Here is a 115,343-nt window from a genome sequence, read left to right on the forward strand (position 1 = left end):
TGTAGTAGAATAGAGCGAATTGTTTCTTCTAAAAAATGACCATAATTGTAATTAGGTGTAACAATACTGATGTGAGGCCAGTCAGAACCATTAGACATTTTATCTGGAATATTCTCTGGCTGTTCTGTCCAAGGCCATCCTGTTTTGCCTGGTGGTGGAGGTGGTAAGTCTTTTAGTCTCAATGCAGTATGAATTGTCATGTTTTAACTTGGGATAGATAAATATGTGATTTTGGTTTTTGAGAAGCTAAAAGCTAATATATATCTGAGCAAAAATTACTATCTATCATTGTTATGATAAATGTGTTTCTTAACAAGAGTTTCTACTTTCCTAAGACTTTATAATATAGCTCTAGGTATCGTTGAGCTTGTAGGTTGAGTGGGTATTCTTCTAGCGCGATCGCTCGACAATTTTTACTCATTTGTTCGCACTGGTTGCTATCTTCTAAAAGCTGGACAATACCGTTAGAGAAATCTTGAGCATCCTCTGGCAATGCTAAGTAACCTGTAATACCTGGACGGACTAAATCTGGAACACCACCAATTTTAAAAGATACCATTGGAGTGCCGCAGGCCATACTTTCTTGCAGCACCAAGGGTAGATTATCTGCACGAGTTGGAAAAATGAATAAGTCAGCCGCAGAATAAGCAATGGACTTAAGGCGATCGCTACTGACATAGCCAAGATTCAGGGTTGGCATTCCCACATATTCTGAGATAGCTTCACCGCCATGACCAATGGTCAGAAGTAAAGTCTCAGCTTTCAGCGACTCTGGTAAATGCTGTAGAGCTTTTAACAAAAAATTACCACCCTTACGAGTATCCATAAGAGTATCACATGCAAACATCAAAACTTTTTTGCCTGACGGAATGCCAAGGAGCCAACGGCATTTTTCAGGTTCGAGAGGTTGATAAGCTTCTAAATCTATCCCATAGGGAATGTGATAAATAGGGAAACGGTTGAGCATACTTTGCTTCGCTTGCTTAGTAAGCCAGTCGCTAGGAGTCACTATGGTGAGGTTAGAGCGACTATAAACCCAGTTTTTTAGCTTCCACTCTAGGTGTGTGTTATCTCTAGCAATGGCTGGATACTCATTTGGATAAGGACATTTACCACAACCGATTTTCCAGCGATCGCAATCATAGCTATAGGCGCAATGTCCGGTAAAACTCCACATATCGTGGAGTGTAAAAACAGCAGGTTTGTTTTTAGTCAGTGAGGGAATTGACAAATAATTAAAATAACCAGTATGCAGGTTATGAAAATTAATGATATCTGCCTCTTGATAAAAGCTATGTTTGGCAATATCAAAGCTGCCAAGCACGTTAATATAGTTCAGCCCAGAACGTCCAGTAAAGCGATAAAGTTGATTTTCGATTCGGCGCTTCGATGGGACAGCCGCCACGCGATCGCTGCTTGTTTTAACTCCTCCTACCAGCAAGCGCGAATTAATGCCTTGAGCTAATAAACCTTGATGAAGTCGGTAGCCTGCGATCGCGGCTCCTCCACCAATATCTGATTGATTAATATGCAAGACGTTCATGATTTCAATAATGCTTTCAATTCATTGACAAATACTCCAACCGGATCTCTTGGGATTAACTTTCTTACATTTATGGCAGCAGTCTGTCCTATTTCATACCAAGAATATCGCTTTTGCCAAGCTCGCTCTAAAGCATCATCTAAACACTCTACTTTAGGAGCTACAGCAATAAATCCACTAACTCCATCCTCGATTAACTCAGCATTACCAGCCACATCTGTAACTATGCAGGGTCTAGCACATAACATGGCTTCAACTATAGCAATAGGCAAACCTTCATAACGAGAAGGTAAAATTAGCGCATGGTGCGTTTCCCAAATAGACTCTACCTTATCAACAAATCCATAGAAATTGACATTTTCTAGATTCCAGATTTTTTTGAGTTCGTATAAAGATTTCTGATTAGCCCCTTTCCCAAATAGAGAAATTTCAATAGGTCTGTTTTGCCACTTATCAAGCTTAAAAGCTTCAAGCAACAAATCTTGCCCCTTCGCAACAGGTTCTAAGCGACCAACACAAGCTAGTTTAAAAGTTTTATTGTCTTCAGGCCAATTAACTTGAATATCGTAAGGAACTTTAAACGGATTTGCTACAACTGTGGCATTTTCCAGTTTCACTGCTAATTGTTTTTCTGTGAGTTTTAAATTAGCATTTGATATGAAGAAACAACGTTTAGCTAATATATAAGCTTTAGCAAATCTTATTGCTATATCATCTGATGGCCAAAAATTCTCTGCTGCTGCTTGAGGAATCAAAACAAATGGAATATTCTTAATTATACAGGTTTCCATCCAAGTTAAACCTTCAATACTATTACCTTGAGAAATAATAACTAATTCGGGTTTAAAGTTTTTTAGAAAAACATCTGCATCACTGGGATTATAAAACTTAGATATTCCTCTCTGTATTATGCTCTTTTGCCATCGACGTACAACTATACAACCAGATTGTTCAATCTCTGAGACTTGCTTGGCTTCAGATTTCCATCCTTTAATACTTATACCTACATTAAAGCCCTGCTTAACCATGCGGATGGCAGTCTGCGACCAAAGTTCTTCACTTCCTCCCCAAGGTGCATATTCGTTAGTAGAAACGAAAGCAATTTTCATAAGTTCAATATCATTAGTTCTTGATATAGTTTACATATCTAACAAACAGTTTTTTCAAAAACTCTATTTTGAATACTCCGGCTACTCTAATAAATTGTTTCAATAACTCTCTTTTGACCACTCTGGCTAATCTGATGAGATATTCTACATCTGAAATTGGTGGTAAACTTGGTTTCGGATTGGGAATATGGAGTATTTCAAAAATATTGTTTAAAAAATTTAACCTATTCAAACGGATTGATAATAGATAGTTGCGTAATACTAGTCTTGGACTCTTGTAATTTTTCTCTTTTTTTGCTAAAGATTGATAGCTTGAAGAAGCTGCATTACTCAATCTTTCTGCCAAAGTAAATTGTTGGCAGGCTTGAAGTAAAATACATAGATTATTAATCCAATCAGTAAAACTTCGGTGAGGAAGTTTGTGGATACTATAACGTGGTTTTGATAATTCACTTTCCATTTCAAGAAGATTCTCTCCCTGATTTTGGAGAAAATTCATTACCCAACGAATACGAGCTAGTTCAGGATGAAAAAGCAGTGGAAACTGATCAGCACGGATTCTAGCATCATCAAACTTTCCTTGACAAAGGAGGCAAATAATCAAATAAGCCCATTCTACTGGATCAGGATCTAAGGCCTTGTACTCCTCAAGAGTATATCTAATTGGTTGAATAATCCAAGAGAGAGCATTTTCTGCGTTTCCTTTGTAAAGATTACACAGTGCTAACTTTAGTTTAGGTTCGGGCATCCAAGAAATATAGGTAAAAGATTTGAGATACAATGACTCTGCTTCTTCATATTTCCCAGCTAATAGTTTTTCATCTCCTTGGCGTAAAAGCTGTATAACTAATCCATCACATATAATGTGAGAATTTTGAATTCCTAATGATTTTTCTACAATAGTCAGTGGCTGAAAAGGATTTGTCTGGATAATCTTTTGCGTAGGTTTGATATTTTTATAGAGATTAAACCATTGAAAAATTTCATCTCGCTGTTTTAAAGTGTGGCGAGAATGAACAAGCTGATATCCGGCATTGGTAATTTTTTCAAGTTCATCTTTGTGTTTAAATAAATAATCAAGCTTATCTAATACATCTATTTCATCAGCAAACACGCAATTTTGCATATCTATAAAGCCTGCGGCTTCAATAGCTGGAGTTTTTTCTGTAATGAGACAAGACTTAGATGCAGGTATCTCAAAATGTTTGCGAACAACTTCTTTTTCTGCTGAACCACAGGTTGGTACAAACCAAGAAGCATTTATTGTTCTGGCATATTGTTCGCCATACAACATTCTTAATGTAGCACGTTCATCGTCATAGCCTAAATGAGGGCAAATTAGTGAGGGATAATGTTGAGTAACAATCTTATTAACTCGTTCTCGCCAAGGATAAAGCACGTGTTGGCGACCTGTAATCAGTAAGGGGATTATCTTACTTTGACCATAATCTTGATATATGTCAGTGTCTATAAAATTTGGCCATACAAATAAGTTTTCAGCAATGTCTGGTGTGTGTTCAGATGTAGTAGTACAAATAGAAAAGAAAGTTTCTATTCCCCAACTTTCCATATCAGATAAAAACCCTGCACGGGCTTCACACCAAGAGTCCCCATTATGAAATCCCAGTTTGGGTACTTCTTGGTAAGCATTAGTATTTTTAATATTAAGCCGTTGACAACCTCGATAATTAACACCACTTTCAAAAAGTGTTAAGTCTGGTTGATATGTTTCACATATCTGTTGGTAGTCACAATCTTCATTAATTACAATTACGTTAAAGAATTCTGATAGACATTTAGCATGTTGTTGTCTATGTAGCAGCACAAATTTAGGCACACTAATTTGCTTAAATTGAAAAAATACCAGCTTTGGTTTTTTGGTATTATCCATATATTTTTTTTGCTAACTACTATTTAATATTGGGCAATAAATTATATTCAAAACTGACGCGCCTTTTTCAAGTCCTTCTGATGGTTCTTTTTCTCACCTATTTCTCCACATGAGTGGAGAAATAGGTGAAAATTTACAGCAGGAGATTATTCAAAGGCTCGTTGTAGTACTAGGGAGAGAACACAAACTTTTCGACTGCAAAGTTCTTTACTGATTCCATCTTGCCAGTTCCCACGTCTACTGTATACATAACATTGTTTTTTCTACTACTGTCAGTAGCAAGCGCATACAGTTGGCCAGAAGCAGAAAAGCCCAAATCTTTAACATCGTTGATAAGAGGCTGTCCATTAATAGACAGTGTGATCAGTCTCTTAATTTTGACCTTGCCGGTAACTGTGGCCTTCTCCTGCAAGTTCATCGAGATTAAAATGGGGATACCTTCCGAACTGATCTCGGTTGCGAAAATATTTCCCTTGGCATCTTGGCATAGGTTAGCGAATCTATGGTTGTTCGGTAGTGTGGGTAGGGACAGATCATTACTAGAAAGAATTTTTCCAGTTGTGAAATCGATCGTTTTCAGATAAAAAGGTGGAATGCCCCTAGTTCCTATTAAGCATAGAAGTTGATTATTGGGAAGACTTACCAAACTTTCAAGAGTTTGATCAGGATTCTCGAAATCTAGTACTTTTTTCGCTGTGAATTGGCCCTTACTAGCACTTCCAACAGAATACGTAAGATAGTTGTTCTCACCATTTCTCGTGCTAGATACTGTAGCAATTACAACAGTTTTATCTCCAAGTACTACCGCTTTCGCAATCCGGTCAGAGTCAGCTAAAAAGAAGGCCCGAGGTTGAGGTTTTTGTTTTACAGCCGATAGATTCTCAACGGGCAGAGATTGCAGAGTAACTTTAGAAACAACAGAAACAGCAGAAACAACTTTTTGAGCTAGCTGATTAGCAGAGATAACTTTTCCTGTCGGCAGAGTAGCAGTATTCAGTTCCACCGATGGAGTTTGACTTTCTCGATTTCGAGTATCCGATGTAATATTGGATACACTAGAGATGTTTACTCCAAAAAGAGACTCCTCACTTGAGTCGCTTTGTTGAGCAAACGCCTTACTAGAGATGTCGGCAACAACAGTGGAAGTCAAACTGGCAGCTACTAACTTGCCAAATTGTCGACGTTGCAGTGGTGTCATTTTTGTACTCCTGTGTGTGTGATGCTTTAAGGAACAATGAGGTTTGCATTTGGTGCTTGGGGTTTAGCTCCCATATCTGCTAAAACGTTTACAGTCATTTGCTTGGCGCGAGTATCTTCCCTAGGTGTGGTGACACCATCACTATCTAACCCCCACGCCCACTGAATGGTGCCGGAGGCAAAGACTTTAGCCCCACTACTAGCCGTGTAGCGGGCTGAATATGCTTTGGTAAAATCTTGGTTGGCAGGGAGACCTGGTTCGTTAGGTGGTTCGTCGAAGGTTGGCAATAAGGTAGAAGGTACGACTGTTGACTGAGACAAGGTGACTAGTCCGGCAGGAGAAGACCCATTACTCACGATAAAATCCCATTCGTAGCCCACTAATAAAGTCAGTTGATCCCCATTCTTAAGTCCCGTGTTTGCATAGTAAGGATCACTGCTGTTAGTTACAACAAAATTAAAACCACCATAAAGATCGGTGTCGCTACCGTACATGACTCCTAACAAGGCGTTTTCTGGTCGCTGGTTCTGGAAACTGCGGAATTTATTAGTGGCTACTGATGAACCCTGCTGCTGGGCGACTGGATCTAATGACCAATCTTGTTTGTAGCATGTCATCACTCGGTTGGGCTTTATTTGCCCAGCAGCGAGGGTAGAATTTTCAAACCTCACTCGCCAGTAACAAGTATTGGCAGAGAAAAATCCCAAATTAACTCCATTATTGCGAGCAGTTTCAACAGCATCGCGCATTTCTTTAGACCAGTACTCATCGTGACCCACAGACAGAAATACTTTATGATTGAGCAATTTTTGCCCATTGGTGTGAACCTGTATGCTCTCTGTGTAGGTAACATTGTAACTTTGAGATTCCAGCCAGCGCACCATATTGTATTCCCATCGTAGGGGAGAGTCGGTTTCAGTGGACTCTTGATAGGTTGCCTGGGAAAATGGACGGTCAAAGGAAACCTTGTAAGCTCTCCCGCTCGGACTGGTAAAGTCGTATAAACTTTTACCGCCCATTGTATTATATGCTTGGACGCAAGAAACAGCGCTTTGGAATAAAATTTCAGCAGTACTGCTATCATCGCGGACGACAAACCACACGTGCGCTATTTTGCTACTCGTCTGGTCAGTCAGCTTGGCGATATAAATACCGCTAGTCCAGTTACTGCTTACCTGCAAGACGTAGGAAGTTGTCCAGTTACACTCGGTCAGTCCGGTGGTGGAGTCTTGGGTACAAGCGGCTTGAGGCGTACCATTGAGCGGGCCACTGCTGGCCATCAATCTTCCTCCTGTGCCACCATAGTAGCCCAAGCGATACACATCGATAGTATACTGTCCCGCTTGTCCAAGGGAAACCTTAATATCCAGAGATTCCCCTTTATTGACACTGGTCGCCGAGGCATAGCCGGCGATCTGATTGCTACCCCGGTTGTCAAGCTTCCAGTTAGTTGTGCCGGCATTTAAGTTTTCCAAATAGATAGGATTACCGCCTCCTACTGGAGTCGCTGAAGCTGAGAAGGTTATACTGCCAATGCCTAATGCCGTCGCTGTGACTACAACCCCTCCAGGTGCGCTAGGAACCGATCCCAGCGTCAAGGTTGTACTTGCTTGACCGCTAGCATTAGTTACTGCACTGGTGGGAGAGACTGATCCTCCGCCACTAGTAATGGCAAAGTTAACCGTCACCCCTGACTGAGGACTGTTTTGAGCGTTTACGACTTGCACGACTAGGGGATTGGGCAGAGTCGCTCCAATCGCACCAGTCTGACCGTTGCCACTGACTTTAATTAAGGTGCTACCGACAACAAAGCCGATGTCGCAATAGTAGTTACTATTACGATAAGAACTGGTTGGGAAAGAATTCGGAGTCGTATTGTACACCCCATTGTTGCCGTCTGCTACTGAGCTAAGATCACCACTGACTATGGAACTGGTAAGCTGATCAGAAGTGATGACGTAATAGGCATTTGCGTTGATAGAAACCACATAAGTTGTATTAGCTTGAATACTGAGTGGTGTGCCCAGAGCTTGATTCTGCCAGCCAGAAGCCGTTTCGCTAGTAAAACTGACGCTTGTCAAGAGCGTTCCTGTTGCCGTCCATATTTTGCCAATATGAGTTCCTGTCTCGCTAGCGGCTTTCCAGAAGCGAATGGCGGTAATCTGTCCTCCTTTGGCACTGAGGAATTTCATCCCTAATTCGTAGGGAACGTTATCAGTGAAATTCGGAAGATCCGGTACTTGAGTTGTCAAGACATTTTGGATGCTCACTGGGGGGTTGGCAGTAGCAGAGAAGGTAACGCTACCTATGTTGGTGGCTGTCGCACTTACGGTATTAGTTACAGAACTTGTCGCCCCAGGACTAGCTCCCAGCGTTAAGATGGTACTAGCCTGACCGCTTGCATTGGTTACTGCACTAGCGGGCGAGACTGACCCTCCGCCACTGGTAACAGCAAAGTTCACCGTCACCCCAGATTGGGCATTACCAGCATTGTTTTTGATCTGAACAACAAAGGGGTTGGGTAAGGCAGTTCCCACTGCACCAGTCTGATTATCGCCGCTAATTTTGGTAATTGTTGGCTGGACAACAGCCACAAAGTTGATGTCACGAAAATAGTTAGTATTGCGGTAGGAATTAGTTGGAAATGCTCCAGCAGTGCTATTAAACACTCCGTTACTGCCATCTGCTACTGAGCTAAGATCGCCATTGACTATGGAACTGGCCAGCGCATCATTAGTGAAGACATAATACTTTTTGACGTTGACAGAAACGACATAAGTCGTATTAGCTTGAATGTTAACTGGTGTAGTCAAAACCTGATTCTGCCAGCCAGAAGCCGTCTCGCCAGTAAAAGTAACGCTTCCCAAGAGTGTTCCCGTTGCATTCCATATTTTGCCAATATGAGTTCCTGTTTCGCTAGCGGCTTTCCAGAAGCGAATGGCGGTAATCTGTCCCCCTGTAGCACTGCGGAATTCCATCCCTAATTCGTAGGGAACGTTATCAGTCTTATTTGGAACACTTGGTACTTGATTGGTAAAAAGTAGAGGCATAGCTATTTCCTATGAAGTTTAATTACTACGGATAATTAAAATGTTGTCAGGAGAGGTTCTCATACCAATTTGAAAAAAGAATGTTATGGATGGATAGGGGCACAGTCAATGTTCTCTAGTAAGAAATTAATGTGTCGCAAAAATTATTCAAATTGGTATAAGTTTGTCGTCTCAAGTAGATACACGTCTGGAAGCAATTTCCACCAAAGGAATTTTTTTCCCTAAATCTGACAAGCCATTTTCAAAACTTTCACTACATAATCCTGTTCCTGTTGAGTCATCTGATGAAACAGGGGTAGTAAGACAGTATGATCTTGTGCTTGTTCACTCTCAGAAAGGCGATCGCACTTTCCAATTTCACACTCACAAGTTTTTGGCTTAACTCCGCATGACCAAGCTTCATTTTGATAAGCAGTTTCACGGTGAGCGCACATAATCCCGCGTCGCGTGGAAATGCCAGCATCTAACATTTCCTGCATTACTTTTACTTGGTCATATTTCTCTGTTAGCCGGACACAAAAACTCTGCCAGTTACTCTTTGCCCAATTTGGCTGAGTTGGTAACTTTAATCCCGGCACGTCTGCTAGCTTTTCCTGATATTGCTCTGCCAAATAACGCCGCCGTTCCAAAATCTCTGGTAGACGTTTGAGTTGTTCTCGCCCGACTGCTGCTTGGATATCAGTCATGCGATAGTTGTAACCCAGGGCTGGGTATGACTCAAATATTACCTGTTTCGCTCCGTGGCGGACAGTATCGGGGATGCTCATTCCATGTTGTCGCCAGAGGCGAAACTGTTTGTCCCATTCGGGATTATTTGTGGTAAGCATCCCACCGTCACCTGTGGTGATGACTTTGCGAGGATGGAAGGAAAAACAGGCGATATCCCCATGCGGCTTGCCAATTTTTTCCCACTGTCCATCCCAGAGAATTTCACTACCGATCGCACAAGCTGCATCTTCAATAACTGGCAAATTGTAGCGGTGGGCAATATCCAGGATGGCTTTGAGGTCGCAAGGCATCCCGATCTGGTGGACAATCAGAATGGCACGGGTGCGATCGCTAATCACATCCTCAATTAACATCGGATTAATGTTGTATGTCTGTGGTTCAATATCCACAAACACTGGTATTGCACCGCAGTAACGGATACTGTTGGCAGTGGCAATATAAGAATGACTGACGGTAATCACTTCATCCCCAGGTTGCACACCTACAGCTAATAGCGCTAGATGCAATGCTGTGGTGCAATTGGAGACAGCACAAGCATATTTTCCTCCTACATAAGTTGCAAACTCTTGCTCAAAAGCGGCGACTTCTGGCCCTTGTGTTACCCAACCAGACATAATCGCACGGCTAGCTGCTTCAGCCTCAGCCTCACCTATCCAAGGTTTAGCGATCGGGATAGACTGCATTTTCTCAGACATTGCTTGCTTCCTTTGCCAATTTCTGTTCGCGCCACCAACTGACTAACCGACGCAATCCCTCTTCTAGAGATACCTGCGCCTCAAAACCCAGCAATTGTTTGGCTTTGGTCACATCTGCCAGTCGGCGTGCTACGGGGTTGACTTTGCGTTCTGGGCCATATTCTGGCTGTAAATCTGACCCCATGACTTTAGCCAAACTATAGGCTAGGTCATTCAGGCTGCTTTCCACATTACTGGCAATATTAAACACGTCATCAGTAACATCCGCTTTGGCAGCTAAAATATTCGCTCTGGCAATGTCTTCAATATATACAAAGTCCATTGTCTGTTTGCCATCACCAAAAATCAGTGGTGGCTGACCTGTAATAATGCGCTCCATCCAGCGAATTAATACTTCAGTATATACACCGTAAATATCCATGCGCGGCCCATAGACGTTAAAGTAGCGTAATGCTACATAGTCCAGCCCATACATATCGTAAAAACTGCGTAATAAGCCCTCGTTAAAGACCTTTGCTGCACCGTAAATAGTGCGGTTGTTGTAAGGGTGATGAGATTCAGTTGTTGGGAACTCCTCTGCCATGCCGTAGATTGAGGCTGACGAGGCGGCGACTACCTTTTTTACCCCGGCTTTCACTGCTGCTTCCAAAACGTTGAAAGTACCATCTGCCAAAACTTCCAAAGCTAGACGTGGTTCTTCAGCACATTGCGTAATGCGGATTGCTGCTTGATGAAAGACTATATCCACGCCTTGCATAACTTCACCAAGAAGTTTTTGATCCCGGATATCGCCTTCTACAATTACCAAAGGGCCATGTTCTTTTGCCCAAGCAAGGTTTTTCAGTTGTCCACGGGTGAAGTTATCTAAAACAATAATCTCTGAGACTCCTTCATTTACCAATAAATCGGCAATATGGGAACCGACTAAACCTGCACCACCTGTAATTAAAATTCGTTTATTTTGCATTTTCTTTTAGTTTGATAATTTCTTCTTCTAAAGTTTGAATACGATTGAGTAAATCAGATCCATGTAGTCCAAATGTACTTTTTACAGACTTGATTATATTTGCTGGGGCTGTCCTTTCCTCACCGATAAATTGCACTTCAAAAATTCTGAGTATACTGTCACCTGTGAGGATGTCGATAAAACCTTCTGTTTTAGATATACTAATAACTCTACCAGGTATGCGTCCTACATAAGTAAGGGGTTTGTCTACAGGCTTTGCTTTCCAAATTAATAGTTTTTTCCCCTGGAAGTATGTGTAAGCACCTGGAAATGGAGAAACTAATGCTCTAATCAAACTACTAATTTTTGTAGTCGAATCTGACCAATTAATTTCACCATCTTCAGGAAGACGAGTACAACCATAAGTTGCCTCATTACTATTTTGTACTACACCTGCATAACCCTCTAACGCCTTAACAACTATTTCTCCTAAATTTTGCTGCTGGATTTTATTGAGGTTTTCGTATAAATCAGCGACTGTATCATCAAATTTAATCGGAATTAGTTGTTGAAATAAAATATTTCCTGCATCCAATTCTGGTTCTAGTTTATGTATAGTTATTGCGGCAGAAGGTTCATCATTAATAATTGCCCAGTTCACATTTGCACGACCCCGATATTGGGGCAAAGGAGAATAATGGACATTAATAAATGTAGACATTCCAATTAATGATGCCGGCAAGATTTGATTATAGGAAGAAACTACCACGCAATCTGGCTGAAATTTTGAAATAAGCGATTTAATCTCTCTTTGTAATGTATTTGAAAATATGGGTATGTTAGCTTGTTGAGCCAAACTAATCACAGGATCATCTTCAGAGATATTTCGTACCACTCCTTGAACATGGCACTTAGACATTAGGGATTCTAGGGCACTTAAGGTAGTCGTACCTATCCCAATTAACAATACATTAAACATTTAACACCTAGTACTCATAGCAGTTGTACAAATGCCATCGCTGAGTTGCTATCCTGTAAGGATTGTCGATAAATAACTTCTGCTGCTTTTAGCCCACCTGTTTGCAGACGGATAATCGGTTCTGGCCCTACTGCTGAGGGCAGAATAGCCATGTGTCCTAGTTTTGGCTCAACTTCTGGGCATACTAGTATTTGATAAGATGCAAAGGTTGCTCGATCAATGTCTCCCCAGTACTGGGCTACAAGGGTTCCTGGCCAATACTTGGCAATGATACTGGCATCTCTAGCAGTTAATACTGGATCTGGGCGTGGTTGCATAGCCACTAAAATCGCATCATAGGTTTTGTCTGTAGGTGCTGCGGCAATATTATCAATGGTGTCTACATTAGCTCCAGCATTTACTAAACCACGTTCAATAAATGAACTAAATGGGTTATCACATAACAATAAAATATTACTTGTATAAACAGCAATTCCTTGATCTAGTAAGAGCTTGACTGCCATGATTCCCAAGAAGGAAAATACATCTACTGAGGGGTGGCGTTCATTTACACCTACTACTTTGATGCCTCGATGTTGACACGCTATGATATCTACATCCTCTGGTCTAAACTCCCACGCTTCGTACATTAGACCAATGACTGCTGTAGGCTTCATCCAGCCAATCATTTTTGGATCAATGGGGCGAATGTGTCCGCTATTAGTGATAATGTCAGCTTGGGCGACAATATCTTCTGTTTTTTCTGTGATGAATTCCAGCCGCTCACTGACTCCTGCTAGTTCAGCTAGTTCTAGTATCTGAGCTTTGACTGCTTCTATAGTCCCATAACGAGTAGTGCGAGTCAGCGCGAACACCTTTTTTGCCCCGGCGATCGCTGCTACTATGGGTGTCACTGCATAAGCTCCTGTCGCAGCTTCTGTAAGTACAGTTAAATTATCAAGTTGCAAATCACAACGATCAACCGCCTGCTGAATCAGCCTGATGAGGCGTTGAGGGTTTAAACCAGGGCGAGAATCTGACATTATACAGTTACTCCCTGAAGAATGCTCTGAAAACTTTCTCCAACAGTATTAATTTGTGTTGGTGTAAGTTCTGCATACATAGGCAGCGAAAGTACTGTATTAGCAGCTAATTCTGAGTGAGGAAAGTCACCTTGCTTGTAGCCCAAGTCTGAATAAGCTGCTTGCAGATGTACTGGAATTGGGTAATGAATACCTGTCTGAATTTCCTGCTCTTGCAGACTTTGTTGTAGGGCATCTCGCTGAGGCGTTTGCACGGCGTAGACATGGTAAACGTGACGGCTGTAAGGCATGACAGTAGGTATACTCACCCCAGATTTTGCCAAAAGTTGGTCATACTGGGCTGCGTGCCTTCTTCTCGCTTCTGTCCACTCTTCGATGTAGCGTAACTTCACCCGTAAAATCGCTCCCTGAATACCATCCATGCGATAGTTGTAACCTTTCAGGACATGATGATACCTGCGCTCTTGACCCCAGTCGCGCAGCATTCCCATAGTATGGGCATATTCAGGATTATTGGTTACTGCCATACCTCCCTCGCCGTAAGCCCCTAAATTCTTACCTGGGTAAAAGCTAAAACAACCAATGTCACCGATACTACCTACGCGCTGCCCCTTGTACTCAGCCCCGTGAGCTTGGGCGGCATCTTCTATAACGGCTAAACCATGACGACGAGCAATATCTAAAATTGGCTCCATGTCTGCTGGTTGACCGTACAAATGGACTGGTAGAATCGCTTTGGTGCGTTCTGTTATCGCTTTTTCAATTTGGGTAACATCTATTGTGTAGGAAACAGGGTCAATATCTACGAAAACGGGTGTGGCTCCGGTATAACAAATTGCTGCTGTGGTTGCAACGAAGGTGAAAGGTACGGTAATCACTTCGTCACCAGCACCAACGCCAGCCGCTAATAATGCTAAATGAAGGGCGCTAGTACCTGTATTGACAGCAATGCCATAGTCTGCATTGCAGTAACCAGCAAACTCTTCTTCAAAAGCTTTGACTTCATTGCCTAAGATGAATTGTGTACTTGCAAGTACTTTCAAGACGGCAGTATCAATTTCGTCTTTAATACTCAGGTATTGAGTTTTTAGGTCTACAAATGGAATCATGCTGCTACCTCTGCCACATTCAGTTCAATTAATCGGCCTTGCTGCTTGAGAGACTGGGATGCAGCTTCGAGAATTCTGACTACCCGTAGTCCTGCTTCTCCATCAGTAATTGGGCGATCGCCTTTTTCAATACAATCAATGAAGTGCAATCCCTCTGTTTTTAATGCTTCTGTCATATCTAACTTGGGTGAGTACATATCCCCTGTGCGATAGCCAATCATCATTTGGTACACGCTTTCGGAGTTCCCATTGACTGTAATCCCCTTGTCGTAAATTTTGACTTTCTCACTTGGCTCTAAGTCATCGTAAACAATCATCCGTTGACTACCACCAATCAATGTACGACGGATTTTTACTGGTGCTAACCAGTTGACATTGATGTGAGCAATGAGATTCTTTTCAAAAAATAAGGTTAAGTAAGCAATATTTTCTGGTTCTCCAGGAACATGACTAATGCCTGTAGCTGAGACAGCATAAGGTTTGGATGGCAGTAGGTAGCTCATGATTGAGAGATCGTGGACTGCCAAATCCCAGATTACATTAACATCATGCTGAAAAAGTCCCAGATTGACGCGTACAGAATCATAGTAGTAAATATCACCCAAGGAGTTAGTGGCGATCAAGTCGTGCATTTTGCGTACAGCACCCGTATACACAAAGGTGTGATCGACCATTAAGACTAGGTTGCGTTTTTCTGCCTCTTCAATCAGCCGCATTGCTTGCTCGGAGGTAGTTGTCATTGGTTTTTCTACCAGGACATGTTTACCAGCCTGCAATGCTGCTAAAGCTAATTCAAAGTGAGTTGAAACTGGCGTGGCGATCGCTACAGCGTCGATTTTAGGATCTGTAAATATGTCTCGACAATCTTTAGTGACTTGAATTGTCGGATAACGAGTTTGCACCTTTGCCAATAGTTGTGGGTTAAAATCACTGACTGTTCTAACCTGAACTCCTGGCATCTCTACAAAATTTCTTACCAGATTCGGGCCCCAATAGCCATAGCCGATAACACCGATATTAATAATATTTGCCATTGTTTTTAACTAATCAAAATTTATTTTTTATGGATTATTAACCAATGCCACTAAAAGACGATCCTAAGCTAATCAGCATTTAAGTTGCATAAAAGCAGGGCTGAAGCCCTTACTAAAAGCGAATCATTCTGGAAAAATGAATGACGATTAGCTTAGTTTCTAGGTGAATTGTAAATTACTTTTATCTTTGTAAGGCTTTAAAATCCACCAATAATTTACTCAATATCTATGAATAGATTGCGTACAAAACTTAAGGCTTTCACAAACTACTAGCTGATATTTCTAAATTTTGGCGATCGCCTACTGCGGGACGTAGCTCATCGCGCACATCCCCAATCATACGGGCGGGGACTCCAACTACAATTGCATAATCAGGAACATCATGAGTTACAACTGCTCCAGAACCGACGATCGCTTTTTCACCAATAGTTACACCTGGTAGGATTGTGGCATTACTACCAATGGATGCACAGCACTTCACTAAAGTCTTGACTGTATACCAATCATCTTCAGTTTTTAAACTGCCATCTTCATTGGTTGCACGAGGATAAAGGTCATTAGTGAACATCACTCCATGACCAATAAACACTTCATCTTCTAAGACAACACCTTCACATATAAAACTGTGGGATGAAATTTTACACCGATTTCCTACCGTGACATCTTTCTGAATCTCCACAAATGTACCAATTTTCGTATCATCACCGATAATGCAACCGTATAGGTTTACAAGATGAGGATGAAAAATCTTGACGTTTGTGCCTAACCTGACATCATCATTTACAGCCATTACCCAATCTGCCTTCAAATTAATACTTTTCTACTGTTTGCCAAATAGCATCTTCTAAATAAGTACACTCATTAGCTTGCCATTGATACTCTGGACGCTCAAAAGTATGCATAGTCACTTCAAACGGGCAAATCTCCTTCAGATTTTCTAGTAGAGTTTCGCTGCGCCGCTCAGAAAACCATGTTGTTAAGGTATATGAACCCATATAAAGTCGCAATTTGGGTATTTCACATCGAATAACATGAGTTCCTCGCTGATGACGAAAAGGCGCATCAGAGAAAAACCAAAAAATATTAATAGGCTGTTGCAGGGCATTTACTATTTGAAACGAAAACCATAGACTTTCATGGGGTTTCTCTACGTGTAAGGCAAACTCAAAGGTAATCGGTTTTCCCCAACAGTGAATTCCTTCTCCCTCAGATGTGTCTGCCCTTACCCAAGCTACATGATTGCCAGTTTTGTTAACAGGAGCTTGGTAATAACCGGGTGATACAGAATCATCTTTGTCACTAGCCAGATATAACTGTACTGCTTTGCCAGTATGACCATCAAACTGAATGCTACCTTTAGAAAGCAGTATGCAACGTTTGGTGAGTTGATTAACAGCTTGCATACTATGACTGACGAATAAAACTGTTCGTCCTTCTTTGGTGGCTACATCACCCATTTTCCCTAAGCACTTCTTCTGAAATGCCGAATCACCCACAGCTAGAACTTCATCGACAATTAAAATTTCTGGCTCTAAATGGGCTGCAACGGAAAAAGCAAGGCGGACATACATTCCTGATGAGTAGCGTTTTACTGGCGTATCTAAAAACTTATCAATTTCAGCAAATGCTACTATCTCATCAAATTTCTTTTTAATTTCGACTCTACTCATTCCCAGAATAGAACCGTTAAGATAAATGTTTTCTCGTCCCGTAAGTTCTGGGTGAAATCCTGTTCCTACTTCTAATAAGCTTGCTACCCGCCCTTTAATACCGATACGTCCCGTTGTTGGTTCGGTAATCCGGCTCAGAACTTTCAAGAGGGTGGATTTGCCAGCACCATTGCGTCCAATAACACCAATAGCTTCGCCTTGTTGAATCTCAAAGGAAACATTTTTTAGTGCCCAAAATTCCTCTCGCTTTGGGTTGGGCATTTTTTTGCCCCCAGGTTTGGTAAATGCCTTGGCAAAAGATTTAGCACCATCGGCAATTACATCCCGTAATGCTTTGTAGCGAATTTCTTGCTCTTGCTGGTGAGCGATAATATATTTTTTGCTTAAATTCTCAACACTAATCATATTCTCAGACATCTGCACAGTTCCTTACTAAATTACGTCAGCAAATGTCCGTTCCATTTTGCGGAAGTACCAAATGCCAGTTACTAGTAATAGAGCAACTAGTCCTAGAGATAGTGCGAATCCAGCCCAGTAAAGTTTGGACTCTCCTCCTAAGATTGCCCAGCGAAAGCCATCAATAACGCCCACCATTGGGTTCAAATAATAAAGCAAACGCCATTGTTCTGGCACAACGCTACTACTAAAACCGACGGGTGATATATATAGACCAAACTGCACAATAAATGGCACAATATAGCGGAAATCTCGATATTCCACATTCAAAGCTGCCAACCACAGCCCGACTCCCAATGAAGCAGCAAATGCAATGCTTATAAATAAGGGTAATGATAATATCCGCCAAGTGGGAACAAAATTATACCAGGCCATAAGCCCTAAGAGAATTATCGCAGAAACTAGAAAGTCTACGAAGCTAACAATTACTGAACTCGCAGGCACAATTAAGCGCGGAAAGTATACTTTAGAAATCAAGTTAGCATTAGTAATTAGACTATTGCTACACTCACTTAAAGAACTAGAAAAAAATTGCCAGGGTAGCAAAGCAGCAAATACCAGGATTGGATAAGGTGCTGTTCCCTCTGAAGGTAATTTGGCCAAATTTCCGAAGATGACACTGAACACAATCATTGTCAAAAATGGTCGAATTAGTGCCCATAGCATACCAATTACTGTTTGTTTGTAGCGCACTAGAATGTCACGCCAAGCTAAAAAATAAAATAGCTCTCGATAGCGCCACAGGTCTTTCCAATACTGCTCTTCACTACGTCCAGCTTCAATTACCAATTCTGGTTTTGAGCTAATTCCTTTACTACTCATAATATTGATTAAAGACCACTGCTTTTAAGCATTAATTTACAAATTGAAAATCTTTGATGTTGTGATAGTTAAGCATCTTTGCCTGCTTGCGAGTAAATTCTCCAACAGAAGGGTTTCCTTCAGGATTGATTACTCCTGTTACTTGCTGCCAAAGCTCTTGTGGCGCTAGAGAAACTTTATAGGTGCGTTCGTTTGACTTACACACGTGATACCACTTTGTTTGCTGACAGTGGTCACACCAAAAGGCTTCCAACCATTCTCCTCCTATACTAACTGTAGTTTGTTTTGCTACCAGCATCAATGCACTCCGGCGACTCATGCCCCGTTGCTGCAACTGTCCTGCTTGGTCGGCAAACAATTGATATTTTTGACTCCTGCTTTCAAGGTAACAGCCATGATTGGGACAATAGATATCACGCCGTTTTGAACGTTTCCGATTTCGGTCACACCTTCTCTGCAATTTGACCTCCCACTTCAGTAAATAAACAGTGAAATTCGGAAGGTTACGTTGGAGGAACTGAGATCAAAAAGACCATCGAAGCTCATCTCCTAAAGTAAAAAACTAAGTTCTATTTAATTAAACTAAGCTGATTGAAAAATATTCTAAAATCAAAAATTTATTCTTTGAAATTTGGCAACAAGTTTAACCTCGTCATTAGGCAATAAGATTACCTAACTTGTATCGAAAGTGTTATTTACAACTATCAATATGTCTTAAAGCATAACATAGCTTTGACTACTTTATATTATCTTAATCCAACTTATTACAATCATAAAATAAAACTAGTTTTGATATGTTTTGCTAATAGTTTAATCATGAGAATACTACGGCTTATAAAAAGTTATAAGTCTTACTAATAGCTGTTATTATCGATCACTTTTGAGAATTTTTCTAGTTCAATAATATAATCCTCCAATGAGTTAAATATTATTTAATATGCAATATTTTTTATTTAAAGTAGAGCATGAATCTAGCTAAAAAAAAGGTAAATTATCTGGTAAAAGAGTACTTTCTATTTTGCTTATTGCCCTTATATTCCAAATATTTAGAAAGTACTGCCAGACTCAAAAGATAATGGCAAATACTTCCGATAAATACCTGGATTTTGCATAACTGACCCCGCTAATACCTTTTCACTGGTAGGTATAGGAGGAAAGGGCAAGGGAGAATGAATGTATCTTCGAGAATAGGATGAGGGTGAAAGTCTTTAGAACCTGCACCAATCGTACTTAAATTTCTCAAAGAACTATTTTGTATGGCTTTGAGACATGGTAATCACAGCATCAGGTAGTATTGCTTGCTGCAAAACATCAAGGTATTGCTGAGAGATAATCTTAGGTGTGAAATGCGATCGCAAATACTGACGACCTGCTTTGCCCATACGCTCTCCCAGTTGCCGATCGCGGCTGAGTAAGCGAATAAATTGAGCTAGAGAATTACTGTCTCCATTCTCAAAGGTGCTACCGCAGTTGGCTTCGGCAACCAGTTGTCTCAGGTATGAATACTGCGAACAAATCACTGCTATCGGTCTTCCAGATGCTAAAGCTGAGTAAAGCTTACTAGGAACGACTAAACTCTCGGTTGATGCATCTACACTAACTAGTGACAGATCGCAGGCTGTTAAAGAATAGGGCAACACCTGCTTGTCTTGATAGGGCAGAAATGTAAAGTTTTTCAGTCCTAATTGATTCACTTCTTGAATCAATTCATCCCGTTTCGCCCCACCACCAATACAGACAAAATGAATTGGCTCATCTTGCAGTTGTTGAGCAGCTTGTAGGATAGTTGCCATATCATGGCAACGCCCCATATTCCCAGAGTAGAGGACGGTAAATTTGTTGACTAAGTTATGCTCTAAGGCAAACCAGTTTTCTTGCTTGGCAATTGGCACAATCAATTCCGGGTTTGCCCAACTATGAATTACCGAAATCTTATCGGCTACTTGTGGGCAATTCGCTAGCACTTGCTGTTTCATGGCTGGGCTAAGAACCACAATTCCCTTAGCATTTAGCCAAATCTGTTTGTTAATAGCCCGCCATAACCGTGCCAGCCAGTTATCCTTGGAAACTACTCCTAGTGCGATCGCAATATCGGGATAAAGATCATAGAGGATGCAAACATAGGGAAGTCGGAACAATAGGTAAGCCAGATATCCGATAATTGGCAAAAATGGAGGAGCTGTAGTTACTAATAATACATTGCTACGTCTCCAAGCTCGGAGCATATATAGTAAAGCCCGCAAGGTGTATAAGACACCATTAACAGCTTTACCACGAATTCGCCCCGGCCAAAGTTGCGCCATGCGCGATCGCTGAATTCGGATTCTACCAATACGTTCAACAGCTAAAGCCGCAGCTTGAGAGTCAAACGCATATCCTGGCTGACTTGTAAAAACCTCAATATCCACTCCTTGCTGCCCTAACTGCTTCACCAGTTCATCAATCAACTGTCCCGTAGGAGCATAGTCTGGCGGGAAAAACTGAGTGATTACAGACAATTTGATGGATTGCTGGGTTTTTAGAGAATAGTCATTTTTAACATCTAATCGAGTAGAAATGGATTGTAAAAGTTTTTGATTAATCCATTCATTAAGTCTCATCAGTTATACCCTTCTGTAGAAATCCTTTTAAAGACACTACTGAATTGCTCAAGCCATTAATAATTACACACACTTACTTCCCTGAATTAACAAATATTTTCAATCTGCTCCAGGCAAAGTTATTAATAAGATTAATTTATTGGTATACATCAAGCCTACTTGTATTCACAGATATATCTGGGAACTTAGTTGCTTAATAAGGGTTTATACTCATTTGACTTTGTATACACGAGATTTTAGGAGATGGGAACACAAGAAAAAATAATTCATTCTAAACGGCTACTATGAGCTTTACGTCGGCTAAAGGAATTGGCGAAATTATGCTAATTGAATTTTGGGTTTTGTCACTTACTTAATTCCACATTTTGTTAAGCAATATTTATTACATAATAACAATACTGAATATAGTACTAATATTTGATGTTGTCATCATGTAATTACTTATAACGATACCATGACAAAAGGATGTTTGAAATTTACCCATACATTTCATCAAAAATTTATCTTTATGATAATATGGCGAACGGAAACTTCATAAAAGTAGTCGTTTAGGACTTATAGATTAAATTAAATTATCTGAATCCTAAATCTGAGATGACATAAATTATCAGTCTTTCTGTCCTTAGTGATTAGTGCCCGTCATTAGTAACGCGTCTCGCATCCCTATTTTTTTATAGCTTTTAGTGCCGTACTTGGTGTCTAATTTGTCAATCTTTCGATACTGTTGCTTTACCCAGATATAAATTTTTATTTCTGAAAATTTGTAAATTTATTAAGTATAATTATTCCCTTTTGCAGTACTACTAGTACAGCTTGGCGGAAGTAAGCAGACCTATGAAAATTCGGTGGACTGCAAGACTTAAAAATGGTATAAGCATTTACGCCGCACGGTACTAGATTGATATTAACAGATTGATCGTCGGTATCAAAGTATAAATTTGATACAATTGGAAACTAATTTTGGCTTAAACCATAAGAAGGGACTAAAAAAATGTATACTTTAAAATAAAGATGTTATTATTACTAGTTAATCAGTTAGAATCTTGAAAAGTCTATAACTTTAAAAGTTACAACTAAGTACACTTAAGCATAAGAGTTAAAATTAACCTGAGAGATGAATCAAGATCGACAGATAATCAAAATTTTGATTACCACCTCCCATTAATGACATGTTGTGCTAGCAAAGCAAGCTTTCCACTCTCATGGTTAATAATAAACATCTGTGTAGTTACTTACGTAGTATTACTAAAGCCTATAGCCACATTTATTGTAGCTAAATTAATACGTATTATATTGTTAAATAGATGGAGAATCATTCTTCTCAATCCCCAAGCTATCACCAGAATAGTAACTCTGTAACTCCATTTCTTCAGCCTCAGCCTTTCCCCATATCTGAAGGCGAAGAAAATGATTGGAATTTTCTACAACTTCTGAGTGTTTTGCGGCGACGAGCGCTAGTGATTGCAGGGGTAACTATTACTCTAACGACAGTTATGTTTGTTACCTTGATATTAAATCGGCAGCTACCAGTATATCAGGGCAATTTTCGGCTGTTAGTGGAACCTGTAAATGATGACACCAAAGTGGTGGATATTGTCAAAGAGCCTAACATAAGCAAGTCTGGTCTAGATTACGAAAGTCAAATTGAGGTTCTTAAGAGTCCTCAATTGATGGGAAAGATTGTAAAGCAGTTAGAAGCTAAGTATCCAGATATTAGCTATGACACACTGCTCAAAAACATAACAATTTCTCGGTTTGCTGAAACCAAGATTATAGAAGTTCGTTATCAAAGCCAAGATCCGAATCAAATTAAAGTTGTACTAGACCTAATTGCGAATAATTATCTAGATTACAGTCGCGAAAAGCGGCAAACACTTTTGCAACAAGGTATTCAGTTCGTTGAAAGACAACTGCCATTTATCCAAAATCGAGTTGATCAAATTCAGAAAGAACTGCAAACGTTCCGGCAAAAGTACGACTTTGTTGATCCAGCTGCCCAGTCTGAACAAGTTGTTAATCAAATCACCGGCTTGTCTCAGCAACGACAAGTAGTTGACGGAAAAATCGCAGAGATTCGCGCCAATCTCTCTTTTTTGCAAGAACAAAATGGCAAGCTGGCTGTGCTAAATAATGCTATTTTGTATCAGCAGCTATTGGGACAAGTACGGCAACTAGACGTTCAAATTGCTACAGAGTCAACTCGTTTGCAAGATAATAACCCAACCATTAAAACATTGAAACAGAAACGGAAAAGCCTCTTGCCTTTGCTAAAGAACGAAGAGCAGCGCTTTCTGGGTACAAAAATTGCAGAAGTAACAACTCAACTTCAAACTCTAGAAGTACAAAGCCAAGAGCTTGCTAAAGTGGAAAGGAAAATTGAACTCCAGCGCAAACAATGGCCAATATTGGCACGACAATATACTGAATTGCAGCGAAAATTACAGGTGGCAACCGAGAGCCTGAATCGCTTTCTCTCTACTCGTGAAAATCTCCAAATTCAGAAATCTCAGACAGAACTTGGTTGGCAGTTACTTGAGGCACCAAGTAAGCCGAAATTCCCTATCTCTGATTCGAGTATCAAACGTTATTTAATACCAGGATTGATTGCAAGTATAGCTTTAGGAATCGGTGTTGCTCTACTGCTGGAAAAGCTTGATAATACCTACCATAGCGTTGAGGTACTCAAAGGGAAGGTTAAACTACCGTTGTTAGGAAATATTCCATTTGAAAAGCAAGTCGAAAGCCTTCAAGATCGCATCTCCACACGAAAATTCTCGATAACCAAAATCCTAAATCCCATTCTTAAAGGCGTTCCTGGGTTTGCACATCAAGTCCATAGCAATTATTCAGCAAAATTTCTAGAAGCTTTGCGGGTACTTTATACAAATGTCCAATTCCTGAGTTCCGAGCGCCCTATTGCTTCCATCATTATTAGTTCAGCGATGCCTGGTGATGGTAAATCTACCATTGCCTTCCATTTAGCTCAGGTAGCTACAGGTATGGGACAAAGAGTACTACTTGTAGATGCTGATTTACGCGAACCCAAGATTCACAACTTATCAGGTTTAAATAACTTATGGGGATTAAGCAATTTAATCTCGGCAAACCTGCCAATGAGTGAGGTAATCCGACAATTACCCTCAATGAATCAATTATCTGTAATAACTTCTGGGCCCATACCGTCCGATCCTACAAAGCTGCTCTCGTCTGAAAAGATGAAGCAACTAATGATAGATTTCCATAAGGCTTTTGACTTGGTGATTTATGACTCTCCCCCTATTTTGGGACTAGCTGATACTAGTCTGCTAGCACCCTATACTGATGGCATATTGCTAGTGGTAAAGCTCGACAAAACAGACTCTTCAATGATACAGAAAACTTTAGATCATCTAAGATTTTCCCAGATGAATGCATTAGGTATGGTTAGTAACGGTCACAAGAGCAACGTCAACAGTTATTAGGATTGTCATAGTTCCAACCTTTAACTCAATATCTAATTGAGGCTCCACTTCCTTTACTCGTGCCAGTAGTTTAAAACTTCGTTTCTAGCTACGGGCTGGAAACGAAGTTTTAAAGTGGTTTTAGCTTCAATATGACACCAGTGACATCTATGCTCCCTACTGCCAATTGCTGTAAACCTTTAGAAGGTGAAAGTAGTTCTCAGCGTACCAATGATTGCATCATCATTGTTGCCAGCAATTTGACCAGGATTTGTTAACCAAATTACCCCAGGTGTGATGGAGATGTTGTCGCTTACGCGATACTTATAGAAACCTTCAAAGTGGTAAGGCTTATCACCAGAATTACCTCCAACATAAGGTTCAACACCTGCGAAAAGTCCTAAAACGTTGCCCTTCTTACCGAAGTCTGGTAGAGCTAACCCGGCTCCATAACTCCAAACTTGACCATTATCATTGGCACCAAGTCCTGTGATTTCGCTGTAAAGTGCAAAGCCACTAATCGACAGTTTTTCACTTGGTTTGAAAGCAGCCTCAAAGCCGTAGGAATTACTGATATATGGATTGCCAGCACCGACAAGGTTAGCTTGTGCAGTACCGACTACACCAGTTGTTGTACTTGCAGAGCCTGCATCGAATAAAACAGTACCACCATTATGATAACCGTGGACGTAGGTTGCAGCTAAGGTGATGCGATCGCCTACTTTTAAATTCAATTGTCCTAAAGCAGCATAGTTACCGTCAACTAAACCCGTATTTACACCAGGGTTATTCGCTTGAGATGCCAAGTAACCAAGGGTTAATGAAGGTTGAAAGCCACCGCCACCTTTACCAAAGGCTAAGTTAACACCGCCACCGGCACCCCCGCCAATCCGATAGATTGGGCTTTCGGAGGCAAAAGTAGACAAAGCACCGTTACCGCCATCATAATCCTCAAAGTATGGGTTGACGGTAGGAACGTAATCGCTGTGAATACCTCCAGTAGCAGCTACGTAAACTTGGGAGTTGCCAAGGGGGAAGTAATAGGACAACCAGTCTACAGAAACACCGTTGTTGGTAGTAGGAGACAGGTTAAAGGTTTGAGTCCCTTCAAATGTGCCATTTCGTAAAGACAAGGGAGTTGCATTCCCAGCAGCAAGCCTAGTATGCAAGGTATCTTTACCTGTGAAACTGGTTTGCAAATCTAAGCGCACCCTGTCTTGAAAAACAGTATTGTTGTTGTCGTTCTTGCCAAAGTTATCTGTGACGGCAAAAATAGCTTCACCCACCAATTTTGTGGTAGTAGAAAACTGATTCGCTTCCAGTTGAGCAGTTCGTGCTTCTACGGCATCTACTCGACCACGCAAAGTTGTTAGTTCGGCCGAGAATTCCTCTTGCAGACGCTGGAGAGTCGCCAAATCCTGTTTTGTCACCAAGTCAGCAGTTGCAGTGGCAATCAGTTCATTAACCCGATCTAAACAAGCATTCAAACCTGCGGCAAACTCATAACGAGTCAGTGCCCGATTGCCTCGGTAAGTGGAATTCGGGTATCCAGCAATACAACCGTAGCGTTCAACCAGGGATTGCAAAGCTTGGAATGCCCAGTCAGTCGGTTGTACATCAGAAAACTGAGAAACTGATGTGACTTGAGACAGGGAATTTTGATTCTTACCCTCACTGCTGTAGCGGTTAACTTCTTCTAAAACCTGATTGTCATCAGTCTTTTGGGCAATTAATAGCCGAGCGACTTTTGGTTGCTCTGTTTGGATCAATCTTGAAGCATCAGAAGCTTTTGGCACTTCTGCCTGAGCAGTTTTTAGCTTTATATCTTCAGAAGAGGCTGCTACTCCAGTAGCCATAGCCTTAGCGGAAACCAACACCATCACTCCCAAAACTACTGGGCTGAGTACCAGCGTTTTCCACAATAGATGAGACATTTTTTTATTTTCCTTTCTCAAAAAATACTCCAAATCAATGGGTTCAAGAAAAAGATAACAAGAACCTACAAATTGAACTCTGTTACTCTTCACAGAAACACAATCTGCCTAATAGCGATCGCTGCAAGATATTGCAACCTAACAAAGGTTACAGCTATAGGATAATTTCGCTAGAGTTGGCAGCATTTCTAGACTTTACCTTCTTGTTTTTAACCCTGATTTGTGGTAAATCCTTTTTGTCTTTATAAAAGTAACAGATTTCTACTAGAGTTGGCCATATTTCTAGAGAACCGTGAAATTGGCTAATGACATCATCAATGATTCTAGAAACGTTTTGCTGAAAAAAGTCTGGTTCAAATCCATAAAATACTCTCGATAAATTCTCGGCAAATAGTTGAAGTGATTGCTTACGTTCTTCATTCTGGGCAGACATTGAGGCTTTAACTACCTGGCGGTGGATAACAGAGATTTTTTCTAATATTTCCTCAGAGTCTTGCAATGTAACCTCGCCAGAGTAATCAAACTTGATTCCCAGGTCATCGAGATGATAAACACTGCTTTTAATCTTCTTTTTCAGCAGGCTGCATATTTCCTCATTAAAGAGTTCACTAGCGAGAGGATTACGCATATAGTTATTTCTAATATGGTTCTGAACAGCATCAACGTGTGCAGCGGCAATACCCTCTTGTTGTATCCAAATCCTATAGATATAATCTTCAAATCTGAGCCTAGTTGGAAAAAATGGTGGTAAACCTAGCTGATTATCATATCCAGCAACTCCACAATCCATTCTCCAGTTTTTATTGGTAATGACAGGTCGAAAATTAGTCAGAATATAGTAATCATTCAGGTCATTAGGACTGATTTGATTTTCATCATTGAGATACATGTGAATAAAATCAAGTGTATCAATATCATTAGTTCCTGTGCGAAAAGTTTGAGCAATCTTGACGATGGCATTATTCAAGACTGTTCCCTGTTGTAAGACGAGGCTATTTTCTCGAAAGTAACCTTTGGTTGTATTGGTTTCTAAATCCATTGCTGTATCAACAACCAATTCTCCAGCCTCAAAGTTTTCTGGTACTTGGCTAGCTCTTTTACCTAGAACATCACTAAAAGCCGTGAGTAAGTCAAAAGATTTATGGACATAGCCGCCTTGTTGAGTGGACTTGATTAATTTTCCTCGACATATTTCATCGCCTGTTAAAGATTCTGGGCTAGTTTCAATTAACGCATCTGGTCGCATATCATCATCTGCACTGACCATTAAATGACCAAGGGTATACATTAAGGTGAAGTTGCGATTCCCTCCGTAACTAGGTCTGAATAAGTTTTTGACGAGTGATTCTAGCTTGCGATCGCGAAGTCTTTCATTTAAAAATGTAATAAATTGCTCTTTCTGTTGGGGGCCGACATAATACACATCATTGACTGTCTTAGTCTGCTCCAAGAGTGGGTAATATTTCTCATGATTGGCAATACTGGAATCGTCAAAAACGATAATTTTTACCGCATGACCATTTGCTCGGAAATTCTCATCATACTTTTCGATGGTCTCTGCTACATCTCTGAGTCGATGAGTCGGAATAACAAATATCGTCTCTTTTGATTTCATAAAATATGTTTAGGGTTCTCAAATGATTTTTTACAAGTTCAAACTCTGTTTAGATGTTTAAACATTCTCAGGCTACTAATCAATGAATTGCTATTGTTACACATCATGATTAGTCAACTAAATCGCTACCAATTTTTAGCTTATTTTTACTATCTTCTAACTGTTTCCAGAGTGCCTCAATTTGACAAAAAGCTATTTCTGGAGATAGTTTACCACTAGTTTCTAAACAAGTGATATAGCTAATTTTTTGAGTAAATTCTTGGAGGTTGGCATTAAATATTAGGTTCTCCGGCTTGCATTGACCGTGGTAGCTACTCCGAGGGCAGAGAAAGCTATTTTTATCTTGATAATTTGGTTGTATCATTAATTTACTTCTGAATAATAGTGATTAACATGGTTTTAATCTTATTATGTTTGTGAAAATCTCATTGATATAAAACCTATGTTTCTTTTAGATATCTGGCTACTGATTACAGCGAGTTGAAACCGTCCCATTTGGCAATACTGTTTCACAGATATTTGTAGAATTACGACCCTGGATATCGTTATTTTTGGAAGCTTTGATTAAATTAGCCTGGCTAAGATTGGCATTTCTAAAATCGGTTCCTTCTAGGTTAGATGATTGCAAATTTGCCTTTTGCAAATCAGCATCAGCTAGTAATGTATTCTTGAGAATAGCTCCAGTTAGATCGGCTCCTTGCAGATTTGCATTCCGAATATCTGCCCACTCTAAATTTGCATACCGGAGATTAGCATTTTTGAGGTTAGCTCCCTGAAGATTTGCCGATCGCAAGTCAACTTTTTGGAAGTTTGCCCCAGAAAAGTTAACTCCAGATAAATTACAGCCAAAACATTTTCTGGTTTCTTGAAGCTGTTGAATTACATGGTGTCGAAGCAAATCATTGCCTTGGTTAACTAAGGAGGGAGTAAGGAAAAATGCCATCGGAATCAAAGGTCGTAACAAGAGATTCATAAATGCCAACTCCAATCTAAAAGTGAGAAATTAAAACTTATCTTTTTATGGCGATTTGAAAGGCTTCAGCAACAGGGCCTAAAACCAAAACAGGAAAAAATGTTAATGCTCCCAGAATCAAAATGGTGGCAGCAGTCACGCTAGTAAATAGTTGGGTATCTGTATTTAGGGTTGCGATTGAGATCGGTACGGGTTGCTTGCACGACAGGCTATCTGCTAGCAGTAGTAACGCAACGATTGGAATAAACCGCCCCATGTAGAGGGTAAATGCTGTTGTCAGGTTCCACCACAAAGCAGTCGGGGCGGGTTGGGTATCTGCCAAGCCTTCAAAACCGGAACCGTTACCCGCCGCAGCCGATGCATACTCATAAATCACCTGGGTAAAACCATGAAAACCAGGATTACTCATGCCTGCAAGTTGGTCAGGAAAAGCTAGGGTGATGGCACTAGGCAGCAAAATCAATAGTGGGTGGATCAGAATAATGACGCTTGCTAGGGTAATTTCCCGTTTTTCGATTTTTCGTCCCAAAAACTCTGGCGTTCGTCCTACGATTAAGCCAGTCAGGAATACTGCCAAAAACATATACACCACCAAAGAAGCGGCCCCAGTGCCCATCGCTCCCCAAATCACTTGCAAAAATAGGTCGAGCAAAGCACAAAATCCACCGGCTGGCATCAGGGAGTCAAACATACCGTTAGCAGAACCAGTCATGGTTGCTGTTGTGGTAATGGCAAATAAGGCAGTTTCTGCCCAACCTAACCGGACTTCTTTACCCTCTAAATTGGGTTGCTGACTGCCCAATAGGTCATTCACGGCGGGATTGCCTTGATATTCTGCGATCGCAGTTACGCTAATTAAGACTACAAAAATGGCGAACACCATCCAAAACAGTAGGCGAGTCTGTTTTAAGTTACCGATGAAGATCCCGTAGGTATGAAGTAATGCCGTGGGAATCAGCAACATTGCTACTACTTGCAGCAAATTTGTACCGCCATTGGGATTTTCAAAGGGATGAGCAGAGTTACCAGCAAAGAAGGCTCCACCGTTCTCGCCCAGCATTTTGATGCTTTCAAAGTGGGCAATGGGGCCACGAGCGATCGCTTGAGTTGCTCCCTCCAAGGTGGTAAATTTTACTGGGCCAGCAAGGGTTTGAGGCACACCACCTAACATCAACAACACCGTACTAGCGATCGCCAAGGGTAGCAGTACTCGCGTAATCGAGCGGGTCAAATCCACATAAAAGTTACCCAAAGGTCTACCTGTTAAGCCGCGAATGAAGGCAATTCCCACCGCTAATCCAGTGGCAGGCGCAACAAACATTAAGAAACCCAAGGCTGTTATCTGGCTCAGGTAAGACATTGTGGTTTCTGGCACATAGTGTTGCAAATCGGCGGCAACTAAAAAAGAAATAGTGGTATGCAGTGCTGTATCCCAAGTGGGCATCCCTAAATTGGTGGGGTTTAACGGTAGTAAACTCTGAAAGAGCAGCAGTAGTAATGCTAAAACTGCCATTGCTGTATTGCTGGATAGGAGAGCGATCGCATATTCTCTTCCAGTCATGCTCTTTTGCGGTTCAATACCTATAAAGAGATAAATTAAGCGCTCCAGTGGGTTCATTACAGCATCAAGACAGGTTCTTTCCATACAGAAGACTTTAGCTAAGTAGTGTCCTGCGATCGGTACTGACATCACAACCAAGAACAGGGTAAGAAAGATTTGTACAAAACCTTGGAGCATAATCTGGAAGCTTCGCCATCGATGGACTCACCTATTTAGGACTGTAGTCAGAGCAATTAAGCGCTTCTTTAGTTAGAGCAGTAGCGGGGTTTACTGCACACTTTAGATAAGAGTTTTTATGAAAAAATTGGCAGTTTTTACAGGGATGTTGCTGTACATGTTTGATGCTGACTATTTTATCTTTATCTTGCGCCGCATTTTCTGGGGGATCTTCTAGTGCTTTGCAGACAGATGAAACGAGATAAACGACAATTCCACAAACAATTATGAAGGAAATATTAGCCAAAAATACTGCTACAAAAGGAATATCACTGCCCTGTGGTTTGGTGTTATTTTGTGTTGTATTTCCCAGGTTAGCTTCAATCAGGGTAGACTGATGAACAGTTTTTTGGGCAGATATATAAAGTTGAAAAATTCCCGAAGTATGCATATTAAAACCTTTAGTTAGTCAGACTTAGATTCAGTAAAGGTCATATTAATTAAACATCTTCAGAAACTAGCGAGAAACTACTGTTTTGCTTGGTTTCCATCTCAGTTTTTGGAACAAATTTGCTATTGAAAATGAATTATAAGTATTGACTGTTTGTAACTTTGCTTCACTTGCTGCCCGTTCGCTAACTGTGTCTGTATTGGTATTACCGCTCCAAAGAGAAGTAATAATTTCAATCTGATGAATCTGGATTAATCTCCAATAGTTCAGGACAACAGCACCCCAAGCAGTAGTTTCTGGCTTCATCCGAGTAACCAAAAGTGTAGAAACTCCTGCTGCTAACCAATCTCCTTGTAATATGGGTGGAGCTTCAACAATCACAATCGATTCAGTGGGAATAGTATGACTGGCTCTAATTCTTTGCCCACCCATAAACAGAGTTTCGATAAAAAATATCTGATTGCCTTTAGAGTGAATATCGCTAATTTCGCCCTTAAATTGGGTTGTAATCGTAGCACCTAAATCTTTAATCATATTTGGGTCAGGTGCATGATAAGAAAAGAAGTAAATGTTCATTTATTTAAAAATATATGGAATTGAAAGTATTTGGTATATCTGAGTCATATGCATTAACAGATTGACTGACTGTTGGTCGAGCTTCTAGCAAGCAACTGTTGAGGGAATAGTACACAGAATGAATTTTCTTAAGAGTGACTTTTAGAGCAGGAATCATCATCGGATGGGTTGCTATGGCTAAAATGTAGTCCCCTACAAAAATAGTAGGATTATCTGTTGCTGAAAGGACTTGATTCTGTCTTAGAATTCCTAAAAAAGCGCATTTATCGGGCAACTGAATCTCAGTTAAATGAATGCCGCCGTAAATACTATTAGCTTGGATTAAAACACCAAACAAGCTTGGTTCTAAAGATTTTTTGTTTGTCAACACGAAATATTTTTTTAACTCTAAATATTATTGTGCAACATTTTACACATAAAATATTTTTTCCTAGATATATTTTATAGATATATAAAATGTATTAGATATTTTTAAATAAGCATATATTTAGAGATATAGGCTTATTTAAAAAACAAGATCCCCGACAACTTTTACGAAGTCGGGGATCTGAATCCTTCAATAATAATTTTGAGCAGTAGAGACTTATTTTTTAACTCCATCCAGAGCTAAATTCAGCTTCAACACATTAACTCCAGGTTCACCAAAGATGCCGAGAAAACGGCCATCGGTGTTTTGGGCAATTAAAGTTTCTAGTTGGTTCGGCTGAAATCCTCGGGCCTTCGCTACTCGTGCAATTTGCGCGATCGCAGCTTCTGGGGTAATGTGGGGGTCAAGGCTGGAACCAGAGGTGTAGACTAGATCGCCAGTGGGCTGTACACCTGCTTTTTTCAGACGAGGCAAATCGCCTTCAATTTTTTTGGTGGGGTCTGGATCGTCTTTACCTTTGATGCGTTCCAGCAATGCGGGATTACTGGGAGCCAAGTTACTAGCACCAGAAACTCCAGTTTTCAAAACTCCGCCATCGTCCTTTTTGGGGTCGGCTGTACTGTAGCTGGTGCTACTGGGACGGCTGTTAAAATAGCGATCGCTAGTAAAAGGTTGACCAATCAAAGCAGAACCCACAATTTGCCCTGCGCTATTTTTCAGTAGACTGCCATTTGCTTGAAACGGAAACACAGTCTGCCCAATGACAATCATCGCAAAAGGATAAATAATCGCACCTATTACCCAGAGTACTAAAGTAGAACGAATAGCTCTGCTAGCTTCACGTGCAAAACTCATTAGAATTTCTCCGGTACAAACATTACAAAAAATAAATAGATGGAAAGCCCTAGCGTCACCATTCCTAACAGCCCCAATCCCCAAGATTGACTGCGGGAAAGTTCTTCACCAGTAGCTGCATATACTAGAGGTGCAACCACTAGGTTGAAACACATTGCCAAGAACAAATACAGTGGCAACTTTTGTCTACGCCATTGACACCAGATATCAGTTATTTCTTCAACTACTTGGGATGCAAGGATAGTGCGGCGGGTATGAACGGGTTTCATAGTAAATTAAGACAAAGGTAAGATAATATCGATCAATTTGATAGCAATAAAGGGAGCAACGATACCACCAAGACCAAATATCAAAATGTTGCGACGTAGTAGTTGATCTGCTGTTAAAGGTAAAAACTTTACCCCTTTGAGTGCTAGCGGAATTAGTGCTGGAATAATCAAAGCATTGTAAATCAGCGCCGAGACGATCGCAGATTGGGCACTCTTTAATCCCATAATATTAAGTGCGCCGATTCCAGAAGCTGCAAAGATAGTCGGAATTATGGCAAAATACTTGGCAATATCGTTGGCGATGGAGAATGTTGTCAAGGCTCCACGGGTAATTAGCAACTGTTTACCTATGGTTACTAGGTCAATTAGCTTCGTGGGGTCAGAGTCTAAGTCCACCATGTTAGCAGCTTCTTTGGCAGCTTGTGTCCCAGAGTTCATCGCCACACCCACGTTTGCTTGAGCCAAAGCAGGTGCATCGTTAGTACCATCCCCGGTCATTGCCACCAGTTTACCTTGAGATTGTTCGGAGCGAATCACCTCAATTTTGTCTTCTGGAGTCGCTTCGGCAATGAAATCATCCACCCCAGCTTCTTCAGCAATTACCGAAGCGGTAATGCGGTTGTCACCTGTGAGCATAACGGTGCGAACACCCATGCGGCGTAGTTGGTCAAATCGTTCTCTTAGACCAGGTTTGACAATATCTTTAAGGTAGATAACACCATAAATTTTGTCATCTTGGCAAACAGCTAAAGGTGTACCACCTAACCGGGAAACTCGCTCATAAGCTACGTCTACATCATCACTAACGTTACCACCACGAGAACGGACAAATCCTTTAATAGCATCCACTGCTCCTTTACGAATTTGTTTGCCATCGGGTAGATTTGTGCCACTCATCCGGGTTTTCGCCGAAAATTCCACACCTTCGGCTTTGTCGATATTAAAATCTACCGCAACCTGAGACTTTTCTGCCAATATTACAATTGACTTGCCTTCTGGCGTTTCGTCAAACAAGCTAGCAGCTAGGGAGACTCGCGCCACCTCTTCTAATGAGTGATTATCCAAAGGAATAAACTCATCAGCCATCCGGTTCCCCAAGGTAATCGTGCCTGTCTTATCTAGCACCAAGGTGTTGATGTCACCGCAAGCTTCTACTGCTCGACCAGAGGTAGCAATGACGTTGAATTGAGCAACTCTATCCATCCCTGCAATCCCGATGGCACTGAGCAAACCACCGATAGTTGTGGGAATCAAAGCTACTAGTAGCGAGATGAGAATCGCAACGCTACCACCAGTCCGTAAATTGTTTCCCGCTTCCGGGCCAAAAGCCGTACTGATAAAGTTGGCGATGTAGCTCACATAAGGAGGAATGGTTGATACTACAATCAAGAACACCTGCGTTAACACTGCCAACAATACCGTCAAAGCAATTTCGTTGGGAGTCTTGCTGCGTTCTGCGCCTTCTACCAAGGCAATCATGCGATCGATAAAGCCTTGACCAGGATCGGCACTAATCCGAATTGTCAACTCATCTGAGAGCAGGCGTGTACCTCCTGTGACTGAACTGGCAATATCTGTACCTGGTTGCTTCAGTACCGGTGCAGATTCCCCAGTGATTGCCGACTCATCCACTGAGCCGATGCCTTTAATTACATCCCCATCAGAGGGAATCATATTATTTGCACTCACTTTTACCAAATCGCCCCGTCGCAGTTCCGTCGAATTGACTTGTTGGATAGAACCATCAGGGAGGATTTTATTAGCGATCGTATCCGATCGCGTCGATCGCAGTGAATCAGCCTGTGCTTTACCGCGCCCTTCAGCTACGGCTTCGGCAAAGTTGGCAAAAACGAGGGTGAAAAAGAGAATGAAGGTAATCAAACCATTTAACAAGCGTTGTTGGTTGGTATCTGCCTGGATTGTTCCAAACAGATTTGGGTTGAGGGTTACTAAAAAGGTGACAATTGTCCCCACCCAGACAACAAACATAACTGGGTTTTTGACAGTAATTCGAGGATCTAGCTTGAGAAACGACTCACGAATTGCTCTTTGGTAAAGTCCCCGCATATCTGCCTTGGGGGTGTGCCTGCGCGAGTCACGAGTTCCAGATGGAGTACGGGCTGAAGGAGAATCAGTAGTAATTGGCATATATTAAATTTTGGGAATTGGGAATTGGGCATTGGGCATTGGGAATTGGGAATTGGGAATTGGGAATTGGGCATTGGGAATTGGGAATTGAATATTTAGTTATTCTTTCTCCTTCATCTCCCTCATCTCCCCCACTCCCCCCTCCCTAGCCGATGCCTTTGGCGATAAAAAAGGCTTCTGCGATGGGGCCTAATGCCAGCACTGGGAAGAATGTAAGTGCGCCCAAGATTAAAATCACGCCTGCGGTAACGCCTGTAAATAGTCCGGTGTCGGTTCGCAATGTACCTGTGGTGTAAGGAACAGCTTGCTTGCGAGACATACTATCTGCTAATAACAGCAAACCTAAAATTGGGATATAGCGTCCAGCTAGTAAACTGAAGCAGGTACTCAAGTTCCACCACAAAGCGGTTACAGTTGTTTTTGTCCCTGTAGCGATCGCGAATGGAGAAGGTTGTGAATCTCCTAAACCTTCAAACCCAGAACCGTTGTTCGCAGCAGCTGAGGCATATTCGTAAATCACTTGAGAAAATCCATGAAAGCCAGGATTACTAATCCCTGCCAATTGGTCAGGGAAAGCTAAGGCGATTCCCCCCGGAATTAAAATAGCAATGGGGTGAACTAGCAAAATCAAGAAGCTAGCAAGTACGACTTCCCGCTTTTCAATCTTGCGTCCCAGAAATTCTGGCGTGCGTCCTACCATCAAACCTGTGACGAATACCGCCAGAATGCTATAGGCAAACAAGTAAGCTGTTCCTGTACCCTGTCCACCCCACATGATTTGCAGGAACATATTAGATAGAAAGATAAAACCACCTGTGGGCATGAATGAGTCGTGAAAACTATTAACTGCGCCGCACATAGTTCCGGTTGTACTTACCGCAAATAATATCGATTGTGCCCAACCAAATCGGACTTCTTTACCCTCTAGATTCGGTTGCTGACTACCCAAAAGTGTATTTACAGCAGGATTGCCGTTGTATTCTCCAATTGCAGTGACAATCAGAAATCCTAGAAAAATAACACCGACCATACCGTAGAGTAACCACGCTTGTTTAGTGTTATTGGCAAACAAACCATAAGTGTAGATCAGGGACGTGGGAATCGAAAGCATGGCCACGATCTGAATTAAATTCGTAAATGCGCTGGGATTTTCAAATGGATGTGCTGAGTTGATAGCGAAAAAGCCACCGCCGTTTTCGCCTAATTGCTTGATAATTTCAAAATGGGCAACAGGGCCACGTGCGATCGCCTGACTAATATTCGGATCTTCCAAGGTAGGGAAGACAGCTACACCCGCCAGGGTTTCGGGAACGCCAGCAGCTATCATCACAATCCCACCCACGATACAAATGGGCAGCAAGATTCGGGTAATTGAGCGAATTAGGTCTACATAAAAGTTGCCTAACGATCTACCCGTCAATCCCCGAATAAAAGCAATTCCTACCGCCAAACCAGTGCCAGCAGAGGTGAACATGTGATAACCCAGTCCCCACATTTGGCTAGCATAGCTGAGGTAGGTTTCACCAGAATAGTGCTGCTGGTTGGTATTAGTAATAAAGGAGATAGTAGTATGCAGCGTTGTATCCCAAGTCGGGGCATTTATTCCATTGGGATTGAGGGGCAACCATCCCTGATTCATAATGATAAAGAAAAGCAGCAACCCCATTACTACGTTGCTATAGACGATTGCTCGCCCATACTGCCAGCCCGTCATATTTTCTTTGCCTGTAACGCCAACCAAGGCGTAAAGCAGTCTCTCAACCGGATTCAAAACTGGGTCGAGAAAAGTCCTTTCTTCTAGGTAGACACGCGCCATGTAGCGCCCAAAAAATGGAGTAATTGCTACTATAATTAGTAGCGTTAATGCAATTTGAATCCATCCTTGTAGCATTGGATTATTTAAACTCCGACATGAATAAATTTCAGATGAATATCAGATGTTTCCTGCCCACGAATCAGAAAAAATAATCAATTATATTGGCATTATTATCAGCTAACCTATAACTATGGGCTTTCCCAATCAATCATCTAACTTTTTGTTAAAGAATACAAGGTATAAATTAATATTTAAACTAGCCTACATCATAAATATATTTATATATATACAAATATTCAAAAAGTTTATCTTGATATATATCTGCAAATATAGAAGCACAGTTAGGTCATTTCTAAAAAATTAGATCCCCGACAACTTTTACGAAGTTGGGGATCTGAACACCGCTAAAAGTCAGCAGTCTAACTCATAACTGATTTTGGCGACAAATTCCAAATGCGGAAGTGTAGGCATGTAAGAAGGTTCTGCCACCAACAGGGCCGATTTCACCACCACAGAAAAAGCCGCCTACAGGAATATCGCTGAGGTAGCGGCGAAATAGTTCAGAATCGAAATTCGGTTTACCATAGAGGCCTTCACCTCGCCCCAGACAGGCAAACATTAAAGCAGCGACGGCAGAGGGTTCAGATTCTCGTTGGGTTTGATAACTTTGGAGGAGTAGTTCTAGGTCTTCAGCAGAGGCTTGGGCATCGCGCAGGTGGAATTGCAGCCTTTGACCTGGACGGACGCGATCGCCAATTGCGATCGCCCCAGCTGTTGGATCGACCCCAAGAATACCACGAATTAAAAAGTCTCCCTGTTGCAAAGCCAGCTTAAACTCATCCATCGCCACGCCAACAAACAGAGAGTGCTGTGCTAAAGTTCGTTCGTGTTCGCTGAGACTAGCAATCAAATCTCGCAATACAACTAGCGGCACTTGCTCATCTAACTCTAAGATAATGTTGCGATCGGCTTTTGTAACTTGCAATGGTTTGCCAATTGGCCGGCATCCTTGGGCAACAATCGTTTCCAAAACAATATTGCCAGTTAAAGCTATACCGATAGTTCCCTCACGATACAGGCTTTGGTGTTCCTCGCCATCAGTCTCATTACAAAAAAGGGCAACACGGCCACCCATACCTCCACCACTCGCCTGTCCTCCCACAATCACCGATCCTGGATAAGCAAAATCTAACCCCTGCAACAAATCGTTGATTCCAGAGGCGAAAGAACTAGACAGCAAAATGAATTGAGGTGTCGGTGATGCTGGCACACCAATCAAATCAACCCAAGCATCTGGAGAACTATCTAAGTCAGGTAATTCTTCAGCAACAACATGAAAGACTTGAATCTTCACTCCTGGAAGATGTGCTAAAGTCAAGCTAATAGCTGGTTCTGCTTCCAACTCTTGGGTTTCTCCACCAAGTGTCGTCCCAATAACACCTCCACCGCTACAGCCAATTAGCACTGGTACAGAAAGTTTATCAGCTAACAAAGGTAACAATCGGGAATACTCACTCGCAAAAGCAGACGAAATGAATACCAGTCCTAGATCCGCAGGTGCTGTTAACGATGAGACAGTTCGTTCCACCACATCTATAACGGCGGCTTCTAAAGAATGACGGGTTGATAGGGCATTTGCCCACTGCATTTGGTCTGCCATGAGTTTTGAGCTTCTTTCTGTTTTTGGGCTAGTAGTTTTTGATTTTCAGAAGAATTGCATCCTACAAGAATTAGTGCCAGCCTTTTGTGTCCTCCATCCCAAGAAGCCGGGGTTGTGATTCCCTAATAGATGCATCTAGATATATTGTATGATTGTTTATCTATGGTACTAATTCCACAAAATCTTAAAAAATAAAGATGAATGCATTATTGATGCGGCAGTTTACTGTATTGGTTATAAATCAATAGGCTAAAGTACTAACTTATGAACTGAATGGTTAGAATAGTTAGTAATCAAGCTAAAATCTGCCATTACTGAACTTTTTCTATACTAGTATTAACAACACACAACGAGACTAAAGCAATGACTAACATCCAAGAAACAGCAAAGAGCGGCATCGAAGATAAGATCCAAGAAGAAGTAGAACAAGCGCGTACTGTCTGTGACATTAGCGGTAGCAGTTCACCAGAGTGTGCTGCTGCTTGGGATGCAGTAGAAGAAATGCAAGCTGAAGCTTCCCACAAGCGCCAAAGCAAGCCAAAAAATTCTCTAGAACAGTATTGTGATGACAATCCAGATGCAATTGAATGCCGGGTTTATGACGACTAGAAATTCAAATTAGGTAAATTTTCTATTCGTTTGTCACCGAAACAGTGCTGAGTGCTGAGTAAAAAAGTAATAAGGGAATGTCAGACCAACGGAACTACAGAGTCCTTGAGGCTATTCCCGACGAATTGGGAAGCGCCGTCCGTATTACGGCGGGATAGTTCACTAGGCTCCCTGATGCTACTACAAGTAGGTGCAAAATCTAAGTTGAGGATCTTTGAGTTGCTTGTTTTTTGCCAAATAGAGAGATTTAGGAAAGTAAATTAAACAATTTACCATGTAATAGCTTTTCCAAAAATCTTTGCAACAAATGAGTTGGCTGTAGGGGCGTACATCTGTATGCCCCTACAAACGTTTTTATAGCATAAATTGTGTGAAATGGTATAAATTGGGTAGCCACTTGCTTCCACCAAGAGATTAGAGCGCAGTCTTGAGGCGAGATTTTGTGCTTTGATTAAACTGTTTGTAATATAGATAGACTACTAGCTAGCTAATAGCTTACAGGTTTGTCAGTTATGGATACTTGCTTTTAGTTTAAATTGTTTTATTTATCGTTTGAGAAAAACTATGGACTATAACGTTTGGTTTCGCCCTTTCGTCTGGATTGATTACCGACTAGCAGTATTATTTCTGGTAATTATTCCGCTAATTCTTCTGATTTGGGCATTTGTGCAAAAAGCAGAAGGTATACAACGCTTATTGACTATATACTGGAGAGTATCAAGCCTGGTCGCAATCACCATTTACTTAATGATTGCCCAGTATCCAGTTAGCTTTATCTCTGGATTGATGGCTCAGATTTTGATCGTAGTTTCGCTGTGGTTCTGGGTGGATATCAACGATGAAATTGAGTATCAAACTAGTGGCGCTTTGAAATTTATTTTTACCTCTTGGCGCTGGGCTACAACTGTTTATTGTATTTTGGGTACACTAGCGTTTATCCCATTTTTGGGTTGTGCTTTTTCTGGCAATATGATGAAGACTGCCTATTGTAGCGTTTGGTTCGAGATTCCATTGTTATTCAAAGAATATTTTCATGCTAATAGCAAAGCTGAGTTTTTAGGTTTTCTTGGGATAACTAGTTTAGTAATTTATGTAGTTTACTTAAGCTATTTTGTTTTGATTAAGCTGGGCAAGCAGGGACGTTCGGCCTCACCACAATAACTGTCGCTACGCAACTATACCCATACTTTTAAAAAAAATGAATTCCATTGGTAAGCGACTGGAACAATACACGGCTAAACGCCCCAAGGAAGTCCTACTTGTAATAGTGGAAATTGCCGATAAGCAAGATACAATTGCTATTTTCAAAGGCTTTTCTAGTTCTTTGATGCGTCCAACAGCATTTGATGCAGATGTACCAGTTCTACCAGATGGGGCAATTATCCTCAATATTGACCGAGTAGCCAGTCCTTATAATCCTGAAGCACCTCGTTATATTCAGCAAGGACTTTCTTGGGAAGCTATGGAAGCTCTATTATCAGAAGTGGGAGTCTGATTAATTCGTAATTCGTAATTTTGCCGAAATAGTTACTCAATTATGTCATTTTTTTTCTAATTCACATTAGGCGTGAATTGTGAGTGTTCAGTAATGCTTGCAGTGCGGGAGAGAGATTGATCACTTTCTTCTTTTAACTCTCGGAATTCTGAATTATTTTAACGTGTTGTAATTAGTGTATAAAATAGTTGTGCGTACATTTAGCCATGCCGTTATGCGTAGCTTACTTCCCTCTAACGGTATGGCGGGCATAGCCAAAGCAATTTGTCAGAAATATTGAACTAGCGGTGTATTGAGGTTAATACAGCAGATTGCAGTACAGATCATCGTAGGGGCACAACATGTTGTGCCCTTACCCGTGTACTTCATTTACCCGCAATACGCTGTAACTCTAAGATTTATGGTTTTAAAGACTTACTTATGAGTTATAAGTTATGATTTATGAGTTTTATTTCTAACTCCTAATTCTTAATTTTTTACCTGTACTGCTCGTGAATCTACGCCGCCTGATTCCAATTTTTGATAGTTCAGTCTCCAACTGGGCACTAGAAGCGCGGTTATTGCGCTGGTTAACCTTGATTTGGCTGTTTGTCGGCTTGATAATGCTATTTTCAGCATCCTATCCTGTCGCTGATGCCCGTCAGAATGATGGACTGTACTACTTTAAGCGTCAACTGCTTTGGGTTTTCGTTTCCCTAATCGGATTCAATATTATTGTTAATTTGCCGTTGCAGAAAATTTTAGGAGTATCCCATTGGTTTTTGTTGCTGTTTTTGGGATTAATTTTCGTCACACTAATCCCAGGATTGGGAAAAAAAGCTTTTGATGCAGCCCGTTGGATTGCGATCGGGCCAATTCCGATTCAACCCTCAGAATTAATTAAACCCTTTTTGGTGCTGCAAAGTGCGCGGCTTTTTGGTCAGTGGGAACGAATTAGTTGGCGGGTTCGCTTGGCTTGGTTGGGTATTTTCGGTCTGGTACTTTTAGGAATTCTTGCCCAGCCTAACTTAAGTACAACAGCACTTTGCGGCATGACTATTTGGCTAATTGCTCTAGCAGCTGGCTTACCTTACAAGTACCTGGGAGGCACAGCAATTGGCGGAGTGATGTTGGCAGTACTCAGTATTAGCATAAAAGAGTATCAACGTAAGCGGGTGATGTCATTCCTCAATCCTTGGGCGGATGCTACAGGAGATGGCTACCAGTTGGTGCAAAGTCTACTAGCTGTGGGTTCTGGTAGAACCTGGGGAGCCGGGTTTGGGCTTTCTCAACAAAAGCTGTTTTATTTACCAATTCAGGATACCGATTTTATTTTTGCCGTGTTCGCTGAGGAGTTTGGCTTTGTTGGCAGTATAGTGTTGTTAGCACTTTTAGCTACATTCGCTACTCTTGGATTAATTGTGGCACTGAAGGCTAAAAATATAGTGCATCGATTGGTAGCGATCGGCGTGACAATTGTGATGGTAGGACAATCATTGCTCCATATTGGTGTGGCTACAGGTTCTCTACCAACTACAGGCTTACCTTTGCCCATGTTTAGTTATGGTGGTAATTCTATGATTGCTAGCTTAATAGCTGCTGGGTTGCTGATTCGGGTAGCACGCGAGAGTAATGAGGCTGAGGTAGTACCGTTGCGAAAACCCCTACTTGTAAATGGGCGCAGACATCGAGGTTTTGATAAAACCAGGAATTGAGCTAACAAAAGCTTTTTACTGGAATTAAATAGATTATTAAAGACATAACAATATCGAGTCCGGGTAATTAGTATACGATTCTTACAATCATTGCATTTGCACCCCATCAGTAAAACCGGACTTCGCTTTCAAAACAGGTCAATAAGAAATGTTAGCAGAAGTAGAGTATACAAATGGACTTTCCTTTGAGGTCAATAAGAGTTTAGTTGCTTTGTTGGGATGGGCGATGAGACACTGGGGATCTTTCTAGAAAATTGCTGCAATTGTGATTTTGGGAATAGCTTGTATTATGGCGTTCATGGCACCAATGCCATAACCTATAGAAAATCTACCGCATCTGTCATCAAGAATTGAGTACCACGGGGAACCTGGATACCACCTATTTTAATGCTGACACCTAAACTGTGGTCTTTGTAAATATCAGTGGCGTAGGCGCAGCCCGTCGTAGACATCGCCTGATGAAATCCGCCGTGTTTTGCTTGTACTATCCAGTTTATGGCGGTAAATTTATCCAACCAAGAATTGTTGGTTGACGCTTGGTTGGTGTTAGTACTAAGCAGCAAAAACGCACTACCAATACTGATAGAACCGTATTTAATCAAACTGCGGTGAATAAGACGATGAATTACTAGTGATGAGGGCGATAACGGATTCATAAAACAGTATGATGTTTCCTCTATCTGCCGTTGTAGCTGAATCTAAATGTACATTCTAGAATCAACTTTTGATTCACTAGCGAATAGGGCTGAATTTCTAGAGCGCGTTTAAAAGCTCGGATGGCTTCACCATACTCTCCTAGTGCGGCGTAACACAAGCCCATGCCATGAAGTGCCCCAAAATGTATCGGATTGATCTGTACAACCATCTGACAATCTGCCAGAGATTTCTGATAATCACCAATACTGTAATAGAGGAAAGCCCGACGATTCCAAGCTTCGGCGAAATCTGGCTGTTCTTTGATTAATGCTGTAAGTGCTGTTTCTGCTTCAGCAATTTCACCTGCATCCAGTAACTTTTGACTACGGTCAATTATTTCCAGCCCATAGATTCCCTTTTGCTGAAACCAGATCCGCCAGATTTTTCTGGTTGCTTTGTCCCGGATTGTAGCATCTGGGTTTTTCAACTCTTCAAGTAAGGAATTGATAGATAAAGAATCCATAAATTTGAGATCAGTGAATATACCTTTGTATTAACTTTCTCACAAAATATATCGATTAAATCATTTTTAAAGTCATCTTTAAATTTGCGCTGATTAATTGCTATTTATGAATTTACTGTGTTGTTGATTCAATTCAGTAATACGACTAATAGCACACTCGAAATTTAAAGACATAAAAATAAAAATTCACTAGAGGTAGTTGAGAATTCCCTAGTGACTAATAGCTGATAAAAAACATCCCTAAATAATCATGATTATGCCGATTTGGGATTTAACCAGCGCTTTATTCGCTTTATCGGAAGATATCAAGTGTTTTTATTAAGTATATCCTTGTGTCTCTCTATACTACTGCTATTGACGACTACTTGGATGAATGTAGCTATATTATTTCTGGATTAGGAGATGCACGCGATCGCTTGTTTGGCGCGAAATAAGCTGATTATCATGAGCAGATAATGATTAAAATAGAGATTTTTTCAAATAAATCCATAGCGAATACATTATATGTAACGACTGATTACTACTTCTAATTGATTAAAATCATAAGGTTTGGTAATACAATCATCAAATCCTAATCCTGTGAGCATAGTGGATTCATCCTCTTGAGCATCTGTTACAGGTGTGACTGCAATGATTGGGATAGTAGCAGTTTTGGCATCGTGTTTGAGGTCATCAATGACTCGGTTAGCACTCCAATTTGATAGCATTGTATCTAGAAGAATTACATCTGGTTGATGAGTTTGCGCCAATATTACAGCCCTCACCCCTTGTTTAGTACAAATGCATGAGAAATTCAATATTCCTAAATGAGAATTAAGTAGTTCTAAATCATGTAGACTCTGTTCTACAACCAAAATTAAAGGCTGTCCATTCATCAGTAGTTATTCCTATCCAAGAAAGGCTAGGCATAAAGACTCCGCCCATCAGGAAAACGAAGAGGTATTTTTTTCTGGTAAGTACTGAAGTAATTGTACGAGGGTGCATTCAGACGACTAACTAGGGCATAAAATGAATAGGCTGGTACATAATCCATCGGCGCTGAATTTGAGGAAAGAACACAACATCTCAGAATCAAGCAAATAGTAGCATAAATGATGTATATACTTACAACTATTGACTAAATGATTTGTACTTGCATAGCGCCTCTCAAAGCCGATATCTTTTAATTGCCTTCTGCCTTCTCTTGTAACTGACGTGCATAAGCGATCGCTTCTGTTGGCGTTGAGACTTTCCCTTCAGCTTGTGCTACGGCAATTTCTGTCAAAAGTTGGCCGATAATTGGTGAAGCTGGAATATCTAATGCTATAATTAGCTCCTTCCCACTCACTAGTAGAGTGGGATGAGCGACCAGATCGTCACGGTTCAGGTAGCGGTTAATCAAAAGTGCCAAGGCTTTGCAGCCTCTTGTATTGGTTTCCAAACTTGTAGTGACTGCTGTGTGTGGTGGCTTGTCACCAGATATCGCCTCTAGCAAATTATCAACTGCCAGAGCAAGCACTGCCGCAGTGGGAAACACAATATCTGCGTCACGGAACAAAAAGTATTGTTCTCGCAATGACATATCAACTACTTGAAACTGCGGTAACAATTTTAGAGCAGTGATTACACCCCGGATTTCAGCACGGCTATAAGTTAGTTGCTGTAGCTCTATTTCTGCTAATTCTGGATTTGGATTCACTAGACTTGCAAGTTTGGCAATACCTAACCAAGTAGTTTTGACACTATCGCGGACATAAGCTTGTAGTTGTGCGCCTAATTGTTGCCAATTTTCTGTAAGCAAGGTAGCTGCATTATCAACTGCTGCTAGTTTGATTAAGCTTTCACGAGTAGCATTTTTGAAGAAAGGGGCAAGTAAACCATCTTCCCAAGCGCTTGTAATCCAAGGAGTACCCTGAGAATTTGCCAGTAGATAGCCAATTTCTACGCGAACTCGTTCGGCTGCAACTTTGCTCAGATGTGATGCCAAAGAACGAATTGCGGTTCGGGTAGCTGGCTCAATAGTAAAACCTAGCTGGGCGGCTTGGCGATAACCTCGCATTAACCGCAAAGGGTCATCTTCTAAGTTTGCGGGTGATATCATTCGCAAAATGCCCTGTTGTAAGTCTACATAACCTTGTAGAGGATCGATGATTTCTTCTGTATGGGGATTATAGGCGATCGCATTTACCGTAAAGTCGCGTCTGTGCAAATCAACCTCTACACTATCTCCTTCTTGTTGGGCAAAGTCAGCCGTAGCATGGGGAAAAACCACACGAGCAATTTGTCGTTCTGCATCGAGTAAGACAAAACCAGCTTTATAATGATGAGCGATCGCTCTTGCTACCTTTACCGCCTTAGATGGTATAACAAAATCTAGATCCAGATATTCACGAGTTCTACCAAGGAGCGCATCACGCACAGCACCACCTACCATGTAAGCGGGTTGTGGCAAGAATTCTAAACTAAAAGGCCAATTTTCGGGAGCTAGGGTAGAAGGAATTGATTCAAGCATTGTAATAAAAATCAACCCAGCAACTCATGAATAACAGTTGGGCTTACGTTAGATTAACAATAAAGGCCCCTGGAGTTGGTTCTATTATGTGTATTTGTGTGAACTGCCACTATGTAGACAGCTGTTTTACCTATCATGCCGTGGAAGGGCAGCACCAACAGCCTCACTTGACTGAAACACCAAATTTTGATCCGAATGAACCTTCTATCAATGTCAACATTCGGACTAAAGATGATGTGATTGAGATGGAATGGGATGTTGTTGGTTGTCTCAGTTTTAAACGGGAAACGGGTAAGTGGTCGAAATTGCGTCCTGGTGAATTAGTACCGACTTGATAGAAGATGATTAGTACATCTTAAGGGTGACGACTGCACTAAACAGTAGTGGCCATAGATATTTTTGTAAGTAACTATAAGGGCAACTTTACCCGCATTTCCCCAGGTGATAAATGCGGGTAAAAAATTTTGTACTCTCGTTTACCTTCTTATATCTAACCTAAAACTGGTGAGCATTAGCCATTGATGAGTTAATCTTGGCTTAATATTTACTTAAAAATAGCTTAATTATTAGGCATAGATAATAATAAGGTAAAAAAATACAATATCTCTCAGTAAATATTTCCCCTAGTAGGAATACTAATATGCTCAAGAGAAATCTCGTTCTGTTCTTGTTAGCGTCATTTTTTGTTGCTCCTGCCGCCAAAGCAGAGGTTAAGCTGATCGCAATTGGGAGCTTAAGTGGTAACATTAGAGACCTCTCCAAGAAAACGTCAGATCCCCTCGAAAACGGTGTTTCGGGAAATCTCCTTGGTGGTATTGGATCGGGACTAGCTTATGCTGGCTGTAACACCTTTATTGCTATCCCAGATCGAGGCCCAAATGCCCTGTCATACAACAGCGCTGTCAGTGACACAGCATCCTATATCAACCGCTTCCAAACTATCAAAGTGAAACTTTCACGAAGCAATTTTGGTTCAGCGTTACCTTTCACACTTACCCCTTACTTAGTTGATACGACTCTGCTATTTAGCAATGAGCCTCTTTACTACGGAAATGGTGCGGAATTAGGGTTAGGCAGTGGTGTCCCAGCTTTGAATACCAAGAATAAAAACTATTTTACTGGACGCTCAGACAACTTCAACCCCACCCAAATCTCGACATATCCCAACAATGCCCGTTTCGATCCTGAAGGGGTGCGTGTATCCAATAATGGAAAGGATATATTTATCTCGGATGAATATGGCCCTTATGTATATCAATTTAACCGCAATACAGGTAAGCGGATCAGGGTCTTTAACCTACCTAGCAAGTTTGCAGTCAGCAACTTGAGTCCCGTTGGTGATACAGAGATTAGTGACAACACCTCTGGTAGGGTTGCGAACAAAGGCATGGAAGGGCTTGCAATTACTCCCAACGGTAAGACCCTGATTGGTATTTTGCAAAGTCCACTGCTCCAAGACGGTGGTACTAATGGTGCTTATACCAGAATCGTCAAAATTGACATAGAAACAGGTGCTACCGAGGAATATGTCTATCAGCTAGATAATATTGGCACCTCGGCTAAACCCAAATACCCCACCGTCAGCGAGATTTTAGCCATCAACGATCGCGAATTCCTGGTAGACGAACGAGATGGCAAGGGCTTGGGCGACGGATCTCAGGCTGCTTTCAAGAAGATATACCATATCGATCTAACAAATGCTCAAGAAGTAAGTAATATCACTGGGGAAAGCAATCTGGCTGACAAGGCAGTTAGCAAGACCCTATTCCTTGATGTAGTAGCTACGCTTACTGAAAATGGGATCAAAGAAGAAGACATACCTGCCAAGCTTGAAGGTTTAGCTTTCGGATCGGATGTGGTTATCAACCACGTAGTAAAGCATACACTTTTCATCAGCAATGATAATGACTTCATTGGTACGATAAAGTCGGACACTTTCCATCCAACAGGTATCGATAATCCCAACAAATTATTCGTCTTCGCAATTGACAGTACTGATCTTCCGGGCTTCGTACCTCAGAAGATCAAAGGGGATGATGAATATCGTACCCCAAAAGATCGAGATAGAAGATAAATATCCGGCGTTCTTGAAAGGTCTTTTTCTTACGATGTCCTCTAATATACTCAACTGAAAATCGCTACAAGTAAGCATCAGCTTGTATTTATCTCAATAGCACGGTAAAAAATTGAGTCTATTCAATTAATAACCGCTATGTTGTTATATGTAGGACTTACGCAAAACTACACGCGGTAGGGGCAATTCATGAATTGCCCCTACCGGAAACTCAGGGTTTGAGCTATTCTTTGCGTAAGTCCTGATATGCTTGAATAAATCTCGTTAACTCTATAAAAAGAGATATTTTAAGTAACTTTGACAACAGAACCAAAACACCTTGCAATAAATAAATACACATTGGCATTACACACCACCACTCCCGAATTGGGATTGGCAATTAGTAATTTTGCTGGTGAGACACGCTCTCAAGTTTGGAATCTGGGGCGTGATTTATCTAGCCTAATACATCAATATTTAATTGACTTTATCAAACCGCAAACTTGGGCAGATTTGTCATTTATCGCAGTTGCAAAAGGCCCTGGCGGTTTTACAGGAACTCGGATTGGCGTTGTCACTGCTCGAACATTAGGGCAACAATTAGATATCCCTATATTTGCGATTTCAACTTTAGCTGCGGTAGCTTGGTCAGAAGCGGGTAGAAGTCAAGATCCAAAAACTATTGCTGTGGAAATGCCAGCGCAACGAGGTCAAATTTTTGCTGCTATTTATCAGTTTGAGCCAAATACTTCTAAACTAAAAGTGTGTTTGTCAGATAGAGTGTTCACACCGGAAGCATGGCAGGAAACTTTAGCGAATTGGAACACTAATTATCAGTTAGTTTACGCCCAATCTGGGTTAGCAGCGACGGTGACGAGTATTTTGGAACTAGCTAATATCGATTGGCAAGAAGGTAATTATCCTAATTGGTCAGAGGCTCTACCATATTATGGGCAACATCCGGTACAGGACTGAATTAATTATTGATCGAATTTACAAATGCCATCGCCCCACAGCCCATAAATCCACAATCAAAACAGCCACAGCCAAACTGGGAGAGTAACCAACAATACTATAGTCCCAGCAGCTAAGGCAGTAACTGCCAAATCGCGATCGAGATTGAATGTCTCAGCAATTACCAGTGTTCCGAAAGCTGGAGGCATGGCCATTTGTAGCACGATTATCTTTGCTATAGGCCCGGTTAATCCAAATAGTGGTAAGATGCTACCCAATATCAAGGGAACTAGTAGCATTTTGATTGCCAAGCTCATCCCTACTTGTGGTAACCTACGCCAAGATTTGAGCAGCGCTAGTCGCATTCCAATTAACACCAGAGATAAAGCTACACCACTCCAAGCAAATTTTTCTAGCCAAAATTCCGCGACTGTAGGTATTGTTACTTGGCGAAACAGTAAGCCAAATCCGAAACCCCACAAGGCAGGATTAATTAAGATAGATTTAGCAATCTGCCAATTATTTTGGACACCACTGCCAAAACGCGCTGCTAGTAATACACCCAAAGCATAAGTTCCTGGGAATGAACCTAGCAAATCGTAAAATAACGCCCAAGAAAAATATTCTTTGCCTACCATTGCTAGAGTAATGGGAAAGCCAAGATAACCGGTATTACCCAACATTGCTGCTAATATCAAGCTAGCCTGAGTTTGTGGTTGGGGGACGGTTTTTCTAAAATAGGTTTGTCCTTTAATGGCTAACCAAGCTAAAAATGCTCCTAGTAAAATGGCTAGGTAAGCGATCGCAGGTGCAATCCAAATCTGCCCCGATAAGCTAGATTGACGCAAAAACGATACTATGCTTATGGGTACTCCCACCCAAAAAAGAAACTGTCCCAAACGTGTAGGAACTGTCACAGGTAGTTTGCGTCCGAGAATAAATCCTACCAGGACTAATCCTCCTAGCTTGACGTATAGTTCTAAAAGGTTTGTCAAGATTGCGCCTAAGAACCACAGATGTAAAATGCTACCTGTTACGTCTACTTTTGTCCAGTGCAAAATCTGTTATGGCTATCCCACAAAAACAGGAGTTTACCCTTGAATAAGGCAGGGTTTTCTGGAAAACCGCAAAACTCATCGAATGACCTTGGTGATGATATTCCAGTAGCTGTACGCGATACCCCTGTTGCAGCACCGAAAATGTGGTTGCAACCCCAAATTTTGATGATTGGGGGAGTAGCGGGATTTATCCTGCTGGCTTTAATTAGCGGTTTTTTGTTTTTCGTCACCGCACCCAAAAAAACTGCCGATTCTCAACCTTTACCAGCTATTTCTAATCTTCCGACTCCAACACCATCTAATAATTCTAGCGATACTGTATTAGGGCATTTTCCATATTCAGAAGCGCCTCAGTCAGAATTAGTAACTATCTCCGCAAATAGGGGCATTAGAATGCGAAAAGCTGCTGCCCAAAAGTTTGAGGAGATGGCCGCCGCCGCGCGAAGTGCAGGTGTAATTTTAGTACCAATTTCTGGCTTCCGCTCAGTTAAAGACCAAGAGCAGTTATTTTTTGGTGTCAGTGCCCAGCGAAATCAAACGCCAGCAGAACGAGCCGCCCTCAGCGCTCCTCCTGGTCATAGCGAACATCACACAGGTTATGCTGTGGATGTTGGAGACGGAAGAGTACCAGCAACTAATCTCCAAACTAATTTTGACAATACCAAAGCTTATCAGTGGCTGCAAGCAAATGCAGCGCGTTTCAGCTTTGAAATGTCATTTCCTAAAGATAATGTTCAAGGTGTGAGTTATGAGCCTTGGCACTGGCGTTTTGTTGGCGATCGCAACAGCTTAGAAATGTTCTACAAAGCCAGAAATTTGAAACCCGCTAAGATATCGCCATAGGATTGGTCATTTGTCATTGGTCATTTGTCATTTGTATCAATAGGTTACTTCGATTTTGGCACGTTTAGGAAAGAGGAGTACACGGATAGGGGCACAACATGTTGTGCCCCTACGATGATCTGTACCTCACCAAGTTGCAATCTGCTGTATATCAGCATTATTTTCTAAAAAGTCGTTATCTTTCAGAATTTCATAGAGATTAATGTCTTTTTCTAGCAAGCAAGCGTGTCCGCAATGGGGCAGCACCACAATCTTGTTATTTGGTAAGATATTGCCTATCCGCTTGACTTCACTTACAGAAGGCAAAAGGCGATCGCTACCACCGGCAATCAACAAAACTGGTTGAGTTAAACGACTCAATTGTTTCTCATCAATTTCAAACTCTCGCAGTAAAGACAACCGCCAAAGAACGGTTTCTGCTGGTACAGAACGCATAGTTTTCAGCAGTTCATGGCGATCGCTGCGAGAAATGCGCGGCAAAGATGCCAGAAACGGCAACAACCCCAGTGCGCCAACATCATATAATCCTGATGGCACTAAGTAAGTTAGCTGGGATGCCCAACTCAACCAAGGGCGAAGATGAAAAGACGAAGCTGGGTTAATTAAGATGGTTCGCTTAAATAAATGCGGCGCTTGGATAGCTACTTTCATTGCCAAGCAACCACCAAAAGACTCACCACACAGATAAACTGGTCTCTGAGAGCTTTTTTCTAATTCAGCGTCGATCAAGTCCAATACACTCTTAGTTAGAACATCCCAAGTATTAAGGTCTTGACGGGGGATCGCCAAAGAACGGACATCAAAGCCAGTTTCTAATCCAGCAGTTTGCGATCGCAATAATTGACCTGTTCCATCCATTCCTGGTAAATATACCAATAGTGGATACTCTGGTTGTACTCGTTCAGGAGTCAGGAAACAAGGCTTTAACTCAACTTCAGAGATAGTCATTGGTCATTGGTCATTGGTCATTGGTTATTAATCAATGGTATAAAATTTTTGGACTGTTGATTGTTGAAGGAAGTTCGCTGCTTTTGACCAAAAGCAAAAAATCTCCCCAAACAAGCAGATCAAAGTCGTAGCGACAATCTAAAATCCAAAATCTAAAATCTAATGGCTCTAATAGCAACCTTGACGCAGTAAATTGCTAATTTCACTATGACAGTGTTCTGTCAGTTCAGCAACAACAGTTCTAGCTTGTTTCCCGTGATATTTTTTTTGATGTTGGGGTGTAATCCAATAAGGGCGACCGATTAACACTGCAACTCGACGATAAATTACTAGAGGATGCCAACCAGCTTGATTAAATAAAGGTTCTGAAGGGTCAAATACGCTCAAAAACCTTAAGGGAAAACCATTGGTGTTTACCTCTTCTAAGGAAGCGATCGCGATCGGCAAAATAGCTAAATCTTGCACATCAGCCCGCAATGCTAAATGAGCAAATCCCCGTTGAAACTCACCTAACTGGTTTGGTTGAGTAAATTTCACCATTGGTTCAGTCCCTTCTGGAAAGACTCCCACCATCTGCTTAGACTGCAATAGCGACTGCGACTGCGAAAAAAAGCTTTGTTGGCGGTTTTGAGTTTTCTCCAAAGGAAAACATCCCAATTGACCGGTAACAATCTCCCGCATTACTGGCACTTGTCCCATGTAATGGTGGCAAGCAAAGCGAATCGGACTTGATAATGCTGCCATTAAAATCGGTGCATCCATGAAGCTGCGGTGATTGCTGATTACCAAAACGCTAGCATCTTGGGGAATACGATCCTCATAATAGCGAAACATTTGGGTTGAGAGTGCCGCCACCAAAGCGCGAGAAATCTCTAGGGGGCTATTTCGACTCATACCTAATCAATATATTTTCCAGTAAATATGGGGGTTCATCTTAACTTAATTTTTACATTTCTTTACTACTGCCATGACCGTCTTAAGATAGAAATATCTGATCCACGAAACTAGCTAAATTTTTTGTATTCTGAATTATGTATTCTCAATCACAATATTTTCTAATAGAAAGTATTCAAAAAAACTATGATTAGTTAATGTCTCTCTGGCAGGGAAAAATGAGTTGAATAGATGCATATTACAAAACAATTTTTGACCTGATAAGTTTGCTACTATTAAAAGGTATTATTGGAAAAAATGGAAATATTATTGTACAATTGTCTGGTTTTGCCGATAAAAGTAAGTTTAATAAGTTAATTTTTATTTTGTATGAATCTAGTGAATAAAAGAGAATTGACATTTGCACTGACAACACCGCTATATTATGTAAACGATGTCCCCCATATAGGCAGTGCTTATACAACGATCGCAGCAGATGTAATAGCACGATTTCACAGACTACTAGGGCATCAGGTATTACTAATTACAGGTACAGATGAACACGGGCAAAAAATTCAGCGAACGGCAGAAAGTTTAGGCAAAGCGCCACAAGAGTTTTGCGATGAAATTGTCCCTAGTTTCGTTAGTTTGTGGCAGTTATTAGACATTCAATACGATCGCTTTAGTCGGACTACTGCGCCTCGTCATGAAGCGATCGTCAAAGAATTCTTTGAGCGAGTCTGGGAATCTGGTGATATCTATCAGGGACAACAGCAAGGCTGGTATTGCGTATCTTGCGAAGAATTTAAAGAAGAACGGGATCTGCTAGAAGGACACCGTTGCGCGATTCATACTAACAAAGAAGTCGAGTGGAGAGACGAACAAAACTATTTTTTCCGCCTATCCAAATATCAAACTAAGCTGACAGAATTTTATCAATCTAAACCCGATTTTATTCAACCAGAAAGTCGGCGAAATGAAGTCCTCAGCTTTGTCAATCAAGGGCTGCAAGACTTTTCTATTTCGCGGGTAAATCTAGATTGGGGTTTTCCCATACCAGTTGATCCCAAGCACACCATTTATGTGTGGTTTGACGCGTTGCTAGGTTATGTTACAGCATTACTCGAACCCGATGCAGAACCGACTTTAGCAAATGCTTTAGAAACATGGTGGCCAATCAACCTGCACCTAATTGGTAAAGATATTTTGCGCTTCCATGCAGTTTACTGGCCAGCCATGTTGTTGTCGGCTGGCTTACCCTTGCCAGAAAGAGTATTTGGGCATGGCTTTTTGACTAAAGATGGTCAAAAGATGGGCAAAAGTCTGGGTAACACCCTTGATCCTGTTGCGTTAGTTCAGCGCTATGGTAGTGATGCCGTTCGTTATTACTTCCTTAAGGAAATCGAATTTGGCAAGGATGGAGATTTTAATGAAGTAAGGTTCATTAATGTTCTGAATGCAGATTTGGCAAATGATTTAGGTAATTTGCTCAATCGCACCTTGAGCATGGTGAAGAAATATTGCGTTGACAATAATGTTCCATCAATCGGTAATGAAGGAATTCCTGACGAAAATCCTTTGAAAACAATTGGTTTACGTCTAGGGGAACAGGTGAAACAAGCATATAAAGAGCTAGCTTTCAGTCAAGCTTGTGGTGTCATCCTTTCACTGGCACAAGCCAGTAATAAGTTTATTGATGAACAAGCTCCTTGGACATTATATAAACAGGGGCAGCAGGAGTCGGTGGAAAAAGTTCTCTACGCAGTTTTAGAATCAGTTAGACTGACAGCTTATCTGCTTTCCCCAATTATTCCGAACATTAGTAGCGATATTTATCAGCAACTGGGCTTTGGAATAGACTTTAACGATCAAATACAAAGTTCAGTTACCGCTCCTTTTGCCACCCATGCGACATGGGGGATACTATCTAGTAAACAACAGTTGGGTACATTCCAACCAGTTTTTAAGCGAGTAGAACCCCTAAAAAACGATTAGTCCTTATCAAAACTCTGATTTTGTTCAATCTCTTATTTTCTCAAAAAATTTATCGGAGCTTAATTTATATTAGCCCCGGAACATTATCATAAGCCGCTGTGACTAGCATCTAAAAGTTCGTAATTTGTATCAAAAATAACAGGGATAAAAATTGAGGTATCACAATGATGTTGAATAATTTTGAAACCGATTCAATATTTACGCCAGAACAAGTTTTGGAGAATCGGGGCAGGGTCGCCATATTTATTGATGGCTCAAATCTATTTTACGCCGCACTGCAACTAGGGATTGAAATCGATTACACGAAGCTGTTGTGTCGATTAACAGGAGGTTCTAGACTCCTGCGGTCTTTTTTCTACACTGGTGTAGATCGGACAAACGAGAAGCAACAGGGGTTTTTGCTGTGGATGCGTCGCAATGGCTATCGAGTCATTGCTAAGGATTTAGTCCAGCTACCAGATGGCTCTAAAAAAGCTAACCTGGATGTAGAAATAGCCGTAGATATGATGGCACTAGTAGATTCTTATGATACCGCAGTTTTAGTTAGCGGTGATGGGGATTTGGCTTATGCGGTCAATTCAGTCAGCTATCGTGGCGTGCGGGTAGAAGTGGTAAGTTTGCGTTCAATGACCAGCGATAGTTTAATTAATGTAAGCGATCGCTACATTGATTTAGAAGCCATCAAAGAAGACATTCAAAAAACCCCTCGCCAAAGCTATCCATACCGGCCGTTATCAGGTATCGGCTTTTTGGAAGATCCAAGAACTAGTGATGGACACCTAGAAATCCAAGAATAATGGCGTATCAATTTCATAAAAGAGGGAGACAGGGGGAGAAAAAAATTCAAAAATACTCCCTCACTCCCTCCTTCCTTTTTTTCCCTTTGATTTTTTTATTGATATTTGGTTTAGTCAGTTGTGGGGGAAAATCCCCCCCAGCCTCTCAAGAAAATCCTGCGGCTTCATCTAAGCAAGATAGCGATTTAACCTTCTTTGATGTCATCCTAGAACAGGCAGATGAAGTAGGGCGACCTATTTGGAGAGTCAGGGCTAAAACCGCAAAATACACCAAAGAGAAACAAATTGGTCAAGCTGAAAGCCCTTATGGTGAACTATATCAAGATGGTAAAGTAGTTTATCAAATCAAGGCAGATATCGCAGATATTGAACAAGATGGGAAGCAGTTGTTTCTTAAAGGTAAGATATTTGCCACAGACCCTAAGAATGGTGTTGTATTGCAAGGTAATGAGTTAGAATGGCGACCCAAAGAAGATTTGTTGATTGTCCGCAACCAGGTTAACGGTACTCACAAACAACTACAAGCTGTAGCACAAGAAGCGCGAGTTAAAACCCGCGAACAGCGCATGGAATTTTCTGGACGAGTAGTAGCAAATTCCACTGATCCCCAATTACAAGTAAGAACCGAGCATTTAATCTGGAATATTAAAGAACAAAAACTAATTGGCGATCGCCCTTTACAAATTGACCGCTACAAAAATGGTAAGGTTAGCGATCGCGGTAAAGGGAATTCTGCCGAAGTCAACTTAAAAACAAAAATTGCCACTATTCAACAGAATGCTCAACTAGATTTACTAGACCCACCAGTGCAAATAACTAGTAACTCTATGATCTGGAACATGAACGCAGAAACTATTACTACAAATTCTCCTGTGCGGATGTTCCAGCGTGTCGATAATTTCACCGTAACTGCCAATCAAGGTGAAATGAAAACACCACAAAAAACGGTTTATTTAACAGGTAACGTCAACGCCATTGGTCAGCGTCGCCAGTCTTTGAAATCTAATACATTAACTTGGTATTTAGACAATAAGTTAGTTGAAGCTCAGGGAAATGTGGTTTATCGGCAAGTTGATCCACCGTTAAATTTTACAGGTGAAACAGCTGTTGGTAATCTGCAAACAGAAAATATCGTTGTCAAAGGTGGCAGTTCTAGTGGTAGGGTAGTGACAGAAATTATTCCCCAAGACAAAGCCAATCGTCAGTAGTAGAGTTACGGGGAATGGGAACCAGACGGAGTGAGGGAGTCAGAAACAAGAATTAATAACCAATTCCCAATTCCCAATTCCCCAACCAGAAATTTTGGGTTGGTCAAGTACTAGGCTAGGATCTTAATATTACAAGTCCTTTGATAACCCATGAATGGATCAAACCGATTAGGCAAAGATTCCTTGCCAATATCCCAGCCAGTAGAACATTCCCAGCATCACCAAGTAGACCATGAGCATAAAGATCATACTCATGGGACTGTAGAGCCTGCTCATCCTCACATCCATAGCGAAGAGTCATTACGGCGAATTGTCAATCGATTATCGCGCATAGAAGGACATGTTCGTGGTATTAAGACAATGGTGCAGCAAAATAGCCCTTGTCCTGATGTACTACTGCAAATTGCCGCAGTACGAGGCGCATTGGATAAGGTAGCGCGAATTGTTTTGGATGAGCATTTAACTGAATGTATTGCTAGAGCCGCCCAAGAGGGTAATATTGACGTTGAAATTAAACAGTTAAAAGCAGCTTTAGATCGATTTTTACCTTAAAAATTATAAGTACATTTTGGCGTTAACTATCTTGCCAAGTAGCTAGCTACACCTAGTTATTAAACTTTTACTTGAGCGAAGTTATTACTTGAGAATAATGTATGGAAAATAAAAACAAAGAAAAAGCTATCAATCAAATTTTGCTGGGACTTGCTTTAAAATTTTTTCCATTGATTATTCTGGGATTATTTAAGACATATTTAAATATTTTCTTTCCTAATTTGAGTATATTTATAGCTGTTTTAATCGTAGGATTTTTTCTAGTAGGATATGTATTTTTTATTAAAGGATGTTATCTCTACAGTAAAACTAAAGGGTATTCGTATCAATGGGGATGGCTAGGGTTATTAAGTTTACTAGGCTTATCAATTTTATTACTTATTCCTTCAAAGAGAAATATAGCCTCTTTACAGGATGGAATCTTGGTAGATGAACCTTGGGATAAAATTAATATTCCAGAGTTATTCCTATCTTGGCTCATTGCCCTACCATTTTTATTGTGGTCTATATTAGGACTATTTTATTCATTCAATAATTTGAATTTTACCGACATAATAAAAAATCAAACTATCCTTAATTTATTAAATATAGTTTATAGCCTTCTTTGGGGATTTATATTATTAAAAACTTTGCAGAAAGCAGGGTTTAAGTTAAATAAAATTGTTGGCTATAAAAACTATATTAATTTTAAATTAATTGCAGTTATTTTTGCTATAGAATATGCTTTTGCACGGGGTTTTAATACCTTGACATTATACAGCATATCATTTGTTTTACCAAAATATGTAGAAACCTATCTTAATGACAAACCTTTTACTAATATTTCAGAAATGATCCTATGGAGCTTTTCAGTTATGCTCTTAGCTCCTATCATAGAAGAATTCTTTTTTAGGGGAATAATTTTGCAAAAATGGGCAATTAAATGGGGAGTAAGAGCAGGAATTTTAACTTCATCTTTGCTATTCGCAATTTTACATTTGAGATTTGATATTATTCCATTATTTGTCACGGGTATTATATCCTCGATTTTATATTTTAAAACGCGATGCTTAATAACATCAATCCTTTATCATTTTTTCTATAACACTATTGTTACAATTTTAAGTTTAATAGATTATTTCAACACACCAGCAATCGAAAGAAGTGCATTTGTTTCGGTAAAAGATTATCAAACTTCAGTACAACCGTTATTAAGTCAGCGAGTTTTTCTGCTAGCTATATCTATTCCCTTTCTTATATACTTTATTTATAAAAATTTCCCTAAAAATGATGCAATTATTCCTTATTATGCTAATGATGGCAAAAATTACGAGACAAATTAACTTTGTTTTTTCTTCTCAAAATTAACGAATATTCTGCTTTACTCTAAGTAGATAGGCATAATTAAACATAAAATAATATTCTAGTTCGTAGTGAGCGATTCATCGCTCAAAACAAGGATTATTAGGACTAAAGTCCCGACTACGAACTTTAATTTATTTGCGCCTACTTACTCATAAAAATATATCAGCTTTGATTTTATAGATGCACCATAAAAATGACTTTAAAACAATATAAAATCAACTATTGTTTAAATATAAATGGTAACAAGCCTATAATTATTTTTTTACACGGCTTCATGGGAAATATTCATGAATTTGATGAAGCCATAAAATTACTAGCGGAAGATTTTTCTTATCTCACTATTGACTTGCCAGGACATGGTAAAACTGAAGTTTTAGGAGGTGATAAATACTATACAATGGAATTCACTACTCAAGCAATAATCAATTTATTAGATGAATTCAAAATAGATAAATGCTACTTAATTGGTTATTCGATGGGCGGAAGATTAGCTTTATACCTAACTCTAAATTTCCCAGAACGTTTTATTAAAGTTGTATTAGAATCAGCTTCCCCAGGTTTAGCAACAGAAGCAGAACGATTAGAACGAGTTAGACGTGATGTTCAAGTAGCTAGAAAATTAAGTAGAAGTATTATTCAAGCTGATTTTACTGCTTTTTTAACTAATTGGTACAATCAACCAATTTTTAGTTATATAAAAAATCATCCACAATACAATCGCATGATAGAAAGTCGGTTGCAGAACAATCCACTAGAATTAGATAAATCATTACGCTTTATGGGAACCGGATGCCAAGCTTCCTTGTGGGAAAAGCTAAAAAAGAATAAAATACCTATACTATTACTAGCTGGTGAATATGATGAAAAGTTTATATCTATTAATACAAAAATGGCTCAAATATGTAAATTTACACAGCTAAAAATAATTAAAAATTCTGGACATAATATTCACTTTGAAAATACCTCGGCATTTGTAGAAAATATCAAATATTTTCTGTCTACAGTAAATTAGAAATTAAGATAACCTCATGGCTTCTTGACTGGTTTTATAGAAGGAGTTGCTGATGGTTTCAAATTCGGAACATTTTTTTGATTAGCTGCGGTTATTTCTTCTTGCAACATTTTCTGATAAACTTTAGGCAAAGAGCTACTCACAGAATTATTTTCTATACCATATCCTAGACTTGTCCAGGTGGGAGAGAGTCGCCGCAAAACATCATTTAACTTTCCCTGACGCAACATTTGAGAAAGATCGATTCCCCAAACTTTAGAATCACTTAACCAACGGTAAACTACTACATCTTGATATTCTGCTTCAAAACTATAAGCAGTCCAAAACATCATTTGCATCGGTTTTGGGTGATAACGCGGGGCTAAACGATACCAAGTAATGTTGATAATTTGATATCTCCCAGCAGCCGTAGAACAATTACCTGTGTTGGGGCCTGTGACAATTGTGACGCATATCTCAGGATGTCGGCTAAGATCGTTAACTTGCTGTCCACCATACAATAGCGAATAGGGACGGTTCCCACTGGCTTCACTTGCGGAGATGGTTCGCATTAAAGCGCGGATATAGGGATCGCCCTGTTTCATGACCAAAGGCGGCTGTTTATCTGCAAAGATGGGATCGGAAGGCGATCGCAAGTCTCCAATATACCATTGCAACAAATACACAAAGCCGAGAAGCGCGGCTATTGGGCCAATAAGTTTTTCAACACCTTTAAATTCAAAGCCTTTCAGAGTCCGACTCCTTCAAATTCGCTCTCTTTACTAACAAAAATCATCGACGAACTTATTCCACTAAAGTTCACACCTGATTGTTAGTTATATGGTATCCGTTATTCATCAGTGTTGTGAATCATAACTGTAGGAGTCCTATTTTATTCGTGAAAAATATAGATAATAAAACGAACCGCTAAGAACGCTAAGTACACAAAGGTAAGAAAGAAGAAAGAGAGATATAATTTTCACAAATGATTTTGGACTGCTATATATCAACTTATGACCTATGACTATGGAGTAGGAAATGCAATGATAATACAGATAAATGAAGAAAAATTTGAATTTGAAAAATGTTATAATCAAATAGTTAATTTTCCCAACAATTGGCTATGACAGCAGAAATATTAAAATCTGTTGAACCTACCCTTTACGAAGAAGATTATTATTTATGGGTAGAAACAACACTTAAACAATTAGAAACTAAAGACATTGAAAATCTTGATTGGCAACATTTAGCTGAAGAAATTGAAGCTTTGGGAATTGAACAAAGACGAAAAGTAGAAAGTTACTTAAAACAATTATTAATTCATCTTTTACTTTATCGTTATTGGGAAACTGAAAAAGAAAATTGTCAACGAGGCTGGCAAATAGAAATAACTAATTTCCGTGATGAGCTAGAATTTTATTTTCGTTCCAAAACACTTTATAATTATTCTCTTAACTGTTTAGATGCCGTTTATATTAAAGCCAGAAGGCAAGCAATTCAAAAAACGGGTTTAATGCCTGAGATTTTTCCAGAAGAATGCCCTTTTACTTCTGAAGATATTTTCAATAGTGAGTATTTCCCCGAATAAAACGAATTTGATGGTGAATGTGCGATCGCTCTCTCGTTCACAGATCAGCGATCGCTTCAGAAACTGAAATCAAGGGCGTTCAATTTAGATCAAGCAAGCTACTCGACAAAGTGCGATCGTTTTGACGAATAAAACCCTTTAGGATATCAGCACTGTTGAAATAGCTCCTTAAAGCTTTTTGAGGCTGCTTCAGGTTTGGCTACAATTTCGACAATTTTATTGCGTGCATCTGCTTCAAACAGCGCCTCAACAGCAACTTGGGCAACTTTTTGCCTGGGGATGCTACCGTCAAACAGTGTATCAGCGCTCTGCATCACGATCGCGTCAAGGTTATCTTCATTCTTCAACCCACCAGGCCGCACAATCGTATAGGTAAGACCACTTTTCTGGATATACTCTTCAGCTTGCTTTTTCCACACCAAAATCAGCCAAAACAAGTTCAGTGGATGGAAGAACTGCGAAGTACACAAAGAAGAAACTAAGACAAGATGCTCAATTCCCTTTCCTTTGGCAGCTTCTACTAAATTTTTAGTCCCTTCAAAATCTACTTTATAGGGGCCAGTAGGGTCAAAACTAGGTTTTGCACCAGTTGCAACCAACAAAACTGTACTATCTCCCAACGCAGCATTTAAACTTTCTGGTTGTAACACATCGCCTGCAACCAACTCGGCTTCAGGAGACAGAATACCTCTAGCTTTGTCAATATCCCGCACTAAAGCCCGGACAGGAATATTCCGCGCTATCAACTCTTGCACAATCCGGCGACCTGTTTCACCCGTTGCCCCTGCTACAAATGCTTTCATGAGAAATGTTATCCTGGGAAACTATTGTGTGCTTGTTCAGTTCCTTATTTTAGTAATTCTATGGAGGTGATTGCAGATTAATGAGGTTTTGGTCAAAATTGAATATTAGTGTGAAATGACACAGGTATGTGGGGAATTATTAATATAGACGAACGCCAAAATATACAGTAATGCATTTATGCTTTCAACAAACGGCGAATATAAATCCTGGGAAATAAAAGAAGCAGTTTTACCTGTAGCGTCGGGTCAAGAAGAAGCTAAGGAAACATTAACAGAGGCAAATGTAGCGACGATTACAAAATTTTATGGTCGCTATCAAGATTTTATGGAAATGCCTGCTCCAGCAGAGAAGGTTGCTGAGTATCTTAATGCTCACGCCTCATGGTTTTCTCGTTGCGCTGAACCTATGAAGGTGCAATTACTTGGGGAAAATGGCTACGCTCTAGTAATTGGTCGTTTTGGTGCTTTCGGTTATGAAGTAGAACCGAAAATTGGTTTGGAATTGTTGCCCCCAGACGAAGGTATTTACCGCATCCGTACAATACCCATTCCTGATTACCAACCGCCTGGTTATGACGTTGACTATCGGGCATCTCTACAGCTAATAGAAAACGATGTTTGCACTAGTATTGGCGAAGTTACGAGAGTTGAATGGGAATTGGATTTAGTAGTTGATTTGCACTTTCCTCGGTTTATTCAGCGATTACCCAAGTCTATAATTCAATCTACAGGCGATCGCTTACTTAACCAAATCGTCCGCCAAGTCTCCCGCCGCTTAACTCGCAAAGTTCAGCAAGATTTTCAGAAATCTTTGGAAATACCCCTTCCTGTTAATTCTAAACAAAAGCTTTGATTTAACAGTCCTTTGTCATTGTTCATACACTAATGACAAAGCGCAAAGTCTGAGCGGAGGTCTCCTCCGATCAGAACTTTGTAAGAGAGGACAAATGACAAAGAACTAAGCTTTAGTAAGAATTTTTTGGACAATTTGCACGCCAGTAACAGCCTGCCAAGCAAAAAGTCCCAAAAGGGTGAAATTTAGCAAAATATGAGTTGCACGTGCCCAATTTGCCCCTTTCTGCATATAAGGTGACAAAGCAGCAGAAAATGCAATCAGACCCGCCATTCCCAATCCTGCCAGTAGGTGAGGTTGCACAAACAACTTACCATTATTGATGTAAGTGACAGCCATCCCACCAATTGTACCTGCTACCATCAAAGCTAAGAGTATAGACCCGATTTGGTAGTGTCTGAGGTTATATCTACCTTTAATCAGCTCCTTCTTTTCTTCCCCCTGAGCATTTCTGGTACGCTGTACTTTCAGCCCCAAGTAGGCAGCATAAATTGAAAGTACTAATAGTGCCCACATAAGCACGGGATGGAAAAAGCTCAACCAATATTTGACCGATGCAGAAAGTTCCAGACTCATAGTGTTCTCGCCTAATTATTAAATCTTCATAAAAATTAGCATAACTCTATTCTTTGTGCTTAAAGTTGCACAAATTTAATAAATTTGGGCATGGGGAATTGGGAATTGGGCATTGAGGAAGAAACTTGTTAAATAATTCTGCCTCATCTCCCTCATCCCCTGCTATTTTCCTTTACCCTCTTGCCAAAGTGCATAAACAATCTCAGACTGAGTTTTGAGGGTAGACGAACAAAACCCCTGTGTGGGAATCTCATTCATGACTGAAAACAACGATACTTTGCTGCTAAAAGCTGCTAAAAGTGGTGATATAAAGGGGCTGTGGGTGCTACTAGCTGCTGGTGCGATGGTGGATACTTGCGATCGCCAAGGCACGACGGCGTTAATGTTTGCTGCCAATTTAGGATATACCGAAATTGTGCGATCGCTCTTAGATGCTGGTGCAAATATCAACTTGAAGAGAAAACTCTATGGTTTGACGGCTTTGATGTTGGCGGCTAGTGCCAAACAACTTGATATTTTGCAGCTTTTGCTATCCAAAGGGGCTGATGTCAATGCCACTAATGAAGATGGCAGCACAGCTTTAATGGCAGCAGTCGTCAAAGATCATATCGATGTAGTGCGAGTCTTATTAGCTGCTGGCGCGAAGGTAAATATCGCCGACAAAGATGATGATACTGCGTTGAAACTTGCCATTAAACAGGGAAACATAGAAGTTTTACAAGCAATTCTCCAAACTGGTGTTGATGTCAATATCCCAAATCAAGAGGGTGAGACACTTTTAACATTAGCGGCAGACTTAGGACATTTGGAGGTTGTGGAAGCACTGCTAGCAGCAGGGGCTGATGTGAATGTGAAAAACGCCGATGGTGGAACTGCATTATCCGCAGCAGCAGCAGGTGGACATAGTGCGATCGCAGCAGCTTTACTAGATCGAGGTGCTGAAATTAATCTCCAAGATCAAGATGGTGAAACTGCCCTACATCTTGCCGTTGTGGAAGGCTACATTGATGTCGTGCAAGTATTACTTAATAGGAATGCAAATGTCCAAATTAGAAACCGCCTGGGTGATACGTCACTGCTTGTAGCAGCCTTGCAGGGACATAGCAAAATTGTCGAGGCACTGCTGCGTTCTGGGGCAGATATTAATGGAAAAAATCTTGGTGAAGTACCTTTGACATTAGCTGCATCACAAGGACACACCCAAACAGTGAAAGTGCTGCTAGACTATGGTGCTGATGCCGACACTCCAGGGGATGATGGCAAAACTGCTTTGATCAAAGCAACCGAACGTAAGCACATAGAAATCTTACATTTGCTGCTAGCAAAAGGGGCAGATGTGAATTTTCAAGACTCAGCGAGGGCAACATCATTGATGTGGGCTGCATCTGGAGGTTATGGCGAAATTGTACAGTTATTACTCCAAGCTGGGGCGGATGTAAATTTGAAAAACCGGGGTGGTTATACTGCTTTAATGATTGCAGAATTTAATGGTTATAAAAATATAGTGCGGAGTCTGCAAAAAGCTGGGGCACAAGAATAGCCATTTAACTTAGAATTTTCAACTAAAATTTTTTTAGAAATATCTTGACGAATAATTAAATGAAGGTTACTAACTTAAATACCAAGTAAGTTTAAAACGACTAAGTTTAGACCTGAGAAACAAAGAAAACAAAACTCCGTCGTAGCTGTTGTGAACTTGCTACGGCGGAGAAAAGAAGAATTAAAACGCCAAGAGGGAGCAGGCTAAATGCTTGCGTGACAAGGATAGAAAGAAAGCAAAAATGAAGAAATAAATTTACCTTTTACTTTTTATCTTTGTACATTTTACCTTTTACCTGCTCTCCCCCTTGACGTTTCCTACTGTGCTAGATGTGCAAAATATATAGTTTTTACTTGAACGGAAATGTATTCTAAGGATCATTTTTGATGTATGATCCGAAAAGCTAAATACAAACAAGTCCTGAAAAAGGTTGATGTCTGACTATTTGGGCGATCGCAACGGAAATTCTAAGAAAAAATAAATTAAAAATTAAATTTAGTGCGTGAATACCAAGTTACCGAACCACTCTTAGGTTAGGGTTTTATGTACGAACTATAAGATTTGCAGAACAACTAGTGTCATATCATCAGTATTTTGCTTATCATCACCAATGAATTGCTGAACTTGGTCAAATAGGTAATCCACAATTTCCTCTGGCCCATTGCAGTACTTGCAAGCCGTATTGAAGCCAGTGACAAAATTATCTTCATCGAAGCGATCGCCACCAGCCGCCGCCGCATCGGTCAAACCATCTGTATAGTAAATAAGTGTATCACCAGGCTCTAACTGTACCTGAGCATCTTCATATTGGCTGTTAGCATCCAAGCCGATTAACATTCCTAGAGTATCTAAACGGCTAACCGTTTTCGTGGCTGCGTGCCACCATAAGGGAGGATTGTGTGCCGCATTGCTATAAGACAAAATTCGGCTATGGGGATTATATTCTGAGTAAAATAGCGTTACAAAGCGGTGGGAATTTTCTAAATCCGCATACATAACTCTATTCAAGTTTTGCAGAATTCTTGCTGGGGAATTACCATGTAGCACTTCTCCCCGTAGCATTCCCCGCATCATCGTCATAATCAGCCCAGCAGGGACACCTTTGCCCATAACATCTCCAATCACCAAACCCCAGCGACTAGTTTCTGTATCGCCTTTAGTCTTGGGGCGAATCTTATTCTGATTGGTAGCAATAAAGTCGTAGTAGTCTCCGCCAACACGATTTGCAGGTTTACAACGGGCCGCTAAAACTGCACCAGGGATTGTGGGACATTGACGTGGCAGAAGTCGCCGTTGAATTTCTGCGCCAATTTCTAGTTCTTGATCTAGGCGTTCTTTTTTTCTTAGTTCTACAGCTAGTTCATCGTTTTCGATCGCTACTGCTGTTTGATCTGCAACTAATCTAACTAACTTTTGCCTAGTTTCTGTCCAACTATATTCTGGATCGCGGCTCAATACATAAAGCCATCCCCTCTCTGTATGCTTCACCAGAATCGCCGTACCAAAGATTTGTACATCTGGCCCCAAATGGCGATGCATTTGATCATCTAAAATCCCCGTCGCATTGGCTAGAGGGGCAGTATTTGGCAAAAGCGTGATTTGACTGCTGGCTATTTCTAGCGCTTTGCGAATATTCTTGCGCTGTCCACTATCTTGCCAATGTAACTGTTCTAACCTGACTTGACCATTAGGTTTGTAGAGAAACAGGGCACTACCGTCTGCATCTGTCACTCTTGTTGCCATTAGCGGGATCAGTTCCAAAAACTGATTCAAATTATTGAAACTTCTCAGGGCAAATCCTAAAGAACTGAGCAAATCTTGAATTTTGTTCTGTTCCCGGTGCAACCTTGCCACGAGTTCTTTGAGTGCTACGACTGGTGTGACATCTGTCGTAGCACTACTATTGTTATCAGTGGGTTGAGAGGGCAGTTGAGACACAGGCACAGGTACTATTGCACTTTATATTGGCAGATTTTAGATTACTTATTAGCTTTTTGGCTTTCGCATTGCTAAACCATATTTAGACAAGAGTTGTCAGTTTAGCAAGAGTATAAAGACGTAACAGGCAACTTTTATCAGTATTTTATTTGCTTATTGTATTTTTGATGGAATATTAGTCATTTCAAACCATGTATTTTTAGTTAAAATCTAACCCGTAAAAATTACTAATTTTGCTGATAGTTCCAGAAAGCTTTTCCTTTTTTCATAACTTAATTTCCAAAGCATATCTCTAAAGTCATAAAAATACTTTATTAAAAGAATAATTTATAACGCTTTTAGGTGACTCTTTGGGCATAGGCAAGTAGGAAAATAGCAGTCTTTTGAGTGAAAATCTTTATAAGCGCTTAAATCGAGCTTGCTTTGGTAAAAAACAGACTTAGATTTATTCCCAAAGCTGGAAATATGTAAATAAGTCTTTAAATACTTAATTTGTATACCATAGTTGCTGCGATCGTTGCCAATGATTGACACTGAATCTAGAAAAAATATCTTCCAAGAACTTGAAGCCAAAACTCAAAAACAGTGTGGTTATTTAATCATCAGAATTGAAACCTCTGGATTACCTACAAAAATATTTGTAGATATTTTCGCAAGTAGGATCTGAAAATACACACAAAATGCAAGTTTATGGGTGTTTGTGTGTAACAATCAGATATCGCTGCTGCTACACACAAAAGCCATTTAGGGCGTGAAAAAAGGGCATTAGCTTGAAATTTTAGCAAAAGTCACCCATGTATTATGACAAACTTATGATTTTAGGACTTGGACTGTTTCTAGTTAGCTCAAGTGATAATACCAGATCAGTTATCCCTAAATTTATCAGTTTGTCAAGAAAATTTTTTAACTCCCAATTGTTCAATTAACCACTCAAAAGAGCTTCGACAAACTCATAGCTCGAAAAGGGGCGTAGGTCTTCAATTCCTTCGCCAGCACCAATAAAACGAATTGGTAAACCTAGCTGTTGCACAACGGCCAGGGCAACACCGCCTTTAGCAGTGCCATCTAGCTTGGTTAAGACAACGCCACTTAATTGGGCTGCTTGGGAGAAAACTTCGGCTTGCCGCAGTCCATTTTGCCCTAAAGTGGCATCTAAAACCAAAAGGGATTCTACTTTGGCATTTGGGGCTTTTTTGTCGATAATGCGCCGGATTTTACCGAGTTCGTCCATTAAATTTTTCTTATTTTGCAGTCGCCCAGCAGTGTCTACTAGAAGTAATTCTGTTTGCCGCGATTGGGCTGCTGCGATCGCATCAAACACAACTGCTGCCGGATCTGTATTTTTCCCAGGATTGGCAATTACTTCTACACCACTTCTACTACCCCAAACCTTCACCTGTTCGACGGCGGCGGCGCGGAAAGTGTCTGCTGCCCCAATCAAGCATTTATAACCAGATTTTTGTCCCAGGTGGGCAATTTTGCCGATGGTGGTGGTTTTACCGGCACCATTCACCCCAGTGATCAACCAAATATTCAAAGTTTCTTTTTCTGGGGTAAAGCTAGTTTTATTCGATGCAATGCTTGGTGCATCCAGCATATCCCGGAGAATTTTTTTCAGATAAGCGATCGCTTCTTCTGGTGCAGTAACTTCGTCTCGAAGTTTTGCCTGTAGCGCATTGATAATAAAGTCTGTCGCCTCTACACCCACATCAGCTTGCAGCAGTAATGCCTCAATTTCTGTTACAGCAGCTTGGTTAAGCGGCCCTTGACCAACGATCGCTTTCAGTTGGTTGAGAATACTCCGGCGAGTTTTGTCTAACCCTTGCCGGAGCTTTTTCAGCCATGTAATCTCTTCAATCGAAACGTCTTCTGGATTTCTACCTTGAGCCGCTAAAACCTTCGCTGACCAGACAAACCCATCATCAAATACTAGTCCGGGAATTTCCTCTCCGATCTCTGTTGTTGCCGCTACTGGCTGTACTACTTCCGGTTCTGCAACTTCAATGGCAGTGGCTATTAGTTGATCCAGTTTTGCTTGCCGTTCTGCTGCCGCCCGTTCTAAAAAGGATAAATTAGCTGGTGTTGTTGGCTGCGTTATCTCTGGTGCAGGTGTTTGTTCAACTTCACTTGTTATTATTTCTGGGCTTTCGACATCTGCTTCAACAATTGCAACTACTGAGGAATCTTCTGTAATTTCTTCCTCAGTAGCAGTTTGGATAATTTCTGGCTGTACTATTTCTAGAGTTGTATTAACAGGTTCTTCAGTTGCTTCTGATTCAGTGATTTCTGCAATTGCCGTTTCTACAGTTTCAGGTTCTGATGAGGCATTTTCTGAATCAGGTGGGGTTTCTACTACCTCAGTCTGTTGTTTTTGCTGAATATTTTTGTAAGCAGCTTTCGCAAATGCCAACAAGTCTGCCGTTGTGTCTGGTGCAGTTTCAGCCGTTGAGATTTCGGCTGGCTCTGGTTGGGGTTCTTGTGCAGGAAGAGTTTCTTCCTGTTTTTTATCAGAGGAATCGTTATATTGACGGCGGAACCAATTAAAAACCATTGCAGCAGTATTAGTTATATGAGTTATAAGTTATAAATTATGAGTTTAATTTAACTTTGCACTTTTTCTTGGGGTGAAAACTCCCTGGTTATCCTCACCTTTCAACACCAGTTTGAAGAGAATCGGTACAACACCAAGTTCTACTCCGTTCGAGAAACATCTTCCATTAGAGCAAGTTCCGCTTGGAGGAAGCCGCAGAAGCGGCTATAGATTTATCTCCATAGCAGTATAGGAATTACGAATTACGTTACTATGCTGTTTTTTTCTGATCGGTGACTCGGCGCAAAACACCGTTAATAAACCGATGACCGTCGTCTCCACTGTAGCGTTTGGCTAGCTCCACAGCTTCATTGATGGCGATGCTGTCTGGAACTCCTAAGAACTTCATTTCTGCCACAGCTATTTGTAGGATATCGCGGTCAATTTGGGCGAGGCGAGTTACTTGCCAATCGACTAAGGCAGTAGAAAGGAGTTCATCTATAATGTGTCGATTTTCGTTGACGGTGATCACAAGCTCTTTAGCATAATTACGGACTCCCTTATCCTGATTAGCTAGCTGAATCAATTCGGGGAAATCAACTGCCGTACCTAATTGATTGATTGCTGTTTGGGTACAAGCGATCGCTTCTTGAAGCATTGCTCTGGCAGAATCGAGGTCTGAGGCGCGAGTCTGGCTACTTAAGATGCGATCGTTACTGCGTTGCAGTTCCCCTGCGGCATTATCAAGGGTATCTTGCACTTCAGAAGTCAGAGTACGTACTGCTCCTAACACCAACTTGGATACTAGTTGATCGTCTGATAATGTATCTAATTTTTTGGGGTTGACTGGCAATTGGCTAAGACTTAAAAGCGCCAATTCACGAGCAATTTGCTGGGGTTTACGAGGTTGCATAAAAGTCAGGGGTGATTGTGCTAGAACTGATTAACTGGTGGGGCAAACTTACAAGTCTATCAATTTTGGCACAGTCAAACAATAACATTACGCATTTGCTTGTGACTTTGCCAGATTGATTTTAAGTTTCTTCAACGTGAATAACCTGCTGGTTGATTTCGTCGTGTTTGACTTCTATTGTGGATTCTTGTGGGAAAACCAAATGTCTATTAGGGGCGACAATACCACCTGATACAACTATTTTAAAAGCGTCTTCAATGGACATGGAGAGGTTCACCACCTCGTCTTCAGGAACAACTGCGTACCATCCGGTAGTCGGATTCGGGGTGGTGGGGATAAAAACACTCAGGACGGGGCGAGACATCTGGGCTTGGATATCACTGCTGATTGCACCAGTGACAAAAGCGATCGCCCAAATTCCTCGACGGGGATACTCTACCAAAATTACCCGACGAAATTTGCCATTAGAATCTTTTAGTATTGTTTCTAAAAGCTGTTTGAGAGTTTTATATACCTGTCCTGCTAAAGGAATTGCCTGTAAAAACCGCTCACCGAAATCTAATAACCACCGCCCAGCAATATTACGAGCCATCAAGCCCATCAATAAGATACACAGAAGTGGCACAGCTAATCCTACTAGTAAATTCAGTAAATTTACTACAATTGGGTTTAACCCATCAAAAGGATTCAGTTGTTTGGGAATTTGAGTGAGGAAGTTGATTACCCAATTAGCAATGGTAATTGTCAGCCAGATAGTGGTTGCTAGGGGAATTACTACCAACAAACCAGCAATCAGGTCGTTTTTTAAGTCCTGTTTTAGGCGATCGATTACCAAGCCCCGATTCTCCTGTTTTAAGCTAGAGGAACTTTTGTTATTGGTATCCATACCAGCAAATTCGTCAAATAGCAAAGGCTTTACTTGAAGCAACTTCGGCCGCAAGTAACTATCCAAAACGCTAGCAGCTTCCCTGCTACAGTAAAAACACGTACTTGTTGCTGGAAATCAGCTATTTTCCTACAAGCATACACATAGATTGGAACCAATCCGATGGCGGCTGGTTATTCTCAGACTTGTAAATGATTGTTGCAAGTCATTAGGTATTACTAATCTATCGCGCTCAATCAAAAGCTGCTCATGATTATGAAAGTACTACCAGGTAAACTGAGGAATTATTTTGATATGGTCAGTCACTGACTTTTGAGCGGGAGCGGCTTTTATGAAAATTGTCTGTTAAAAATATTAATTTATTATAAGCGATAGGGTCGCACAGCTAGCTGTGCAACCCTACTTCTAAAAATTCTGATTTTGCGATCGCACAGGTACGCGATCGCTACTTATCGATTTTACTGGTAATCCTTCTAATCTCCAGTCCCTACTTATGCCATATCAGCCTGTGTAGTTTCCGAATCCGCGCCTTGTAACTGTTGTGGATTCTCTTCTGCCAGAATTGTTGTTACATCTAAATTTGGTTTTGGTAGATACTTCATTTCCCAGACTTTCAGCAAAATCAAGTATTCGTAGAATGCTTGCAATGTACACCAAGCAAGTCCAGCGTGTCCATCTAAACATCCACCTAACATAAAATACATATATAGAAAGCGTAGCAACGGTCTAGCAGGTAAACGCAAAGACAAATCTTTCAAAGCGCGGCGTTTTTCGACTTCCGATTTGCCAAAAAATAAATCTTGCCAGTTGACCTTTCCCTGTTCTAGCTGATACAACGTTTCTTGAGCTTCATCTGTAGAATAACGGTTATGTTTATCAATCCAACGGCTCAAACCTTTGCTACAAGTATAGTGGGGGTATGTTTCTTTTAAAAAACTAGTTGCACCCTCACAAACTTCCCGCTCAGTATGACCGTAGTCTGTAAACCAGACTTTACCGTGGCGGAAGAGACGCATTTGGTAACGGGGATACTGTGTGCTGTAACGAATCCAACGATTCATGAACATGACACGTTCAGCCACGTAGTAACCGATGTAATCTGGATTTTGACTGGCTTTTTCGCATTCCGCGAAAAGTTCTGGTGTCATGCGCTCATCAGCTTCGAGAATATAAACCCATTCGTGCTTCCGGGGGATAGATTCCAACATCCAGGTGCGTTGGCGACCGTGGCTTTCAAAAGCGTGTTGGACAACGCGGATAGGATAGCTACTGGCAATTTCCACAGTGCGATCGCTACTGCATGAATCCACAACAATGATGTCATCCGATAGCATCGCTGATTCGATACAAGCAGCAATATCTAGTTCTTCGTTATATGTCAGTATGTAAATTGAGAACATTACCCAAGTTTTATAGTTAAAAGTTAATAGTCATTGGGCATGGGGCATGGGGCATTGGGAATTGCGAGTGCTGAGTAAGGAGTAAAAAGTTTTCTCCCCTTGCCTCCCCTGCTCCCTCATCTCCCTCATCTCCCACACTCCCCACTCCCGAAAGGACTAGCGGGCAGTAGCTCTAGGTTTACCACCTTGTACAGCACCCCTACCTTTTAAGCCTGTCCAGCCGATGATAATGTAACCAATGGATAACAGCAAACTGCTAATCCCAATCCGCAGCCCAGACTTCCAAGCAGTATCTTTAGCTTGTTGCTGTGCATCTTCTCTGCGCTGGCGAACTTGGCTCAATTGTTGAGTTCGCAGCGTCTCAGGATTTGTTTGTTGTTCGATAGCTTTGTCAAGTGCTTGAGGATCTGTTTTAGCCTTCTTCAGTAACTCTTTGATATTTGGAGGAATTTGAGAGCTATCAAGCGCTTGCTTATATTTTTGATCGTCCTTGAGGATTTCACTAAACTGAGCTTTGGTTTGGGTTCGCAGTTGATCTAGTTGAGCTTTTCCTTGCTCAGTATTCAGTTGTGCTTGCAATTGCGATAACCGATTGTTCAGTTGAGTTTCTGCCTGATCTGCTTCTTGGGCGATTCGATTGAGTGTTTGAGTCTTAGCTTGATTGACGTTATTGAGGTGCAGGGGAAAAATCAGCAAGAACATCAACCCTAAAATACTTGAGAGAATTATGGCGGGAAACCTTAAATCGATCCCTTGGGGGCGATCGCTTCCTGCATCAGCATTTTCAATCCAATAGGCAGCAAACAGCAGCCCCAGTCCGACTAGAGGAACAATCCCCCGATCGACTAGCGCTGTTGCCAAGTTAATTTGCCATACCCGATCCGTTGGTTGAAAGGGTAACAATAGAATCAAAAAGTCCACAAAAAAGGACAAAATGCAGATTATTCCAACTACCTTAACTGTGAGGGCAGTACTCACGGAAGTAAAACGGTTAACCATAGTTTTTCAAACTGGCGGTGAATACGAGTGATTTTCATATTTCAAGTTACTTGAATATTGTGCCCATGACCGTGACTGTTGTGTAGAAATACAAAGCAGACTCAATACTGGTAAAGGCCATTTGCCTCTTGGTTTTCAACTAGGCCACAGTAACATTTGTTATGTACAGTGTCTTCAGGAAAATCCTGGTGTTTTAAGATACTCATCACTTATATCCCCGACTTCTTCAAGAAGTCGGGGATATGGACAGCAACTTTTATTTATTGAAAGCGATGGGAAACTCCATCCCCTTGTGGGTGGAGTTTTTCATTACCCTATTCCCCTCATCTTCCCCGCAAGGGCTTGTTCCCAAATCGGCAGATCCTCTGGTCGGTCAATATCAGCTAAAGGCGACAAGTTTACGTATGATACATGAAGTTTCTGGGCAATGTCCACGGTTTTTTGGAATACTTGAGCAGTTCCCCAATCAATGTTAATGAATAACTCCGGGATGGGTTGGCGCAAACCAATTAAGTAATATCCACCGTCGATCGCAGGCCCAAGTACGAGGTCAAAAGTGTGTAACTTTTCAAAGGCTGTCGCTAAAATCTGGGCATTCACTCCAGGACAATCTGTACCGATGATAATTACTTTTTCTGCACCAGATTGAAAAGCATCAAAAAGCGATCGCGCCATCCGCGAACCTAAATCCCCTTCACCTTGAGACTGGTAAACCAAATCTAACCCCAGCCAGTCTTGCATCAGTTCCAAATCGCCACCTGCAAATCGCACTTCAACAGATATGGCAATGGCTTTTTGCAATTCCTGAACCTGAAATATTGTATGTTCAGTCATCTCCCGTTGGAGATTAGCAGCACCAATATTTCCCAAAGCAGGTATCAATCGGGTTTTTGTCTTACCTGGTTCTGGATAGCGACTAAAAATAATCAGGTGCTGTTTTGGGCTTGCTGGTAAGTTCAGCACAAAATACCTTCTTTGAATCAACTAAAAATATCTTAATAGCAATACTTGTCACTTTCGTTGGCTCTAGCATTATCTTTGCCAGTTCGCATAGCCCCCAAAATTGTAGAAACATACACACAACGTCTAGCTTTACCAGCATTCAAGCTGTAGAAGGTTATCTGTCCTAATCCAGCGATTGTACACTGATTTCCAATTTCAGAGATAGGACAGCCCTGGTAATTAAATAAAACTCGCCATATTTGCTGTGAAGGATGTTTTCGTAAAGTTGTTTCCTTTTTTCCTTTATTGTTTTCCTCTTGATAAATGCGAGTGTTTGGCTCAAGGTTATGCCATAAGCTGTCATTGTTTTTAACAACATCAGGAATGAATTGTTCTACTTCTGCTTGATGAACTGACCATTGAATGATATCATTTTGTATGCGAAAGCTAGCTTGCCAAGTCAATTTTTCCTTAGTGGCTTTGCTTTGAGCCTGGCGCATAGCAAGGTAAACTTGGTTCTGTGCAGTGTTAAGGCGGCGAGTCTCCACAAAAGCTAGCCAGTTGGATATTCCTAGCGTGGCTAATATACCAATTAATAAGACAACTACTAAAATTTCTGGTAGAGTAAAACCACTACTGGAGTCTTTATTAAAAACATTTTTTGTATTAACAATAGACGGTAAATACACCCGTATATCCATTTTCTATTCTGATTTTTTTAGCTATTTAACTGTTGAGCAATATTTTTTTTCTTCTTCGCTTTTTAATTCGCCTTGCTTAGTAATACTGTATAGTAAGGTAGGGATTATAATAATAATAACAATTTTCAATAACAGTTTGGAGGTGAAATTTATATTTTTAAGTCTTGAAGGATCGTTAAGAAAATAATTCCACAAAAATATAGCAGATGCTAAACCTTTTTGTCGATTCAACGGTTTTTGTAAGGCTTTACAGGTTAGGTATTTATATAAATTTGCTAGGCTTATATTCCAACTATTCTTAAGTGTAGAAGGTTTTTCTTTATAGGCTCTTTTAAGCACTTGTAAGCAGTATTTTTCCTGCCTGATAAGATTGGAAGAAACGGAATTACTACTTATACGATACAATATCTGCACAGATGGTACACAGATAAAATCAAACTTAGAGGCTAATCGTAGCCACATATCCCAATCCTGAGCCGCATTTAGAGACTCGTCAAAGCCACCTAATGTAATTAAAGCTTTTCTATAAATCAAGGGATTGGAACCATTCTCTAGAAAATTATTTAGTAACAAATTTTCATAAACATTTCCCTTAATATTGACGCGCTTGCCTGAAAGTACAAATTCGCCATTTTCATCAATATAATCAGTCCAACTATAAGCTACTTTTGCCGTAATGTTTTCTTGCAAAGCCTTTAATTGAGATTGAAGTTTGTCACGTGTCCACAGATCATCTGCATCTAAGAAACTAACAAATTCTCCAACTGCACGCCGTAGACCTCTGTTGCGGCTAACGTTTCCGCCAGCATTGGGAAAAGAAAATACTTGTATTCTGGAGTCTGGGATTTGTGTAATAACTTTTAAAGTTGAGTCTTCGGAACCGTCATTAATTATAATTAATTCTAGATTACTAAAAGTTTGATTTAGAACAGATTGAATTGTATAGCCAATAGTTTTTTCGCTATTATAAGCAGGTATAATTACAGATATTTTTGGTGATTTAGAGCTAGATTCAATCATTATTAACAGGCTAATTTAATTTTTTAACCCTCTGCCCAAATTAGATTTTAAGTAGTAAATAGGACTCATCATACTAGCCAAGTAAAACTCTATTTCAAAAAGAGCAATTAAATTAGTTTTCAATTTACCTCTATACTGAATGAGGTGCTGTAATACTCGACGTAAATTCCCTAAAATAGTTTTCAAAAAAACTATTGGTTTTTGCCAATTTTTAGTATTTATCAAGCGTAGCTGGAAAATACACAAGCCGCAACCACGCGCCAGAGTTAATAGGTAATCTCTTTCTAGTCGCCAATGCGGTATTTGATGGTAAGTATGCATAGTAGGGTTATACCAAATTTGCCAGCCTGCATAATGTATATAAAGCAATGGTTCATAGTCATCACCCTGCACCAAAATCCCAGGCAATTTACCGCTTAAATTAGGTCGTTGTGGTACATTTTCACACCATACTTGTTTCCTGACAACAAGTGCCGCCCCAGGAGGGAGTCTTAAGTTCTCTGCATCAAATAAATGTGGGTTTGAGCCATGTTCTCTGATAGCTAAAAAAGCTTGAATTATTTCAAAATTTTCTGGTGGCTTTACTTCAAAATCTCCATGAATCTGTCCGCCCCAAGCACCTGCTTGAGGATGCTCTAATCCAAAGGTATATGCTTGGGCTAACCAATCAGAATCAGGTAAATTATCATCATCTAAAAATGCTATTAGCTCACCTCTTGCCTCACGTACTGCCCGTAATCGTGCAAAAGCGGCTCCCTGCTCAGATTCTAAAAAATATCTTAAACGACAATTTCCATCATATATTTTTTGATAGTTATGAATTATTTCAGATGTGTTATCAGAACTATTGTTATCTACAATAATAATTTCCCAGCGAAGTTGTTCTACTCCTATCTGGTTTAAGAGTTTATCTAATATTTTAGGTAAGCGAGTTGCTCCATTGTATGCAGGAATAGCTACGCTAACATCTAAATTTTCAACTGCTAATTCAGCCAGAATACTTAATGTTTTCATAAATTATTTTTTTAAATACCCGTTTTTCCAAAGATATAAAGGGCTAATGAAACTACTTAAAAAAAGTTCCATTTCGCAAGCAACTACTAAATCTTGTTTTAGCTTAGTTCGATATTTGAGTAGGTGTAAAACAATTTTACGCAGGTCATTTATCATATAAGATAAAAGAGCTACTGGTCTATATATCTGTTTTATGTTAACCATTCTAGTTACATAACGGCTAAGTCCAATGCCTCGAAAAAATGGAATTAAATAATCTTTTTGTAAACGAGATTTGGGTATTTTGTGAGAAATTTCCATTTCTGGGTTATACCAAATCTCCCATCCTGATTTTTGGATGTAAGACAACATTTCTAAGTCTTCACTGGTAAGCATATTGCCTTTAACTCTGCCAGTTAAAATAGATTTATCTGGTACACTTTCTAACCAAGCTTGTTTACGGATAACAAGTCCAGCAGACGGTGGTAGTAATTTTTTAGCTGCTTCATATAATAGTGGCAAATTACCTCGCTCTGTAATTGCTAAGAATGGGGCAATTCGCTGGAAGTTTTCTGGTGGTTCTACTTCCCAATCAGGATGGATTTGGCTGCCATAAGCTCCCGCCTTCGGATATTTTTCACCAAAAGCATAAGCTGCTGATACCCAATTTGAGACTGGGTAGTTGTCATCATCTAGAAAACCTATGAATCTACCTTTTGCTTCTGCTACTGCCCTTTTTCGGGCATAGGCTGCTCCCTGTTGCGCTTCAAAGCAATATTTTAAAGGGTAAGGAGACTGCCAATTTTTTTGATAGGTTTGAACAAGTTTAGCTGTGTTGTCAGTGCTGTTATTGTCTACAACTATAATTTCCCAAGACAAATTTTCGGTGTGAAGTTGGTTTTGTAGTCGTTCTAGTAGTTCAGGCAAACGACTTTCACCGTTATAAGTTGGTATGGCTACAGTAAAGTCAAGGCAATTGTTCATTGCTCTAAAGTTATATTTCTAAGTGTGATGCTCTTTATAGTATGCTCAAGTAATGAACACACTATAAAATGTTACAATTTTTTCTTGTAGTTAATAATCAGTCAAACATATAAAACCAGATAGAATCCGACCTCTCTCTCAATTTTGCTATCTCTACCTCTATTTTATATACCGTATTTTTAGGTATCTTTTTTATTTTATTGATACAAGTGTATCTAATTGCACTCACTATCTTTTTTCCTAAAAGTTGCGCCCAAGAGAGTGTCCACAATGACGCATCGTTTTAAGCTATTAGAGGATGATCCAGAAGCCAGCACAATTTTTAAACCTGGTGCATCTGTTGAACCTGACGCGATTGTACCAAAGTTGGCATCTGGTGGTAGAGTACCGAGATAGTCAAAGGTAATAGTGTGTTGTTGAGTGGTAGAAGCGTATGGTGTAGACTTAGTGTTGGATATTGTAGTGTCAATTTTGTTTGGAGTAGCAATGTTAGTACTCAACAAAACTGAACCTGCTGGAATTTGCAAATCTCCGCCCAAACTTTGCCAGCTATTGTCAGTTAAGGCAATACCAGAGGAACTGCTGGGATAAACAGCAACTTTTATTACATTGGTGCTATTAGTTGTAAAACTGACACTGTAGCTAAGTTTTTTGTTTTTAGCTGTTTGCTGTGCTTGCTGTATGGAGGCTAAAACGGCATCTTGAGCTTTATTCAAGCGTTGTCGGTTCACAAAAGAAAACCAGCTAGGAACTGCGATCGCTGATAAAATTCCGATCATTAGCACCACTACAAGCACTTCTATTAAGGTAAAGCCAGAATCCTGTTGACGATGAAATCGCTCCTTGGTATCTTTATTACACATCTTAGTGTGTAATAACTTTAAAGTTAGGTTGCCCATAATGCTCCACCATTAGTTGTGCTGTGTATATCAAGTTTATTTAGTAAATAAATATCCACGTCCCTGTACGCGGCGGTTTGCTGTCGGAAAGTAGGTTTGGTTACTTGAAGAGTAATCAAAATTGGTATTTTGCAACCGAGCTAGTGCATTACCTCGTAAAAACACCTGTGCTGTAGTGTTAGCAACATCAATGCAAGCATAAAAGCCCATGAGACTAGCTGGGCTAAGTGTTCCAGTGGGGCAAGTAGGATTTGTTGCAATAGAGGTTTGATCGATAAAATCGACTAATATTAAAGGTTGTTGAGTGTAAGTTGCCGAGGCTGTAGCTTTCCATGAATTCATTTTGTTAGTTAGACCTGTTGCTCCTGCTAGATTCAGGTTAAAACGCTGAAAACCTACATCGGGGCAGTGGCTGGTGTTGTCAATATATGTGTCACTATAACCAGTACAAGTAGCACTACTAGTACCACCAGTAGCCAGAACTCCATCACTAATTTCAAATCTGGCAATACGAGCCGCTTTTGACCAAGTAGTACTACTATCTTTGATTAAATAGTAGGCAACTAGTGAGTAAACAAAAGTATCATCTGTTGTGTTTGATGTAGTGCTGCTAGAAAGTGTAATCGCACCTGAGACAAACTTGCGTTTCCAAAACACCAGAATTGGTTGACAAGTAGAAGAACTAGTACAAACACCAGCTGGTTTAACAGGGGGTATTTGGTCTTGAATTCCTGAGCTTGCTGCGACACTATTTGAATTAGTAGTGAGTGCAGTTTTATCATATATGTAAACAGCTTGTTGTAAATCATTGGTAATGTAATCAAGTGCTGTCTGGATTTCTTGTTCAGAATTTGCCTTGGCTTGCTCTTTCTGATCTGTGCTGAGAATATTAACCATGAATCCTAGTAGTGGTGTAAGCACGAGAAATGCCAGCAATAAGGCTACCAAAAGTTCTATCAGGGTAAAGCCATTAACTTGCTGAACAAACTTAGGGCTTTTAATCTGAATTTTGATAAAAAATCTGAGTACATTCTTCATAATTATGGTCTGCCCTTTAGTGAGAGAAACACATCTAATAAATTGTGATTTAAACTTTATCCGTAAGGTAAATAATTATATTTGTTGAACACACACTCTCATTAAAATATAAATATTTTAATGAGAGTGGTCAAATATAAATAAATTGAAGTTCGTAGTTAGCGATTGAGCGTTAAAGCAGTTCTCAGTTGAGTGAAGTCCAAGAACCCCTCCCCGCAAGCGAGGAGGGGAGTACGATATATCTCATTTAGGTAGGGACAAATTAACTTAACTATCTAACACAATGTAAAAGTATTGAAAGGGTTGTGATTACTTCACTTTGCTACATTGCGATCGCAATTAAATAGTTAGAGATTTTCACACCAACCTACTTAATTAATGGCACATAATTTAATTACAACTGCTGTTAGTCGTGGTGCTGCCAGTAATAGCAAGGCGCTGACACAGAGCATTGAAGGAAGTGTTTTTAGAGCCAATCTCAGTTGTCATTTCCACTAGTGGAGATTGACGATCGCCTAAACTACCTGTGAAAATTCTTTGTGTTTTTTTGTCACCGTTGCTAGCGCTAACAGTTTTAGTAAAGTCAATATCTGATCGATAAACTCGAATTCCCAAACGGTAGCCATCCTTTGGTAGACCTGTGCTATCAGTTGGGGTGCTTCCTGTTACTATGACTTTTACAGCCTGAATGTAAAATAAGTTGGTTACACCAGTTGGCGGAGTAGTACAGTCTGGGTTAGTAATAGCTAGGTTGTTATTTGAATCTTTTGTCACACAATATAACGATGTTGATGTTGTAGGAACTGGCATATTTGTGGTATTGAGTAAATTGTCACCTAAACTTCTGGGTGTTGCAACGGCTGATTGAGTCAGTGTAATAGTGGTAGCAGGGATTGTTACTGCTGTGGTTTTCACGCCGTCAATAAAAGTTCTGGCAGCTTGGGTGGCTTGTTCTACACGTTTTGATTGGACGCGGGTTGCTGTGGCAATGACGATGGTAGGTGCGATCGCTGCCAGTGCAATAGCAACTATGATTATTGCTACCAGCGACTCAATGATCGTAAAACCAGCTTCACCAGATGGGTGAATTATTTGCTGTTGTTTGCGCTTAATCATAGTTACTAAACAGTTTTTGACATCTTAATTATGGTGATGGAGGTGGAGATGGGCAGAGAGCAGTATTGCGTTGAGTTTCATCAAGGATATAACCACTATCTGAGGCTTTTTTGGCACACAACAACGTTTGCATCCATACATCGTCTCGACCAACTTCCCGGAAGTACTCATTGGGTTTGTTATTTGGCGTTATCGCTAACTTTTGCGAAAATGCGTCTGGTGATTGCGATAACAAGGCGACATCATAACCCCATTGCCGATTGGGAGCTAGGTAGAAAGGTACTAGACCACCAGAATTAGCGATCGGATATACTACGCTAGATGAGTTATTTAAGAATGCGTAAAATGGGGCAGTAGCATAGGCACTACGAGTTCTTTGGATAAAAGAGCCGCTAATTGTAGCTGCTATAGCATCGCTTAAGCCACCAGTTGGGTTCCAATTTTCCAAGAGCCGAACAAAGTTGTGTAAACCACCATTATCTTCTGTAGGGCGAGCTGGCGTGTCTCCCCCTGCTGCGACTAAGTTAAAGGTGGTAGCTGTTGCTTTTTGTAGCCAAAAAGAATCCTGTGTATTACTAGGGCCTATTAGGTTATTAGATCCTGATGGTGCTGCTCCCTCATCAGTAGTGCTGAAAGCAACGTTAATTTGTAACACTGGCGATAAAATTGGTTGGGCTGTTGTATTAGTAGTAGATATTGTTGTTAAAAATGTTGGGGGACTAGTGAGACTATTGCCTGATTTGAACCATAGAGCATTAGCTTTGGGATCTGGACTACTACTACTAAAACCACTCACTGGAAATGAAGTTATTTTCCCCCCCTGGATACCTATAATGGTTGGTTGATTACTGGAATCAAGTGCTAGTTCTCCACTTGTATAAGTTGTTGGAGGTGCTCCCCTTGTTACAGGTTTTGTTAATGTCCCACGGAGAAAGGCAACACGCCGAGGATAGCTCAGATATTTAGGATTAGTCGGTGATTGTGCTGTTGTACCTGCTAAATGAGTAGTCAAAGAAAAAGTCTGTCTAGTGTCAGGAGTACCAGCAGTACCAGTAACATCCGAGGCTCTTAGACCTAGTGGATATGCAATAACATCGCCAGGTAGTGCTACCCACCAATCAGTAGCCGGATTGCAAGCTGAAACAGGTAATTTCTGACAGACTTCCATTAAATATTCTGGTTTTAAATTACTTGTATCATTTATCCTTCGCTGGATGGGTGTAACAAGGTTATTGAGGTAAGAACTGTTTGCAGTGCTAAGGGGCCAGTCACTATTAGCGGTGTCATACCAGGCAGCATTGACGACATTAGCGTTGTTAGCCAACCCATTGTTCTGAAATGCGGTAATAGAAGCGTTATCCCCCAAGTTATTATTCAGGTCATAGTCTCCATCACTGCGGTAGCCTGTCTTATAGTTATTAGAAAGAAGTGTGATTGCATCTGACAACACGCTGGCAGGTCGCCATGCGTCCCCAGTGGTACAATTTGGGAGTCGAGAGTCACCAGTACGACAAGCAAAGTTTGGATTAAAGTCTGATTGAGTACCCCCGCGAGAGTAAAAATTGCTCCAATCACTAGCTAGAAGTGTAATAAACTCTTGCTGGGTATGTTTATTAAAGTCGCCTAGAATATATACAGGCAAGTTAGAAGCTAGAATTAAGCCTTTTTCTGCATCTCTGTAAGCCTGAACACGCCAGAGTGGGTTGCCATTGATTAACATAATGGCGTTGGGACGACGAGTTGGGTCAAGTTTATAATCTACTGGGCTTTGTGATTTTTGAGTATCTTGTTTTGTTTGTTTTTGTGTCGCTGTATCTGTTGATGTAATGCCAGCAGGATAACTCAAATCCGGCAGTGCATCATCACGAGTAGCGTAAATAATACCGCTATTGGGAATTAAGTATTCTTGTGGTGTTGCTGTACCATAAGTTGTTGCCCGCAACTTACTAATGTCTAATACAGTGGTGCGAATCTCCAGAGGTTGGCGGGTTTCTTTGGCGAGTTTATAATCTGCATCTGAGGAACTAGTAGATGGATTTGGTACGTTTGCTACTGTCCCATCTGCATTAATAGTACAGGTATATTGAAAGTAACAAAGCGTTGATGTCCCAGTTCCATTTCCATTTACACCATCAGCATTAGTGAATGTTTCTCTACCTGGGATTATGTTACCACTTCCATCTATTTGCACATCTTTATGAATTGCCTTAATCTGTCTCGCATCTAAAAAAGCAATTTCGGAAATTGCGCCGTGAGGTATGACGCTAGTACTTGGAGAGCCGATAGTACCATCTAATATTTGGATGGCACAAATAGAAGCATCAATAGCAGACTGCTGTGAGATTGTGAGTGTCCCAGAGGCAGCAACTAGCCCCATAGCGGTGTTCAGTGTTGGATTTACCAACCGCCCATTGGGATACATTAAATTAGCTTGGTAATTTAGTAAAGCTGAATAGTCAGAAACACCCTTTGTTGGAGCTGCGTAGACAATACCATTATGGGAGTTACCACCCGCATTGCCATTATATGGAAGGGTTGAAAGATTCTTAGCGGTAGTGATATTTGTAGGGTCGTAGAAGCTACTTATACAAGCAATGGGTGTAGGGCTTGTAGCACTGTAGCCACTTTTTTGGTAGTGATAAACTGCTGTAGCCCGCATCCGTAAATAAGGCGTATTAGTCGTATCGGGTAATACTATATTAGTTTTGTAAGTATCTGGATTAATGCCACTAGCAATAGTATTAGGTATGGGCATCATATCTGACCAAATTCTATTTGTAGCTGCCGCCGCCGTGTTCAAAGCAGCTTGGGTACTACTAACAGTAAAACCTGGAGGTAAATAAATTCCTGCACCAGTGACTACCCGCAAGCCACCCACAGGATCGCTGGGAGTACTTGGAACTTTAGCAGCTGTTGATTCCCAGTCTCCATCTCGGTCAACAGTTCCTAAATCAGCTAGTTGTTGTACACGGCTGCTGCGAGTGCGAGTTCCACTTCCATTATCCCAGTTGACATTTGTAATATTTTGGGTATCTGTGGTAGTATCTGAACCAACAAATGTGGTTCCGTTCCACCACAATGCGGGTAGGTTATTGCCAAGCAAAATGCGATCGCCAAGGTATTGTTCTTTACCTAGTATTTGTTGCGTAGCTGGTTGTGTAGCTTTAGGTAGTATATTAGTACTAGTAATCGTAGGGTTGAGTGTTAAATTGGAATAATTAGTCGCAGTTTTACCATCACTAGTAGCAAACGGATAAACCCAAGTATCTGGAGGACGCAGTGACTCACCTCCTGTTGTCGGTTGTATCGGTTTATTCGTAGTAGTATTATAAGTCCCTACTGCATTTGCACCAAAACCAACTTCACCATAGGGTACACGGCGGGTACGATCTTGAAAGTAAAGTACTAACTGATTATTACGGACAGTGGATTGTTGCGCTGCGCTGGCAGTAGCTGTAGTTAGATTTAATAGTTGTAATTGCTGTGTAATGGCATCCTGAACTTCCTGTGGATCGGTAGATGCAGCATTACTCGTCTGTGCTTGCACTAAAAGATTGATGCGCTGTGCATAAGCTAGGCTATTATAGGCAATATTATTCGGTTGGTCAGTAACTGATTTGTCAGATTTAGTACCACCATTTTGAATAGTATTAGCTCCTTGTCCTTGGAATAAATCCACTGTAGTAGCGTTATTTAAATCACTAGTAGCAACGAAACCACCCGCTCCTAAATTGCCACCTACAACAATTTTGGCATTCTCCTCACTATAGAAACAGGAATTTTGACTACTAACCTGAAAAAGTCTGATGTTAGAATTGCTAGCAGTCAATAAGTTACTATTAGTCAATATTCGTCCATTAAGGTTAAATTGGACACCAGGGGTAAGTTCTATATCATCGTTATAAACCACCGCATTGTTAACTAGCGGTAGTTGTACACGGTCTTGTTCGTATTCTAAACCTGAAAAGCCTTTATTCCCTACAAAAGCTTCGTAATTAGCGGCATTAGTACCTGTTGGTAAGTTAGCGTTAGTGATGGGAACATTAGCAGTGTAAACGAAAAAGCTTTTTTGGAGCTGACTAGCAATACTAACCCAGCCCGTACTCCCTACTAAAGTTGCACTTGTTCCCAAATTATTTTTACAAGCACTGCTTACACTACCAGCAGTCATGGGTGGAGTTCTTGCCTCTAGAGGATTTCTAGGACGGCTGTATGTGCCACTAGTTATAGGCGGAGTTCGGAAGTAAATTCCATAAAGAGTATAGCTGTCAAATTTCCCATTGTTATTTGTATCAACTGGGAACATCCATGCAGTTGTCAAATCTGCTGGCTGACTTGTTTCTCCTGTTGGTAGAGTTGTATAGTTATAATGTAGTTTTAGTGGAGTTTCGTCTCCTAAAGTATATTCAATCAAATTAGTACTCGAATTAGTACTTAATGATAAGGTACTCTCTAAAACTGCATCTGAAGGTACGGCTCGTGGCAGTTGTCCGTCAGAAAATAGTTTGTTTAATTTTGCTCTAGCTCTGTCAAGGGCTGGTGCTGCGGCATTTAACACAGCCTCATTGACTCGGACATTACTGGCATTTTTGGAGCGTTCAAAAGACCTAAATAAAATGGCAGCAGTCAATAATACAACTACTATTAATACCATTGCCACTGTGGGCAATAAAAACCCAGCATTTTCCGAGCCGCGTCTTCTTCGAGTACCAAAAAAAGTCCGTAATAGCCAAATTATTTGCTTATTAATTGCTGATATAAACTGCTTTCTAATTTGTTTGAAGGTTTTTTGAATTGCCTTGAGTAGTTGAAATTTTCGAGACATATCTGCTTCCCTGTAAAGTGCTTTGTAGCGGATTTTCTATTTTGTAGGCTCTTAAACTATGTATGGAAAGTCTTTACGTAGGCATAATTTTAAGCTGTATTTATTTAACTAATGCATGTTGTTAGACTAACTTCAAAATAAAGTAGCTACAACAAAAACAATTTAATTTCTTCCAGTTATATCATTTATGAATTGTTCATTTTATCCGGGAAATACTGATTTTTTGAGAATTATTTAATTCAAGTCAGACAAATAGTAGGAACATAGCTTTACGGTGAATTTGCGGAAATGTATTTTATCTGAAGGCAAATTTATGAAGATGTTGTTAACAGAGTAGGCTTATAATACCCAAGTGTTAAATGAAAGATATCAATTGGGTGCAAAATAATCAGATATAGGGGTTCTAACTTTGGTGCAATAGTGTCGCAACCTCAGCCCGTGCTTGCTGATGTAAATGCTGCCTCTCGTTAATCTATGGTGTGTAGAGAAGTCTTTGGTGACGCAATTTAAGATTTGTCGCGTAGCCCCTGAGATACCTCACCCTGGTTTTGCTGTGCAAAACCTGTCCCTCTCCTTATTAAGGAGAGGGATTGAAGATAGAGAGAGTGAGGTTTATCAAAATTTTTGGTAGGTAGGTTTAATAATGAGAGGGTCTGGGGATTAGGTTTAACTACTATCCTCTTAAATTTCGTATATTTTGAGCAATACTTTCCAGCACGCCAGACAAATTAGCATATACATCATTATTCGTAAATCTAATAAGCTTAATTCTTGCTGATTAAATAAATTCTTGTCTTGCTTTATCGTATTCAGCAGCACCTTGTTGGAAATGGCTTTCGCCATCAATTTCTATAGCTAACTTGAATTCAGAACTGTAAAAATCTATAACAAACTTATCTACACTATATTGTCTACGAAATTTGCAGTTTTCAAGCTGCCTATCTCTTATTTTATCCCAAACAAGTTTCTCGGCTTTTGTTATATTTTCGCGTAATAGTCGCCTTTTTTCTATTTCACTATTTTTGTTATAAAGTTGAGTCATTTCTATTTCCGATTCCAGTCCCCTCTCCTTTATAAGGAGAGGCTTAGGGTGAGGTCAAGTGATAACTTGAATTACCCACAATATAATAACTGCCCTTTGGACACCCCTCTCCTGATTAGGGCTATGGTGTACACACAAGTCTTTTGTGAGGCCATTTACCGTTAAGTCTCATAGTTCCTGAGATACCTCACCCTGGTTTTGCGATGCAAAACCTGTCCCTCTCCTTACTAAGGAGAGGGATTAAAGATAGGACAGGGTGAGGTTTTGAGGACTTTTGGGAATTGGATAACTTGTCTGTACACCGTAGCCTGATTAATGAGAGGGGATATAGACTAAGCGCTAAAGTATTTTGCTAGTGGGTGGTAAGTAATAATTGCAGTGGTAGATTGTTCTGGATAAAGTTGTTCGCTTTCATCCATGTACAATTTAATCCTGTCAGTCTGCAATAACTCCAGTTGCTTGTATTGGTCTTGCATATCCGGGCAAGCTGGATAACCAAAACTATACCGTGAGCCACGATAGCGTTGTGCTAATATATCCCGAATATTGTCGGGTTCTTCAGCTGTAAAACCTAACTCTCGGCGAATTCTGGCGTGTGTCCACTCAGCTACAGCCTCTGCTACCTGCACTGCCATACCGTGGAAATACAGGTAATCGGTGTATTGGTTGGCAGCAAATAGCTTTTGACCAAACTCGGTTGCAATCTCTCCTACAGTCACGGCTTGCATCGGGAAGACATCTATAATTCCCGATTCTTTTGGTGCAAAGAAATCTGCTATGCACAGCCGCCTTAATGACTTTTGTCTAGGAAACTCAAAAGTTGTAATTTTTTGTGATTGGTTTTCTGAGTCATATATATGTAGAGAATTCCCCTCAGACTGACAAGGGAAATATCCATAAATCACTTGGGGATGTAACAGATTTTCCTCAAGAATCCGGTTTTTCCAAGTTTCTAAAACTGGGTAAACTTTCTCAGCTAAGAAAGATTGATATTCTTCCTTTGATTGTTCCTTTGGTTTGCGGAATTGCCACTGTCCCGCAATCAAAGCTTGTAAATCTAAATGCCAGAATATCTCCTCGATGGGAATATCACTAGGCTGCAATAACTGTGTTCCCCAAAAAGGTGGTGTCGGGCGTTCAATATCTATCGCTACTGCTTCGGAACGCCGCGTATCTACCTCTTTTGGTTCAGCAGATGTTGTTTCTTTAGGAGTTGTGGTTACTGCTTCTTTGTGACCATTTGTCGAAACTTCAGCAGTTTCGATTTCGTTCAAAAATCCTTGCAAATCTTCCCAGTTACCGGCAACTTTTGCTGGCATTAATTTATCCATGAAGTGCAAGTCAGAAAAGGCATCTTTGCCATAAACTACTTTACCTTTATAGGTTTTTTGACAATCTTCATACACAAATTTGGGAGTCAGCGCCGCACCTCCTAAAATCACGGGGACACTAATTCCCTTTTCGTTAAATACCTCTAAATTCTCTTTCATGAAGGCGGTGGATTTTACCAGTAAACCACTCATTGCTATACAATCAGCTTTGTGCTGTTCGTAAGCGTTGATGATGTTTTCTACTGGTTGTTTAATTCCCAGGTTAATCACCTTGTAGCCGTTGTTGGACAAGATGATATCCACCAAGTTTTTACCAATGTCGTGGACATCGCCTTTAACTGTGGCAATGATGAAGGTTCCCTTGCCATTGTTACCCGATTCTGATTTTTCCATGAACGGTTCTAAAAACGCCACCGCCGCTTTCATGGTTTCCGCAGATTGCAAGACGAAGGGTAGCTGCATTTGTCCAGAACCGAATAATTCCCCGACAACTTTCATGCCATCTAGCAAGAAGGTGTTGATAATTTGTAAGGGGGGATGTTCTTCTAAGGCTTTTTTGAGATGTTCTTCTAAGCCAATGCGTTCGCCATCGATAATGTGACGTTTGAGGCGTTCTGGAATGGGGAGACTTTCATCTAAGGAGCGATCGCGCTTAGTTGTCACCCCAGCAAATGCTGTGGTAAGCTCTCCCAAGGGATCGTAAACGCAGACGTTACCCTCAAATTTCCGCTCATCATAAATCAACTGGCGACAGATTTCTTGATGGCGTTCGTCAATCTTAGACAACGGTAAAATTTTGTTAGCGCTGACAATGGCTGCATCCATTCCCGCCGTTGTCGCTTCGTGGAGAAACACTGAGTTTAATACCATCCGCGAGGCTGGATTTAAACCAAAGGAAATATTGGAAACACCCAAAATTACATGGCATCCAGGCAATCCTTGACGAATTCGCCCGATGGATTCAATTGTGGCTTTGCCGTTTTCTCGGTCTTCTTCAATCCCGGTGGAAATTGGTAACGCTAGGGTATCAAAGAATATTTCGGTGGGTGGTATGCCGTATTCTACAGCTTGACGGTAGGCGCGTTGTGCGATCGCAAACTTTTTGTCTGCTGTCCGCGCCATGCCGTCTTCATCGATAGTACCAATGATTATACCGGCACCGTATTTCTTCGCTAACTCCAACACCTTCAAAAAGCGCGGTTCCCCGTCTTCATAGTTGGTGGAGTTCAGCAAACATTTACCGCCGGCAACCTTTAAACCAGCCTCCATTTTTTCCCATTCGGTGGAGTCAAGCATTAAGGGTAATGTCACATTATTGACAATGCGCGAAACTAATTCGTGCATATCTCGCACGCCGTCACGTCCCACATAATCGACGTTGACATCAAGGATGTGTGCGCCTTCTTTGACTTGTGCCCTCGCCATTGAAACGAGTCCATCCCAATCTTCGGCATTTAGCAAATCGCGGCACTTCTTGGAACCACTGGCGTTAAGACGTTCGCCAACTATCAAGAAGGAATTATCTTGATCGTAAGGTTGAGTGGTGTAAATTGATGCTGCTGCTGGTTCTAAACTTGGCTGTCTAACTTTTGGCTTCAGGTCTTTAGCAAGTTCAGCCAATTGTTGAATGTGTTCTGGACGCGTCCCACAGCAACCCCCAATCACTTGGACACCCAAATCTTCAACAAAGTGCATCAGCGACATCCGTAATTCTAACGGTGTCAGGCGGTAGTGTGCTTGACCGCCGACGTTTTCAGGTAAACCCGCGTTGGGAATACAGGAAACGATGAAAGGTGAATGTTCTGACAGATACTTGATATGTGGTTTCATCAAGTCTGGGCCAGTGGCACAGTTTAAACCAAGAATGTCTATTGGGTAATGTTCCAGAATTGTCAGCACAGCACTGATTTCTGAACCTACCAACATTGTCCCCATGCTTTCCATTGTGACAGACACCATCAACGGACGGCGATCGCCTTTTTTAGCAAATACTTCTTCAATTCCATTCAGCGCCGCCTTAATTTGCAGCACATCTTGGCAAGTTTCCACCAAAAATAAATCGACACCACCATCCCACAGCGCCTCTGCTTGTTCAGCAAAAGTCGCTTTCATGGTGTCAAAGTCAATATGTCCCAAGGTAGGGAGTTTGGTTGTGGGGCCGATAGAACCTGCCACAAACCGGGGTTTTTCTGGTGTGGAAAATTCCGCAGCGACACGCTTGGCTAATTCTGCGGCTGTCTTGCTGAGGTAATAAGCTTGGTCTGCCAAGTCATATTCTGCCAGCACAAGGGATGTACTACCAAAGGTATCTGTTTCGATGACATCAGCACCAGCAGCGAGAAAGTCTCGATGAACCTTAGCGACAGCTTCGGGGTTCGTGTGGACTAAGTATTCGTTACAACCTTCATACTGTGGGCCGCCGAAGTCTTCAGCAGTCAGGTTTTGGGTTTGCAGGTTGGTTCCCATCGCCCCGTCGAATACGAGGACTGGGCTTTCTGGACTACGCAGGCGTTCAAGGAAAGAATGAGTCATATTTTCCTAGAAGAATTTAGGTTAGTCGTATAATATTCGACTTACTTTATTATTTTCCCAAATTGTGATACTTCTGGCAGCTTTTAATCAAACGATGACAGAATTATGCAAAAGTACCCTCAGTGAATGCTGTTGAAGACATGGGACTGGACACAATACGATATCACCCAGTACGATTTGGGTAAAGCAAGAGACGGGATGAAAAAGACGGGATGAAAGAGACGCGATAAATCGCCGTCTCTACAAAGGACTAAATTCTTGTAGAAACGGCGATTTATCGTACCTAACGTTTACCATACCCTCCGCTACTTTTTAGTTTGCGATCGCAGGTATAGCGGTTCCCATTCAGATGCGGTACAAAATTATATCGCTTGGTGTAAGGGCACAGCATTGCTGTGCCCCTACGGATGTACCTCACCAGGTCGAGAAACGCTGTATCATTATCCAGCTATTTTTCACTTTGAGAGGGCTACTCCTAACTCCTAACTTTTATTTCCCAAACCCTTTACCACGAGAGGTTGAAGGTAGACAAATACAGTTTTCGAGTTGAGTAATTAAAGCCTCACGATCCATATTTTGCCCAATCAACACAAGTTGGTTTTTAAGTTGACCTTGCCATTCATCATCATCTAAGGTGAAGCGTTTACCGCAAAGGTGGAAAATATGACGCTTCGGACTTTCGTCAAACCACATAATACCCTTCGCTCGGAAGATATTTGAGGGTAGTTGGTTATCTAAGAAATACTGAAACTTCCTAATCGAAAAAGGCTTGTCACTTTGGAAAGAGATGGAAGTAAAACCATCATTTTCTAAATGGTCAGAATGATGGTGATCGTGGTCATGATCGTGATGATCGTGACCGCATGTTGAGTGGTCATGATCGTCATGATGATCGTGATGATCATGGTCGTGATGGTCGTGTTCATCCACCACTGTATCAAAATATTTATCCGACTCAAACAGACCGACACTGAGAATTAACGGAAGTGGAACTTGCGATCGCGTGGCGCGAATAATTCTCGCTCCTTCCTTAACTTCGTTAATTTTTGTTTCTAACTCATTCAAAGTAGCTTCATCAACCAAATCAGCTTTGTTTAGTACAATGACATCACCATAATTAATCTGGCTGTATGCCGCCTCAGAGTTAAATAAATCTAGGCTGTAATTCGCCGCGTCTACCACGGTAATAATTGAATCCAAGCGAGTTAAATCTCGCAATTCTGTACCTAGAAATGTTAAAGCTACTGGTAGCGGATCTGCTAATCCAGTTGTTTCTACTACTAGATAATCGAGATTTTCTTGGCGTTCTAAAACTTTGTAGACTGCATCTACTAAATCATTATTAATAGTGCAGCAGATACAACCATTATTTAGTTCCACCATGTTCTCACCAGTGGAAACAATTAGCTCGTTATCGATGCCAATTTCACCAAATTCATTCACGAGAACGGCGGTTTTTAAACCCTGTTGGTTGGTGAGGATATGATTAAGTAAAGTCGTCTTGCCACTACCGAGGAAACCCGTAATAATTGTTACTGGCATTCCTTGTTTGGGCGTATCCATTGCCGGAGATTCGGGTGTAACTGCTGATTGCATAGCGCTGTTATCAAATAGTCAAAAAATAGTAATGTAGCGCAGATAGTCCATAAAACACTAGCATAGGGATACTGGACTGCCATCCCAGCTGCTTTACCCTATTATTACGTATTTTCTTATTTCAGCATTACTCTGTTATGACCCTAACACTCTACAATACCCTCACCCGTCGTCAAGAACCGTTTAAAACAGTCGAGCCAGGCAAGGTTAAGATGTATTACTGCGGCGTGACGGTTTACGACTACTGCCATTTGGGTCATGCTAGAGCTTGCATCGTTTGGGACGTAGTGCGCCGATACCTCCAGTTTATCGGTTATGAAGTCCGATATATCCAAAATTTTACTGATATTGATGACAAGATTCTCAATCGCGCCCGTGTTGAACATTCCTCAATGGAAGTTGTAGCCGATCGCTTTATCAAAGCATATTTTGAGGATATGGCGCGGTTAGGAATCAAAGAAGCTGATGAATATCCCCGTGCTACCCACACAATGAACGGCATTCAGCGTTTAATTAATGAGTTGGAAAATAAAGGTTTTGCTTATGCCTCTGAAGGCGATGTGTATTACGCAGTCCGGCAGTTTGATGAGTATGGCAAGCTTTCGGGACGCAAGTTAGAAGATATGCAAGCGGGCAAAAGCGACCGCGTAAACGTAGAAGATCCAGAGTACCAGAAAAAGAAAGACCCCTTTGATTTTGCGTTGTGGAAAGCAGCAAAACCAGGAGAGCCAGCTTGGGAGTCACCTTGGGGCGCAGGTCGTCCGGGGTGGCATATAGAATGCTCGGCAATGGTGCGCGATCGCTTGGGTGATACCATAGATATTCATGCTGGTGGTGCTGACTTAATTTTTCCCCATCACGAAAACGAAATTGCCCAATCTGAGGCTGTAACAGGAAAACCCCTAGCAAATTACTGGTTACATAACGGGATGGTAAAGGTAGATGGTGAGAAAATGTCCAAATCTTTGGGCAACTTTACCACTATTCGAGAATTGCTGGATCGAGGAGTTGACGCGATGGCAGTGCGGTTGTTTGTACTGACTGCTCAGTATCGTACACCCATAGATTTTACCGATGAAGCGATCGCCGCAGCAACCAACGGTTGGCACACCATTAAAGAAGGTTTATTATTTGGCTACCAATACGGTAAAAAACTAGGCTGGGGAGTGGGAACTGCCTCACTACTCCCTGAAACTGTTGAACGCTTTCAAGAAACGGTGAATAACGACTTTAATTTTCCTGGTGGTTTAACAGTCCTGTTTGAATTAGCCAAAGAACTGCGCCGGGAGGGAAATATTATTGTGCATGAAGGGAAAACGGAAACTTCACCAGATGAGTTACAGCAGCAATGGCAAACTCTCGTCACATTGGCTGGAGTTTTGGGTTTAGAAGCCGAAATGGAAGCCGAACCTGACAAGAGTAATGGTTTAAGCGATGCGGAAATTGAAGCAAAAATTCAGCAAAGGCAAGAAGCACGTAAAGCCAAAAATTTTGCCGAAAGCGATCGCATTCGTGACGAACTCCAAGCAGAAGGTATTACGCTAATTGATAGCCGTGATGGTACACGCTGGCACCGGAATTAGGGGAGATGAGGGAGAAAGAATAACTAATATTCAATGCCCAATGCCCAATGCCCCATTCTCAATGCCCCATGCCCAATGCCCCATGCCCAATGCCCAATGCCCAATTCCCATTAACTTAAATTATGTGGTTTGAACTAAAAAAAGCGATCGCTAGTTTCGACATTCCTGCTGATTGGATCGGTATCAGAGCGGTAAAAGACACTTATACTACCCGTTCAGTCCGTGACGGTTTACCCCAAGTAAATGGTAAGTCCTTCACCGTTGGAGCCATGCTGGAAGTTTTGGTTAACGGCTGTCTGGGTTATGCAGCAACTAACTCTCTGGAACCGTCTTCGCTACAAGCTGCTGCCGAAACAGCCTATAAACAGGCACAAGCAGCCAGCGAATGGTGGATACATCCCTTCGGTGAAAGTGAGCGCCCTAAAGTCGTTGGTGAATATAAATCTCCATTTCTTGAACCATTAGATGCTTTGAGTCCAGGAGAAATCAACGATTTACTGGTTCGCATTTGCCAAACGCTGAAAGTTGACGACAAGATTGTGCAAACCATAGCCAGCGCTAGCATTATTGATAGAGAGTCTTGGTTTGTTAGCAGCAACGGCTCAGAAGTCTATCAAAAAACCCTATCTATAGGCACTCATTACGGAGCCATCGCCCAAAATGGTGCCAATGTGCAGCAGCGCAGTAATAATGGTTCACAAGCCAACTGTTACCAAGGTGGACTAGAACTATTAAAACAAGAAAACTTATGCGATCGCGTGCGGCTAATTGGGGAACAAGCAGTAGAACTCTTGACAGCAGAGGAATGCCCAACTACCCGTACCAATTTAGTTTTAGCTCCAGATCAAATGATGCTGCAAATCCATGAAAGTGTCGGGCATCCCTTAGAAATTGACCGAATTTTGGGAGATGAGCGTAACTATGCTGGAGGCAGCTTTGTTAATAAAAGTGATTTTGGCAACCTAGTATACGGTTCGCCACTAATGAATATTACCTTTGATCCCACCGTGGCTGGTGAATTTTCTAGCTATGGCTTTGATGATACTGGTGCTGTAGCAACGCGGGAGTATTTAGTAAAAGAAGGAGTACTCCAACGAGGTTTAGGCAGTTTAGAGAGTCAAGCAAGAGCAGGTGTACCAGGAGTAGCCTGTGCCCGTGCTTCTTCATGGAATCGACCAGCGATCGATCGCATGGGTAACTTGAATTTAGAGCCTCTAAATGCAACTTTTGAAGACATTATTGGCGGGATAGAACACGGCGTTTACATGGAATCTAACCGATCTTGGTCAATTGACGATCGCCGCTATAAATTCCAATTTGGTTGTGAGTACGCTAAATTAATTGAAAATGGTAAACTCACTAAAACCCTCCGTAATCCCAACTATCGCGCCACAACACCAGAATTTTGGCATAGCTTAATCCAAGTAGGAAATGCTGAAAACTGGCAAATGTATGGTACTCCTTATTGTGGAAAAGGAGAACCAAATCAGGCTATTTGGGTAGGACATGGTTCACCCGTTTGTGTATTTGCTAATGTCGAAGTTTTTGGTGGAGGAAGTTGAAAAAGTTAGGATTTATATACGATTGAAGCTTTTTTAAATTGAAAACTTCTAATAATTTAGGCGTAAACAAAGTAAAGTTTTTAGTCAGGATTTTAGTCCTAACTAAAAGCTGCTAACTCTTAACTTTCCCTCTATCTATTTTCTATTAATATTTAATATCCATGAAAATTGAGGAATTATCCGCGTTAGAAGTCAGCTTTAATCGACTTATTGAAACTCTAGTTATCAAAAAAGTAGAGAATGAACAATTCACTGTGAAACTAAGCAGTGAAAGAAGTCAATTTACTCGTTTCAATCATGCTAAAGTGCGACAAACTGGTTGTGTTGCTGATGGTTGGATTGAACTGACTCTAATGGCAGAACAACGCAGCAGTCTTCGGCAGTTTCCCTTTACTGGAAATTGGGATATAGACTGGCAATTTGCATATTCTGCTTTACAGGAATTACGTAGCGAACTATTTCTACTACCAATCGATCCATATCTAGTTTTACCATCAGGAACTAATACTAGCCGAGAAGTACATTCTGGGAATTTATTGGCAGAGGAAGCAGTAGTAAAAAGTGTATTAGAACAAGTTGCTGAATTAGATTTTACTGGTATATATGCTGGAGGAATAGTAATTAAAGGTTATGGTGACTCCAATGGTCAAAAACATTGGTTTGCTACTGATTCTTTTACCTTAGATTATTCCTTATTTTCTGCCTCTGAACAAGCTGTTAAGGGCACATTTGCAGGTAATAACTGGGATGAATCTGCTTATATAGCCAAAATCAGCGAAGGCAAAAAGCAACTCGAATTGCTTGCTCACCCAGCGAAAGAACTGCCACGCGGACAATATAAAACTTATTTTGCACCTGCTGCTGTTGCAGATTTATTACTGATGCTTTCTTGGGGAGCTATAAGTGAAGCTGATATCCAACAAGGAAATAGTGCTTTAGCTGCTTTATCGCGTCAAGAAAAACAACTTTCGCCAGCATTTAGTTTGAAAGAAAACTTTCAGCGCGGATTAGTACCCCGATTTAATGAATTGGGAGAAATGGCAGCACCGGAGTTACCTGTGATAGAAAAAGGACGTTTGGTAAACACTCTGGTGAATTCTCGTACTGCTAAGGAATATCAGAAAACTGCGAATGGTGCTAATGGTTCAGAAACTCTACGTGCGCCAGAAATCAGTCCAGGAAATTTAGTATTTGAGCAAATTCTTCCGAAATTGGATACAGGATTGTATTTATCAAATTTGCATTACTTGAACTGGAGCGATCGCCAAACTGGTAGAATCACAGGTATGACTCGCTATGCCTGTTTTTGGGTAGAAAAAGGAGAAATTATCGCTCCCATTGAAAACTTACGTTTTGATGAAAGTCTTTATCGCTTCTGGGGAGAAAATCTAGTAGATTTGACTGATTTTCAAGAATTTATTCCCGAAGTAGGCACTTATGATAGTCGCCAACTAGGAGGTAGTTTAGTTCCCGGTATGTTGGTGAAAGATTTTACTTACACCCTGTAATCAGATATTAATTGCGTTTTTGATCAATTTGTAATAAGTAGATCCCCGACTTCTCAAAGAAGTCGGGGATCTGGTTGCTCGTGAAATGCTAAAATCATCTATCTCTGTAAACTGCATTAATTACAATATCTTTGATACTCAGGTAAAGAATTAATAGCAACGATAAAAATTGCCCAAATTGAAGAATTGGATCTAAGCGCCAACCTTGAAAAAACAAGATTGCTCCAATTAACAACATTATAATTGGCGTAAATATAAGTTGGATAATGTAAAGGGCTAAAGCCCAACCTCTAAGTCTGGTTCCACGTTGGGATAACCAAGCTACTGTTAAAATCAAGTAAATAATTGCCCAAAGAAAATAAATAATTCCAATTAAACCAGCTAGATTTATTCCATAGTTAACTTGAGCCAAAGTGAACATTATTAAAAACCCTGCTTAATTACAAGCCAAAATTTTAAATCTATGACTCGGTAGGTTCCCCAAAAAATCTTCCTTAATAAAAATCGTTGGGTTAAGCAATAGCGAAACCCAACCTATAATTTTTCATCATCTCTTATTAGAATCTCTATCTTTTTTTGCTAGGCGGTGAATTGCGCTGCGTGAGGTTATCAATTTGCAATTGTTGCCTTCCGTTCGTGACAATTCGCAACATATCTTTGAGATCCTGCTCGATATTGCCCAAAATGCCATCAGCATATTGATCGGCACCATCTTCAATTTCTTGAGCCTGAGCGATCGCAGTTTGCCTCATAAGCTCTAACTCTTGCTGACAAGCATACCGCTTATGCTCAATCTCGGCGAGGGTTTCTTGCATTATTCCCTCACACTCTTGTTGCACTTGTCGCCGCAGTTGTTCAGCTTCTTGTTCCGCCTGTTGAATAATATCGCTTTCAGCTAAGATTTGCGCTCTTTTTGCTTGTGCGGACTCAACAACCTGCTGTCCATACTCTTCCGCTTCTAGCAGAATTTCATCCTTTTGCTCAAGGATGGCTGCTGCTTCTTGAAACAGTGATGGTAAAGCAAGCCGGATGTAATCAAGCTGTTCCAGCAGCTTTTCTTCATCTATGAGAGTGCGTCCCGTCAGAGGAATTCTGAGACTAGAGAGAACTATTTCCTCTAGGCGGTTGAGTTCCTGCTGAATATCTACGCTTCCCTCTCCACCGACATATTCTTCAGGGGGGGGATTGCTTCCGTTGAGATTGGGTTCAACGTTGGAGAGTTGTGATTGTTGTAGCATTGGTATATATCTAGGGCAATGTGTGGGGGAACAAGATGATCGATAGAGCCGCCAAACCTTGCAATCTCTCTTACCACACTACTACTTAAAAAACTATACTCATTTGAGGTTGCTAGAAAAACTGTTTCTATTTGGGTAGAAAGAGTTTTATTCGTGTGAGCCATTTGCAGTTCCACTTCAAAATCTGACACAGCCCGTAAACCCCGAAGTAAAACTTGTGCATGTCGCATTTGGGCATAGTTTACGGTAAGACCATCAAAGCTGTCTACTTCTACATTAGGTAGATGTTGTGTAGAAAGACGGATCTGCTCTAGCCGTTGCTGCACGCTGAAAAGTGGCGTTTTGTTTGGGTTCCGCAGTACAGCGACAATTACCCGCTCAAACAGCCGACAACCGCGCTGGATGAGGTCTAGGTGTCCCAAGGTGATGGGGTCGAAGCTACCAGGATAAATAGCAATCACAATTTTAGATATATCAAAGTTGTTTAGGTGATTATATCGAAACTATTTTGTGTAACTTACTCAAATTTACCATCTTGCGCTCTAAGAGGATGTTTGAAAAGTCATGATTGATGTATCAAATATTTTTACCCCACCCTAACCCTCCCCTTATAAAGGGGAGGGAACCGGATTTTCTTATTTCCCCCCTTTATAAGGGGGGACTAAGGGGGGTAATAATTCGATAAAAATTACAACATACCACTTTTCAAACAACCTCTAAGCAAGAATGGTAAACTCAATTGTTTTAGTGGTACAAGTTATGCTCAACTAGGCGTTAGGAATTAGACTCCTAAATATGGATGCTGGATTTTAAGTGTAATTCTAGTATTCGAGATCCAAGAAACTCCGTACTTAGCAAAGTGCGCGGGTAGTTAACGAACTTTTCTAGGTAATTTCTCATGGCACTGGATTTTTCCGCCTTGCCCTTGGCATTTCAATTTGCTTCTCCAGGACCTATTCTGGTGAAATTAGATTTAGATATACTAGGTATCCATTTAAGTATCCGTTGGTATGGCTTGTTGATTGCCACGGCTGTTTTAATTGGCGTAATCCTCTCTCAGGAGTTCGCAAAGCGCCGTAACGTCAATCCTGAGTTGCTAGGCGATTTGTTCTTTTGGTTGTTGATTGGGGCAATTCCCGGCGCACGGCTATATTATGTTTTCTTTGAATGGTCAAAATATGCCCCAACTCCCGGAAAAATCTTTGCTATCTGGGAAGGTGGTATTGCCATTCACGGAGCAATTCTTGGTGGCGTTATAGCTGCGTTAATCTTTGCCAAAATCAAGCAGGTTTCTTTCTGGCAACTGGCAGATTTAGTAGCGCCTTCGCTGATTTTAGGGCAAGCGATCGGACGTTGGGGCAATTTCTTTAATTCTGAAGCTTTTGGCGATCCTACTGATTTACCCTGGAAGCTGTATATTCCACCAGACCATCGTCCTCTAGCTTATGCTAGTTTCGATTATTTCCATCCCACCTTCCTGTATGAGTCTCTGTGGGATTTAATGGTGTTTTCGCTGCTAATAACATTGTTTTTCCGGTCTTTATCCGGTAAGCCTCGTTTGAAGGTAGGCACGCTATTTTTAGTTTACTGGCCAGCCTACAGCTTAGGACGCTTGTGGATTGAAGGTTTCCGCACTGATAGCTTGATGCTGGGGCCATTACGGATGGCACAAGTAGTCAGTAGTCTAGGGATTTTATTAGGATTAGTTGGATTAGCTTGGCTTTACTTACTTAAACGCCCTTTACCCGATGTAGTGAATACTCCCAAGGGGAATGGGGAGATGAGGGGATGAGTTTTGAGTGCTAGTGCTGAGTGCTGAGTGCTGAGTGCTGAGTGCTGAGTGGGATGAAGGAGACAAGCAGAATAAATAATTAATGCCCAATGCCCAATGCCCCATGCCCCATGCCCAATTCCCAATGCCCAATTCCCAAAAATAAAAAATGCCCCAGAATATTTTCTAGGGCTTAACCAGGGTGCATCTACCATTACTCTCTACTAGGGAAAGAGAGTGAATCAGGAAAGATACTGAGAAAATATCAAAAAAGTTTTTTGAGGGATTGCTGTGGGTTCTTTTAAAAGTGAATATACAGAAAACCTGAGTTATAAAAAAACGCTATATGCCATAGAACCATCTGTGTATATTGTCGGTGCAGGCCCTGGAGATCCTGATTTATTGACGGTGAAGGCGCAGAAATTACTGGCTGTTGCTGATGTGATTTTATTTGCTGATTCTTTAATCCCCGAACAGATTTTAGAACTTTGCCGAGAAGATGCGGAGATAATTAGAACTGCGAATCAGACTTTAGAAGAGATTGTACCGATTATGATCGATAGGGTGCGATCGCAACAAAAATCTGTCGTCCGTCTCCATTCTGGCGATCCTAGTCTCTACAGCGCCATCCACGAGCAAATGCACCTCCTTGCAGAGGCAAATATTCCTTTTGAAGTCATACCTGGTATCAGCGCTTTTCAAGCTGCTGCTGCCAAACTCAAAGTTGAGTTGACTGTCCCCGGTTTAGTCCAAACCATCATTTTAACCCGCATCAGTGGACGTACAGAAGTCCCCGCTACTGAGGAATTAGCTACTCTTGCAGCACATCAGGCTAGCCTCTGCCTATATCTGAGTGCGCGTCACGTCGAAAATGCCCAAGCAAAATTACTCGAACACTATCCAGCCGAAACCCCCATTGCAATTTGTTTTCGCATCGGCTGGCCGGATGAAAAAATCAGGGTTGTCCCCCTGAATGAAATGGCGGAATGCACTCATAAAGAAAAACTAATTCGCACTACGCTTTATATAATCAGTCCAGCACTCTCAACAACAACGGGGCGATCGCGTTTATATCATCCCGAACATAGTCACCTATTTCGCTCGTCTCATAACTGAAGATTGGGCATTGAGCAAAAGAGTTCTGAGTGCTGAATTAAGAGTTATTCTCCCTCACTCCCTCATCTCCCCCATCCCACTCATCTCCTTGACATTTAAACTCGTTTATCGGCAATCGAAAGTTATATGGTAAATAAGTTTCCATCCCCGTGAGGGGTAAAGGAATTTAAACCTGCAATACCGTTACCTGCTGAGTTCATAGTAGAGGGTTTCCATCCCCGTGAGGGGTAAAGGAATTTAAACGATGAGTACCAAGCCAGACGGTTCCTCTACTATGAACTCAGTGTTTCCATCCCCGTGAGGGGTAAAGGAATTTAAACACGAACGAAATTGCTAACAAACTTGTTAGTGAATTCAATGGGAAAAAGTTTCCATCCCCGTGAGGGGTAAAGGAATTTAAACCAAATGCTAGTTATGGATGTTGATCACATCCTGTTGTTTCCATCCCCGTGAGGGGTAAAGGAATTTAAACTTTTTAGTTTTTTTAGAGTTACTCCTTAAATCAGGAATAGTTTCCATCCCCGTGAGGGGTAAAGGAATTTAAACTTTAACTTTGCAGCAAATGACGAAGAACTTAGGCCATTGTTTCCATCCCCGTGAGGGGTAAAGGAATTTAAACACAAATGTGCGTGGAACTCAGTGGTCTGATTTCCAAACAGAGTTTCCATCCCCGTGAGGGGTAAAGGAATTTAAACAATTACCCTTTGGCTTATTCCGTAAGTATCAATATTCAGGTTTCCATCCCCGTGAGGGGTAAAGGAATTTAAACAGAGGGGATGAGTGTTACTGGAAACAAAAACAAGAAAGAGGTTTCCATCCCTGTGAGGGGTAAAGGAATTTAAACAAGTTCAACTAACCCAGGGTGCATCAGAAGATTTAGTGGCAAAGGTTTCCATCCCCGTGAGGGGTAAAGGAATTTAAACTATTTATACTGTTGGTTACAACCAATAACATAGGATGTTTCCATCCCCGTGAGGGGTAAAGGAATTTAAACTGTTTTGAAGGGTATAAGTGAAGCAGGAATCATTCCTGGAGTTTCCATCCCCGTGAGGGGTAAAGGAATTTAAACTCTGGAGGCAACCGTCCCCAAAACCAACCACCCCAAAAAGTTTCCATCCCCGTGAGGGGTAAAGGAATTTAAACCCTACTCTTTCAGAAGCCTTATGACGATTGAGTTTGAGATGGGTCAATCTGAGGGGGTCGTTTTTTCATAGGAATAATTGATAAATCTTCTCAATAAATTCCATATTGACACACCTCAAATGCTTACTCAGCAAGCTATCTGAGGGGGTCAACGAAAGAATAAGGGTTTCAGGCGTTGTCTGACCCCCTCAGATGCTTATCAATCAATGAAGAATTTATAACTTTATCAAATGATTGGGAGTAGTTAGAAACACTTGCTTTTGATCTTAGTTTATTAATTTTTCATGGTTCAGGAAAATTTACAGTCATCGTATAGAAACTTACTAAAAAAGTCAAGGTGAAATATAAAGTATAAAATTACTCCACCGAACTTTTGTAGTTTTTATTTAGTACAGCATTCTATAAATTCAGGCAATTGAGGGTTGAAATTTCAACGCATAGGCGCTTCTCTACGAGACGCTACGCGAACGCCTTCCCGCAGAGTCGTGTATACACAAAGCTGAAGAACACTGATTTTACCCCACCCTACTATTTATTTCGGGAATTATCTACTGCGATCGCAAATCAAAATTAATTAACCGCCCAGTGGACACGTTTATAGTGTCATTGAGTTTGCAGATGCTAAGGGTGCAATGTGGGGCTGGAACGGCACAACCTTTGGTTAATTCCCCATCTACTTTGGTTAAGACTAACTCGATCTAGCAGGTGTAGGATAGAGATCCTATATAAACTCGTGATTTTTTATGTCTGCTACGCCTCTTGTCTCTCAGGTTGACTCACACAACCCAGAAAAATCAGAATTAATCCCTCCCCTTCTCGGTGCTTCTCTGGCTGAGTTAAGCACTTGGGTGCAGCAACAAGGACAACCTGCTTACAGAGGAAAGCAACTGCATGAATGGATCTACGATAAGGGAGTGCGATCGCTAGCTGATATTTCTGTCTTCTCTAAGCAATGGCGTGCGGAAGTTGCAGAAATTCCCATTGGACGCTCAACTTTACATTACCGCTCTGTGGCTCCTGATGGCACGGTCAAATATCTTTTGCGATTAACAGACGATCAAATTATTGAAACTGTAGGCATCCCAACCTTTGCAGAAAGGGGAGAAGGCCCAAAAGCCCGTCTGACAGTTTGCGTCTCTACTCAGGTGGGTTGCCCAATGGCGTGTGATTTCTGCGCTACTGGTAAGGGAGGCTACAAACGCAACTTAGCACGGCACGAAATTATCGATCAAGTGTTGACTGTGCAAGAAGATTTTCAGCAACGGGTTAGTAATGTCGTGTTTATGGGACTAGGTGAACCGTTGTTAAATACTGAGAATGTCCTAGCGTCCCTAAAATCTCTAAATCAAGATATTGGTATTGGGCAGCGATCGCTTACAGTTTCTACAGTTGGGATTCGCGATCGCATCCGTGAGTTCGCGCAAAATAATTTGCAAATCACTCTCGCTGTGAGTCTCCACGCACCCAACCAAGCACTGCGAGAAAAACTCATCCCTAGCGCCCGCGCCTATCCTCTAGAAGATTTACTGGCTGAATGTCGAGAATATGTAGAAATCACTGGGCGGCGCGTTACCTTTGAATATGTTCTCCTGGCTGGTGTCAACGATTTACCAGAACACGCATTAGAACTGTCAAAATGTATGCGAGGATTTCAATGTCATGTGAATTTGATTCCCTACAATCCCATCCAAGAAGTAGATTATAAACGCCCCAACCGCGATCGCATTGAAGCATTTGTCAACGTCCTTAAGCAACAAAATACTGCTGTGAGTGTACGTTATTCCCGTGGTTTAGAAGCTGATGCTGCTTGCGGACAATTGAGAGCAAGTAAAAATTAACCTATCTGTAATCAGTAAATATAACTACTTAAATCTCGCAAAACCCTGTTATACTAATCAGTTTATAAATTTAATGGTTAGCTCAGTTTGTAGCGAATTGAACCAGGATATTAATAGAGGTGATAGTTATGCCAAGTTCTTCATATTCAGTTCTCAGACCTTATATTGCTGCTGATTTTAAGGTGGATTTAGATAAACAAGATATCCTAAGTTTTCCTGTTTCTACTTCCAGTCCAGCCATCGAAGCGAATAGTTATTACTTTGGGCATCCAGAATGGGCAAAAAACTATTTTGAAAGTTGTCATCGTGATGAAGTGTTCAAGTCTTCCTGGGAAGCGGCTATAGGGAGTTGGGATGATAAAATTGTTGTAGACATTGGTTGTGGCCCAGGCAATTTATATGCAACGCTTGGGGGAAAACCACAATTGTTAATTGGTGTAGATATTAGCTATGGGGCATTGTCTATGGCTCAACGTATTGGCTATACAGCAGTGAAAGCAGATGCCCACCAACTTCCTTTCATTTCTAACTTTGCTGACATCGTAGTACTAAATGCTACACTGCATCACTGTGATTACATGGACATCGTTTTGCAGGAAGCAGCGCGTTTAGTCCGTCCAGGCGGCATCCTAATCACAGACCACGACCCTCAGTTGACTGCCTGGAACTTCCAAGGATTAGGTTTGTGGTTATGGAACTTGCGCTTAGGGCTATATCGGCTAATCAAACGAGGAGGTCATGCCTCAGCAGCAGAGCAAACTTGGGGATTAGCAACTGAGGTTCATCACCGACCTGGAGATGGAGTAACACCAGAGCTTTACTACAAAATTCTGGAGCCACTTGGCTTTAGTGTCAAGGTTTATCCCCATAACCATACAGTTGGTGCAGAAGTATTGCAAGGCAATTACGGTGAATCTGACAAGAAGTATCGCTTGGCTCAATTATGGTCTGGTATCAATCCTAATTCACCACAAGCAGCTTTATCGCTGATGTGTGTTGCGACACGCCATTGACGAAATAACTATATGTTGAATCCCTCATTAATACTTAAACGATGGCTACTGGTAATTGTTCTTGCAAAAGCTTTGCCGATGAATTCTCCTGCTTATGGACAAATAATTCAGACGAATCCACAGCAACCTGAGTCTTTTCAAGAAAGAATCAGACAACAACAAGAGGAGCAAAATCAGCAAACACAAGAACAAATGAAGGAAACATGGCTACGGCTAAACCTTCAGGAACCACAACTACAACAACAGCAGAGAATACAACAGCAAGAATTTTCACGACAACGGCAAGAAATTATCCGCCAGCAACAACTCAGACTACAACAGCAAGAAACTAGACTACAACAGCAAGAATTTTCACGACAGCAACAACTGAGAATACAAGATCAACAACTTAGACAACAGCAACAACTTAGACAACAGCAACAATTAAGGTTACAAGAACAGATACGACAGCAACAACTCAGACAACAGAAAGATAACTTGTAAAGTCTTCAAAATTTATTAAAAATTAGAGAAAACATTCTCCAATCTTTAATTTTATTATCTAGCGCTTTGCATAAATTCCTGGTGCATAAGCCTCAATGACTTTGCCAGTACGCGTACAACTAATCATCAAATAGTCACAACTAGAGCATTGTGTACGAGTTAATTGACTATCAGAAATATAATAACGTTCTGCTTGGCAGCCACAATTTGGGCAGTAAATTTTTTGTACTGTCTGCATTTTAAAATCCCTGGTTGTAATTTATTTTTTATTTGAGAAAACTGCCAGTTAAAGTAGCAATAATTTTGGTTTGACCCAACTTAACAAACAACTTTAATATTGGCTAATTATTTTAAACAGAATTTCAGATTTGAAAACTTTTCGATATCTCTGTATATTATCCTAGAATTTAAGTGATATTACCCTCTTACTTTAGATACATAAATTATTTTTTAATTAAATACCGCTTAGAGATTTACTGATCCCTATCACGAATGCCTTGAGAGATCCTTATTTCTAGTCTTTTCAGACCAATACAAAAAAGCCGTTCTTGTATTGAAAAATTAAAACCAATAAAATACTGTATATTTAGTAACAAAATATTTATCTTAAGAATTGGTTAATATTTGCTAGCAAGATTTATGAGGTTAAATTATGTTGAGATAATCTAATCAAAATTACCATACTTACGACATTGCGTAAATTTACGGTATTTAAACATCTTCAATGCTCGCAGACAACCTTAATGGAATCCTCTACGAGAGTGGAACTAATACTTTGTCAAGCTAGTTTTGAGGGTTTATAGTAAGGACTTGAGTCCTTATTTTCTAAGCAATCAAGTCCTTACTACAAACTTGTTTAAGTCTGACTTTTCACGTCATGTGGAAAAGCCCATGAAAGACCTAACCCCCTAGCCCCCTTCCCGACACGGGAAGGGGGAAAATTCAAAGTCTCTCTCCTTGTAGGAGAGAGATTTAGAGAGAGGTTTTCCAGATCCCGTGAAAAGTCAGGTTTAAGTAGGTAGGCGTAATTAAATATAAGATCAAACCTCACCCTCAATCCCTCTCCAAAGTATCGGAGAGGGAAGCCGGAGGCAGGGGTGAGGTTTTATATTTAATTTGACCCACTTACTTACCCATAAATTGAAATTTTACAGACTACTAATCTCCTCAAGCAGGATGAAAATAATCGTAAATTTCTTGAGCCAAACGCGGCCCAATTCCTGGAACCTCAGCGAGTTGTGGGGTTGTAGCTTGGCGAATATAATCAACTGAACGAAAATGCCCTAGTAGCTGCTTTTGTCGATGATGTCCTAAACCAGGAATTTCATCTAAACGCGATCGCTTTAATTTATCACTACGCTGTTGACGATGGAAAGTTACTGCAAACCGATGCGCTTCATCTCGCAATCGTCGTAACAGCTGTACCCCTGGTTGTTCTGCATCAGTTGTCAAAGGTTTAGATTCTCCCGGTAAAAAAATCTCTTCTCGCTGCTTCGCTAAACTCACAACTCGCAAGTCTTCTAATACATTCATTTCTTGCAAAACGGCGATAACCGATGATAACTGACCTTTCCCACCATCAATCATGATTAAATCAGGCCAGTCTGGATTACCCAAACGTGCTAACTGTGTATCTTCCCCATACTTGCGGAAGCGTCGCCCAATAACTTCAGCAAGACTAGCAAAATCATCTGAATGTCCCGCCGTCACAGTGGGATTTTTAATTTTGTAGTGGCGATAATGTTGCTTGGCTGGTAATCCGTCGATAAACACTACTTGCGAAGCGACAGCATTTGAGCCTTGAATATGGGAAATGTCATAACCTTCAATGCGGTGGGGTACATCTGGTAAATCGAGAATAGCTGCTAAATCTTGCATTGCTTGGTGATTGCGATCGCCAAATTTTTGCATTCTTTGCAATTCATACTGAGCATTTCGCTCTACCATCTCAATTAATTCTGCCTTAGTTTGCCGCAAAGGAGTCAAAATTGTGACTTTTTTACCTTTACGTTGAGTTAAGACATCCGCCAATATCTCCGCATCTGGTAAATCATGCTGCACCAAAATTTCTAAGGGTATTTCTACTGAGTCAGCAGTTTGGTAATGTTCCTCCAAAGCTCGTTGTAAAATAGCTCCTGGTTCTGCATGAGCATCCGCTACAAAGGCTAAACGTCCTACCAATTGCCCAGCGCGAATCTGGAATAATTGAATGCAAGCGTGTTCTTCGTTAGCTGCCAGTGCGATCGCATCCCGTGAAACTGTATCATCTGGTAAGGATACTTTTTGGTCAGCATTCAGGGACTTTAACCCAGAAATTTGATCGCGAATCCGGGCTGCTGACTCAAAGTTCAAGTCCTCAGATGCTGCATTCATCTGTTGAGTCAAAATATCAATCAATTCCTGAGTTCGCCCTTGGAATACCATCGCTATCTTTTGCACAATTTTGCGATATTCTTCTGGTGAAGTCAGCTTTTGACACACACCCGGACAGCGCCCTAAATCATAATTTAAGCACGGACGATCTTTGAAAAGTGGTTGAGGTCGTTGTCGCTGGGGAAAGATGCGTTTACAGATGCGGACAACTTCTCGCAATAAACCAGCATCAGTATAAGGCCCGTAAAATTTATCCTTTTCCTTACCAAATTGACGTTTACGGGTAATAAAAATTCGCGGATAATCTTCTGACCAAGTAATGCAGAGATAGGGATATTTTTTATCATCTTTGAGCAGCACGTTGAAGTACGGCTGGTGCTGCTTGATCAAATTGGCTTCTAGTGCTAAAGCTTCGGCTTCAGTATCAGTAACGATAAATTCAATTTCTGTCACCAACTTGACCATCGTAGCGATGCGTTCAGTCTTATTGTAGCCATCCCGAAAATAGGAACGGACACGCGATCGCAACTTCCGTGACTTACCTATATATATAATGCGATCGCTCTTATCCCGCATAAAATAAACCCCCGGTTCCGGTGGAATTTCGCCTAGACGATTTTCCAGTCGTTCCGGCTCTTTAACCAGTGGTAGTATTTGAGTAGATATTGTCACAATCAAAATTAAGTAATCTTTCTCTATTTTAAGAAAAATTCTTTTTTCGTGCCGATTTCACAGAGTAATTATCAAGTAAATATAAAGTAGGTAGGCTTTTAGTCTGTAAATGCTTCTGTGGCTACTCTACGAGTTCTCCAAGAGAGTACCCGCAGAGTGGCTTGATTTACTACCTAAGCTAAAACACATTTAATTTGCATATTAAAATTTTATCAATCTCTTGTAGGGTGGGCATCTTGCCCGCCCTGATGATGCAAGTTGAAAGCCAATTAGCTTAGTACAACATGGTTTAAACCCAGCTACTATTTTTTAAAGGTAAGTAACTTCCGCCACAGTTTACTAGATACTTTGCTGCACGCATCACAACTTTGGAGCAGATAAAAGTTTATCTAGCCATGACCTTAGTAGTTATCTGCTCTGTTAGAATCAAAACTTGGTTTTCTGGATCTATAATTAATATTTTAAGATATACCAGATTTTATTATTTAAAACTTTATTTTACTGATTTAATTAGCTTTACATATATTTAGTTAAAATCAATAATAATTCAAATTGTTTGCTTATATAAATGTTAGGTAAACAAATCATTAATATACAATAAGCTTGATTGAAAATTAGATTTATAATATTAAGCGGTTTAACGGATTTAGAAAGCTGAATTTACGAATATGATTAGAAATATAGTTATGATAATAATTTAAAGTAACAATTTAAAATATGAACGTACAAGATTTTGAAGCCCAATACCGTGAAGCTATGGCTGAAACCCTTAATGAGCTACAAACTACAGTTTTGTTATTAGCACAATTACAAAATAAAATTTTAAAAGTTGGCAGTTCTATACAAGATATTAGTGAGAAGGTTGAAGAGTTTATTGCAGACCAAAAAGCCGAATAAAGATACACCAAGTAAAAACTTTATCTGTGGTGACAAGTCAACTCTTCTTCGATTGTAAGTATAAGATCCTTGAGTTTTAGAGGTTTGACAAAATATCGGCGTGCCCCCAAACTCAGAGCTAGTTCTTGATCTGCTTTAAAAGCAAAAGCTGAAACCACAATAATAGGTATTTTTGACAAATCAGGTTTTTGTTGAACTTGTTTTAAGAGCGAATAACCGTCAATATCTGGTAACTTCAAGTCTAATAACATTAAATCTGGCTGAAATTTCTCTATAGTGGAGAAAAAAGCAGAGCCTTCAGATAAGCTTTGAACATCGTACCCACAGTAATTTAGATAGTCACTCAGTAACAACCTATTGAGATAATGGTCTTCGACTAGCAAAATTCGTCTAACTTTGTGTGACCGCAATGGCTGATCTATATTGAAAAATTGTACTGTCATTGCTACCTGTTATCTGATTATCTGAAGTAAAAACCAACGATTATTACCATAAACTAGAAAGGTAGTGCATTTAAATTGTAAAACCAATAAAAACTTGACTTATGTTAATCTAGTCAAAGATATTAATAAATTAAATTTAACCGCACTCCAATACTTCATAATAGTATGCTCAAATATAGGATTAATCAAATATTAAGCTTTTCTTTATGAGCTTTTTACAATTTATAAAAATAAACAAAATACTGATTTAAAAAAGTAAAATGACAAATTTTTCTGGGTGGAATTACTTAAGTAGTACTATCAGTAATAATAGGCTATTTGCCTTTTATAAAAAAGTTTTCATCTGGATTTTAGGGTAAGGAATACCATTTTACGAAATTGCTGTTACAAATACGTTGGTAGGGGCGTAGAGATATAGACCGCTTCAGATTATTGATATAAGACTCCCATTTGATTGCGTGAAAAACCTAAGTACACATCTATTCCTTTCTTTCCTGTTTCCTCTCTACGCAAGTAATTTCATGAATCAAATCGGATTGCTATCAGCACTTACGCAAAAATAGTCCAAACGTAGATTTTCTGGTAGGGGTAATTCATGAATTACCCCTAGCGCGTGTATTTCTGCGTAAGTCCTAGCTATAGCGGTTATCAGTTGAGTGAGGTACAAGAACCCCACCCCCAACCCCCTCCCCGCAAGCGAGGAGGGGGCTATGACGTACTTCATGTGATTAGGAAACGCTATATATCCGAAAGGAAGTATTGATAAAAAAGGGAGCAGTTAGCTCCCTTAGTTATTTGTAGTTTTGACCCCACAATCTTAAATAGATGCTTTTTTAAATTTGCGTTGCGTAGCAAACACACCAGCAACACCCAACAGACCAAGTATTATTGATGGTTCTGGCACTGCTGCGGGAGCTACGCCTTTGATATTGACTTGATAATTACCACTATGGGATATGCCATCACCTTTTTCAACTAAACCAGAGTTGCTAGCTTTAAAGCTATACAGGTAGTCAGTCTTGCCGTCATAAGTGTATTTGACGATTTCACTTGCTTGTAATGAAGATGGAAGTAGTTTAGATAGTTGAGCCGTCAGTCCTAGAAAGGGTGTTATAAGGGGTGCGGCATTATAGTGACCTGCTAAACCAATACTAATTAAACCACTAGTGTCATCTTGATTCACATAGGAAATATTCGGGTCACTAAAGCGTTGAAATCCGCCACTTTTAAGAAAGCTGTCAAACAAACTCTGTTTACTATAGCCGAGTATAGTGAGTGAAGTAAAAGTACTAGTAGTGATACCAGAAGAATCTAGAGCCTTGTTAAACCAGTTGTTAGCTAAGTTATCTAACCCATACGTCGTAGTTGTTTTGCCATCTCCAAACCAGTCATCAGAAGTGAGGCTGCTTAGAGTCAGGGTTTTCCCACCGATTGTACCTGTCAAGCTGGTGTTTTTGGTGAAATCAAAATCCCGTCCTTCACTGCTAGCTCGTAGCTCCACATTTCCAGTGGGGCTGTCTGCGTTACCACTTAGAGCTTTTTGTACATTTGCACTAGTATTTTCTACTTTGAAGGTATTTTTACCATCAGAATCATAGACGTAATAATCACTGGCTGCTGTTCCACCAATAGTAGGGGCGGTGAGGGTTCCAGCCTGTGCTGGTACAGTGGCAAGAGCGCTCACACCAATAGCCATTGAGGTACCAATTACAAGTTTCTGAAAAGTCATCTTCATTGTTTTCAAGTCTCTGTCAGTTTGGAAGTTAAATTTTAAAGTATTGCCGTTTATAGGCTTGGGCTGTATTGACTACAGGCTTTTTGGCAATAAGGCGGCTTGAAAACGCTACCTGTATTGTTAGCCATCGTTGGTAGCTTTGCGTACAAACCTACTTTAAGAGACGAGGAGACTTGATTGGGTAAAGTTCCGGCTGATTATAAGTAAAAGAATGACTAACATTTCTATATCTTTATACGTTTAATTACTCGTTCTCCTAACTTTTAATAGTAATAAATAATACATTAGTTTGTTTTAGGATTAAGTATAATACGGTGATTAACAAAGGCGCATAGATGTGCGCCCTTGCTGTGTCTTAGATCCATAGACTTCGCGGCAAAAAATCCTTGATGTTCAGCTTGGAAAGAAATTTAATGAAGGAACTGGGAAATTTTTTCTACAGCAGTTTCTAACAAAGGTGGCTCATGTACTAGGGCAAAACGGACATACCCTTCCCCAGATTTGCCAAAACCAGCACCTGGGGAAGCAGCTACACCAGTTTGTTTAACTAACTGGGTACAAAATTCTATGGAGTTTTGACTCCAATGTGAGGGTAATTTTGCCCAGATGTACATTGTGGCTTTGGGAGTAGGAACATTCCAGCCAATGCGGTGTAAAGCAGTAATGAAAGCATCACGGCGCTGCTGGAAGGTAGCGACAGCAGATTTTACGCCGGTTTGAGGGCCAGTTAGGGCTGCGATCGCACCATTCAAAATCCCCCGATACTGATTAAAATCAACGGCAGCTTTTACTTGGCGCAAGGCGTTAATTAACTCAGCATTACCAATGGCATATCCAATACGGAAGCCGCCCATATTATAGGACTTGGAAAGGGTGAAGAATTCAATGGAGACGCTTTTCTCTGGATCGGCTTGCAGGATAGAGGGTACTAGGGATTGGGTACTGGGGATTGGGGATTGGGAAGAGTTCATTGCCCAATCCCCAGTTTCCGCAAATACTAAATCTACGTAGGGGAAATCGTGAACTAGAGCGAGATTGTGTTGCTGACAGAAGGCGACGGCATCTTGGAAGAATGATATTGGAGCGATCGCGGAGGTGGGATTATGAGGATAACTTAATACCATCATCCGCGACTGAGCTAAAACTGCGGCGGGAATATCAGCAAACACTGGTAAAAAAGCGTTTTCTGCCCGTAATGGCATCGGGTAGATTTGACCGCTAGCTAGATAGACTCCCCCGGCATGAGAGGGATAACCTGGATCGAGCAATAGGGCAAAATCTCCGGGATTGAGCAAAGCTAGGGGTAAATGGGCTGTACCCTCTTGAGAACCAATCAGAGGTAGCACCTCTGTTTCGGGATTGACTTTGATGCCAAATTTTTGTTCGTACCAGTTGGCTGCGGCTTCACGAAACCCAAAGGTTCCGTTAAATAAAAGATAGCCGTGGGTACTGCGATCGCCAAGAGATTGGGCGATGGCCTCGATAACGTGTGCCTCGGCTGGTAAATCAGAAGACCCCAACGACAAATCGATTACTTGCTGTCCAGCGGCCAAGGCGATCGCCTTGGCTCTGTCCATATCAGCAAATACATTCGATTGCAGGGGTTGTAAACGCTTTGCAAATTGCATGTTAGTCATTACTCATTAGTCATTTGTCATTTGCTATGGACTATTGACTAATTACTATTTAAGTGCTTGTCTAAGAGTTCGAGTAATTTATCTTTGCCGATGACTCCCTCAGTGGATATCAAAACTTCTTGGCCAAGAAATAGTCTGAGAGCGGGAACACCTTCCACTTGGTACTGCTTAACAGTGAGTGGGTTAGGGTCAATTTCCATTTTCACGACTTTGAGGCGATCGCTATATTTGCTAGCAGCTGAGTTAATCATGGGGGACATCAATTGACAAGGCCCACACCAAGAAGCCCAAAAGTAAACTAATACAGGCTGTTCAGCTTTTAACACTTCTGTTTCAAACTCAGCATCAGTTATGGTGATTACAGCCTTACTCATTACAGTCTCCATCAGGTGGCGATCAAAGTTGTCACACACAATACTTTATCCCAAAGTAGTCAATAGTCCATAGTCAATAATTCATAGTTCTTTTGACTGTTAACTATTGACTAATGATATAAAATCCCACAACCAACAGGCGTGGGACTGGCTCAAATAAGTTTTTTGGCAATTTTATAATTGATCCAATTGCTTGCGTAGAGAATCCAACTCGGCATCGACCACTTCATTAGATTTTGCAGGAGTGGTTTCTTGTTGGGGTGGTAGTTGTGCTTGATTTACTGGAGTAGCGGGTGGTAGCATTTGCGCTTTCAAAGCTGCCAATTCATCATCAACATCGCTACTACCTTCTAATCGGGCAAATTGGCTTTCTAAATCAGCACCTGCTAATTCACCTGCCGACTGGGCCCGGGCTTCTTGCATCAAAACTTTTTCTTCCATCCGCTCGAAGGCAGACATTGCACTGCTGGTATTCATCCCACTGACCATATTTTGCAGTTGCTCTTGGGCTTTGGCAGTGGTGATTCTCGCTCTGAGCATTTCTTTCTTGGTTTTAGCCTCAGAAATCTTGCTTTCTAGCTGGATTAAGTTGCGCTTGAGGGTTTCAACTTGAGTGCTTTGGGTATCTAAACTAGCTTTGAGGGCGGTGCTGGTGTCAGCATAAGTTTTTTTACGCTCTAGGGCTTGTCGCGCTAAATTCTCATCACCTTTTTGTAGAGCTAGTTGAGCATTGCGTTGCCATTTATTGATTTCATTTTGGGCATCATTATATTGTTTCTCACTGCGTTTTTGGGCGGCGATTGTCTGGGCTACTCCCTGACGCAGCTGTACCAAGTCTTCCTGCATTTCCAGGATGGCTTGTTCTAGCATTTTTTCGGGGTCTTCGGCTTTGTTAACCAGGTCGTTGAGGTTAGAACTCACTACTCGCTTAATGCGATCGAATAATCCCATAACTTTGTTTTTCCTTGTTTGGTTTACGCTTTTGGTTGGACAGTCAGCTTTTTTACTTTTTAATAGCTACCTATTTCAATGTAATCTTTCCGGCTGGAATCAGTACCTTATAACAACTCTTAATTGTTAGGATATCTCCAAAGTGAGGTAATTAGCCAAACTTCAAGAGTCTTGAGTTTTGGGTAACTGCTTTTGAGGAGGCTGTGCTGTATTCTGCTTTTCC

100 protein-coding genes and 1 CRISPR repeat array (2 of these 101 cut by a window edge) are annotated in these 115,343 nt (G+C 40.8%); of the genes, 30 read left to right on the forward strand and 70 right to left on the reverse strand.

Going from position 1 to position 115,343, the window contains the following annotated elements:
• From V7K98_RS04890 to V7K98_RS04970, 17 genes are all read right to left on the reverse strand, one after another.
• Positions 1-200, reverse strand: the 5' end (the start) of a protein-coding gene (locus V7K98_RS04890; RefSeq protein WP_335019703.1) for a glycosyltransferase family 2 protein. It extends 826 nt beyond the left edge of the window; the window shows 200 of its 1,026 coding nt (coding positions 1-200); it begins with the start codon at positions 198-200; its stop codon lies beyond the left edge, outside the window.
• A 122-nt stretch (positions 201-322) separates the two neighbouring features.
• Positions 323-1,543 (reverse strand): glycosyltransferase family 4 protein, encoded by a 1,221-nt coding sequence (locus V7K98_RS04895; RefSeq protein WP_335019704.1) that lies wholly within the window; start codon positions 1,541-1,543, stop codon positions 323-325.
• On the reverse strand, positions 1,540-2,652 hold the full coding sequence (locus V7K98_RS04900; protein WP_335019705.1) for a glycosyltransferase family 4 protein: 1,113 nt from the start codon (positions 2,650-2,652) through the stop codon (positions 1,540-1,542). Before V7K98_RS04900 ends, V7K98_RS04895 begins: the two co-directional genes overlap by 4 nt.
• Positions 2,653-2,665: 13 nt before the next feature.
• Complete coding sequence (locus tag V7K98_RS04905) at positions 2,666-4,543, reverse strand: glycosyltransferase (RefSeq protein ID WP_335019706.1); 1,878 nt, start codon at positions 4,541-4,543, stop codon at positions 2,666-2,668.
• A 169-nt stretch (positions 4,544-4,712) separates the two neighbouring features.
• Positions 4,713-5,741 carry a hypothetical protein gene (locus tag V7K98_RS04910; protein WP_335019707.1) on the reverse strand — a complete coding sequence of 343 codons (1,029 nt, stop codon included), beginning with the start codon at positions 5,739-5,741 and terminating at the stop codon, positions 4,713-4,715.
• 26 nt (positions 5,742-5,767) lie between these two features.
• On the reverse strand, positions 5,768-8,791 hold the full coding sequence (locus V7K98_RS04915) for a N,N-dimethylformamidase beta subunit family domain-containing protein (RefSeq protein ID WP_335019708.1): 3,024 nt from the start codon (positions 8,789-8,791) through the stop codon (positions 5,768-5,770).
• A gap of 221 nt (positions 8,792-9,012) precedes the next feature.
• The gene (locus V7K98_RS04920; RefSeq protein ID WP_335019709.1) at positions 9,013-10,215 is read right to left on the reverse strand and encodes a DegT/DnrJ/EryC1/StrS family aminotransferase; all 1,203 of its coding nucleotides are present in this window, start codon (positions 10,213-10,215) and stop codon (positions 9,013-9,015) included.
• Positions 10,208-11,182 (reverse strand): NAD-dependent epimerase/dehydratase family protein, encoded by a 975-nt coding sequence (locus V7K98_RS04925; protein WP_335019710.1) that lies wholly within the window; start codon positions 11,180-11,182, stop codon positions 10,208-10,210. The genes V7K98_RS04920 and V7K98_RS04925 overlap by 8 nt, the downstream gene beginning before the upstream one ends.
• Positions 11,172-12,140 carry a methionyl-tRNA formyltransferase gene (locus tag V7K98_RS04930; protein WP_335019711.1) on the reverse strand — a complete coding sequence of 323 codons (969 nt, stop codon included), beginning with the start codon at positions 12,138-12,140 and terminating at the stop codon, positions 11,172-11,174. Before V7K98_RS04930 ends, V7K98_RS04925 begins: the two co-directional genes overlap by 11 nt.
• Before the next feature lie 14 nt (positions 12,141-12,154).
• Positions 12,155-13,162: a hypothetical protein gene (locus V7K98_RS04935; protein WP_335019712.1), complete on the reverse strand. Its 1,008-nt coding sequence runs from the start codon at positions 13,160-13,162 to the stop codon at positions 12,155-12,157.
• Positions 13,162-14,271 (reverse strand): DegT/DnrJ/EryC1/StrS family aminotransferase, encoded by a 1,110-nt coding sequence (locus tag V7K98_RS04940; RefSeq protein WP_335019713.1) that lies wholly within the window; start codon positions 14,269-14,271, stop codon positions 13,162-13,164. Before V7K98_RS04940 ends, V7K98_RS04935 begins: the two co-directional genes overlap by 1 nt.
• Entirely contained in the window at positions 14,268-15,305 is a 1,038-nt protein-coding gene (locus tag V7K98_RS04945) for a Gfo/Idh/MocA family protein (RefSeq protein ID WP_335019714.1), read from the reverse strand. The genes V7K98_RS04940 and V7K98_RS04945 overlap by 4 nt, the downstream gene beginning before the upstream one ends.
• Positions 15,306-15,564: 259 nt before the next feature.
• Entirely contained in the window at positions 15,565-16,095 is a 531-nt protein-coding gene (locus tag V7K98_RS04950) for an acyltransferase (protein WP_335019715.1), read from the reverse strand.
• A 19-nt stretch (positions 16,096-16,114) separates the two neighbouring features.
• Positions 16,115-17,392 (reverse strand): ABC transporter ATP-binding protein, encoded by a 1,278-nt coding sequence (locus V7K98_RS04955; protein WP_335019716.1) that lies wholly within the window; start codon positions 17,390-17,392, stop codon positions 16,115-16,117.
• A 15-nt stretch (positions 17,393-17,407) separates the two neighbouring features.
• Positions 17,408-18,253, reverse strand: a complete 846-nt coding sequence (locus tag V7K98_RS04960; RefSeq protein WP_335019717.1) for an ABC transporter permease — start codon at positions 18,251-18,253, stop codon at positions 17,408-17,410.
• 31 nt (positions 18,254-18,284) lie between these two features.
• Positions 18,285-18,713: a hypothetical protein gene (locus V7K98_RS04965; RefSeq protein ID WP_335019718.1), complete on the reverse strand. Its 429-nt coding sequence runs from the start codon at positions 18,711-18,713 to the stop codon at positions 18,285-18,287.
• Between the two features lie 787 nt (positions 18,714-19,500).
• Positions 19,501-20,853, reverse strand: coding sequence for a glycosyltransferase family 4 protein (locus V7K98_RS04970; RefSeq protein ID WP_335019719.1), 1,353 nt, complete (start codon positions 20,851-20,853; stop codon positions 19,501-19,503).
• Between the two features lie 1,304 nt (positions 20,854-22,157).
• Between V7K98_RS04970 and V7K98_RS04975 the strand changes: the two genes are divergently transcribed.
• Positions 22,158-24,314: a GumC family protein gene (locus V7K98_RS04975; RefSeq protein WP_335019720.1), complete on the forward strand. Its 2,157-nt coding sequence runs from the start codon at positions 22,158-22,160 to the stop codon at positions 24,312-24,314.
• A gap of 179 nt (positions 24,315-24,493) precedes the next feature.
• On the opposite strand, the gene V7K98_RS04980 is transcribed toward V7K98_RS04975, so the two are convergent.
• The 11 genes from V7K98_RS04980 to kdpB all read right to left on the reverse strand — a co-directional run bounded on the left by V7K98_RS04980 (position 24,494) and on the right by kdpB (position 35,198).
• Positions 24,494-26,227, reverse strand: coding sequence for an iron uptake porin (locus V7K98_RS04980; RefSeq protein ID WP_335019721.1), 1,734 nt, complete (start codon positions 26,225-26,227; stop codon positions 24,494-24,496).
• A 154-nt stretch (positions 26,228-26,381) separates the two neighbouring features.
• Complete coding sequence (locus tag V7K98_RS04985) at positions 26,382-27,842, reverse strand: hypothetical protein (RefSeq protein WP_335019722.1); 1,461 nt, start codon at positions 27,840-27,842, stop codon at positions 26,382-26,384.
• 109 nt (positions 27,843-27,951) lie between these two features.
• Entirely contained in the window at positions 27,952-28,206 is a 255-nt protein-coding gene (locus tag V7K98_RS04990) for a DUF7219 family protein (protein WP_335019723.1), read from the reverse strand.
• A 99-nt stretch (positions 28,207-28,305) separates the two neighbouring features.
• Positions 28,306-28,815, reverse strand: a complete 510-nt coding sequence (locus V7K98_RS04995) for a pentapeptide repeat-containing protein (protein WP_335019724.1) — start codon at positions 28,813-28,815, stop codon at positions 28,306-28,308.
• Between the two features lie 37 nt (positions 28,816-28,852).
• On the reverse strand, positions 28,853-30,553 hold the full coding sequence (gene kdpA / locus V7K98_RS05000; RefSeq protein WP_335019725.1) for a potassium-transporting ATPase subunit KdpA: 1,701 nt from the start codon (positions 30,551-30,553) through the stop codon (positions 28,853-28,855).
• 31 nt (positions 30,554-30,584) lie between these two features.
• On the reverse strand, positions 30,585-30,983 hold the full coding sequence (locus V7K98_RS05005; RefSeq protein ID WP_335019726.1) for a hypothetical protein: 399 nt from the start codon (positions 30,981-30,983) through the stop codon (positions 30,585-30,587).
• 66 nt (positions 30,984-31,049) lie between these two features.
• Complete coding sequence (locus V7K98_RS05010) at positions 31,050-31,559, reverse strand: hypothetical protein (protein WP_335019727.1); 510 nt, start codon at positions 31,557-31,559, stop codon at positions 31,050-31,052.
• A gap of 4 nt (positions 31,560-31,563) precedes the next feature.
• A complete protein-coding gene (locus V7K98_RS05015; protein WP_335019728.1) occupies positions 31,564-31,929 on the reverse strand; it encodes a TrkA C-terminal domain-containing protein in 366 nt (121 codons plus the stop codon).
• A gap of 213 nt (positions 31,930-32,142) precedes the next feature.
• The gene (kdpC, locus tag V7K98_RS05020; RefSeq protein WP_335019729.1) at positions 32,143-32,781 is read right to left on the reverse strand and encodes a K(+)-transporting ATPase subunit C; all 639 of its coding nucleotides are present in this window, start codon (positions 32,779-32,781) and stop codon (positions 32,143-32,145) included.
• Positions 32,781-33,050: a potassium-transporting ATPase subunit F gene (locus tag V7K98_RS05025; protein ID WP_335019730.1), complete on the reverse strand. Its 270-nt coding sequence runs from the start codon at positions 33,048-33,050 to the stop codon at positions 32,781-32,783. Before V7K98_RS05025 ends, kdpC begins: the two co-directional genes overlap by 1 nt.
• 6 nt (positions 33,051-33,056) lie before the next feature.
• Entirely contained in the window at positions 33,057-35,198 is a 2,142-nt protein-coding gene (gene kdpB / locus V7K98_RS05030) for a potassium-transporting ATPase subunit KdpB (RefSeq protein ID WP_335019731.1), read from the reverse strand.
• Here kdpB and V7K98_RS05035 point away from each other — a divergent pair.
• Positions 35,192-35,347 carry a hypothetical protein gene (locus tag V7K98_RS05035; protein ID WP_335019732.1) on the forward strand — a complete coding sequence of 52 codons (156 nt, stop codon included), beginning with the start codon at positions 35,192-35,194 and terminating at the stop codon, positions 35,345-35,347. The two genes, kdpB and V7K98_RS05035, sit on opposite strands and share 7 nt — an antisense overlap.
• Here the strand turns inward: V7K98_RS05035 and kdpA (V7K98_RS05040) are convergent.
• Positions 35,344-37,089 (reverse strand): potassium-transporting ATPase subunit KdpA, encoded by a 1,746-nt coding sequence (gene kdpA / locus V7K98_RS05040; protein ID WP_335019733.1) that lies wholly within the window; start codon positions 37,087-37,089, stop codon positions 35,344-35,346. The two genes, V7K98_RS05035 and kdpA (V7K98_RS05040), sit on opposite strands and share 4 nt — an antisense overlap.
• Positions 37,090-37,438: 349 nt before the next feature.
• Positions 37,439-38,674, reverse strand: coding sequence for an FIST signal transduction protein (locus V7K98_RS05045; protein WP_335019734.1), 1,236 nt, complete (start codon positions 38,672-38,674; stop codon positions 37,439-37,441).
• A gap of 363 nt (positions 38,675-39,037) precedes the next feature.
• Here V7K98_RS05045 and V7K98_RS05050 point away from each other — a divergent pair, with 363 nt between their 5' ends.
• The 4 genes from V7K98_RS05050 (at position 39,038) to V7K98_RS05065 (ending at position 42,472) form a co-directional block, all read left to right on the forward strand.
• Positions 39,038-39,283: a Calvin cycle protein CP12 gene (locus V7K98_RS05050; protein ID WP_335019735.1), complete on the forward strand. Its 246-nt coding sequence runs from the start codon at positions 39,038-39,040 to the stop codon at positions 39,281-39,283.
• 564 nt (positions 39,284-39,847) lie between these two features.
• Positions 39,848-40,444: a DUF3177 family protein gene (locus V7K98_RS05055; protein WP_335019736.1), complete on the forward strand. Its 597-nt coding sequence runs from the start codon at positions 39,848-39,850 to the stop codon at positions 40,442-40,444.
• A gap of 37 nt (positions 40,445-40,481) precedes the next feature.
• On the forward strand, positions 40,482-40,778 hold the full coding sequence (locus V7K98_RS05060) for a DUF7734 family protein (protein ID WP_335019737.1): 297 nt from the start codon (positions 40,482-40,484) through the stop codon (positions 40,776-40,778).
• A 491-nt stretch (positions 40,779-41,269) separates the two neighbouring features.
• Positions 41,270-42,472, forward strand: coding sequence for an FtsW/RodA/SpoVE family cell cycle protein (locus V7K98_RS05065; protein ID WP_335019738.1), 1,203 nt, complete (start codon positions 41,270-41,272; stop codon positions 42,470-42,472).
• 317 nt (positions 42,473-42,789) lie between these two features.
• Here the strand turns inward: V7K98_RS05065 and V7K98_RS05070 are convergent, their stop codons facing one another.
• Together V7K98_RS05070 and V7K98_RS05075 are read right to left on the reverse strand one after the other, a co-directional pair.
• Complete coding sequence (locus V7K98_RS05070; protein ID WP_335019739.1) at positions 42,790-43,128, reverse strand: hypothetical protein; 339 nt, start codon at positions 43,126-43,128, stop codon at positions 42,790-42,792.
• 20 nt (positions 43,129-43,148) lie between these two features.
• Entirely contained in the window at positions 43,149-43,631 is a 483-nt protein-coding gene (locus tag V7K98_RS05075) for a tetratricopeptide repeat protein (protein WP_335019740.1), read from the reverse strand.
• 302 nt (positions 43,632-43,933) lie between these two features.
• On the opposite strand from V7K98_RS05075, the gene V7K98_RS05080 reads away from it, so the two are divergent.
• Positions 43,934-44,065 (forward strand): uracil phosphoribosyltransferase, encoded by a 132-nt coding sequence (locus tag V7K98_RS05080; protein WP_442940394.1) that lies wholly within the window; start codon positions 43,934-43,936, stop codon positions 44,063-44,065.
• A 66-nt stretch (positions 44,066-44,131) separates the two neighbouring features.
• Here V7K98_RS05080 and V7K98_RS05085 read toward each other — a convergent pair whose 3' ends face one another.
• Both V7K98_RS05085 and V7K98_RS05090 read right to left on the reverse strand, forming a co-directional pair.
• Positions 44,132-44,506 carry a response regulator gene (locus V7K98_RS05085; protein WP_335019742.1) on the reverse strand — a complete coding sequence of 125 codons (375 nt, stop codon included), beginning with the start codon at positions 44,504-44,506 and terminating at the stop codon, positions 44,132-44,134.
• A gap of 287 nt (positions 44,507-44,793) precedes the next feature.
• A complete protein-coding gene (locus V7K98_RS05090) occupies positions 44,794-46,122 on the reverse strand; it encodes a CCA tRNA nucleotidyltransferase (protein WP_335019743.1) in 1,329 nt (442 codons plus the stop codon).
• Positions 46,123-46,208: 86 nt separating this feature from the next.
• Here V7K98_RS05090 and V7K98_RS05095 point away from each other — a divergent pair, with 86 nt between their 5' ends.
• The 3 genes from V7K98_RS05095 to tsaB all read left to right on the forward strand — a co-directional run bounded on the left by V7K98_RS05095 (position 46,209) and on the right by tsaB (position 49,150).
• A complete protein-coding gene (locus V7K98_RS05095; RefSeq protein WP_196523277.1) occupies positions 46,209-46,457 on the forward strand; it encodes a Ycf34 family protein in 249 nt (82 codons plus the stop codon).
• A gap of 305 nt (positions 46,458-46,762) precedes the next feature.
• Entirely contained in the window at positions 46,763-48,196 is a 1,434-nt protein-coding gene (locus V7K98_RS05100; RefSeq protein WP_335019744.1) for an esterase-like activity of phytase family protein, read from the forward strand.
• Between the two features lie 297 nt (positions 48,197-48,493).
• Positions 48,494-49,150, forward strand: a complete 657-nt coding sequence (tsaB, locus tag V7K98_RS05105) for a tRNA (adenosine(37)-N6)-threonylcarbamoyltransferase complex dimerization subunit type 1 TsaB (RefSeq protein WP_335019745.1) — start codon at positions 48,494-48,496, stop codon at positions 49,148-49,150.
• Between the two features lie 56 nt (positions 49,151-49,206).
• Here the strand turns inward: tsaB and V7K98_RS05110 are convergent, their stop codons facing one another.
• A complete protein-coding gene (locus tag V7K98_RS05110) occupies positions 49,207-50,124 on the reverse strand; it encodes an AEC family transporter (RefSeq protein ID WP_335019855.1) in 918 nt (305 codons plus the stop codon).
• A gap of 102 nt (positions 50,125-50,226) precedes the next feature.
• Here V7K98_RS05110 and V7K98_RS05115 point away from each other — a divergent pair, with 102 nt between their 5' ends.
• Positions 50,227-51,030, forward strand: coding sequence for a M15 family metallopeptidase (locus V7K98_RS05115; protein WP_335019746.1), 804 nt, complete (start codon positions 50,227-50,229; stop codon positions 51,028-51,030).
• A gap of 126 nt (positions 51,031-51,156) precedes the next feature.
• On the opposite strand, the gene V7K98_RS05120 is transcribed toward V7K98_RS05115, so the two are convergent.
• Both V7K98_RS05120 and V7K98_RS05125 read right to left on the reverse strand, forming a co-directional pair.
• Positions 51,157-51,978: an alpha/beta fold hydrolase gene (locus tag V7K98_RS05120; protein ID WP_335019747.1), complete on the reverse strand. Its 822-nt coding sequence runs from the start codon at positions 51,976-51,978 to the stop codon at positions 51,157-51,159.
• A gap of 168 nt (positions 51,979-52,146) precedes the next feature.
• Positions 52,147-52,872: a lysophospholipid acyltransferase family protein gene (locus V7K98_RS05125; RefSeq protein ID WP_335019748.1), complete on the reverse strand. Its 726-nt coding sequence runs from the start codon at positions 52,870-52,872 to the stop codon at positions 52,147-52,149.
• Positions 52,873-53,241: 369 nt separating this feature from the next.
• Between V7K98_RS05125 and metG the strand changes: the two genes are divergently transcribed.
• The 6 genes from metG (at position 53,242) to menH (ending at position 59,759) form a co-directional block, all read left to right on the forward strand.
• Entirely contained in the window at positions 53,242-54,846 is a 1,605-nt protein-coding gene (gene metG, locus V7K98_RS05130; protein WP_335019749.1) for a methionine--tRNA ligase, read from the forward strand.
• Between the two features lie 167 nt (positions 54,847-55,013).
• Positions 55,014-55,643 (forward strand): LabA-like NYN domain-containing protein, encoded by a 630-nt coding sequence (locus V7K98_RS05135; protein ID WP_041565095.1) that lies wholly within the window; start codon positions 55,014-55,016, stop codon positions 55,641-55,643.
• Positions 55,643-56,851, forward strand: coding sequence for an LPS export ABC transporter periplasmic protein LptC (lptC, locus tag V7K98_RS05140; protein WP_335019750.1), 1,209 nt, complete (start codon positions 55,643-55,645; stop codon positions 56,849-56,851). The genes V7K98_RS05135 and lptC overlap by 1 nt, the downstream gene beginning before the upstream one ends.
• Positions 56,852-57,001: 150 nt before the next feature.
• Entirely contained in the window at positions 57,002-57,403 is a 402-nt protein-coding gene (locus tag V7K98_RS05145) for a metal-sensitive transcriptional regulator (RefSeq protein WP_335019751.1), read from the forward strand.
• A gap of 101 nt (positions 57,404-57,504) precedes the next feature.
• Positions 57,505-58,725: a CPBP family intramembrane glutamic endopeptidase gene (locus tag V7K98_RS05150; protein ID WP_335019752.1), complete on the forward strand. Its 1,221-nt coding sequence runs from the start codon at positions 57,505-57,507 to the stop codon at positions 58,723-58,725.
• A gap of 215 nt (positions 58,726-58,940) precedes the next feature.
• Positions 58,941-59,759: a 2-succinyl-6-hydroxy-2,4-cyclohexadiene-1-carboxylate synthase gene (gene menH, locus V7K98_RS05155; protein WP_335019753.1), complete on the forward strand. Its 819-nt coding sequence runs from the start codon at positions 58,941-58,943 to the stop codon at positions 59,757-59,759.
• A gap of 14 nt (positions 59,760-59,773) precedes the next feature.
• Here the strand turns inward: menH and V7K98_RS05160 are convergent, their stop codons facing one another.
• Positions 59,774-60,424, reverse strand: coding sequence for a glycoside hydrolase family 24 protein (locus V7K98_RS05160; protein ID WP_335019754.1), 651 nt, complete (start codon positions 60,422-60,424; stop codon positions 59,774-59,776).
• A gap of 437 nt (positions 60,425-60,861) precedes the next feature.
• On the opposite strand from V7K98_RS05160, the gene V7K98_RS05165 reads away from it, so the two are divergent.
• Positions 60,862-61,326, forward strand: a complete 465-nt coding sequence (locus V7K98_RS05165; protein WP_335019755.1) for a DUF29 domain-containing protein — start codon at positions 60,862-60,864, stop codon at positions 61,324-61,326.
• Positions 61,327-61,472: 146 nt separating this feature from the next.
• Here V7K98_RS05165 and V7K98_RS05170 read toward each other — a convergent pair whose 3' ends face one another.
• On the reverse strand, positions 61,473-62,129 hold the full coding sequence (locus tag V7K98_RS05170; protein ID WP_335019756.1) for an NAD(P)H-binding protein: 657 nt from the start codon (positions 62,127-62,129) through the stop codon (positions 61,473-61,475).
• Between the two features lie 178 nt (positions 62,130-62,307).
• Between V7K98_RS05170 and V7K98_RS05175 the strand changes: the two genes are divergently transcribed.
• Positions 62,308-62,982 (forward strand): DUF1997 domain-containing protein, encoded by a 675-nt coding sequence (locus V7K98_RS05175; RefSeq protein WP_335019757.1) that lies wholly within the window; start codon positions 62,308-62,310, stop codon positions 62,980-62,982.
• Between the two features lie 105 nt (positions 62,983-63,087).
• Here V7K98_RS05175 and V7K98_RS05180 read toward each other — a convergent pair whose 3' ends face one another.
• Positions 63,088-63,558: a DUF4079 domain-containing protein gene (locus V7K98_RS05180; RefSeq protein WP_335019758.1), complete on the reverse strand. Its 471-nt coding sequence runs from the start codon at positions 63,556-63,558 to the stop codon at positions 63,088-63,090.
• Between the two features lie 256 nt (positions 63,559-63,814).
• On the opposite strand from V7K98_RS05180, the gene V7K98_RS05185 reads away from it, so the two are divergent.
• A complete protein-coding gene (locus V7K98_RS05185; protein WP_335019759.1) occupies positions 63,815-65,098 on the forward strand; it encodes an ankyrin repeat domain-containing protein in 1,284 nt (427 codons plus the stop codon).
• A gap of 552 nt (positions 65,099-65,650) precedes the next feature.
• On the opposite strand, the gene V7K98_RS05190 is transcribed toward V7K98_RS05185, so the two are convergent.
• From V7K98_RS05190 to V7K98_RS05280, 19 genes are all read right to left on the reverse strand, one after another.
• Positions 65,651-67,042: a PP2C family protein-serine/threonine phosphatase gene (locus tag V7K98_RS05190; protein WP_335019760.1), complete on the reverse strand. Its 1,392-nt coding sequence runs from the start codon at positions 67,040-67,042 to the stop codon at positions 65,651-65,653.
• A 916-nt stretch (positions 67,043-67,958) separates the two neighbouring features.
• Positions 67,959-69,587, reverse strand: coding sequence for a signal recognition particle-docking protein FtsY (gene ftsY, locus V7K98_RS05195; RefSeq protein WP_335019761.1), 1,629 nt, complete (start codon positions 69,585-69,587; stop codon positions 67,959-67,961).
• 250 nt (positions 69,588-69,837) lie between these two features.
• Entirely contained in the window at positions 69,838-70,479 is a 642-nt protein-coding gene (gene nusB, locus V7K98_RS05200; RefSeq protein ID WP_335019762.1) for a transcription antitermination factor NusB, read from the reverse strand.
• 121 nt (positions 70,480-70,600) lie between these two features.
• On the reverse strand, positions 70,601-71,365 hold the full coding sequence (locus V7K98_RS05205) for a DUF502 domain-containing protein (RefSeq protein WP_335019856.1): 765 nt from the start codon (positions 71,363-71,365) through the stop codon (positions 70,601-70,603).
• A 491-nt stretch (positions 71,366-71,856) separates the two neighbouring features.
• Positions 71,857-72,765, reverse strand: coding sequence for a glycosyltransferase family 2 protein (locus tag V7K98_RS05210; RefSeq protein WP_335019763.1), 909 nt, complete (start codon positions 72,763-72,765; stop codon positions 71,857-71,859).
• 16 nt (positions 72,766-72,781) lie between these two features.
• Positions 72,782-72,901 carry a histidine kinase gene (locus V7K98_RS05215; protein ID WP_335019764.1) on the reverse strand — a complete coding sequence of 40 codons (120 nt, stop codon included), beginning with the start codon at positions 72,899-72,901 and terminating at the stop codon, positions 72,782-72,784.
• A 20-nt stretch (positions 72,902-72,921) separates the two neighbouring features.
• Positions 72,922-73,764, reverse strand: a complete 843-nt coding sequence (gene hpsJ-B, locus V7K98_RS05220) for a hormogonium polysaccharide biosynthesis protein HpsJ (protein WP_335019765.1) — start codon at positions 73,762-73,764, stop codon at positions 72,922-72,924.
• 309 nt (positions 73,765-74,073) lie between these two features.
• Positions 74,074-74,727: a TIGR04282 family arsenosugar biosynthesis glycosyltransferase gene (locus V7K98_RS05225; protein ID WP_335019766.1), complete on the reverse strand. Its 654-nt coding sequence runs from the start codon at positions 74,725-74,727 to the stop codon at positions 74,074-74,076.
• A 32-nt stretch (positions 74,728-74,759) separates the two neighbouring features.
• Entirely contained in the window at positions 74,760-75,407 is a 648-nt protein-coding gene (locus tag V7K98_RS05230) for a pilus assembly FimT family protein (protein WP_335019767.1), read from the reverse strand.
• Positions 75,408-75,428: 21 nt separating this feature from the next.
• The gene (locus tag V7K98_RS05235) at positions 75,429-76,427 is read right to left on the reverse strand and encodes a glycosyltransferase (RefSeq protein ID WP_335019768.1); all 999 of its coding nucleotides are present in this window, start codon (positions 76,425-76,427) and stop codon (positions 75,429-75,431) included.
• A 15-nt stretch (positions 76,428-76,442) separates the two neighbouring features.
• Complete coding sequence (gene hpsE / locus V7K98_RS05240) at positions 76,443-77,441, reverse strand: hormogonium polysaccharide biosynthesis glycosyltransferase HpsE (RefSeq protein ID WP_335019769.1); 999 nt, start codon at positions 77,439-77,441, stop codon at positions 76,443-76,445.
• 3 nt (positions 77,442-77,444) lie between these two features.
• Positions 77,445-78,404 carry a hormogonium polysaccharide biosynthesis glycosyltransferase HpsE gene (gene hpsE, locus V7K98_RS05245; RefSeq protein WP_335019770.1) on the reverse strand — a complete coding sequence of 320 codons (960 nt, stop codon included), beginning with the start codon at positions 78,402-78,404 and terminating at the stop codon, positions 77,445-77,447.
• Positions 78,405-78,619: 215 nt separating this feature from the next.
• Positions 78,620-79,303: a type II secretion system protein gene (locus V7K98_RS05250; RefSeq protein ID WP_335019771.1), complete on the reverse strand. Its 684-nt coding sequence runs from the start codon at positions 79,301-79,303 to the stop codon at positions 78,620-78,622.
• A 36-nt stretch (positions 79,304-79,339) separates the two neighbouring features.
• The gene (gene hpsC / locus V7K98_RS05255) at positions 79,340-80,341 is read right to left on the reverse strand and encodes a hormogonium polysaccharide secretion pseudopilin HpsC (protein ID WP_335019772.1); all 1,002 of its coding nucleotides are present in this window, start codon (positions 80,339-80,341) and stop codon (positions 79,340-79,342) included.
• 390 nt (positions 80,342-80,731) lie between these two features.
• Complete coding sequence (hpsB, locus tag V7K98_RS05260; protein ID WP_335019773.1) at positions 80,732-81,457, reverse strand: hormogonium polysaccharide secretion pseudopilin HpsB; 726 nt, start codon at positions 81,455-81,457, stop codon at positions 80,732-80,734.
• 28 nt (positions 81,458-81,485) lie between these two features.
• Positions 81,486-86,282 (reverse strand): hormogonium polysaccharide biosynthesis protein HpsA, encoded by a 4,797-nt coding sequence (gene hpsA / locus V7K98_RS05265; protein ID WP_335019774.1) that lies wholly within the window; start codon positions 86,280-86,282, stop codon positions 81,486-81,488.
• 778 nt (positions 86,283-87,060) lie between these two features.
• On the reverse strand, positions 87,061-87,324 hold the full coding sequence (locus tag V7K98_RS05270; protein WP_335019775.1) for an endonuclease domain-containing protein: 264 nt from the start codon (positions 87,322-87,324) through the stop codon (positions 87,061-87,063).
• Positions 87,325-87,656: 332 nt separating this feature from the next.
• On the reverse strand, positions 87,657-91,187 hold the full coding sequence (gene metH, locus V7K98_RS05275) for a methionine synthase (RefSeq protein WP_335019776.1): 3,531 nt from the start codon (positions 91,185-91,187) through the stop codon (positions 87,657-87,659).
• Between the two features lie 489 nt (positions 91,188-91,676).
• Positions 91,677-92,783 (reverse strand): CobW family GTP-binding protein, encoded by a 1,107-nt coding sequence (locus V7K98_RS05280; RefSeq protein ID WP_335019777.1) that lies wholly within the window; start codon positions 92,781-92,783, stop codon positions 91,677-91,679.
• 137 nt (positions 92,784-92,920) lie between these two features.
• Here V7K98_RS05280 and cysS point away from each other — a divergent pair, with 137 nt between their 5' ends.
• From cysS to V7K98_RS05300, 4 genes are all read left to right on the forward strand, one after another.
• Complete coding sequence (cysS, locus tag V7K98_RS05285) at positions 92,921-94,366, forward strand: cysteine--tRNA ligase (RefSeq protein WP_335019778.1); 1,446 nt, start codon at positions 92,921-92,923, stop codon at positions 94,364-94,366.
• Entirely contained in the window at positions 94,341-94,499 is a 159-nt protein-coding gene (locus tag V7K98_RS05290; protein WP_335019779.1) for a histidine kinase, read from the forward strand. Before cysS ends, V7K98_RS05290 begins: the two co-directional genes overlap by 26 nt.
• Complete coding sequence (locus tag V7K98_RS05295) at positions 94,489-95,928, forward strand: TldD/PmbA family protein (RefSeq protein WP_335019780.1); 1,440 nt, start codon at positions 94,489-94,491, stop codon at positions 95,926-95,928. The genes V7K98_RS05290 and V7K98_RS05295 overlap by 11 nt, the downstream gene beginning before the upstream one ends.
• Positions 95,929-96,089: 161 nt before the next feature.
• Positions 96,090-97,436, forward strand: coding sequence for a TldD/PmbA family protein (locus V7K98_RS05300; RefSeq protein ID WP_335019781.1), 1,347 nt, complete (start codon positions 96,090-96,092; stop codon positions 97,434-97,436).
• 94 nt (positions 97,437-97,530) lie between these two features.
• Here V7K98_RS05300 and V7K98_RS05305 read toward each other — a convergent pair whose 3' ends face one another.
• The 3 genes from V7K98_RS05305 to coaD all read right to left on the reverse strand — a co-directional run bounded on the left by V7K98_RS05305 (position 97,531) and on the right by coaD (position 99,135).
• Positions 97,531-97,857 carry a Ycf66 family protein gene (locus V7K98_RS05305; RefSeq protein ID WP_335019782.1) on the reverse strand — a complete coding sequence of 109 codons (327 nt, stop codon included), beginning with the start codon at positions 97,855-97,857 and terminating at the stop codon, positions 97,531-97,533.
• 145 nt (positions 97,858-98,002) lie between these two features.
• A complete protein-coding gene (locus V7K98_RS05310; protein ID WP_335019783.1) occupies positions 98,003-98,674 on the reverse strand; it encodes a DivIVA domain-containing protein in 672 nt (223 codons plus the stop codon).
• Complete coding sequence (gene coaD / locus V7K98_RS05315) at positions 98,581-99,135, reverse strand: pantetheine-phosphate adenylyltransferase (RefSeq protein WP_335019784.1); 555 nt, start codon at positions 99,133-99,135, stop codon at positions 98,581-98,583. The genes V7K98_RS05310 and coaD overlap by 94 nt, the downstream gene beginning before the upstream one ends.
• Before the next feature lie 437 nt (positions 99,136-99,572).
• Here coaD and lgt point away from each other — a divergent pair, with 437 nt between their 5' ends.
• The 5 genes from lgt (at position 99,573) to V7K98_RS05340 (ending at position 106,038) form a co-directional block, all read left to right on the forward strand.
• Positions 99,573-100,466 carry a prolipoprotein diacylglyceryl transferase gene (gene lgt, locus V7K98_RS05320; RefSeq protein ID WP_335019785.1) on the forward strand — a complete coding sequence of 298 codons (894 nt, stop codon included), beginning with the start codon at positions 99,573-99,575 and terminating at the stop codon, positions 100,464-100,466.
• A gap of 303 nt (positions 100,467-100,769) precedes the next feature.
• Positions 100,770-101,561 carry a precorrin-4 C(11)-methyltransferase gene (gene cobM / locus V7K98_RS05325; RefSeq protein ID WP_335019857.1) on the forward strand — a complete coding sequence of 264 codons (792 nt, stop codon included), beginning with the start codon at positions 100,770-100,772 and terminating at the stop codon, positions 101,559-101,561.
• 137 nt (positions 101,562-101,698) lie between these two features.
• Positions 101,699-102,704: a CRISPR direct-repeat array (repeat unit 35 nt; unit sequence GTTTCCATCCCCGTGAGGGGTAAAGGAATTTAAAC).
• Between the two features lie 743 nt (positions 102,705-103,447).
• Positions 103,448-104,542, forward strand: a complete 1,095-nt coding sequence (rlmN, locus tag V7K98_RS05330) for a 23S rRNA (adenine(2503)-C(2))-methyltransferase RlmN (protein WP_335019786.1) — start codon at positions 103,448-103,450, stop codon at positions 104,540-104,542.
• A 128-nt stretch (positions 104,543-104,670) separates the two neighbouring features.
• Positions 104,671-105,555: a class I SAM-dependent methyltransferase gene (locus tag V7K98_RS05335; RefSeq protein ID WP_335019787.1), complete on the forward strand. Its 885-nt coding sequence runs from the start codon at positions 104,671-104,673 to the stop codon at positions 105,553-105,555.
• A 12-nt stretch (positions 105,556-105,567) separates the two neighbouring features.
• Positions 105,568-106,038 (forward strand): hypothetical protein, encoded by a 471-nt coding sequence (locus V7K98_RS05340; RefSeq protein WP_335019788.1) that lies wholly within the window; start codon positions 105,568-105,570, stop codon positions 106,036-106,038.
• 58 nt (positions 106,039-106,096) lie between these two features.
• Here V7K98_RS05340 and V7K98_RS05345 read toward each other — a convergent pair whose 3' ends face one another.
• Complete coding sequence (locus V7K98_RS05345; RefSeq protein ID WP_094332638.1) at positions 106,097-106,276, reverse strand: replication restart DNA helicase PriA; 180 nt, start codon at positions 106,274-106,276, stop codon at positions 106,097-106,099.
• A gap of 929 nt (positions 106,277-107,205) precedes the next feature.
• Positions 107,206-109,083 (reverse strand): excinuclease ABC subunit UvrC, encoded by a 1,878-nt coding sequence (gene uvrC, locus V7K98_RS05350; RefSeq protein ID WP_335019789.1) that lies wholly within the window; start codon positions 109,081-109,083, stop codon positions 107,206-107,208.
• A gap of 717 nt (positions 109,084-109,800) precedes the next feature.
• Here uvrC and V7K98_RS05355 point away from each other — a divergent pair.
• Positions 109,801-109,980: a hypothetical protein gene (locus tag V7K98_RS05355; protein WP_335019790.1), complete on the forward strand. Its 180-nt coding sequence runs from the start codon at positions 109,801-109,803 to the stop codon at positions 109,978-109,980.
• Positions 109,981-110,000: 20 nt separating this feature from the next.
• On the opposite strand, the gene V7K98_RS05360 is transcribed toward V7K98_RS05355, so the two are convergent.
• From V7K98_RS05360 to V7K98_RS05385, 6 genes are all read right to left on the reverse strand, one after another.
• Positions 110,001-110,423: a response regulator gene (locus tag V7K98_RS05360; RefSeq protein WP_335019791.1), complete on the reverse strand. Its 423-nt coding sequence runs from the start codon at positions 110,421-110,423 to the stop codon at positions 110,001-110,003.
• A gap of 817 nt (positions 110,424-111,240) precedes the next feature.
• Complete coding sequence (locus V7K98_RS05365; RefSeq protein ID WP_335019792.1) at positions 111,241-112,158, reverse strand: NF038130 family PEP-CTERM protein; 918 nt, start codon at positions 112,156-112,158, stop codon at positions 111,241-111,243.
• Between the two features lie 410 nt (positions 112,159-112,568).
• Positions 112,569-113,795 (reverse strand): LL-diaminopimelate aminotransferase, encoded by a 1,227-nt coding sequence (locus V7K98_RS05370; protein ID WP_335019793.1) that lies wholly within the window; start codon positions 113,793-113,795, stop codon positions 112,569-112,571.
• Between the two features lie 38 nt (positions 113,796-113,833).
• The gene (locus V7K98_RS05375) at positions 113,834-114,169 is read right to left on the reverse strand and encodes a thioredoxin family protein (protein WP_335019858.1); all 336 of its coding nucleotides are present in this window, start codon (positions 114,167-114,169) and stop codon (positions 113,834-113,836) included.
• A 174-nt stretch (positions 114,170-114,343) separates the two neighbouring features.
• Positions 114,344-115,120: a PspA/IM30 family protein gene (locus V7K98_RS05380; RefSeq protein WP_335019794.1), complete on the reverse strand. Its 777-nt coding sequence runs from the start codon at positions 115,118-115,120 to the stop codon at positions 114,344-114,346.
• A gap of 162 nt (positions 115,121-115,282) precedes the next feature.
• On the reverse strand, positions 115,283-115,343 hold the final stretch of the coding sequence (locus V7K98_RS05385) for a PspA/IM30 family protein (protein ID WP_335019795.1). 692 nt of this gene lie beyond the right edge of the window; only the last 61 of its 753 coding nucleotides appear in the window; the start codon falls outside the window, past its right edge — the gene reads right to left on this strand; the stop codon is at positions 115,283-115,285.

This window comes from Nostoc sp., from assembly GCF_036917435.1.
Taxonomy (GTDB): domain Bacteria; phylum Cyanobacteriota; class Cyanobacteriia; order Cyanobacteriales; family Nostocaceae; genus Nostoc.

Bases quoted from the DNA above. Each gene is read 5' to 3' on its own strand.
- V7K98_RS04895 (WP_335019704.1), bottom strand. From the start codon at position 1,543: ATGAACGTCTTGCATATTAATCAATCAGATATTGGTGGAGGAGCCGCG.
- V7K98_RS04900 (WP_335019705.1), bottom strand. From the start codon at position 2,652: ATGAAAATTGCTTTCGTTTCTACTAACGAATATGCACCTTGGGGAGGA.
- V7K98_RS04905 (WP_335019706.1), bottom strand. From the start codon at position 4,543: ATGGATAATACCAAAAAACCAAAGCTGGTATTTTTTCAATTTAAGCAA.
- V7K98_RS04910 (WP_335019707.1), bottom strand. From the start codon at position 5,741: ATGACACCACTGCAACGTCGACAATTTGGCAAGTTAGTAGCTGCCAGT.
- V7K98_RS04915 (WP_335019708.1), bottom strand. From the start codon at position 8,791: ATGCCTCTACTTTTTACCAATCAAGTACCAAGTGTTCCAAATAAGACT.
- V7K98_RS04920 (WP_335019709.1), bottom strand. From the start codon at position 10,215: ATGTCTGAGAAAATGCAGTCTATCCCGATCGCTAAACCTTGGATAGGT.
- V7K98_RS04925 (WP_335019710.1), bottom strand. From the start codon at position 11,182: ATGCAAAATAAACGAATTTTAATTACAGGTGGTGCAGGTTTAGTCGGT.
- V7K98_RS04930 (WP_335019711.1), bottom strand. From the start codon at position 12,140: ATGTTTAATGTATTGTTAATTGGGATAGGTACGACTACCTTAAGTGCC.
- V7K98_RS04935 (WP_335019712.1), bottom strand. From the start codon at position 13,162: ATGTCAGATTCTCGCCCTGGTTTAAACCCTCAACGCCTCATCAGGCTG.
- V7K98_RS04940 (WP_335019713.1), bottom strand. From the start codon at position 14,271: ATGATTCCATTTGTAGACCTAAAAACTCAATACCTGAGTATTAAAGAC.
- V7K98_RS04945 (WP_335019714.1), bottom strand. From the start codon at position 15,305: ATGGCAAATATTATTAATATCGGTGTTATCGGCTATGGCTATTGGGGC.
- V7K98_RS04950 (WP_335019715.1), bottom strand. From the start codon at position 16,095: ATGGCTGTAAATGATGATGTCAGGTTAGGCACAAACGTCAAGATTTTT.
- V7K98_RS04955 (WP_335019716.1), bottom strand. From the start codon at position 17,392: ATGTCTGAGAATATGATTAGTGTTGAGAATTTAAGCAAAAAATATATT.
- V7K98_RS04960 (WP_335019717.1), bottom strand. From the start codon at position 18,253: ATGAGTAGTAAAGGAATTAGCTCAAAACCAGAATTGGTAATTGAAGCT.
- V7K98_RS04970 (WP_335019719.1), bottom strand. From the start codon at position 20,853: ATGAGACTTAATGAATGGATTAATCAAAAACTTTTACAATCCATTTCT.
- V7K98_RS04975 (WP_335019720.1), top strand. From the start codon at position 22,158: ATGGAGAATCATTCTTCTCAATCCCCAAGCTATCACCAGAATAGTAAC.
- V7K98_RS04980 (WP_335019721.1), bottom strand. From the start codon at position 26,227: ATGTCTCATCTATTGTGGAAAACGCTGGTACTCAGCCCAGTAGTTTTG.
- V7K98_RS04985 (WP_335019722.1), bottom strand. From the start codon at position 27,842: ATGAAATCAAAAGAGACGATATTTGTTATTCCGACTCATCGACTCAGA.
- V7K98_RS04990 (WP_335019723.1), bottom strand. From the start codon at position 28,206: ATGATACAACCAAATTATCAAGATAAAAATAGCTTTCTCTGCCCTCGG.
- V7K98_RS04995 (WP_335019724.1), bottom strand. From the start codon at position 28,815: ATGAATCTCTTGTTACGACCTTTGATTCCGATGGCATTTTTCCTTACT.
- kdpA (WP_335019725.1), bottom strand. From the start codon at position 30,553: ATGCTCCAAGGTTTTGTACAAATCTTTCTTACCCTGTTCTTGGTTGTG.
- V7K98_RS05005 (WP_335019726.1), bottom strand. From the start codon at position 30,983: ATGCATACTTCGGGAATTTTTCAACTTTATATATCTGCCCAAAAAACT.
- V7K98_RS05010 (WP_335019727.1), bottom strand. From the start codon at position 31,559: ATGAACATTTACTTCTTTTCTTATCATGCACCTGACCCAAATATGATT.
- kdpC (WP_335019729.1), bottom strand. From the start codon at position 32,781: ATGAGTTTTGCACGTGAAGCTAGCAGAGCTATTCGTTCTACTTTAGTA.
- V7K98_RS05025 (WP_335019730.1), bottom strand. From the start codon at position 33,050: ATGAAACCCGTTCATACCCGCCGCACTATCCTTGCATCCCAAGTAGTT.
- kdpB (WP_335019731.1), bottom strand. From the start codon at position 35,198: ATGCCAATTACTACTGATTCTCCTTCAGCCCGTACTCCATCTGGAACT.
- kdpA (WP_335019733.1), bottom strand. From the start codon at position 37,089: ATGCTACAAGGATGGATTCAAATTGCATTAACGCTACTAATTATAGTA.
- V7K98_RS05045 (WP_335019734.1), bottom strand. From the start codon at position 38,674: ATGGCAGACCAAATGCAGTGGGCAAATGCCCTATCAACCCGTCATTCT.
- V7K98_RS05050 (WP_335019735.1), top strand. From the start codon at position 39,038: ATGACTAACATCCAAGAAACAGCAAAGAGCGGCATCGAAGATAAGATC.
- V7K98_RS05055 (WP_335019736.1), top strand. From the start codon at position 39,848: ATGGACTATAACGTTTGGTTTCGCCCTTTCGTCTGGATTGATTACCGA.
- V7K98_RS05060 (WP_335019737.1), top strand. From the start codon at position 40,482: ATGAATTCCATTGGTAAGCGACTGGAACAATACACGGCTAAACGCCCC.
- V7K98_RS05070 (WP_335019739.1), bottom strand. From the start codon at position 43,128: ATGAATCCGTTATCGCCCTCATCACTAGTAATTCATCGTCTTATTCAC.
- V7K98_RS05075 (WP_335019740.1), bottom strand. From the start codon at position 43,631: ATGGATTCTTTATCTATCAATTCCTTACTTGAAGAGTTGAAAAACCCA.
- V7K98_RS05085 (WP_335019742.1), bottom strand. From the start codon at position 44,506: ATGAATGGACAGCCTTTAATTTTGGTTGTAGAACAGAGTCTACATGAT.
- V7K98_RS05090 (WP_335019743.1), bottom strand. From the start codon at position 46,122: ATGCTTGAATCAATTCCTTCTACCCTAGCTCCCGAAAATTGGCCTTTT.
- V7K98_RS05095 (WP_196523277.1), top strand. From the start codon at position 46,209: ATGTGTATTTGTGTGAACTGCCACTATGTAGACAGCTGTTTTACCTAT.
- V7K98_RS05100 (WP_335019744.1), top strand. From the start codon at position 46,763: ATGCTCAAGAGAAATCTCGTTCTGTTCTTGTTAGCGTCATTTTTTGTT.
- V7K98_RS05120 (WP_335019747.1), bottom strand. From the start codon at position 51,978: ATGACTATCTCTGAAGTTGAGTTAAAGCCTTGTTTCCTGACTCCTGAA.
- V7K98_RS05125 (WP_335019748.1), bottom strand. From the start codon at position 52,872: ATGAGTCGAAATAGCCCCCTAGAGATTTCTCGCGCTTTGGTGGCGGCA.
- metG (WP_335019749.1), top strand. From the start codon at position 53,242: ATGAATCTAGTGAATAAAAGAGAATTGACATTTGCACTGACAACACCG.
- V7K98_RS05135 (WP_041565095.1), top strand. From the start codon at position 55,014: ATGTTGAATAATTTTGAAACCGATTCAATATTTACGCCAGAACAAGTT.
- lptC (WP_335019750.1), top strand. From the start codon at position 55,643: ATGGCGTATCAATTTCATAAAAGAGGGAGACAGGGGGAGAAAAAAATT.
- V7K98_RS05145 (WP_335019751.1), top strand. From the start codon at position 57,002: ATGAATGGATCAAACCGATTAGGCAAAGATTCCTTGCCAATATCCCAG.
- V7K98_RS05150 (WP_335019752.1), top strand. From the start codon at position 57,505: ATGGAAAATAAAAACAAAGAAAAAGCTATCAATCAAATTTTGCTGGGA.
- menH (WP_335019753.1), top strand. From the start codon at position 58,941: ATGACTTTAAAACAATATAAAATCAACTATTGTTTAAATATAAATGGT.
- V7K98_RS05165 (WP_335019755.1), top strand. From the start codon at position 60,862: ATGACAGCAGAAATATTAAAATCTGTTGAACCTACCCTTTACGAAGAA.
- V7K98_RS05170 (WP_335019756.1), bottom strand. From the start codon at position 62,129: ATGAAAGCATTTGTAGCAGGGGCAACGGGTGAAACAGGTCGCCGGATT.
- V7K98_RS05175 (WP_335019757.1), top strand. From the start codon at position 62,308: ATGCTTTCAACAAACGGCGAATATAAATCCTGGGAAATAAAAGAAGCA.
- V7K98_RS05180 (WP_335019758.1), bottom strand. From the start codon at position 63,558: ATGAGTCTGGAACTTTCTGCATCGGTCAAATATTGGTTGAGCTTTTTC.
- V7K98_RS05185 (WP_335019759.1), top strand. From the start codon at position 63,815: ATGACTGAAAACAACGATACTTTGCTGCTAAAAGCTGCTAAAAGTGGT.
- ftsY (WP_335019761.1), bottom strand. From the start codon at position 69,587: ATGGTTTTTAATTGGTTCCGCCGTCAATATAACGATTCCTCTGATAAA.
- nusB (WP_335019762.1), bottom strand. From the start codon at position 70,479: ATGCAACCTCGTAAACCCCAGCAAATTGCTCGTGAATTGGCGCTTTTA.
- V7K98_RS05205 (WP_335019856.1), bottom strand. From the start codon at position 71,365: ATGGATACCAATAACAAAAGTTCCTCTAGCTTAAAACAGGAGAATCGG.
- V7K98_RS05210 (WP_335019763.1), bottom strand. From the start codon at position 72,765: ATGTTCTCAATTTACATACTGACATATAACGAAGAACTAGATATTGCT.
- hpsJ-B (WP_335019765.1), bottom strand. From the start codon at position 73,764: ATGGTTAACCGTTTTACTTCCGTGAGTACTGCCCTCACAGTTAAGGTA.
- V7K98_RS05230 (WP_335019767.1), bottom strand. From the start codon at position 75,407: ATGGATATACGGGTGTATTTACCGTCTATTGTTAATACAAAAAATGTT.
- V7K98_RS05235 (WP_335019768.1), bottom strand. From the start codon at position 76,427: ATGATTGAATCTAGCTCTAAATCACCAAAAATATCTGTAATTATACCT.
- hpsE (WP_335019769.1), bottom strand. From the start codon at position 77,441: ATGAAAACATTAAGTATTCTGGCTGAATTAGCAGTTGAAAATTTAGAT.
- hpsE (WP_335019770.1), bottom strand. From the start codon at position 78,404: ATGAACAATTGCCTTGACTTTACTGTAGCCATACCAACTTATAACGGT.
- V7K98_RS05250 (WP_335019771.1), bottom strand. From the start codon at position 79,303: ATGGGCAACCTAACTTTAAAGTTATTACACACTAAGATGTGTAATAAA.
- hpsC (WP_335019772.1), bottom strand. From the start codon at position 80,341: ATGAAGAATGTACTCAGATTTTTTATCAAAATTCAGATTAAAAGCCCT.
- hpsB (WP_335019773.1), bottom strand. From the start codon at position 81,457: ATGATTAAGCGCAAACAACAGCAAATAATTCACCCATCTGGTGAAGCT.
- hpsA (WP_335019774.1), bottom strand. From the start codon at position 86,282: ATGTCTCGAAAATTTCAACTACTCAAGGCAATTCAAAAAACCTTCAAA.
- V7K98_RS05270 (WP_335019775.1), bottom strand. From the start codon at position 87,324: ATGACTCAACTTTATAACAAAAATAGTGAAATAGAAAAAAGGCGACTA.
- metH (WP_335019776.1), bottom strand. From the start codon at position 91,187: ATGACTCATTCTTTCCTTGAACGCCTGCGTAGTCCAGAAAGCCCAGTC.
- V7K98_RS05280 (WP_335019777.1), bottom strand. From the start codon at position 92,783: ATGCAATCAGCAGTTACACCCGAATCTCCGGCAATGGATACGCCCAAA.
- cysS (WP_335019778.1), top strand. From the start codon at position 92,921: ATGACCCTAACACTCTACAATACCCTCACCCGTCGTCAAGAACCGTTT.
- V7K98_RS05290 (WP_335019779.1), top strand. From the start codon at position 94,341: ATGGTACACGCTGGCACCGGAATTAGGGGAGATGAGGGAGAAAGAATA.
- V7K98_RS05295 (WP_335019780.1), top strand. From the start codon at position 94,489: ATGTGGTTTGAACTAAAAAAAGCGATCGCTAGTTTCGACATTCCTGCT.
- V7K98_RS05300 (WP_335019781.1), top strand. From the start codon at position 96,090: ATGAAAATTGAGGAATTATCCGCGTTAGAAGTCAGCTTTAATCGACTT.
- V7K98_RS05305 (WP_335019782.1), bottom strand. From the start codon at position 97,857: ATGTTCACTTTGGCTCAAGTTAACTATGGAATAAATCTAGCTGGTTTA.
- V7K98_RS05310 (WP_335019783.1), bottom strand. From the start codon at position 98,674: ATGCTACAACAATCACAACTCTCCAACGTTGAACCCAATCTCAACGGA.
- lgt (WP_335019785.1), top strand. From the start codon at position 99,573: ATGGCACTGGATTTTTCCGCCTTGCCCTTGGCATTTCAATTTGCTTCT.
- rlmN (WP_335019786.1), top strand. From the start codon at position 103,448: ATGTCTGCTACGCCTCTTGTCTCTCAGGTTGACTCACACAACCCAGAA.
- V7K98_RS05335 (WP_335019787.1), top strand. From the start codon at position 104,671: ATGCCAAGTTCTTCATATTCAGTTCTCAGACCTTATATTGCTGCTGAT.
- V7K98_RS05340 (WP_335019788.1), top strand. From the start codon at position 105,568: ATGTTGAATCCCTCATTAATACTTAAACGATGGCTACTGGTAATTGTT.
- V7K98_RS05345 (WP_094332638.1), bottom strand. From the start codon at position 106,276: ATGCAGACAGTACAAAAAATTTACTGCCCAAATTGTGGCTGCCAAGCA.
- V7K98_RS05355 (WP_335019790.1), top strand. From the start codon at position 109,801: ATGAACGTACAAGATTTTGAAGCCCAATACCGTGAAGCTATGGCTGAA.
- V7K98_RS05360 (WP_335019791.1), bottom strand. From the start codon at position 110,423: ATGACAGTACAATTTTTCAATATAGATCAGCCATTGCGGTCACACAAA.
- V7K98_RS05365 (WP_335019792.1), bottom strand. From the start codon at position 112,158: ATGAAGATGACTTTTCAGAAACTTGTAATTGGTACCTCAATGGCTATT.
- V7K98_RS05370 (WP_335019793.1), bottom strand. From the start codon at position 113,795: ATGACTAACATGCAATTTGCAAAGCGTTTACAACCCCTGCAATCGAAT.
- V7K98_RS05375 (WP_335019858.1), bottom strand. From the start codon at position 114,169: ATGAGTAAGGCTGTAATCACCATAACTGATGCTGAGTTTGAAACAGAA.
- V7K98_RS05380 (WP_335019794.1), bottom strand. From the start codon at position 115,120: ATGGGATTATTCGATCGCATTAAGCGAGTAGTGAGTTCTAACCTCAAC.